107 protein-coding genes, 1 tRNA gene, 1 other RNA gene, 1 pseudogene, 3 riboswitches and 1 other annotated feature (1 of these 114 running past the window's edge) are annotated in these 115,343 nt (G+C 36.3%); of the genes and pseudogenes, 68 read left to right on the top strand and 42 right to left on the bottom strand.

Translation table 11 applies throughout. The features are described 5' to 3' along the window. Window positions 1-67 precede the first annotated feature (67 nt). The 3 genes from BFM98_RS21790 (at window position 68) to BFM98_RS21800 (ending at window position 2,335) form a co-directional block, all read left to right on the top strand. Window positions 68-139 (top strand) — tRNA-Glu (locus BFM98_RS21790). Window positions 140-708: 569 nt separating this feature from the next. After that, complete coding sequence (locus tag BFM98_RS21795) at window positions 709-1,755, top strand: nitric oxide synthase oxygenase (RefSeq protein ID WP_066038364.1); 1,047 nt, start codon at window positions 709-711, stop codon at window positions 1,753-1,755. A gap of 49 nt (window positions 1,756-1,804) precedes the next feature. After that, window positions 1,805-2,335: a hypothetical protein gene (locus BFM98_RS21800; protein WP_066038365.1), complete on the top strand. Its 531-nt coding sequence runs from the start codon at window positions 1,805-1,807 to the stop codon at window positions 2,333-2,335. A 67-nt stretch (window positions 2,336-2,402) separates the two neighbouring features. Here the strand turns inward: BFM98_RS21800 and BFM98_RS21805 are convergent, their stop codons facing one another. After that, the gene (locus BFM98_RS21805) at window positions 2,403-3,611 is read right to left on the bottom strand and encodes a CynX/NimT family MFS transporter (protein ID WP_048391934.1); all 1,209 of its coding nucleotides are present in this window, start codon (window positions 3,609-3,611) and stop codon (window positions 2,403-2,405) included. Window positions 3,612-3,789: 178 nt separating this feature from the next. Then, a riboswitch (Lysine riboswitch) is annotated at window positions 3,790-3,966 on the top strand. An 82-nt stretch (window positions 3,967-4,048) separates the two neighbouring features. On the opposite strand from BFM98_RS21805, the gene BFM98_RS21810 reads away from it, so the two are divergent. From BFM98_RS21810 to BFM98_RS21830, 5 genes are all read left to right on the top strand, one after another. Beyond that, window positions 4,049-5,512 carry an amino acid permease gene (locus tag BFM98_RS21810; RefSeq protein WP_066038366.1) on the top strand — a complete coding sequence of 488 codons (1,464 nt, stop codon included), beginning with the start codon at window positions 4,049-4,051 and terminating at the stop codon, window positions 5,510-5,512. A 152-nt stretch (window positions 5,513-5,664) separates the two neighbouring features. Continuing rightward, a complete protein-coding gene (locus BFM98_RS21815) occupies window positions 5,665-6,357 on the top strand; it encodes a response regulator transcription factor (RefSeq protein WP_066038367.1) in 693 nt (230 codons plus the stop codon). A 6-nt stretch (window positions 6,358-6,363) separates the two neighbouring features. Next, window positions 6,364-7,299 (top strand): sensor histidine kinase, encoded by a 936-nt coding sequence (locus tag BFM98_RS21820; protein WP_066038368.1) that lies wholly within the window; start codon window positions 6,364-6,366, stop codon window positions 7,297-7,299. A 130-nt stretch (window positions 7,300-7,429) separates the two neighbouring features. After that, window positions 7,430-8,353: an ABC transporter ATP-binding protein gene (locus BFM98_RS21825; RefSeq protein ID WP_066038369.1), complete on the top strand. Its 924-nt coding sequence runs from the start codon at window positions 7,430-7,432 to the stop codon at window positions 8,351-8,353. Then, on the top strand, window positions 8,346-9,035 hold the full coding sequence (locus tag BFM98_RS21830; RefSeq protein WP_048391929.1) for an ABC transporter permease: 690 nt from the start codon (window positions 8,346-8,348) through the stop codon (window positions 9,033-9,035). The genes BFM98_RS21825 and BFM98_RS21830 overlap by 8 nt, the downstream gene beginning before the upstream one ends. A gap of 47 nt (window positions 9,036-9,082) precedes the next feature. Here the strand turns inward: BFM98_RS21830 and BFM98_RS21835 are convergent, their stop codons facing one another. Beyond that, window positions 9,083-10,348: an Nramp family divalent metal transporter gene (locus BFM98_RS21835; RefSeq protein ID WP_066038370.1), complete on the bottom strand. Its 1,266-nt coding sequence runs from the start codon at window positions 10,346-10,348 to the stop codon at window positions 9,083-9,085. Window positions 10,349-10,556: 208 nt separating this feature from the next. Here BFM98_RS21835 and BFM98_RS21840 point away from each other — a divergent pair, with 208 nt between their 5' ends. The 8 genes from BFM98_RS21840 to BFM98_RS21875 all read left to right on the top strand — a co-directional run bounded on the left by BFM98_RS21840 (window position 10,557) and on the right by BFM98_RS21875 (window position 19,235). Next, window positions 10,557-11,252, top strand: coding sequence for a response regulator transcription factor (locus BFM98_RS21840; protein WP_066038371.1), 696 nt, complete (start codon window positions 10,557-10,559; stop codon window positions 11,250-11,252). After that, on the top strand, window positions 11,242-12,537 hold the full coding sequence (locus tag BFM98_RS21845; protein WP_066038372.1) for a HAMP domain-containing sensor histidine kinase: 1,296 nt from the start codon (window positions 11,242-11,244) through the stop codon (window positions 12,535-12,537). The genes BFM98_RS21840 and BFM98_RS21845 overlap by 11 nt, the downstream gene beginning before the upstream one ends. Next, entirely contained in the window at window positions 12,534-13,205 is a 672-nt protein-coding gene (locus tag BFM98_RS21850; protein WP_066038373.1) for a PepSY domain-containing protein, read from the top strand. The genes BFM98_RS21845 and BFM98_RS21850 overlap by 4 nt, the downstream gene beginning before the upstream one ends. A 90-nt stretch (window positions 13,206-13,295) precedes the next feature. Beyond that, window positions 13,296-13,820: a PepSY domain-containing protein gene (locus BFM98_RS21855; protein WP_054548692.1), complete on the top strand. Its 525-nt coding sequence runs from the start codon at window positions 13,296-13,298 to the stop codon at window positions 13,818-13,820. Window positions 13,821-14,033: 213 nt separating this feature from the next. Further along, window positions 14,034-14,183: riboswitch (cyclic di-AMP (ydaO/yuaA leader) on the top strand. 118 nt (window positions 14,184-14,301) lie between these two features. Further along, the gene (locus BFM98_RS21860) at window positions 14,302-16,125 is read left to right on the top strand and encodes an APC family permease (RefSeq protein ID WP_066038374.1); all 1,824 of its coding nucleotides are present in this window, start codon (window positions 14,302-14,304) and stop codon (window positions 16,123-16,125) included. A gap of 164 nt (window positions 16,126-16,289) precedes the next feature. After that, window positions 16,290-16,391, top strand: a riboswitch (purine riboswitch). A gap of 134 nt (window positions 16,392-16,525) precedes the next feature. Continuing rightward, window positions 16,526-17,110, top strand: coding sequence for a xanthine phosphoribosyltransferase (locus BFM98_RS21865; protein WP_048391917.1), 585 nt, complete (start codon window positions 16,526-16,528; stop codon window positions 17,108-17,110). Next, a complete protein-coding gene (locus BFM98_RS21870) occupies window positions 17,110-18,408 on the top strand; it encodes a nucleobase:cation symporter-2 family protein (RefSeq protein ID WP_048391916.1) in 1,299 nt (432 codons plus the stop codon). Before BFM98_RS21865 ends, BFM98_RS21870 begins: the two co-directional genes overlap by 1 nt. Before the next feature lie 305 nt (window positions 18,409-18,713). Next, window positions 18,714-19,235, top strand: coding sequence for a DUF2179 domain-containing protein (locus BFM98_RS21875; RefSeq protein ID WP_048391915.1), 522 nt, complete (start codon window positions 18,714-18,716; stop codon window positions 19,233-19,235). A 43-nt stretch (window positions 19,236-19,278) separates the two neighbouring features. Here BFM98_RS21875 and BFM98_RS21880 read toward each other — a convergent pair whose 3' ends face one another. Beyond that, on the bottom strand, window positions 19,279-20,565 hold the full coding sequence (locus tag BFM98_RS21880) for a DUF2252 domain-containing protein (protein WP_066038375.1): 1,287 nt from the start codon (window positions 20,563-20,565) through the stop codon (window positions 19,279-19,281). A 181-nt stretch (window positions 20,566-20,746) separates the two neighbouring features. Between BFM98_RS21880 and BFM98_RS21885 the strand changes: the two genes are divergently transcribed. Continuing rightward, window positions 20,747-21,316, top strand: coding sequence for a YitT family protein (locus BFM98_RS21885; protein WP_048391911.1), 570 nt, complete (start codon window positions 20,747-20,749; stop codon window positions 21,314-21,316). Between the two features lie 33 nt (window positions 21,317-21,349). Here BFM98_RS21885 and BFM98_RS21890 read toward each other — a convergent pair whose 3' ends face one another. The 4 genes from BFM98_RS21890 to BFM98_RS21905 form a co-directional block, all read right to left on the bottom strand. Further along, window positions 21,350-22,246, bottom strand: coding sequence for a DMT family transporter (locus tag BFM98_RS21890; protein WP_066038376.1), 897 nt, complete (start codon window positions 22,244-22,246; stop codon window positions 21,350-21,352). Between the two features lie 103 nt (window positions 22,247-22,349). Next, window positions 22,350-23,510, bottom strand: coding sequence for a PucR family transcriptional regulator (locus BFM98_RS21895; protein ID WP_066038377.1), 1,161 nt, complete (start codon window positions 23,508-23,510; stop codon window positions 22,350-22,352). A gap of 161 nt (window positions 23,511-23,671) precedes the next feature. Beyond that, entirely contained in the window at window positions 23,672-25,090 is a 1,419-nt protein-coding gene (locus tag BFM98_RS21900) for an amidase (protein WP_083225424.1), read from the bottom strand. Next, complete coding sequence (locus BFM98_RS21905; RefSeq protein ID WP_009373346.1) at window positions 25,080-25,265, bottom strand: hypothetical protein; 186 nt, start codon at window positions 25,263-25,265, stop codon at window positions 25,080-25,082. The genes BFM98_RS21900 and BFM98_RS21905 overlap by 11 nt, the downstream gene beginning before the upstream one ends. 295 nt (window positions 25,266-25,560) lie before the next feature. Here BFM98_RS21905 and BFM98_RS21910 point away from each other — a divergent pair, with 295 nt between their 5' ends. The 4 genes from BFM98_RS21910 (at window position 25,561) to BFM98_RS21925 (ending at window position 29,593) form a co-directional block, all read left to right on the top strand. After that, on the top strand, window positions 25,561-26,442 hold the full coding sequence (locus BFM98_RS21910; RefSeq protein WP_066038379.1) for an EAL domain-containing protein: 882 nt from the start codon (window positions 25,561-25,563) through the stop codon (window positions 26,440-26,442). Beyond that, complete coding sequence (locus BFM98_RS21915; RefSeq protein WP_066038380.1) at window positions 26,420-27,370, top strand: GGDEF domain-containing protein; 951 nt, start codon at window positions 26,420-26,422, stop codon at window positions 27,368-27,370. The genes BFM98_RS21910 and BFM98_RS21915 overlap by 23 nt, the downstream gene beginning before the upstream one ends. Window positions 27,371-27,458: 88 nt before the next feature. Further along, on the top strand, window positions 27,459-27,896 hold the full coding sequence (locus tag BFM98_RS21920; protein ID WP_066038381.1) for a hypothetical protein: 438 nt from the start codon (window positions 27,459-27,461) through the stop codon (window positions 27,894-27,896). 302 nt (window positions 27,897-28,198) lie between these two features. Further along, window positions 28,199-29,593, top strand: coding sequence for an L-cystine transporter (locus tag BFM98_RS21925; RefSeq protein WP_004227708.1), 1,395 nt, complete (start codon window positions 28,199-28,201; stop codon window positions 29,591-29,593). Window positions 29,594-29,640: 47 nt separating this feature from the next. Here the strand turns inward: BFM98_RS21925 and BFM98_RS21930 are convergent, their stop codons facing one another. The 3 genes from BFM98_RS21930 to BFM98_RS21940 form a co-directional block, all read right to left on the bottom strand. Then, complete coding sequence (locus BFM98_RS21930) at window positions 29,641-29,955, bottom strand: hypothetical protein (RefSeq protein ID WP_066038382.1); 315 nt, start codon at window positions 29,953-29,955, stop codon at window positions 29,641-29,643. A gap of 100 nt (window positions 29,956-30,055) precedes the next feature. Then, complete coding sequence (locus BFM98_RS21935) at window positions 30,056-30,595, bottom strand: SLOG family protein (RefSeq protein WP_369700611.1); 540 nt, start codon at window positions 30,593-30,595, stop codon at window positions 30,056-30,058. Between the two features lie 222 nt (window positions 30,596-30,817). Beyond that, window positions 30,818-31,963: a DUF418 domain-containing protein gene (locus tag BFM98_RS21940; RefSeq protein ID WP_048391895.1), complete on the bottom strand. Its 1,146-nt coding sequence runs from the start codon at window positions 31,961-31,963 to the stop codon at window positions 30,818-30,820. A 103-nt stretch (window positions 31,964-32,066) separates the two neighbouring features. On the opposite strand from BFM98_RS21940, the gene BFM98_RS21945 reads away from it, so the two are divergent. Further along, on the top strand, window positions 32,067-32,768 hold the full coding sequence (locus BFM98_RS21945; protein ID WP_048391893.1) for a response regulator transcription factor: 702 nt from the start codon (window positions 32,067-32,069) through the stop codon (window positions 32,766-32,768). Next, window positions 32,765-34,408 carry a sensor histidine kinase gene (locus tag BFM98_RS21950; protein WP_066038384.1) on the top strand — a complete coding sequence of 548 codons (1,644 nt, stop codon included), beginning with the start codon at window positions 32,765-32,767 and terminating at the stop codon, window positions 34,406-34,408. The genes BFM98_RS21945 and BFM98_RS21950 overlap by 4 nt, the downstream gene beginning before the upstream one ends. 106 nt (window positions 34,409-34,514) lie before the next feature. On the opposite strand, the gene BFM98_RS21955 is transcribed toward BFM98_RS21950, so the two are convergent. Continuing rightward, window positions 34,515-35,426 (bottom strand): TetR/AcrR family transcriptional regulator, encoded by a 912-nt coding sequence (locus BFM98_RS21955; protein WP_066038385.1) that lies wholly within the window; start codon window positions 35,424-35,426, stop codon window positions 34,515-34,517. A gap of 157 nt (window positions 35,427-35,583) precedes the next feature. On the opposite strand from BFM98_RS21955, the gene BFM98_RS21960 reads away from it, so the two are divergent. The 12 genes from BFM98_RS21960 to BFM98_RS22015 all read left to right on the top strand — a co-directional run bounded on the left by BFM98_RS21960 (window position 35,584) and on the right by BFM98_RS22015 (window position 51,177). Next, the gene (locus tag BFM98_RS21960) at window positions 35,584-37,098 is read left to right on the top strand and encodes a DHA2 family efflux MFS transporter permease subunit (RefSeq protein WP_066038386.1); all 1,515 of its coding nucleotides are present in this window, start codon (window positions 35,584-35,586) and stop codon (window positions 37,096-37,098) included. Window positions 37,099-37,257: 159 nt separating this feature from the next. Then, window positions 37,258-38,277, top strand: coding sequence for a serine hydrolase domain-containing protein (locus BFM98_RS21965; protein ID WP_048391885.1), 1,020 nt, complete (start codon window positions 37,258-37,260; stop codon window positions 38,275-38,277). Further along, entirely contained in the window at window positions 38,274-39,587 is a 1,314-nt protein-coding gene (locus BFM98_RS21970; protein WP_175400797.1) for an ABC transporter substrate-binding protein, read from the top strand. Before BFM98_RS21965 ends, BFM98_RS21970 begins: the two co-directional genes overlap by 4 nt. Window positions 39,588-39,673: 86 nt before the next feature. After that, entirely contained in the window at window positions 39,674-40,621 is a 948-nt protein-coding gene (locus BFM98_RS21975) for a carbohydrate ABC transporter permease (RefSeq protein ID WP_066038387.1), read from the top strand. A gap of 12 nt (window positions 40,622-40,633) precedes the next feature. Further along, window positions 40,634-41,461, top strand: coding sequence for a carbohydrate ABC transporter permease (locus tag BFM98_RS21980; protein ID WP_066038438.1), 828 nt, complete (start codon window positions 40,634-40,636; stop codon window positions 41,459-41,461). Further along, the gene (locus BFM98_RS21985) at window positions 41,448-42,446 is read left to right on the top strand and encodes an N-acetylglucosamine kinase (RefSeq protein WP_066038388.1); all 999 of its coding nucleotides are present in this window, start codon (window positions 41,448-41,450) and stop codon (window positions 42,444-42,446) included. The genes BFM98_RS21980 and BFM98_RS21985 overlap by 14 nt, the downstream gene beginning before the upstream one ends. 20 nt (window positions 42,447-42,466) lie before the next feature. After that, window positions 42,467-43,372 carry an N-acetylmuramic acid 6-phosphate etherase gene (gene murQ / locus BFM98_RS21990; protein WP_048391877.1) on the top strand — a complete coding sequence of 302 codons (906 nt, stop codon included), beginning with the start codon at window positions 42,467-42,469 and terminating at the stop codon, window positions 43,370-43,372. A 51-nt stretch (window positions 43,373-43,423) separates the two neighbouring features. Then, window positions 43,424-44,311 (top strand): MurR/RpiR family transcriptional regulator, encoded by an 888-nt coding sequence (locus tag BFM98_RS21995; protein ID WP_175400798.1) that lies wholly within the window; start codon window positions 43,424-43,426, stop codon window positions 44,309-44,311. Between the two features lie 310 nt (window positions 44,312-44,621). Beyond that, window positions 44,622-45,128 (top strand): phage tail protein, encoded by a 507-nt coding sequence (locus tag BFM98_RS22000; RefSeq protein ID WP_048391873.1) that lies wholly within the window; start codon window positions 44,622-44,624, stop codon window positions 45,126-45,128. A gap of 12 nt (window positions 45,129-45,140) precedes the next feature. Beyond that, window positions 45,141-45,641, top strand: a complete 501-nt coding sequence (locus BFM98_RS22005) for a phage tail protein (protein ID WP_066038389.1) — start codon at window positions 45,141-45,143, stop codon at window positions 45,639-45,641. A gap of 19 nt (window positions 45,642-45,660) precedes the next feature. Then, window positions 45,661-46,185, top strand: a complete 525-nt coding sequence (locus BFM98_RS22010; RefSeq protein WP_066038390.1) for a phage tail protein — start codon at window positions 45,661-45,663, stop codon at window positions 46,183-46,185. A gap of 45 nt (window positions 46,186-46,230) precedes the next feature. Continuing rightward, on the top strand, window positions 46,231-51,177 hold the full coding sequence (locus BFM98_RS22015) for an S-layer homology domain-containing protein (RefSeq protein WP_066038391.1): 4,947 nt from the start codon (window positions 46,231-46,233) through the stop codon (window positions 51,175-51,177). Between the two features lie 179 nt (window positions 51,178-51,356). Here BFM98_RS22015 and BFM98_RS22020 read toward each other — a convergent pair whose 3' ends face one another. The 3 genes from BFM98_RS22020 to BFM98_RS22030 form a co-directional block, all read right to left on the bottom strand. Further along, window positions 51,357-52,439: an ABC transporter ATP-binding protein gene (locus BFM98_RS22020; RefSeq protein WP_066038392.1), complete on the bottom strand. Its 1,083-nt coding sequence runs from the start codon at window positions 52,437-52,439 to the stop codon at window positions 51,357-51,359. 106 nt (window positions 52,440-52,545) lie between these two features. Beyond that, window positions 52,546-53,409 (bottom strand): PucR family transcriptional regulator, encoded by an 864-nt coding sequence (locus BFM98_RS22025; RefSeq protein ID WP_066038393.1) that lies wholly within the window; start codon window positions 53,407-53,409, stop codon window positions 52,546-52,548. Between the two features lie 136 nt (window positions 53,410-53,545). Next, on the bottom strand, window positions 53,546-55,732 hold the full coding sequence (locus BFM98_RS22030; RefSeq protein ID WP_066038394.1) for an MMPL family transporter: 2,187 nt from the start codon (window positions 55,730-55,732) through the stop codon (window positions 53,546-53,548). A gap of 123 nt (window positions 55,733-55,855) precedes the next feature. On the opposite strand from BFM98_RS22030, the gene BFM98_RS22035 reads away from it, so the two are divergent. The 6 genes from BFM98_RS22035 to BFM98_RS22055 all read left to right on the top strand — a co-directional run bounded on the left by BFM98_RS22035 (window position 55,856) and on the right by BFM98_RS22055 (window position 60,244). Beyond that, entirely contained in the window at window positions 55,856-56,476 is a 621-nt protein-coding gene (locus BFM98_RS22035; RefSeq protein ID WP_016993441.1) for a TetR/AcrR family transcriptional regulator, read from the top strand. Window positions 56,477-56,659: 183 nt separating this feature from the next. Further along, window positions 56,660-56,956 (top strand): cupin domain-containing protein, encoded by a 297-nt coding sequence (locus BFM98_RS22040; RefSeq protein ID WP_066038395.1) that lies wholly within the window; start codon window positions 56,660-56,662, stop codon window positions 56,954-56,956. Between the two features lie 322 nt (window positions 56,957-57,278). Continuing rightward, window positions 57,279-57,410: a hypothetical protein gene (locus BFM98_RS24485; RefSeq protein ID WP_255349861.1), complete on the top strand. Its 132-nt coding sequence runs from the start codon at window positions 57,279-57,281 to the stop codon at window positions 57,408-57,410. Window positions 57,411-57,493: 83 nt separating this feature from the next. Then, window positions 57,494-57,922, top strand: a complete 429-nt coding sequence (locus BFM98_RS22045) for a helical membrane plugin domain-containing protein (RefSeq protein WP_004227758.1) — start codon at window positions 57,494-57,496, stop codon at window positions 57,920-57,922. Window positions 57,923-57,967: 45 nt separating this feature from the next. Next, a complete protein-coding gene (locus tag BFM98_RS22050; protein WP_004227760.1) occupies window positions 57,968-59,152 on the top strand; it encodes an NAD(P)/FAD-dependent oxidoreductase in 1,185 nt (394 codons plus the stop codon). Between the two features lie 132 nt (window positions 59,153-59,284). Further along, on the top strand, window positions 59,285-60,244 hold the full coding sequence (locus BFM98_RS22055; RefSeq protein ID WP_233732353.1) for a methyl-accepting chemotaxis protein: 960 nt from the start codon (window positions 59,285-59,287) through the stop codon (window positions 60,242-60,244). Between the two features lie 95 nt (window positions 60,245-60,339). Here the strand turns inward: BFM98_RS22055 and BFM98_RS22060 are convergent, their stop codons facing one another. Beyond that, window positions 60,340-61,836: an alanine/glycine:cation symporter family protein gene (locus BFM98_RS22060; RefSeq protein ID WP_066038397.1), complete on the bottom strand. Its 1,497-nt coding sequence runs from the start codon at window positions 61,834-61,836 to the stop codon at window positions 60,340-60,342. 100 nt (window positions 61,837-61,936) lie between these two features. Beyond that, entirely contained in the window at window positions 61,937-63,541 is a 1,605-nt protein-coding gene (locus tag BFM98_RS22065; protein WP_066038398.1) for a M20/M25/M40 family metallo-hydrolase, read from the bottom strand. 436 nt (window positions 63,542-63,977) lie between these two features. Here BFM98_RS22065 and BFM98_RS22070 point away from each other — a divergent pair, with 436 nt between their 5' ends. Next, on the top strand, window positions 63,978-64,706 hold the full coding sequence (locus BFM98_RS22070; protein ID WP_066038399.1) for an IclR family transcriptional regulator: 729 nt from the start codon (window positions 63,978-63,980) through the stop codon (window positions 64,704-64,706). A gap of 81 nt (window positions 64,707-64,787) precedes the next feature. Here the strand turns inward: BFM98_RS22070 and BFM98_RS22075 are convergent, their stop codons facing one another. Together BFM98_RS22075 and BFM98_RS22080 are read right to left on the bottom strand one after the other, a co-directional pair. Next, the gene (locus tag BFM98_RS22075) at window positions 64,788-66,032 is read right to left on the bottom strand and encodes an MFS transporter (RefSeq protein ID WP_066038400.1); all 1,245 of its coding nucleotides are present in this window, start codon (window positions 66,030-66,032) and stop codon (window positions 64,788-64,790) included. Between the two features lie 66 nt (window positions 66,033-66,098). Next, window positions 66,099-66,363: a binding site (T-box leader), on the bottom strand. Between the two features lie 52 nt (window positions 66,364-66,415). Beyond that, window positions 66,416-67,039 carry a hypothetical protein gene (locus BFM98_RS22080; RefSeq protein WP_066038401.1) on the bottom strand — a complete coding sequence of 208 codons (624 nt, stop codon included), beginning with the start codon at window positions 67,037-67,039 and terminating at the stop codon, window positions 66,416-66,418. 64 nt (window positions 67,040-67,103) lie between these two features. Between BFM98_RS22080 and BFM98_RS22085 the strand changes: the two genes are divergently transcribed. After that, window positions 67,104-68,072, top strand: coding sequence for a quinone oxidoreductase family protein (locus BFM98_RS22085; protein WP_066038402.1), 969 nt, complete (start codon window positions 67,104-67,106; stop codon window positions 68,070-68,072). 47 nt (window positions 68,073-68,119) lie between these two features. On the opposite strand, the gene BFM98_RS22090 is transcribed toward BFM98_RS22085, so the two are convergent. Together BFM98_RS22090 and pdxR are read right to left on the bottom strand one after the other, a co-directional pair. Further along, window positions 68,120-68,926 (bottom strand): EcsC family protein, encoded by an 807-nt coding sequence (locus BFM98_RS22090; RefSeq protein ID WP_054549038.1) that lies wholly within the window; start codon window positions 68,924-68,926, stop codon window positions 68,120-68,122. Window positions 68,927-69,031: 105 nt separating this feature from the next. Continuing rightward, window positions 69,032-70,393, bottom strand: coding sequence for a MocR-like pyridoxine biosynthesis transcription factor PdxR (gene pdxR / locus BFM98_RS22095; RefSeq protein WP_066038403.1), 1,362 nt, complete (start codon window positions 70,391-70,393; stop codon window positions 69,032-69,034). A 98-nt stretch (window positions 70,394-70,491) separates the two neighbouring features. Between pdxR and BFM98_RS22100 the strand changes: the two genes are divergently transcribed. Both BFM98_RS22100 and ldmS read left to right on the top strand, forming a co-directional pair. Beyond that, a complete protein-coding gene (locus BFM98_RS22100) occupies window positions 70,492-71,079 on the top strand; it encodes a GNAT family N-acetyltransferase (RefSeq protein ID WP_066038404.1) in 588 nt (195 codons plus the stop codon). 115 nt (window positions 71,080-71,194) lie between these two features. Beyond that, a complete protein-coding gene (ldmS, locus tag BFM98_RS22105) occupies window positions 71,195-72,367 on the top strand; it encodes an L-aspartate--L-methionine ligase LdmS (RefSeq protein WP_066038405.1) in 1,173 nt (390 codons plus the stop codon). On the opposite strand, the gene BFM98_RS22110 is transcribed toward ldmS, so the two are convergent. The 4 genes from BFM98_RS22110 to BFM98_RS22125 form a co-directional block, all read right to left on the bottom strand. After that, a complete protein-coding gene (locus tag BFM98_RS22110; RefSeq protein WP_048393188.1) occupies window positions 72,364-73,071 on the bottom strand; it encodes an ABC transporter permease in 708 nt (235 codons plus the stop codon). The two genes, ldmS and BFM98_RS22110, sit on opposite strands and share 4 nt — an antisense overlap. After that, window positions 73,068-73,916, bottom strand: coding sequence for an ABC transporter ATP-binding protein (locus tag BFM98_RS22115; protein ID WP_066038406.1), 849 nt, complete (start codon window positions 73,914-73,916; stop codon window positions 73,068-73,070). Before BFM98_RS22115 ends, BFM98_RS22110 begins: the two co-directional genes overlap by 4 nt. A gap of 145 nt (window positions 73,917-74,061) precedes the next feature. Further along, complete coding sequence (locus BFM98_RS22120) at window positions 74,062-75,018, bottom strand: LytTR family transcriptional regulator DNA-binding domain-containing protein (protein ID WP_066038407.1); 957 nt, start codon at window positions 75,016-75,018, stop codon at window positions 74,062-74,064. Between the two features lie 11 nt (window positions 75,019-75,029). Continuing rightward, entirely contained in the window at window positions 75,030-75,608 is a 579-nt protein-coding gene (locus BFM98_RS22125) for a dienelactone hydrolase family protein (protein ID WP_066038408.1), read from the bottom strand. Between the two features lie 355 nt (window positions 75,609-75,963). Between BFM98_RS22125 and BFM98_RS22130 the strand changes: the two genes are divergently transcribed. The 3 genes from BFM98_RS22130 to BFM98_RS22140 all read left to right on the top strand — a co-directional run bounded on the left by BFM98_RS22130 (window position 75,964) and on the right by BFM98_RS22140 (window position 79,746). Next, window positions 75,964-77,013, top strand: a complete 1,050-nt coding sequence (locus BFM98_RS22130; RefSeq protein ID WP_066038409.1) for an NAD(P)/FAD-dependent oxidoreductase — start codon at window positions 75,964-75,966, stop codon at window positions 77,011-77,013. A gap of 421 nt (window positions 77,014-77,434) precedes the next feature. Then, entirely contained in the window at window positions 77,435-78,949 is a 1,515-nt protein-coding gene (locus tag BFM98_RS22135) for a DEAD/DEAH box helicase (RefSeq protein WP_066038410.1), read from the top strand. Between the two features lie 17 nt (window positions 78,950-78,966). Then, window positions 78,967-79,746: a YqhG family protein gene (locus BFM98_RS22140; RefSeq protein WP_048393200.1), complete on the top strand. Its 780-nt coding sequence runs from the start codon at window positions 78,967-78,969 to the stop codon at window positions 79,744-79,746. A gap of 40 nt (window positions 79,747-79,786) precedes the next feature. On the opposite strand, the gene BFM98_RS22145 is transcribed toward BFM98_RS22140, so the two are convergent. Both BFM98_RS22145 and BFM98_RS22150 read right to left on the bottom strand, forming a co-directional pair. Next, complete coding sequence (locus BFM98_RS22145) at window positions 79,787-80,107, bottom strand: ArsR/SmtB family transcription factor (protein ID WP_048393202.1); 321 nt, start codon at window positions 80,105-80,107, stop codon at window positions 79,787-79,789. Further along, window positions 80,107-80,529: an SRPBCC family protein gene (locus BFM98_RS22150; RefSeq protein WP_048393204.1), complete on the bottom strand. Its 423-nt coding sequence runs from the start codon at window positions 80,527-80,529 to the stop codon at window positions 80,107-80,109. Before BFM98_RS22150 ends, BFM98_RS22145 begins: the two co-directional genes overlap by 1 nt. A gap of 192 nt (window positions 80,530-80,721) precedes the next feature. Between BFM98_RS22150 and BFM98_RS22155 the strand changes: the two genes are divergently transcribed. After that, window positions 80,722-81,360, top strand: coding sequence for a LysE family translocator (locus BFM98_RS22155; protein ID WP_066038411.1), 639 nt, complete (start codon window positions 80,722-80,724; stop codon window positions 81,358-81,360). A 276-nt stretch (window positions 81,361-81,636) separates the two neighbouring features. Here BFM98_RS22155 and BFM98_RS22160 read toward each other — a convergent pair whose 3' ends face one another. Next, window positions 81,637-82,320: a hypothetical protein gene (locus BFM98_RS22160; protein ID WP_054549044.1), complete on the bottom strand. Its 684-nt coding sequence runs from the start codon at window positions 82,318-82,320 to the stop codon at window positions 81,637-81,639. Between the two features lie 241 nt (window positions 82,321-82,561). On the opposite strand from BFM98_RS22160, the gene BFM98_RS22165 reads away from it, so the two are divergent. The 5 genes from BFM98_RS22165 to ytxJ all read left to right on the top strand — a co-directional run bounded on the left by BFM98_RS22165 (window position 82,562) and on the right by ytxJ (window position 85,824). After that, window positions 82,562-83,470 (top strand): LysR family transcriptional regulator, encoded by a 909-nt coding sequence (locus BFM98_RS22165; protein WP_066038412.1) that lies wholly within the window; start codon window positions 82,562-82,564, stop codon window positions 83,468-83,470. An 83-nt stretch (window positions 83,471-83,553) separates the two neighbouring features. Next, window positions 83,554-84,261, top strand: a complete 708-nt coding sequence (locus tag BFM98_RS22170) for a CoA transferase subunit A (RefSeq protein WP_054549046.1) — start codon at window positions 83,554-83,556, stop codon at window positions 84,259-84,261. Further along, window positions 84,258-84,899 (top strand): 3-oxoacid CoA-transferase subunit B, encoded by a 642-nt coding sequence (locus tag BFM98_RS22175; RefSeq protein ID WP_269897438.1) that lies wholly within the window; start codon window positions 84,258-84,260, stop codon window positions 84,897-84,899. Before BFM98_RS22170 ends, BFM98_RS22175 begins: the two co-directional genes overlap by 4 nt. Window positions 84,900-84,969: 70 nt before the next feature. After that, a complete protein-coding gene (locus BFM98_RS22180) occupies window positions 84,970-85,383 on the top strand; it encodes a VOC family protein (RefSeq protein WP_054549048.1) in 414 nt (137 codons plus the stop codon). Window positions 85,384-85,479: 96 nt separating this feature from the next. Further along, window positions 85,480-85,824 carry a bacillithiol system redox-active protein YtxJ gene (gene ytxJ, locus BFM98_RS22185; protein WP_066038413.1) on the top strand — a complete coding sequence of 115 codons (345 nt, stop codon included), beginning with the start codon at window positions 85,480-85,482 and terminating at the stop codon, window positions 85,822-85,824. A 22-nt stretch (window positions 85,825-85,846) separates the two neighbouring features. On the opposite strand, the gene BFM98_RS22190 is transcribed toward ytxJ, so the two are convergent. Together BFM98_RS22190 and ssrS are read right to left on the bottom strand one after the other, a co-directional pair. Continuing rightward, window positions 85,847-86,311, bottom strand: coding sequence for a hypothetical protein (locus tag BFM98_RS22190; protein WP_254660075.1), 465 nt, complete (start codon window positions 86,309-86,311; stop codon window positions 85,847-85,849). 177 nt (window positions 86,312-86,488) lie between these two features. Continuing rightward, window positions 86,489-86,681: non-coding RNA, 6S RNA (ssrS, locus tag BFM98_RS22195), on the bottom strand. 247 nt (window positions 86,682-86,928) lie between these two features. Between ssrS and BFM98_RS22200 the strand changes: the two genes are divergently transcribed. Further along, complete coding sequence (locus BFM98_RS22200) at window positions 86,929-87,267, top strand: zinc ribbon domain-containing protein YjdM (protein ID WP_048393229.1); 339 nt, start codon at window positions 86,929-86,931, stop codon at window positions 87,265-87,267. Window positions 87,268-87,319: 52 nt separating this feature from the next. On the opposite strand, the gene BFM98_RS22205 is transcribed toward BFM98_RS22200, so the two are convergent. Both BFM98_RS22205 and BFM98_RS22210 read right to left on the bottom strand, forming a co-directional pair. Next, window positions 87,320-87,832 (bottom strand): zf-HC2 domain-containing protein, encoded by a 513-nt coding sequence (locus BFM98_RS22205; RefSeq protein WP_048393231.1) that lies wholly within the window; start codon window positions 87,830-87,832, stop codon window positions 87,320-87,322. 103 nt (window positions 87,833-87,935) lie between these two features. After that, a complete protein-coding gene (locus tag BFM98_RS22210; RefSeq protein ID WP_081010946.1) occupies window positions 87,936-88,574 on the bottom strand; it encodes a YfbR-like 5'-deoxynucleotidase in 639 nt (212 codons plus the stop codon). Between the two features lie 172 nt (window positions 88,575-88,746). On the opposite strand from BFM98_RS22210, the gene BFM98_RS22215 reads away from it, so the two are divergent. Next, the gene (locus BFM98_RS22215; RefSeq protein ID WP_066038415.1) at window positions 88,747-89,187 is read left to right on the top strand and encodes a hypothetical protein; all 441 of its coding nucleotides are present in this window, start codon (window positions 88,747-88,749) and stop codon (window positions 89,185-89,187) included. A 418-nt stretch (window positions 89,188-89,605) separates the two neighbouring features. On the opposite strand, the gene BFM98_RS22220 is transcribed toward BFM98_RS22215, so the two are convergent. From BFM98_RS22220 to BFM98_RS22240, 5 genes are all read right to left on the bottom strand, one after another. Next, on the bottom strand, window positions 89,606-91,447 hold the full coding sequence (locus tag BFM98_RS22220) for an FtsX-like permease family protein (RefSeq protein ID WP_066038416.1): 1,842 nt from the start codon (window positions 91,445-91,447) through the stop codon (window positions 89,606-89,608). Beyond that, window positions 91,437-92,198, bottom strand: a complete 762-nt coding sequence (locus BFM98_RS22225; RefSeq protein WP_054549053.1) for an ABC transporter ATP-binding protein — start codon at window positions 92,196-92,198, stop codon at window positions 91,437-91,439. Before BFM98_RS22225 ends, BFM98_RS22220 begins: the two co-directional genes overlap by 11 nt. A 103-nt stretch (window positions 92,199-92,301) precedes the next feature. Beyond that, window positions 92,302-93,288, bottom strand: coding sequence for a sensor histidine kinase (locus BFM98_RS22230; protein ID WP_066038417.1), 987 nt, complete (start codon window positions 93,286-93,288; stop codon window positions 92,302-92,304). Continuing rightward, window positions 93,285-93,974, bottom strand: coding sequence for a response regulator transcription factor (locus BFM98_RS22235; RefSeq protein WP_066038418.1), 690 nt, complete (start codon window positions 93,972-93,974; stop codon window positions 93,285-93,287). The genes BFM98_RS22230 and BFM98_RS22235 overlap by 4 nt, the downstream gene beginning before the upstream one ends. A 121-nt stretch (window positions 93,975-94,095) precedes the next feature. After that, on the bottom strand, window positions 94,096-96,984 hold the full coding sequence (locus BFM98_RS22240; RefSeq protein ID WP_175400801.1) for a hybrid sensor histidine kinase/response regulator: 2,889 nt from the start codon (window positions 96,982-96,984) through the stop codon (window positions 94,096-94,098). A gap of 426 nt (window positions 96,985-97,410) precedes the next feature. Here BFM98_RS22240 and BFM98_RS22245 point away from each other — a divergent pair, with 426 nt between their 5' ends. Beyond that, on the top strand, window positions 97,411-98,427 hold the full coding sequence (locus tag BFM98_RS22245) for a GGDEF domain-containing protein (RefSeq protein ID WP_066038419.1): 1,017 nt from the start codon (window positions 97,411-97,413) through the stop codon (window positions 98,425-98,427). A gap of 44 nt (window positions 98,428-98,471) precedes the next feature. Here the strand turns inward: BFM98_RS22245 and BFM98_RS22250 are convergent, their stop codons facing one another. Together BFM98_RS22250 and BFM98_RS22255 are read right to left on the bottom strand one after the other, a co-directional pair. Then, complete coding sequence (locus tag BFM98_RS22250) at window positions 98,472-99,641, bottom strand: response regulator (RefSeq protein ID WP_066038420.1); 1,170 nt, start codon at window positions 99,639-99,641, stop codon at window positions 98,472-98,474. Between the two features lie 36 nt (window positions 99,642-99,677). Then, on the bottom strand, window positions 99,678-99,863 hold the full coding sequence (locus BFM98_RS22255) for a putative motility protein (protein ID WP_004229797.1): 186 nt from the start codon (window positions 99,861-99,863) through the stop codon (window positions 99,678-99,680). Window positions 99,864-100,159: 296 nt separating this feature from the next. Between BFM98_RS22255 and BFM98_RS22260 the strand changes: the two genes are divergently transcribed. The 8 genes and pseudogenes from BFM98_RS22260 (at window position 100,160) to nhaC (ending at window position 109,030) form a co-directional block, all read left to right on the top strand. Next, window positions 100,160-100,924, top strand: coding sequence for a 3D domain-containing protein (locus tag BFM98_RS22260; RefSeq protein WP_066038421.1), 765 nt, complete (start codon window positions 100,160-100,162; stop codon window positions 100,922-100,924). Between the two features lie 161 nt (window positions 100,925-101,085). Next, window positions 101,086-101,637, top strand: a complete 552-nt coding sequence (locus tag BFM98_RS22265; protein WP_066038422.1) for a superoxide dismutase family protein — start codon at window positions 101,086-101,088, stop codon at window positions 101,635-101,637. Window positions 101,638-101,927: 290 nt separating this feature from the next. Then, a pseudogene (locus tag BFM98_RS22270) lies at window positions 101,928-102,918 on the top strand (TAXI family TRAP transporter solute-binding subunit). 124 nt (window positions 102,919-103,042) lie between these two features. Further along, window positions 103,043-103,558, top strand: a complete 516-nt coding sequence (locus BFM98_RS22275; RefSeq protein WP_066038423.1) for a DUF1850 domain-containing protein — start codon at window positions 103,043-103,045, stop codon at window positions 103,556-103,558. After that, window positions 103,555-105,597, top strand: a complete 2,043-nt coding sequence (locus BFM98_RS22280; RefSeq protein WP_066038424.1) for a TRAP transporter permease — start codon at window positions 103,555-103,557, stop codon at window positions 105,595-105,597. The genes BFM98_RS22275 and BFM98_RS22280 overlap by 4 nt, the downstream gene beginning before the upstream one ends. Before the next feature lie 248 nt (window positions 105,598-105,845). After that, entirely contained in the window at window positions 105,846-105,989 is a 144-nt protein-coding gene (locus BFM98_RS24085) for a hypothetical protein (RefSeq protein ID WP_167444843.1), read from the top strand. A 204-nt stretch (window positions 105,990-106,193) separates the two neighbouring features. Beyond that, a complete protein-coding gene (locus tag BFM98_RS22285; RefSeq protein ID WP_066038425.1) occupies window positions 106,194-107,303 on the top strand; it encodes an amidohydrolase in 1,110 nt (369 codons plus the stop codon). A 278-nt stretch (window positions 107,304-107,581) separates the two neighbouring features. Further along, entirely contained in the window at window positions 107,582-109,030 is a 1,449-nt protein-coding gene (gene nhaC / locus BFM98_RS22290) for a Na+/H+ antiporter NhaC (protein WP_048393453.1), read from the top strand. Between the two features lie 55 nt (window positions 109,031-109,085). Here nhaC and BFM98_RS22295 read toward each other — a convergent pair whose 3' ends face one another. Continuing rightward, window positions 109,086-110,327 carry a helix-turn-helix domain-containing protein gene (locus BFM98_RS22295; RefSeq protein ID WP_048393260.1) on the bottom strand — a complete coding sequence of 414 codons (1,242 nt, stop codon included), beginning with the start codon at window positions 110,325-110,327 and terminating at the stop codon, window positions 109,086-109,088. Window positions 110,328-110,407: 80 nt separating this feature from the next. Between BFM98_RS22295 and BFM98_RS22300 the strand changes: the two genes are divergently transcribed. Beyond that, window positions 110,408-111,520: a mandelate racemase/muconate lactonizing enzyme family protein gene (locus tag BFM98_RS22300; RefSeq protein WP_066038426.1), complete on the top strand. Its 1,113-nt coding sequence runs from the start codon at window positions 110,408-110,410 to the stop codon at window positions 111,518-111,520. A gap of 11 nt (window positions 111,521-111,531) precedes the next feature. Further along, window positions 111,532-112,215 carry a hypothetical protein gene (locus tag BFM98_RS22305; protein ID WP_004229769.1) on the top strand — a complete coding sequence of 228 codons (684 nt, stop codon included), beginning with the start codon at window positions 111,532-111,534 and terminating at the stop codon, window positions 112,213-112,215. Between the two features lie 63 nt (window positions 112,216-112,278). Here BFM98_RS22305 and BFM98_RS22310 read toward each other — a convergent pair whose 3' ends face one another. Beyond that, window positions 112,279-112,989 (bottom strand): Fe-S oxidoreductase, encoded by a 711-nt coding sequence (locus tag BFM98_RS22310; protein WP_066038427.1) that lies wholly within the window; start codon window positions 112,987-112,989, stop codon window positions 112,279-112,281. A gap of 119 nt (window positions 112,990-113,108) precedes the next feature. Here BFM98_RS22310 and BFM98_RS22315 point away from each other — a divergent pair, with 119 nt between their 5' ends. After that, entirely contained in the window at window positions 113,109-113,540 is a 432-nt protein-coding gene (locus BFM98_RS22315; protein ID WP_066038428.1) for a DUF4395 domain-containing protein, read from the top strand. 260 nt (window positions 113,541-113,800) lie between these two features. On the opposite strand, the gene BFM98_RS22320 is transcribed toward BFM98_RS22315, so the two are convergent. Then, window positions 113,801-114,763 carry a DMT family transporter gene (locus BFM98_RS22320; protein WP_048393266.1) on the bottom strand — a complete coding sequence of 321 codons (963 nt, stop codon included), beginning with the start codon at window positions 114,761-114,763 and terminating at the stop codon, window positions 113,801-113,803. A gap of 176 nt (window positions 114,764-114,939) precedes the next feature. Beyond that, window positions 114,940-115,343, bottom strand: the final stretch of a protein-coding gene (pepT, locus tag BFM98_RS22325; protein ID WP_066038429.1) for a peptidase T. 826 nt of this gene lie beyond the right edge of the window; 404 of the gene's 1,230 nt are visible here — the last part of the coding sequence; the start codon falls outside the window, past its right edge; it ends in the stop codon at window positions 114,940-114,942.

The following is a 115,343-nucleotide window of genomic DNA, read 5'->3' on the forward strand; positions in this document are numbered from 1 at the left end:
GCAGTTGGTAGTAGCACCTGACTGTTAATCAGGTTGTCGCAGGTTCGAGTCCTGCCTTCGGAGCCACGGCCCGTTGGTCAAGTGGTTAAGACACCGCCCTTTCACGGCGGTAACACGGGTTCGAATCCCGTACGGGTCATCAAGCATGTAGCACAGATTTGTGTTACATGCTTTTTTCTATTCTCCTGTTCTTTAAACGATAAAAGATAATGCAATAGCAGGAAAAGACCTATTTGCAAGGTGAGGGACTGAATTTAATTCCCCTAGCATCTTACTATGGGCTCCTATAAGCCGTTTCACTTACCACGTACACTTCCATGGTCAATACTTTTGTGAAGGCTGCTTGACTTCTCTAGTATAGCGATACAGGCGAAATCCTGGCCAGAGAATTTGTGAAACTGGTTCTGCTCTATGCGAAAGCGAAGCAACAGCAGCAAGTAAGTAGCCCAGAACGTATAGCTTTTTCACCATTTACAAAAATTCTATTGATTTCTTTGTTCTACAACCCCCTGGAAAAGGCTACATGACTACTGTAGCCTTTTTATAATATTAATATCTTTCTCCCTTACATTCTCTTACGAAAGAGAGTCTATAGAGTAAATATGAACAAACTATTTCATATATAAAATATGTATGTTTTTTCAATTACTATTTTCATGGTGCTTGTTGTTTTGTTCCTCTAATATGAGGATAAGTGGAGGAATCGATATGAATATACAGGAGATACAGCAATTTTTAAGTCTATATCAGACAGAACAAAATGAATCAGAACTTTGGTTAAAGAATAGATTACAGGCAGTTAAGGATGCAGGTGAATATCACCCAACAACAGAGGAGCTAGTTTTTGGCGCACGGGTGGCATGGCGAAATAGCAATAAGTGTATTGGACGTCTGTTTTGGCAGTCACTGCATGTGGTAGATGCACGTGATGTTTTAGATGAAAAGGCTATTTTTCAAAAATTACTACAACATATTGATTATGCGACAAATCATGGGAAAATTCGTCCAACTATAACAGTGTTTGCTTCAGATAGAGTACGGATTTGGAATCATCAACTAATTCGTTATGCAGGCTATGAAACAGATGCAGGCATTATTGGAGATTCACAGTCCATTAAATTTACAAAAGTGTGTGAGTCGTTAGGATGGAGAGGTAAAGGAACTGATTTTGATGTACTACCACTCGTTATACAGGTGGATAATCGTGCTCCTCAAATGTTTGTAATTCCTGAAGAAAATATAGTAGAGGTCTCAATCCGTCATCCAGAGTCAAACGATGTGGAAAAATTAGGAATGAAGTGGTATGCCGTACCTATTATTTCTAGTATGCGTTTTCAAATGGCTGGAATTGATTTTCAAGCAGCTCCATTTAACGGCTGGTATATGGGAACAGAGATTGGTGCACGAAATTTAGCAGATCATGATCGTTATAATATGTTACCTGCAATTGCGGAGATTTTTAATCTTGATACAACCAAACAAGCGTCTCTTTGGCGTGATCGTGCTTTAGTAGAACTTAATATTGCTGTTCTTCACTCATTTAAAGAAGATGGTGTGAGCATTGTTGATCATCATACAGCAGCTCAGCAGTTTAAATTGTTTGAGGAGGCAGAAAAATCAACAGGAAGAGAAGTTACAGGCAACTGGACATGGTTAATCCCACCACTTTCCCCTGCCACAACTCATATATTCCATAAACCCTATGTAAATATTTATCATACACCAAATTATTTTTATCAAAAACCATGCTATTAGTGTAAAAGAATTGTTTACTTTCGATACTTTTGATGAGAGAGGGCTTACTATGTTAGATCAGCAAATTCCCAATATCCCATGGAGACAATTGACGACACCTTATGGTAGAGGTACAGCCATACCTAAGTTGATAGAACAGGAGCAATACACACAACTGGCTGAATTAATTGAACATCAAGGTACACTGTGGCAGGTGACACCATGGGTTTTGCTTGTCCTGCTAAAAAAGCTTACTCGTAAAAAATTAGAGGCTGTCTCCTTACAAGAGGTACAGTTATATTTAGCTGTGGCACATGCTATTACCAAGGATTATCTCGACCCAGTCAATACTGTTAAAAATATGCAGGAGCTATTAGACGTCAACTATTTGTGGATAGAAAATGAGGATAATGATGAGCAGGAGTGGGAGAAAGAAACGCCAAAGGGCTATGAGGAGCAAGCTTTTGTAGGCTATTACTATTATAGTTATATGCTTTTACAAGAGGCTGTTCCTATTTTTTCTACTATAACAGCTCGTAATAATGAAGCATCAGGATGCCTTGCTGAATTGCTAACATTACTCCAGCAACCCGACAATTAAGTAATGTTTAAACACTATATAGAAATAGAGCAGATGGAGGAATCTAATCCACCTGCTTTATTTAATTTTAATGCACATACTCATCCTTAGATGCTCTCATTGAGCAAAAGAAGAGTAACATTGCTACAACGACAAAGAGCCATCCCGCAATATTCCAGCCACCAAATAAATCATGCAAGTAGCCAAAAAGAATAGGACCGATTGCGGCAAATAAATAACCCAAAGATTGTGCAAAGCCTGATAAATCTGCTGCTTCAAATGCAGTACGAGTCCGGAGAGTGAAGAACATCATTGCTAGGGCGAATGAAGAACCACCTGCTAACCCTAGAAGAACCATCCACAGTACCCCAAGACTTGTCCATTCCATGACAACCCCAACAAAGCCTACTAAATAGAAGGATGTAAACATCAATACAAGTGGGCGTTGAGAAGTCATTTTACCAGCAATAATAGGCACTGCTAAGGCCATTGGTACTTGTGAGAATTGCATGATTGAAAACATCCAGCCAGCTTTATCAGGTGCTAAACCTTGAGCAATATAGATCTCAGGTATCCAAGCTGCTGTTGTGTAGAATAATAAAGACTGTAAACCCATTGCCCCTGTGACAGCCCAAGTAACAGGTGATTTCCATAAAGGTGTACTGGTCTTCTTAGATGTAGTAACTGGTTCTGGTTTATTTGATTTTAGTTGAGGTATCCAAATTAAGATTGTAATTAGAACGAGTATGAGTGCAATGGAAAGTGCACCTTGCCAGCCTAACGATGAATTAGCTATCGGATAGCTAATACCAGCACCAAGGCCAGCAGTAAAATTCATGGACATGGTGAAAAAGGCCATTAATAAACCCACATGATAGGGAAATTTCAACTTCAATAATCCTGGAATTAGTACATTTCCAAAAGAAATGGCTACGCCAATTAGCACAGTACCCAATAGAAGTAATTCTGTAGTACCAAGTGAACGTAGGACAATTCCTAAAGCCAAGAGAAAAGTGGATAAAAATAATGTTAGCTCAAGCCCTAGTTTGCGTGCTACAACTGGTGCAAATGGAGATATAACAGCAAAAGCCAGCAATGGTATCGTTGTTAGAAAGCCTGCCAAAACATTAGATATTCCAAGATCTTCACGGATAAAGGATATAATTGGGCCAACAACAGTTAGTGGCATTCGTAATGTAGAGGCTATAAAGATAACTCCAAAGACTAAAAGTAAGGTTGTTCCTTTCCAGCTAATTTTTTTACTTGGAAAACTAGTGGAATGATCATTTGTAGTCAAAATAAAATCCCCCCTAATAATAACCATTCTAATTGAACTACTATAACACTTTATCACACTATTAAAAATAGTAGAAGATTCATAAAATACAGAACATTTGTGGTTGTATTGAAATGTCTATGGTCTTATGTTAGTATAATAAACATCATAAATTTAATAATTATATGCCTCACGTTTGTATTGAGGTAGAGGTCGCGATATTTATAAGTATGCTAATTGAAATGACAAGCATTGATGAAATTAGTTGAAAGGAAATATTGCCGAAGTGTGAGGGGACTTGAAAACCTCATGCTGGGGCTGTCTCCGAAAGGAACAGAACTGTCACGTTTGCACAACGTGTTGAGCTATCATGTAGGAAAAACTGAGGATTAATGTAGCCATCACAGTGTATATGTGATGGCATTTTTTTGCCTCATAAATAGGAAGGAAGCTATATCGTGAGTGAAATAAAAGTAAATCAGCTCGGACATAAAGCACCGAAGCTGAAAAAAGAATTAAAAAGCCGTCATATTACAATGATTTCTTTAGGCGGTACAATTGGTACGGGACTATTTTTAGCCAGTGGAGGAGCAATTGCTCAGGCAGGTCCTGGAGGAGCATTGCTTGCCTATGCTTTAATCGGTATTATGGTGTATTTTTTAATGACAAGCTTAGGGGAAATGGCTGCCTATATGCCATCCTCAGGTTCATTTAGTACGTATGCAACCAAATTTGTAGATCCTGCCTTGGGCTTTGCATTAGGCTGGAACTACTGGTATAACTGGGCAATCACCATTGCTGCCGAAATTGCTGCTGTGTCATTAATTATGAAATATTGGTTCCCAGATAGCTCATCAGCACTTTGGACAGTATTATTTATTGCTGTGGTATTGACGTTTAATTTACTATCCGTAAAAAGTTATGGTGAAAGTGAATATTGGTTTGCCATGATTAAAGTAGCAACGGTTATTGTTTTTATTATCATTAGCTTACTAATGATTTTTGGTATTTTAGGTGGGCAGGCTCCTGTAGGTTTCACTAATTTCTTTGTTAGTGATGGGCCATTCCATGGTGGCTTCCTTGCTACATTTGGTATTTTCCTAGCTGCAGGATTTTCATTCCAAGGAACAGAATTACTAGGAATTACAGCTGGTGAAACAGATGATCCTGGTAAAAATATTCCGAAGGCTGTTAAATCTGTATTTTGGCGTATTCTTTTGTTTTATATTTTAGCGATTGGTGCAATTGGGATGTTAATTCCATTTACAGACGAACGTTTATTATCAGAAGATATCGCAGTATCACCGTTTACACTAGTGTTTGACCGCCTAGGTATTGCCTTTGCTGCTTCATTAATGAATGCCATTATTTTAACGGCTATGCTGTCAGCAGGAAATTCAGGACTATATGCATCTTCTCGTATGTTATGGCAATTAGCAGTGGATGGACATGCACCTAAATTTTTTGCAAAGCTAAGTCGTAGAGGTATTCCGATTTATGCACTTATGGCAACATTAGCTGTAGGCTGTTTAGCATTTTTGGCATCCTTCTTTGGCGATGGAGTGGTTTATATCTGGCTATTAAATGCTTCTGGAATGTCTGGCTTTATTGCATGGCTAGGTATTGCGTTTAGTCATTATCGTTTCCGCCGAGCGTTTGATGCACAAGGCTTAGATCCAAAGTTATTACCTTATAAAGCCAAATTATATCCGTTTGGACCATTATTTGCTTTTACAATTTGTATGATCGTAGTCATTGGACAAAATTACACAGCCTTTACAGGCGATAAGATTGATTGGTACGGTATCCTTGTTTCGTATATTGGGATTCCATTATTTTTAGCATTATGGTTTGGCTATAAATTAAAGCACAAAACAAAAATGCTTCCACTTGAAGATTGTGATTTAAAAGTTGAAGATTAAATAATAGAGCTGTTCTATAAACCAAAGAGTGATGGTTTATGGATCAGCTCTTTTTTCAACACTCATAAACAAAATCTCTCTAATCAAACATCATAAATATGGTAATGTAATATACATATGGAAATTGGGTTTGATAGGAGAGGTGCATCATAGTGCAAAAGCATATTTTACTTGTAGAAGACGATGAAGCCATTCGTGAAATGGTTGATAATTACTTAACGATGGAAGGTTTCCAGGTCACAACAGCGACTAATGGCGAAGAGGCATTACAAAATTGTTTGCAAAATATCTTTGATTTGGTCATCTTAGATATTATGATACCTAAATTAAATGGATTGGAAGTATTAAAGATTATTAGAGAGCAGGCAGCACTTCCTATCATTATTATGTCTGCAAAAGACAGTGATGTTGATAAAGCATTGGGCTTAGGGTTAGGGGCAGATGATTATATTGCTAAACCCTTTTCTATGCTAGAATTTTCAGCACGTGTAAAGGCTGTTATCAGAAGAGCTACGAAATACTCTAGTCAAGCTGAACAAAAGCAAGAGGTCCTTGAAATTGATAATTTAAAGATAGATATCGTTAATTTCTCAATAACAAAGAGCGGACAAGAGATAAAGCTGACATCAAAGGAATTTTCCATTTTAAAATTGTTTGTGACAAATCGTCACAAAGTTTTTACCAAAGAGCAAATTTATCAGATGATATGGAAAGATGCCTATTATGGAGATGAAAATATTATAAATGTACATATCAGAAGACTCCGTGAAAAAATAGAAGATGATCCGTCACATCCTCACTATATTAAAACCCTATGGGGAATCGGCTATAAATTTGAAGGGTAAAAATATATGATATTTCTATTATTATTAATCATTGTATTGCTAATCGGCATTCTTATTTTTCAATGGAAAATCAAGAAGGAACAAGAACGTGCTATCCAATATATTCATCGAAAACTACACGAAATTGTGAATGAACAGACGTATGAAAAGATTCTAGTAACAACTACAAATTCAGAAATTCAACAGTTACTTATTACACTGAATACTTTGCTAGATCAACATCAAAAAATTCAGGCTACACATCGTAAAATGGAAAATTCTACGAAAAAGATGTTGGCCAATATTTCGCATGATCTTAAAACGCCTTTAACCGTTGTACTTGGCTATATTGAAATGCTTCAACTTCAAAACGGGATTAGTGACGAGGAACAGCAACGTTTACTTACGGGTGTACATGCTAAAACATTAGAAGTATTAAAAATTATTCATACATTTTTTGACTTGGCAAAATTAGAGGCTGGGGACACAGATTATCCAAGCACTAAAATCAATGTCAGTGAAATATGCCGAAAAAATGTTTTGTCTTTTTACGATTTGGTTACTTCATTGGGATTAGATATTAAAATTGATATCCCTGAAAGCTCCATATATGCACTTGGTAATGAAGAAGCATTAAATAGAGTGCTAAACAATCTACTGTCTAATGCTATTGCATATGGAGCAGATGGCAATGTAATTGGAATTACTATAAGAAACGATGAAGCCAATATTGATATTGATGTGTGGGATTGTGGCAAGGGCATTGATGAATACCATATCGATCGCGTTTTTGAAAGGATGTATACACTTGAGGATTCTCGAAATAAATCTTTCCAAGGTAGCGGTCTGGGACTAACGATTACAAAGCGGCTTGTAGAAATAATGAATGGCTCGATCCGTTTATCGAGTATTCCCTATGAAAAAACTATTTTTACGATTTCGTTAAAGCGAATGATGTATTGAATCCATTATGCTTGTAGAGCTTTAATGCTTTGCAGGCTTTTTTACTTAAGAAATTTGTAAGAATGCAGTAATAAAATAGAGAGTTTCATTTTTTATAATGAAACTAGTCACAATTGAGGGAGAGAATTACATGACATACATTGTAAAAACAAATCAGCTTACGAAAGTGTACGATGGAAAGGAAGTTGTTTCTGCTGTCAATATGAACGTTAAGAAAGGTGAGATTTATGGATTTTTAGGTCCTAATGGTGCGGGTAAAACGACTGTTATGAAGATGCTAACTAATCTTACGAAACCTACAAGTGGGGATGTAGAAATTTTGGGGGCGAAATTGACGGACAAATCCTATGAAATACTAAAAAGAATGGGGACAATTATTGAATATCCTATTTTTTATGAAAAATTAACGGCTAGAGAGACCCTGGAATTACATTGTGAATACATGGGTTATTATGATAAGAAAGAAATTGCACATGTTCTTAATTTAGTAAAGTTATCGAATACAGAGAATAAGCAGGTTAAAGATTTTTCTCTGGGGATGAAGCAAAGATTAGGCATCGCAAGGGCCATTATTACAAAGCCAGAGTTACTTATATTAGACGAACCAATTAATGGATTGGACCCAGTAGGGATAAAGGAGTTAAGAGAGCTTTTCAAGATGCTTTGTAAGGAGTACGGCATAACTATTATTATCTCTAGTCATATTCTAGCTGAAATAGAACAATTGGTCGATACAATAGGTGTTATTAAGAAGGGAAGGCTCATCACTGAGGTAGCAATGGATACTATTAATCGTGATCAGGTCAATTATACTGAAGTGATCGTAAGTGATGGGAAAAAGGCAGCGTTTATTATTGAAAGCGAATTAAACATTACGAATTTTAAGCTGATGGATGATAACTCTATACGTATATACGACTCAACAGTATCCCAACAAAGCCTATCGAGAGCATTAATTGAACATGACGTTGAGATTGAAGAGATTAGTAAAAATACTAGTTCATTAGAGGATTATTTCTTAAAGCTAATCAATGGAGGTGTTGTCCATGCTTAATTTAATGCGTTTAGAAATGAAAAAATTTCATTTAGGTTCATATGTTAAAGGAGCAATTATCGCTAATTTTGTTATTCTTGGTTTTTTGTTTATGATTTTATTTATTTCTAAAGTGGAAGGAGACCCAGGGCTTGAAAATTATGAGGTTGCATTCAGTGTTATTGATTCATTTGTAAGAGCAGTTTTTATGATTTTTGCTTCTACGTTAATAGCTAAGTTAATCATCGGAGAATATAAATTTAAAACCATTACATTAGCCTTTATGTATCCTATAAGTAGAAAGAAATTAATGGTCGCAAAGCTTGCTATTGTCATGCTATTTACTTTCAGTATGATCATTATCTCCAATGCTCTTATTACAACCATTTTTTGTATCATAAGCGATCGATATGAATTAATTCCTGATGTACTATCTAGTTCTTTAATTATCCAGCAAATACCTTCTGTATTGATGAATGCGATTGCTGCCTCAGGTATAGCTTTAATCCCATTGTATTTCGGGATGAGAAAATACTCTATACCGACAACTATCATTTCATCTATTATAATTGTGTCTGTAACTTCGTCAAATTCAGGTAACTTTACTTTAAACGATATTATTATTATTCCAATTACTTTAGCAATCGTGGGTCTTGGTATTGCTTATTTAGCCATTAGAAATATCGAAAAGGTGGATGTTTAATCAAAAAGATACCAGGTGCTCATTGCTATAGAGTACCTGGCTTTTTGTTATCCAAAAATTGTTTCCCACAGTAAGTAAATATTTAACGTAACAACAACGACTACGACAAACCAACCTAAAACAGTTGTAATACGGTGATTAACTAGGCTTCCCATAATGTCTCGTTTACTTGTAAACATAACAAGAGGGACAAGTGCAAAGGCAATACCAAATGATAAAACAACTTGACTAAGAACGAGAGCATAGGTAGCATTCACACCAGAGGCAATGATTGCAAGTGGTGGCACCATGGTAATCGCTCTACGTAAATAAAGAGGTATTTTTCTTTGAATGAAGCCTTGCATCACTACGTCACCAGCTAAAGTCCCTACAGAGGAGCTAGCAAGCCCTGCAATAAGTAAACCAAGACCAAAGGAAATGGCAGCCATTGGGCCCAGAATATCTTTTAAGCCATTATAGGCAACATCTAAATCTTCAACTACAACGCCTTGGGTATGGAATACGGCTGCGGCAATGATGAGCATGCTCATATTGATGGCACCAGCAATAATCATAGCGATGATAATATCGATAAATTCAAAACGGAAAATACGTTTTTTTTCTGCCTCATTTCGACCAATAATACGACTTTGAGTTAAAGAAGAATGTAAGTAAATAGCATGAGGCATAACGGTTGCACCTAAAATACCTGTTGCTAATAATAGTGAATCTACACCTTCAAAGTGTGGTGTGAACATGCCAATCGCCACATCGCCCCATGCTGGCTGCGCTAAAAATGTTTGGAAGGCAAATGCCAATACAACAATTAAAACCATTCCAGAAATTCCTGCTTCAAAGGCTCTAAATCCTCTTCTTTGCAACTCTAAAATAGCGAATGAACCTACTGCTGTAATCAATGCGGCGGGAAGCATTGGGATATTAAAAAGTAAATAAAGCCCTAATGCTGCTCCGATAAATTCCGCGAGGTCTGTGGCAATGATGACCAATTCCGCCTGTATCCATAAAAAGATAGATGTTTTTTTAGAAAAATGCTCGCGTGCTACTTCAGGTAAATTTTTTCCTGTCGCAATCCCAAGCTTGGCAGACAGGGACTGAATTAACACGGCCATTAAATTAGAAAAGGCTATAACCCAAAGTAGCAGGTAGCCGTATTGAGAGCCTGCTGTAATATTTGTAGCAAAATTGCCAGGATCAATATAGGCAACTGCTGCAATGAAAGCAGGTCCTAAAAATGGCAAGAATCTTCGCCAACCTTTTATATCTCCATCTAAAACCGCCTCTGCAGACGATTTTGTGACTCGTTTGTAAACCATATTGTTCCCTCGTTTCAAAAAGTATCATCAGTGAAATAAAGTTTCCTATAGGAAAATAAGATATTAGTATTCTAACGCTAGGAATAAAAAAAGTGAAGTAGTTTGCTTTATCCTTCTATAAGTATGTGCCATTCTCATCATTTTCTAATTAGACTTTCACCACTTGTATCGTATACGATGAAAAGAAAAGGCGAAGGACGGATTCGACATGACACATCGAATTTTAATTATAGAAGATGAAGAGAATATTGCGAGAGTGCTACAACTGGAGCTTCAATTTGAAGGATATGAGGCAGCAATGGCACATACAGGAGCAGAAGGCTTACTACAATACCGTGAGCAACAATGGGATTTAATTTTACTTGATATCATGCTACCTGAGATGAGCGGTATTGATGTGCTAAAGCGTATTCGTGCAACAGAATCCCAAACACCTGTTATCATGCTAACTGCTAAAAGTGAAGTAGAGGATAAGGTAAAGGGCTTGGATTTAGGAGCCAATGATTATGTGACAAAGCCTTTTGAAATTGAGGAGCTACTGGCACGAATTCGCAATGCATTACGGTTTTCACAGAAGGTAAGTCCAAAGCAAATAGCACTTACATTTGGCCATTTATCGATAAACGAGCAAACGAGGGAAGTTGTATATTTTGATAAGGAAATTCAGCTGACACCTCGTGAGTATGATTTGTTGTTCTATTTACTAAAGCATCCTAAACAAGTACTGACAAGGGAGCAAATATTAGAGGCTGTGTGGGGCTATGATTATTATGGGGATACAAATGTTGTGGACGTTTATATACGTTATGTACGACAAAAGCTTGAGGCTGCTAATCCAACACCTCTTATCCAGACAATTCGAGGTGTTGGATATGTGCTAAAGGAACACAGTTATGAGACTTAAAACAAAAATTCATCTACTAACAACATTGCTGATGCTAGTTATTGTAGTGGCAACAAATAGTGGAATTTATTTGTTGTATGAGAAATTTGCCTATGATACGGAATATAATCAGCTCCAGTCACGGGCAAATGATTTAAGCTCTACACTGAGTCAGTTAAATGCACAAACCAACCTACAGCAAGTATTAAGAGCTTATATGCCAACAGATGGTGCTGTTTATATTTATGATGGTGAACGTTTGAAAACAAAGGTTCAAGCTACCCTTGAAATGCAAGAAGTCCCTGCCATTACCTTCACTATGCCTGCCATTTGGATCGACGGAACGGTGGTGGACATAACATTACAGCAATCTATGGAAGAAGTAGAACGGACATTAGATTTGTTAAAGGTCATCTTAGTTGTTGTATCTGTCGTGGCAACGATTCCAATTTTCCTAGCGAGCTTGGTACTTGGGCGACTTATTTTATTACCGCTAGAACGTTTAAATGAGACCATGCGCAAAAGTGCATCTACTGGGAAATATGAAAAAATAGATACTACAGAAAAAGGTGGGGACGAGTTAATAAACATTAACCGCACTTTTAATATAATGATGGAGAAGCTTGAACAACATTATCAAAAGCAACAAGAATTTGTATCAAATGCCTCTCACGAGTTAAAAACTCCTATAACTGTCATTGAAAGTTATGCAAAACTACTCCTAAGAAGGGGTTTTGATAATCGTGAGGTTGCTCAGGAATCCTTACAGGCCATTGCCAATGAATCATCTCGTATGCATGAAATGGTGTTGCAATTGCTAGAGCTAGCTAAAAACAAAGAGCAATTGGACATTCATTTCGAACAACTAGAGCTTGCCCCTTTCTTAAATAAAGTAGCTTCACAAATGGAACAGGCTTATCATCGAACATTTAGAATTGATGCGCAGATACCAAAATTTATTTATAGTGATGAAAAAATATTGAAGCAACTACTTTTTATTTTGCTGGATAATGCTAGGAAATATAGTGAGGATGAAGTACGTATTCAAGCCACTGAAACAACCAACCATGTACGTATTACCATCCAAGATTTTGGTATTGGTATTCCAGTCGAGCATATTCCTCATTTGTTTGAGCGTTTCTATCGTGTAACAGAGGATCGTAATCGTAAAACAGGTGGTTCAGGGCTAGGGCTAGCAATAGCACACGAACTGGCACAACAATTAGGTATAACGATAGATGTGAAAAGTAAGCTAGGGGAAGGCTCAAGCTTTACTTTATGTATACCAAAGGAGGGACAGCAATGAAAAAGTGGATGTTAGTAATTGTTGTTATTATCCTTCTTTGTAGTGGAGTAATTTGGTTTGTTCAACATCGTTATTTTTACGTTCAACCTCTTAGTGAAGCGCAGGCTATTCGGCATATTGAGACTATCTACAATGGTCATGTTACACAGGTTGAAAAACAAGGAAATAACTTTGAAATGCTTTTTACGCGTGACGATGTCAAGTATGCAGCTATACTCGATGTTACGACACAACAGGTGACTGATCTAATCCTGAAAGAAGGACATAGTAAATTACTTTTAACAGAAAAGCAGATCAGACAAATGGTTAAAAAGGAATATGGAGATATAGAAAGCGTTATGCTTACAGACTCCATTTACACTGTACGTGTTGAAAATGAGGAAATTCAAAAGGATTTAACGTTTGATGGTTATACTGGCGAACTACTGGCTGAGAAAAAGGTTGAGCCACAAGAACAACCTATCGAAGAGCCTATTATTACTGAGCAACAGGCCATTCAAATAGCTCTTAAGCAATTAAAGGGTGAAGTGGATTCAGTTGATTTTGAAGAAACCCCAGAGGGTGGTTACTATTTAGTTGAGATTGAAACGCAGGAGGACGAAGCTACATTTCAAATTCATGCTGTTTCAGGAAAAGTACTGTCTGTAACATGGGATGACGATCATTAAATCATTCTCATGAAATTCTAATGTTTCTCTTATAGTTCTATCATCTTCACTTGGTAAGCTAAGTTTAGATAAAACAAAGGAGAGATGAACATGAAAAAAATGATCATGATTCCAGCACTAGTAATTACACTGGGAGTGGGTGCAGCGATTGGCTCGACGACTTTATTATCAGGAAATGCCCAAGAAAAAAAGGTCTTATCCATGCAGGAAATTGAGAAGAAAGCTCTAGCGGTAGTGGATGGTACAGTTGCCAATATCGAGTTTGACCAAAATCAGTTTAGCTCTATTTATGAAGTAGAGGTGTATACAGATACAGAAGAATATGATTTAAAATTTGATGCTTATAGTGGAAAATTGCTCAAGCAGAAAAAGGAACGTCTAGATGACGATGATTGGGATGATCATATTCCTGCTACGACTGCTACAACAAAAATAATTACAAAAGAGCAGGCTATCAAGACAGCCCAAACAAAAGCAAAGGGTAAAGTGACAAAAATTAAGCTTGATGATGGTGTATATGAAATTGAACTGAAAGACGGTCAATATGAATACGAAGTAGATGTGGATGCAGTCTCTGGGAACATTATCGACTTTGAACAAGGCTTTGATGACTAATATAATGAGCTGTCTTGAAGGTAGAATATACCTTTAAGGCAGTTTTTATTGTTTATATTGTGGGTATTGACTAGGTATTCAGGAAATTTTCTTTAAGAAGCGATTATTTATATGTTCAAAAAAAGCCTATGCTTTTACTCAAAAAAGAGAAAAATTTTCTTCTTTACTTTTTCAATTAGCAGGCGTAATATGACATCATTATAAAAGTTTCAAATTTCTAAATCGCTGAAGCAACTAAACGCGGGGGAACCAATTTTGATGGATGGCATAGCCATTCTTGGGGTGAATCTCTTCCTTGTGGAGGAGTAGGGCTACTCAGGCCCGAATCCGACAGCTAACCTCGTAAGCGTTAAGAGCAGAAAAGTGGAGCTTGGCAGACGGATGAGCGTCTACAGGTCTTATTTAGTGATGACTTGTAGGCGTTTTTTGATGTAATTTAGAAAGGCGAAACACATTCTATGAAACTAGAAGGTGTTTATCAATGAAATCCTCATTCAAACGTTATGTAATCGGCAAACCATTAAGATCCGATGCGTTAGGGGAACAAAAGCTCAGTAAAACAAAGGCACTGGCCATATTATCGTCAGATGCATTGTCATCAGTAGCCTATGGACCAGAACAAATTTTAATTGTCCTAATGACGGTAGGTACAATGGCGTTTTGGTATTCTTTACCTATTGCCGCTGGAGTGGTTATTCTACTCGTGGCACTGATTTTATCCTATCGTCAAGTTATCTTCGCCTATCCACATGGGGGAGGCGCCTATGTCGTATCACGAGAAAATTTAGGCGTGAATGCAGGTCTTGTTGCAGGGGGTTCTTTGCTTGTTGATTATATTTTAACGGTAGCAGTAAGTGTGTCGGCCGGGACAGATGCCATTACATCTGCATTTCCAAGTCTTCATGCTTATAATGTACCCATTGCTATTATATTTGTGATTTTCTTAACGATTTTAAACTTGCGAGGTGTAACAGAGTCAGCTTCTATCTTGGCGTACCCAGTTTATATATTTGTAGGCGTTATGCTGTTGCTAATCGGGATTGGGCTCTATAATGTGGCAACTGGACAGGTGCCTGCAGAGCTACATCCAAAGATTGGCACACCAGTGGCAGGGATTAGCCTATTTATTTTATTAAAGGCATTTGCTTCAGGAAGCTCAGCGTTAACAGGAGTAGAGGCTATTTCTAACGCTATACCTAATTTTAGAAATCCTGCCCCGAATAATGCTGCTAAAACGCTTTTAGCAATGGGCGCCATTTTAGCCGTTTTATTCATCGGGATTGTTAGTCTAGCTTATTTTTATGGCGTTGCACCAACAGCAGAAGCAACAGTCGTTTCCCAACTAGCAGAAGCTAGTGTTGGTCGGAATTTTCTTTATTATATTGTACAGGGGACAACGGCAATGATTTTAGTACTTGCCGCAAACACAGGATATTCAGCATTTCCCTTGCTTGCTGTGAATTTATCGAAGGATGGTTTTATTCCACGAATCTTCCAAATTCGTGGGGACCGTCTTGGCTATTCAAATGGTATTTTAATGCTAGGTATTGCAGCCAATTTTTTAATTATACTTTTTGACGGGGCCACAGAGCATTTAATTCCGCTCTATGCAGTAGGCGTATTTATTCCCTTTACATTAGCGCAAACGGGAATGATGAGAAAATGGTGGCGCGAAAAACCTAAAGGCTGGGTAGCAAAATTTACGATCAATACAATTGGGGCTGCTATCTCTTTCATCGTGGCAATGATGTTTTTTGTGACAAAAATGCCTCAAGTATGGCCAGTGTTTATCTTTTTACCAATTATTATTTTTGTATTCCATCGCATTAAGCAACATTATCAAGCTGTTGGAGAACAGTTAAGATTAAATCATGAGGAACTGGCTACTATTGAGGGGAATGTTTTCATTGTGCCAGTAGCTGGTATAACAAAGGTGGTTGAAAACTCCCTACATTATGCCAAATCACTTAAGGTTGATAAAGTGATAGCCTTTTACGTAGCTTTCGATCAAGCAGATGCAAAAGCTTTTGAAGAGAAGTGGAACGCCTGGCAACCTGATGTACGATTAGTTACCTACTATTCACCATATCGCAGCATTACACAGCCATTAATTAAATTTATTGATAAAGTAGAACATCAATGTACGAAGACAGGTCATAAAGTTACAGTTGTTATCCCTCAATTCTTACCGAAAAAAGGGTGGCATCATATGCTACACAACCAATCGAGTCTTCTTATTCGTACATCACTGTTATTTCACAGAAATGTCGTCATTATGACAGTACCGTTCCATTTATCAAAATAATGCTAGCAAGCTAGAAAATAGTCTGTTATAATCAGTACGTTGATTGAAAACACGAACATTTACAATTAAAAAGTTCCAGAATACCATTAAATTCCGAAAAATCAAACTTTTTTTGGTGAGAGATAGTAGCCCTTACCGAATAAAGTGATAAATTGGTTATTCTGATAGTTTCATACAAATCCACTCATATAATAGCGAGAATAGGGCTCGCAAGTTTCTACCGATTTACCGTAAATGAATCGACTATGGGTAGCAATGCTTTTAGAGAACTTCAATTTAATGATGTTTTCTATTCATTTCGACGTTTTTGCGCTGAATGCTTTGCTCCACTCGTAGCAGAATGGAATCAAAGTATTCAGCGTTTTTTTATAATTTTTTACGAAAGAAGGATATGAAATAAATGAAGTTATTACAAGACAAAATTATGCAAGAGGGTAAAGTATTATCTTCATCCGTATTAAAGGTTGATTCATTTTTAAACCATCAAATTGATCCGATGCTAATGAAGGAAATTGGTCATGAATTTGCAAATCGTTTCTCTGATCAAGTGATTACAAAGATTTTAACAATAGAATCTTCAGGTATTGCCCCATCCGTGATGTTAGGCTTAGAAATTGGCGCGCCTGTCGTGTTTGCTCGTAAACGTAAATCATTAACTCTTTCAGATAACCTTTATTCTTCAAAGGTACATTCATTCACAAAAAATGAAACAAATGAGATCTCTGTCTCACGTAATTTCTTAAGCGAAGATGACAATATTTTAATCGTAGATGATTTCTTAGCTAATGGTGAGGCTGTCAAAGGCTTACTTGATATTGCTGCACAAGCGGGTGCGAATGTTGTAGGAGTTGGAATTGTTATTGAAAAGGGCTTCCAAGATGGCGGAAAACTATTGCGTGAGCAAGGTGTTCGCGTTGAGTCATTAGCAATAGTAGATTCTCTTGAAGATGGCAAAGTAACATTTGCTACGGAGGCTCGCGCGTAATGAATACCTTTAAATCGACTGCGCTAGCGATTCAACATTTACTTGCAATGTATGCTGGAGCCATCTTAGTGCCACTGATTATCGGTGGGGCAATTGGCTTCGATTCAACACAAATGACGTATTTAGTAGCGATTGATATTATGATGTGCGGGATTGCTACACTTTTACAGGTTTATTCAGGTAAATTCATTGGTATTGGCTTACCTGTAGTACTTGGCTGTACATTCACAGCGGTAAGTCCAATTATTGCGATTGGTACAAACCCAGAGCAGGGTATTACGGACATTTATGGTTCTATTATTGCCTCTGGTGTAATTGTAATGATAATTGCGGGCTTCTTCGGCAAGCTTGTGAAATTCTTCCCACCAGTCGTAACAGGGTCAGTTGTTTCAATTATCGGTATTTCCTTATTACCAGTAGCATTAAACAATATGGCAGGTGGACAAGGTGCTGAGGATTTTGCTTCTGCTTCTAATGTAGCTTTAGCCTTTATTACATTGGTTATCATTTTAGTCGTTTATCGCTTTTCTACGGGCTTTGTTCGTGCTATTTCAATTTTAATAGGATTAGTAGTAGGTACTGTTTTAGGTGCTTTCATGGACAAGGTGGATTTCACCCCAGTTGCAGATGCTAATGTATTTCACATGGTACAACCTTTCTACTTTGGCATGCCAACATTTGATGTAACGGCGATTATTACCATGACACTTGTAGCAATGGTATCTTTAGTAGAATCATCTGGTGTCTATTTTGCGCTAAGTGATATTTGTAATAAAAAAATAGATTCAAAAGATTTGGCTCGTGGCTACCGTTCAGAAGGTCTAGCTTCAGTAATCGGTGGTATTTTCAATGCCTTCCCATACACAACATTCTCACAAAACGTGGGACTAACTCGTATGTCAGGCGTTAAGGACCGTAAAGTCATTTACATCACAGGTGGTTTACTAGTAGCACTTGGCTTCCTACCAAAAATCGCAGCATTAACAACAATTATTCCAACGTCTGTACTAGGTGCGGCAATGCTTGCGATGTTCGGTATGGTGATTACACAAGGTATGGGAATGCTTGTACCTGTTATGAATGAATCAGCGGAAAACGCAATGATTGCAGCGATTGCAGTAAGTTTAGGTGTCGGTGTATCCGTTGTTCCTGGCATTTTTGATGCACTGCCAACAAGCGTTTCAATCTTAACGTCAAATGGTATTGTTTGTGGTTCAGTCACAGCGATTATCCTAAATATTTTATTCAACATGATTGGGCCTAAGCATAAAAAAGACCCGATGCACGGGGAAGTATAAAAAGATAATTAAATAACATTCATCTAAATATTTTACATATTTTGATGAAAAGAAAGTGATACCTACTTTTATCTATTGATTTAGATTTGAGGAGGTGTCACTTTTTGTTGTTATGGATTGTATGTTTTAAACTATAGATTATGATTTTAATTAAAATTTGTTCCGTTAAAATAACTTTAGACTGTCATAAGGAATGTTTAACATTAGACTAAAAGGGAATTTAAAATAGAGTTGTTGAAATCGCATGTAACTTTCTCTTTCAACATATACTTATATAAAACTACTCTCAGAAAGGTCTAGCACAAATGCAAAGTATTGTTTTAATTTTAATCCTACAATTAGTATATGTACCTTTTTTAACATTACGAACAATATTTTTGGTAAAGAATATCACATTCCTTGCAGCGATATTTGGTATGCTGGAGATGTTGGTGTATGTATTTGGCCTTTCACTCGTTTTCAGTGGGAAGCAAAGTATGTTATCTATGGTTGTCTATGCAGTTGGGTTTGGATTAGGTATATTTTTAGGAGCAAAAATAGAACGAAAGCTAGCGATAGGCTATGTGTATACAACCATTAATACGCAAAATAAGAATGAAGAGCTTGTGAAATTTCTTCGCCACGAAGGGTTTGCAGTCACGATTTATATAGGAGAAGGGCGAGATAGTAACCGCTATAAATATGAGATCTTAACGAAGAGGAATCGTGAAGGAGAGCTCTTTCAAATAGTAGAGCAATTTGAGCCGAATGCGTTTATTATCTCGTATGAGCCTAAATCATTTAAGGGCGGCTTTTTACTTGCTCGTATGAAGGCCAAGCAAAAATAATATTCAATATGAGAGGACCTTCGCTAAAAGCGAAGGTCCCTTTTTACATTTTTGTTTCAACCCAGTTTTTGAATAAGTCATAATCTGTATAGACGGTTTCTTTGTAACTCATTGCTTGTAAAATTGTATGTTCTATAAATACATTCCGTTCTTTACCGATCGCTTTTAAAATCTCCTCCTCGCTGTGATAGGTAAAAACATGAGAATAATCGATGTCAGCTCGTGCATGTATTTTAGCGGCAATTTTCCCCATAAGTGATGTTGTTGTAAAGTAATCCTCTACATCCTTATAGTTTTTAGGCTTAATCTTCTTTTTATAAGGAGAACGTTCTCGAATATAAAATTCCTGACCATTCATTGTAATAAAGGCTAAATGTGGATCCTCTAAGTGGTGCATGGCTTTTTGAGTTCCAACTACTCGTGCTCCTTGGTGCTCATAATGAGCCCAAAATAGATCCTGATAGGGAAGAAAGTAGGCAGGAATGGCTGTGCGTACTTCTTTCATTTCTAACACTAAATTTTCAACCCCTGATGCACCCTTTTCATCTTCCACTAAAATATAGTAACGTTTTAAACCGATTGAAGCTGTACCAGAGCCATACTTATAAGCTATGTCCCTAATTTTATATGTAGAAAGTGCGTTTGAAATGGCACTGTATTCCTCAGCAGTGACTGGTTGAATTTCTTCATTCCATAAGAAAGCACGCTCGCCGTCTTCATTGAGATACGTAATATCCTGTAGAAAGTGGGATCGTTGGCGTTTCTCAAGCTTTTTCAATAACCTCTTTGCGGGTCCCTTGGTATTGTTCTTTGTGAAAATGAGTGTTAGAGGATCATCCTGTTTACGCTCAAATCGTTTTAGTTGATTGATATAACTATTAAGAAAAGATTGAATAGCGGTTTCTTGGGTTGCCTTATGTAAGCCTTGTTCCTCTAAATAAAGTGCAATACTAATACTCATACGAATAATATCGTATAAATAAGAACCGACATAGCCCTCATCGAAATCATTGACATCAAAAACAATGGAGCCAGCTTCATTTTGAAAAGCACCGAAGTTATCCATATGCATGTCACCTTGAATCCAAGTCGGTTTTCTATCAGGAGTATGGAAGATTGAAGCGGATTTTGTCATATCAAAATAAAAGAGATAGGCACTTCCACGGAAAAAGCGAAAAGGACTTTCAAGCATTTTACGGTATTTCTCCAAGCGCTGTACCTCTGTTAAACGCATTCGTTGACCATCAAACTCTTCAAAGATTGTTTCCAATTGTTCTTGTCTTAAAAAAGTTCTAGTATGTTTAACTTGTTCCAATAAAGCATGCTCCATATCATAATCCCCTTTGTTAATTTAAAATTTATCTGTATATACGGAAATAAATTGAATAAGTTTCGAAGAAATTTAGCAAATGTACTCGATAAAAATGGCTAATCATCTAAGGTTATTTCATAACATGTTCAATAACCTATTTTCATACTATAAGACATGCATAGACACGGAGGGGGGTTGTATGTATTTCTTTACAAAAAGTCTAGTCATTATAATAGGAAGTATTTCATTGTCGTTAGGAATAAACTTATTTTTAACGCCTTATGAAATTTTAGATGGGGGAGTAGTAGGGTTAGCGCTAATATTACATTATTTATATAAGCTTCAAATTGGTTTAATGATTATTATCATTAGTATTCCAATTTTTATTATTGCGTGGTTTAAATATAAAACCTATTTTTACAATAGTATACATGGCTTACTAACGTCTTCCTTCATTATCGATTTTTTAAAGCCTGTCCGCAATCTTGTGCAAATTGATGCGCTCTATAGTGCCATTCTTGGAGGAATACTTGTAGGCTTTGGTATTGGTCTAATGCTGCGATTTCAGACAAGCACAGGGGGGACTGACTTGATAGCACAATTTATCTGTGATAAAACGGGTATCAATGTTGGGATATTAATATTTTTTATTGACTCCATCGTGATTGTTATAGGTGGCTTCCTCCTATCAACCTCGACCTTGCTATTATCTATAATTACAGTGCTAGTTGTGGGGATTACGACAAGCATTATTACTAGTCGAGTTTAATAAACATAAAAAAAGTTCCAGTATAAACTGAAACTATTTGGGGGTCTGATTATCGAGTGCTTTCATTAGCTTCTTTTTTGGATGTGCGGGTTTCACTTCGGCAATTAGTATAGCTAGTAAAATAAGGACGGCACCAACGACCATACGGCTTGTTAGCATTTCATGCAAAAAGATAACGGATAAAACCATGCCGAAAAAAGATTCCGTTGATAGTATAATCGCAGCCTTTGTGGCAGTTGTATATTGATTGGCCACATTCTGGAAAAGATAAGCTATTGTCGTAGAAAAAATCCCTAAATAAACAAGCGAGTAAATTGCCTCTTTTTCAAGCGACGTAGGAATTTCACCTTGACTAATGACAACGAGAACACCTATAAAGGATGCTGTGAGAAACTGAATAATAGTTAGAGCAATGGCATCTTCTTTTTGAACAAAAAGGTTTGTACAAAAGATATCAAAGGCAAAAGCAACAGCACAAGCTAATGATAGGGCATCACCTATATTCATTGTCAATGAGCCTTGTAATGATAAAAAGCCAATGCCCACAATTGCCATTATCGAACCAATGATTTCGTAGCCATCGATACGCCGTTTATAAACGGCATATGCTATTAAAGGAACAATAATGACATTAACTGCGGTTAAAAAGGCATTTTTAGATGGTGTTGTATATTGCAGTCCGACTGTTTGAAGGGCAAACGCTATATACAAAATTGTACCTAATAAAGCTCCCTTCCAAATTACTGATCTCGAAGCCTTTTTTAAGCGGGCGCCAAATAAAACGGTTAATATGATTGAAGCTAATAAAAATCTGCCAGCCATTACTTGATATGCTGTTAAATATTCTAGAGCAATGGCCGTTACAACAAATCCACTACCCCACACGATTGCAGTAACTAATAACATGCCATCAGCTATGTAAGTTTTCATGTGTTCTTCCTCCTAACTTCAATAGAATAGCATAAGAGAGAAGAAAAGAATTTGATTTTATTTCTAAATATTCAGGCGTTTTTTTGTACTTATTCCAAAGCGATTAGTCACTGTTCATTTTGCTATGTAATAAGTACAATTTAACGGCTGCAGCTAGGCGTTCATAAAAAACATAATCATTATCTATGGGTGCTACTAGCTGACGTATTTTAGCCATACGATAGCGAATTGTATTTGGATGACAGAATTGTGCTACAGCAACTTCCTTAATATTTCCTTTTTTTATGATATAAGTTATGGCGGTCTCCATTAAGTCTGGATCAGCCTTATCATCAAGTAGAGGGGCTAAAAAGGAGGTAACATAGTCCATAGCGAATGTTGCATCTTTACGGTATAACTCGATTAATAAACAATCAGAAGCGAGATTCTTATAATGACAGCTAGGGAGCATATCGATTTCAGTGAAAATATTGGCAAAAAAAGCTTCGCGTAATGCCATTGGGAATCCAGTCTGGGTATCATTACAACTGCTATAGCCGAAAGTGATTGTATCAGTAGGTATGGCATATAATGCTAGCCATTCATGTAAAACCCTTTCAAATTGGAATTGCTGAGATGGATGTGTCATGATGATAAATAGACTTTTTTTATAAGAACAAATCATACCCGATTTTAATAGTGGCTCCAACGAGTAAAAGGGCTGCATCCAGTTCGGATGGATTGTGTCACCAGCTCGTAAATTTGCTATAAATACATATTTTTCAAAGGGCTTATTGAGCTGTTGTAAAATGGATTTGATTTGCTCCTGTGTTACATCTTCCTCCACTAACCTTCGTAAAATCGTTTCTATAAAATAGGAATAATCCTGTGTCTTAGCATAAGCCATCGTTTCTAAAATGATTTTTTCAAAAAACTCATCTCCACCAAAGCGCAATATAGGGAAATTATGCTGCTCTGCATACGACAAAACTTCTTCAGGTAATTCCTTAAAAATAACAGGCTTATAAGCTAAAGCACTAGCACCAAGCTCAATTAGATTTTTTACAGCATTGAATAAATACTCAGGTTTTTGCTTAGCAAATAATAAACTACTTAACACAACACTGTTTGGTGTAAAGATAGTATCTCTGACATGGTGGATGTCAGGTGAAAATTCAAAGTCTAATATTTCTACATTTTGAACAGCTTTATTTAAGCCGTTGTGACCCGCTATAACAGTGAAGTCTTTGGTAATAGGTAATTGTAAAAATTTCTCTACATTCATGAGTGGATCATTGCCTTTCCTGTAGTAAGCTTCTAGCTTCTATTATAAAATTACTTGTTCATAAAAAACCATAAGTATGAATGCTAGCAGGTTTCCCCCACAAAAAAATCTGCTCATTCAGTGGTATACCGTGAAGTGAGCAGATTTCTAGTGCTTATCGTTTAGATATTAGCAAAAATATTTGGTTTTCTATTTCTCTGTGGATTTGCTTGCTCAACAGCATAGCCTACATTTAAAATGCGTCCTTCTTTAAAGGCTGGGCCAATAATTTGTAGACCTATTGGTAAGTTTCCTTTAAAGCCACAAGGAACCGAGAGGGCAGGTAAGCCTGTTAAGTTACTAGGGCCTGTAAAGCGGATAATATTATCAATTAAATCTACTTTTTGACCGTTTAACTCTGCAAAATCATCCCCAATTGTACTAGCTACAACAGGTAGGGTAGGGGAAATGAGCACATCTACCTTATTAAAAATCTCTGTAAACTCCTGCTTGATTTGACGACGTACCTGCTGAGCCTGCAAGTAATCGACTGCAGAAGGCAACTCACCAAGCTCAAATAGCAGACGAATATCGTCACCAAAATCTTGTGGTCTCTTTTGTAAATCTGAATGGTGTATAGCTGCTGCCTCTGAAAGAGACGTCACAAGCTCTGCCCATTCTGCATATTGTAGGGAAGGAATACGCACCACTTCTACTTTAGCGCCTGAATCCACTAAGCTTTGAATACTTGCTCTAACAGCCTTCTCTACATCAGCATCAACATTATTAAAGAAATATTCTTCATTGATACCAATCACTAGATCTTTGATATTGCCAGTAAGCTGCTTCTCATAGTTGTCTACTGGAACATTCACGCAAGTAGGGTCTCGATGATCAAAACCAGCAATGACTTCGAGCAAGCCCGCTGCATCCTTAACTGTCTTTGTCATCGGACCAATATGGTCTAAGCTCCATGCTAGCGGGTAGCAGCCGTATTTACTTACACGACCGTGTGTAGGTTTTAAACCTACAATGCCGCAAGCAGAAGATGGAATTCGAATAGAGCCTGCTGTATCTGTCCCTAGTGAAGCAACACTTGCTCCAGCTGCAACAGCCGCACCAGAGCCTCCACTTGAACCACCAGGAATTTTATCTAAGTCCCATGGGTTACGAACAGGGCCGTAATGAGGGTTGTCATTTGTAATTCCCCATGCATATTCATGCATACTTAATTTCCCAGTGAAAATAACACCAGCATCACGTAGCTTTTCAACCACTGTCGCATCATAATCAGAAACGAAGTCCTTATGAATTTTTGAGGACATCGTTGTTATTTTATCTTTAAAATACAAGTTGTCCTTTAAGGCCATAGGTATCCCATGATACATACCCTTATAATGACCTTGGAGAATCTCCTGTTCAACTTCTTTTGCCCTTGCTAAGGCTTCTTCCCGATAAAAAGCCATATAGGAATTAATTTTAGGCTGACTTTCCTCAGCAAAATCTAAAATAGCTTTCGTTAATTCCACGGGAGATAGCGACTTTGATGCAAGTAAAGGTGCCAACTCTTCAACAGATTTTAAATGTAAATCAGTTGTCAATGTGATCACCTCCAGGAATACTACGTACGGCGATGTCTGCATCATCGATCGCAATACCTTCTAAATTGCTGCGAAGTGACTGCATACCTTCCCAGCGTGTTTTTAATAGTTCAAGGTGTTCAGGTTTCGGTGTAATTCCTTTGTTCTCCAATAATTGTTGAATAGACAAGCTCATTAACAGGATCCTCCCTTGAATAATTTTTATCTAAATAGGCTTCCCTATTAAGACCAATACAGTAAAAACACAAAAAAATATAATAGGTAATATAAACCTATTATTACAATCATACACTAATATCATTTTATATCAAATAAATTATTTGTAATAGTTTTAATATTGTGAAATATTAACTAGAAAAGAGTTTTGTTAAAACCTATTGCTGGAACTTGCTCTTTTTACATTCGATTCACAGTCTGTTTACAATCAAAGCGTACAATGAACCATAATAACCAATTGAAGAGGTGCAGGGATGGAGTCTGTAGTGGGACAAAGTATAAAAACAAGTAATATATTTTCTTTTTTTAAATATTTATATGGTCAGCATCAAAGTAGTTCGTTATATATGAAACGTTTAAAGGCATTGAAACAAATTATTCAACATAACGATTTACATACATACTTTCAACCTATTGTAGATTTACAGTCACAGCAAACAATAGGATTTGAAGCCTTAAATCGACCATTACCCTCAACATTATTTAACAGTGTGGACCAGTTTTACGAGTTTGTAGGACAAACAGATTGCGTTTTTTTATTTGAATGTTTTTGTAGAAATCTTTCCTTGAAACGTTTCAAGGAACGTTTACACAAAGACTTGGTGAATAAAAACTTTTTAGTGTTCCTTAATATACATCCGAATGTTTTATTAGATAAAAAATATCACAGTGGCGAAACACTACAATTATTGAAGGAGCTTGGAATCAAACCTCAGCAAGTGGTTTTTGAACTAACTGAGCGAAGTGCAGTAATAGATTTTGTGGAGTTTGAACGTGTATTATCGCATTATCGATCACAGGGCTATCGCATTGCCGTAGATGATGTAGGATCAGGTTATAATAGTTTAAAAACGCTCATCTATTTAAAGCCGGAATTTATTAAGCTAGACCGTTCATTAATTCAATTCATAGACCAAAATAGTGAACAACAGCAGCTCGTCACACTGTTAATGAAATATGCTGAACAAGCCAATACTAAAATCATCGCTGAAGGGATTGAAAGACAAGAAGAGCTTGATTATCTCCATCGTATTGGCATTCATTATGCACAGGGATATGCGATAGGAAAGCCTGCAAAGGAAATATATATGGGGAAAATAAGGGTGGGTGACCATGAAGATAGGGGAAGTCATTGAGAAAGTTCCATGTATTGATGAATTGGTGAAAAATAAAGAATTAGATGTACTTTTTACAAGTAATCCATCGTTGCGTAGCGTTGTTGTTGTGCGTGATGAAAAACCAATTGGACATATTACACGCACACATTTCTATCAAAAAATCGGTACTCGGTATGGCTATCATTTATTAATGGAACGACAAAATCAGCTGATGATAAAGAAAAACCCTTTAATCGTTGATCGTAATACACCGATCACAGAGGTTAGTACATTAGCTATGGCTAGACCTCCTGAGGATTTATATGATGATGTCATCGTCACGAAAAACAATCTTTATTATGGCATGGTTAGTATTCGAGAGTTATTGTTAAAGCTCGTTGATACACAAGTAGCCATTGCAAGCTTCCTGAATCCATTAAGTAGTCTTCCAGGCAATAGATTAATCGATGAAAAATTAGAAGAAGCATTACAGCTCTCGCAATATAGTTTAATCTATTTTGATTTAGATCACTTTAAATCCTACAATGACACATATGGCTTTAATAAAGGCGATAAAATTTTACGGTATTTAACAGAAATACTAAAAAGACATATCTGCGGCGTAGAGGATTTTTTAGGACATATTGGTGGAGATGATTTTGTAGCCATTCTACCTTATTACGAGGTAGAAAAGATGTGTCAAAAAATTATTGATGACTTTGATGTCAACATACTTAGTTTTTACGAGTTAGAGGATCTAGCATATGTTCAGGTGGCTAATAGATCTGGCGAACTGGAACCTTTAACATGTACATCTTTATCTATTGCCGTTATTACGAATGAATATCAGTATTTTGACTCTGTGGAACAATTATCCAATTCGGTAACACATGTAAAAAAGCAGTGTAAAAAAATAGCTGGTAGTTGTTACCTCATTAATAAACAACAAAATTATTTTGTTCATTAGCAAACTATGTTAGATTTGTGGAACTGATATGTAAAATATATGAAAATTTAAATAAAATTGATATATATTTTGGTTACAGGAGGTTTAGATGGATTCAAGAAGACTGCACATTTGGCAACCCGTCACTTGCTTAGAAAGAGCCCAAATCGTTAATGCCACATTGAATTATACAGATCGAGGGCTCTGCTTAACATTAATAGATCGAAACAATACAGAAGTTGATATTATCTATGATAAGATGTCTCCTATTCACGATTATGTTTGGTCTTTTCGCTATACTGGAGAAATCCCACGATCTGATTTAGTAGACATGGTCACTGAAGCCATGACCCAAGAACAATCTAAAAATTCTTCAGCAGAATGGTTTTATAAAATGAACAATTCAGATTATATAGAATGGTTTGATCAACTCCCGTGGATTGGAAGCAAAGAAATTCCTACCGTAGAACATCATATCTACTGCTATAATGACGGTGTGTTTGACATCATTAGTGACTACGAACCAAGATTTGTAATTAGAAAATAATACTTAAAAGGCTGCCCCTGCACTGTTAAAAACTAACAGTATAGGGGCAGTTACTCATTTGTCACCAAATGTAGTGGCATTGATTAAACTAGCTATACATTTACAAACATTTTTTAAGATCTTTTCCATGATTAATCCATTGCCAGAGGATGATTGTTACGCCATTTTTCGGGGTATAATCCTTAGCAAGAAAGCTTTTTGTTATAGGAATTTATTAATCTTAATAAAACATACTTGAATTATAGGGATTATGGGTATATAATTCGATTACATTATTATAAAACATCTTAGGAGGCATTCCATTGTCGAATTTACAAATCATTCTTAACGTAGCAGTGTTACTTGTGTTCGTTGGAATTTTATATGTTATGAATAAAAAGCACGTTAAGTTTTCTAATCGTGTTTTTGCCGGTTTAGGCTTAGGGATTGTACTTGGTCTTGGACTTCATTTTATTTATGGTCTCGATTCTGAAGTATTAGCCAAAACAACATCTTGGTACAATATTATCGGTACTGGGTATGTGAAACTGCTCCAAATGGTAGCAATGCCATTAGTATTTATCTCCATTTTAATTGCATTTACTAAAATGAAGATTGGTAAAAATTTCGGAAAAATGGCAGCACTTATTTTAGCCATTTTAATCGGTACAACAGCCGTTTCGGCAGCTGTAGGTATTCTTTCTGCAACAGTCTTTGATTTAGATGCAACACAAATTTTACAAGGTGACGCAGAAACTGCACGTGGTCAATACCTTGAAGAAAAAACAACGGGCTTAGCAGCTCCTGATTTACCAACACAAATTATTGAGTTATTCCCAGCAAATCCGTTCCTTGATTTAACGGGTGCTCGTTCTACTTCAACGATTGCGGTTGTAATTTTCTCAGCATTCCTTGGTTTTGCTTATTTACGTGTGGCACGTAAGGATGAGGGAACAGCAGCTACAATTAAAAAAGGCTTGGATGCCATCTATGCCCTTGTTATGGGTGTTGTAACAATTGTATTACGCTTAACGCCATATGGAATTCTAGCGATTATGGCTCGTACGGTAGCAACATCTGATTTTGGAGCTATCTATAATTTAGGTAAGTTTGTTATTGCTTCTTATGTAGCTCTATTTATTGTTTTAATCGTACACTTATTAATCATTACATTAAGTGGTTTAAATCCATTTACGTATTTGAAAAAATCGGCAGAAACATTATTATTCGCCTTTACATCACGTTCTAGTGCTGGTACTTTACCGATGAATATTAAAACGCAAACAGGTCGTCTTGGAGTATCTGAGGGGATTGCAAACTTCTCAGGCTCATTCGGATTATCAATCGGTCAAAATGGTTGTGCAGGTGTATATCCTGCGATGTTAGCCATTATGATTGCACCAACAGTCGGCATTAATCCACTTGACCCTGTGTTCATTATTACAGTTATTGCAGTAGTAGCAGTTAGCTCATTTGGTGTAGCTGGTGTTGGTGGTGGTGCAACATTTGCAGCTATCCTTGTATTATCAGCACTTGATTTACCAATTGCTCTAGCAGGTGTATTAATCTCTGTTGAGCCTTTAATTGATATGGGTCGTACAGCGTTAAATGTAAGTGGTTCAATGACTGCTGGTGTTACAACAGCGCGTATTACTAAAGAATTAGATACAGAAATGTATAATAATAAAGAATTAGGTGCTCAAGTAGCAGACCTATAAGATCAAAAAAGCCCCGTTAAAGTTTTAACTTTAACGGGGCTTCAGCTTTATACGATTTTTACATAAAAATCTTTACCGTTGATTAATTCGGATATCTCAATATTATAATTTTGTTTATAGTACTCATAAATATTGTAGGCTAAACCGGCGTGTCCATTCAAATAGGTTCCCTTTTTAAACTCTTTACGTGGATTATGGAAATCAAAATATAAGCGTGAATCATGACTCATTGTATTTAAAATAGCAAGAAATTCTTGTTCTTCAATATGAATTCCCCGTGTATACCGACATTCTCTACGATACGTATCATGTGACACATTTACGGGAGAAGCTTCAAGAATCATTTCAATATGTTTATTCAAATGATGACAGCTCCTTTCAAATTATAGGTAAAAACCATAAGAACAATCAGCTTTTATTACTTCTAGTATATAATTGTCAGAAAATTATATCAATATTTTTCTACCAGTTTTGCTGTTGAATTTCCTCAGCTATTAATTGTAAGTCATAGGCAGTTACTGTTAAAAGATTATAATCATGGGACTCCATATATTTTTCTGCAAGCCGTTTGATATATTTGGGTGAACCCTCATTTTCTTCATCATAAATTAATAAAAGTCCATCTGTATTTTGGATAATAAATTTGTCCTTCTCAATAAATTGCCAAGGAGCTTCATAGGGTTTTTTGGTCACGCTTGTGACAAAATCAGCTTGGGCAATTAATGCTTGATACTTTTCTTTTTTATGATCTTGCCAATTTTTCTCTTGCTCTAAAAAAGGTGTGATCACGGCGTATTTTAAAAGTGGGAATTCTTTTTTTAACATTAAAACAACTTCAGCACTCCAAGTTTCTACGCCCTGCTGACCGCTGATAATAACCCATTCGAGTCCTTCATCAAGCAGTGTACGTAGATGAGCTTCCAGTGCTTTCTTTATGATGACAATACCAGGATGTTTATCATTAAAGATACCAAGCTCATGTGGTTTATAGCCAGTAATCATAATACGATGTAACAACAAAATACCCCCTAGGCTGTATAGTTGTAATACTAGTATACAGCAAGGAGGCAAATGAAATCGATATTGTCTATGAAAAGGCAAATAGTGTTAAAATTACTGCTACAGCTGCACAAATGCCTAAAAACCACCATGAGTCTGTAAAGTCTTCTTTTGTGTCACTATTCATAAAAAATATTCCTTTCTAATTTGCTTGTTTGAGGGGTTTTATTTTACTTGACCAGTCCAAGACCAATTTGTCCATATTCGTAAAATTGTTTCAAATGGACCACGTTTAAATTTCTTTAAATAGGCAAGGCTGAAAACACATTGCAGGCTATAAACAACGATTCCGAAAAGGATTCCGCCAAAGACCCCTAATTTGCCATATAAGCCAAGGCCATAGCCATAAAAAACAGTTGTACAAATGATGGTTTGTAGTAAATAATTGGTTAGTGATAGTTTGCCAACGCTCTCAAATGCAGGAGCCAGTAGTTGAACTGGACGGGTGTTATAAATGTATGCTGCGAGGCAAACATAGCCAATCGCTAATAACTGGGAGCCGCCCATTAATAAAATAGAAGAAAATGCACTTTTACTTTCTATAAAACTTACACTTTTACATACGAGTCCTATAGGTACAAGGAGAGCACCAAGCTTATACCATTTCATTTCCTTATTCATCTCCACGAAGGCTTGCTTCTTAGCAAGCGCCATCCCAAACAGGAATAGTGGTGCGTAGAACATAGGTGCAAAAATTAATATAATGAAAATAAATGAAGAATCATCCATTCCTGGTACTTCGGCATTAGCTCTAAAATCAAAAATTTCTAAGTAGCTGCCGTTAGCGTAAACATCATCCGCTTGCTCGATGTATGTGTCTATCTCTTTTTGTTCTTTTTTAGACGTTTCCATAGAGCCGTATGTTAACGCCGTAGTTAGTACAAATAGGATACCAGCCCAAATAAATAAAGTTTTTGGTTTACGATTAATAAATGGGATTAAAAATAACATCATACAGCCATAAGAAAATAGAATATCGCCTTCCCACAATAAAATAGAATGTAATAAGCCAAGGGCAATTAATCCTGTTGCACGACGTAAAATAGACCAACGGCTTTTATTCTTTTTTCTGCGGATGGATTCAATTAATTTAATAAGTGAGAAGCCGAATAAAATAGTGAAGATGGGCATAAACGAGCCTTCAATCACAACTTTTACAAAATATAAAGCCCCGTTATCTAAGGTAGAAAGATTTTTTAATTCATCTTTGCCATACATCCCGAATTGGAAGATTAGCAAATTTGCCATTAAGATGCCAAATAAACTAAATCCACGCATTGTATCAATGAAAGTAACACGATTAGTTGTCATTGCGTTTTATCTCCTTAATTGGTTATCTTATACATATAATAAATAGGGAAGCTTATGGTGAAATAATGACTACCTTAAAGTAATCTTAAAAGTAGGTGAGGAAATGCAGGAAGCATCAATTTTAGTGTTAGAGGATGAACGTGCCATTGCTGAAATGATTGAAATCATTTTAAGAAAAGAAGGAATTAACAATATTACCTTATGTAATACAATTGAAGAAGCAAAAGATGAAATGAATACTAAAACATTTGATTTTTATCTATTAGATATCATGCTACCAGATGGAAGTGGGTTAGATATTGCGAATAGTATTCGAGAAAAAAGTGATGCCCCTATTTTTTATTTAACCGCAAAAAGTAGTGATGCAGATAAGCTTCGTGGTTTTATGAATGGTGCAGATGATTATATTACAAAACCATTTAACCCCTTAGAGCTTGTAGCACGAGTAAAGGTGCAGCTAGTCCGTTATATGAAGAAAAAAGGCGTACCAGAAAATCACATATTTACTTGCAGCCGTTTTACATTTGACATTGATGCAGCAGAAATTGAGGTAGACGGTGTAAAGGAAATAATCAGTGGTCGCTTGTTTCATTTATTAAAATATTTATGTGACAATGCAGGGCAAGTGTTATCAAAAGAGCAAATATACGAACGTGTATGGGGTGATTGTTTATTTGATGATAATACAGTGATGGTACATATAAGAAAGCTGCGAGAAAAAATAGAAAAAAATCCTGGAAAACCGACATGCATTATTACTGTCAGAGGCATTGGCTATAAGCTTGTTGGGGACATTTCTTCATGAAGCCTGCTGGAAAATTAACACTCCGCTTTGTTTCGTATTTCATCATATTCTATCTATTGATCATTTCAGGTTTTATTATGAGTTTGGTGTTTTTTGCTATTTTTATCAATGATCGTGTTGGTGACAACATTCATGTGATGAGCTCCTTTGAAATCGAAGATGATGCAGTTGTAGAGCAAGGGAAGACAGTTAAAATTGCTGATTATTTAGTGAAGAGAGCTGAAGAAAATGTTGGACAGCTTTATTTATTTGATCCAACCATGACGATTGTTGATTATACAGGAGATACATGTGGTCTATGTGGAAAGTCAGATAGTGAAATATTGGCATTGCAGCAACCAGGCATGCATACATGGGAATTGCCAAATTACTACTTATTATTTCTTCCAACTACTCCTGTGCAACCACTTTTTGAGGATGCGCTTGAAAACTGGACAGCGACAGGGGACATTTCAGCTGTAACACGGCAACGTCTAAAAGAAAATAAAGCTAGTGTTGAAATTTATGACGAGCAATGGAATCGGATTGAGGTCATAGGCGAACGTTATGAGAAGCTAAATAAGCCACAATTACTAGAGGAAAAATACGATATTTTCGAGCATGCGGAGCTGAAGCAAAGTACAGCCTTAGCCAACGATAGGACATTTGTTGTAAGAATGCCTAATCCATCGTATAAGCCATTTGAAGAGCCTTTTAATAAGGCAATGGTACTGTTTGTTTCTATCTTCTTTGGGGGACATATTATTTTGCTGTTGGGCGTTATTTTCTTATCTATTAGTATTTCACGTCAATTCGTGCGACCACTTGTCTATGTGATATCGCGCATTGAGCGACTTACCCAATTCGATTACAGTGAGATTAGTGACAAAAAAATCCATCATAAAAAGACAGGTAAGTTGAAAAGAAAATTTAAACTGTTCCAACCTGTAGAAGAGTCACTCAATCACTTATCAGAGCGACTTGATTCAAATGAAAGGCAAATCAAGCATGCAGAGCAATTACGGGAGGAGTGGATAACAGGTTTATCGCATGATTTAAAGACCCCGTTAAGCTCAATTTACGGTTATTCAACGATGCTGGCATCGGAGGATTATGAGTGGACAAAGGATGAGATGCGTATTTTTGCACAGACCATGCAGGAAAAGGCAACCTATATGGATGCACTTATTCAGGATTTGACGTATACGTATCAATTAAAAAATAAAGCCATACAGCTAGATAAAGTGGTACTGCAGCTAGCAACATGGCTACCACAATTTGCAGACGAACAGGTGTGTGTGAAGGTGTATGGTGATGTGTTGTTACAAGCGGATGAGCTTTTACTTAAGCGAATAATGGATAATTTAATTACCAATGCGAAAAAATATACTCCTGAAGGCACGAAGGTAATCGTGGAAGCACAACATACTGGTAAAAAAGTAATGCTTACCATTGCTGATCAAGGACCTGGTATTCCACAGGAGGAGCTCGATAATCTATTCGAACGCTATTATCGAGGTACGAATACAACAGACGATATAACAGGAACAGGGCTAGGGCTAGCCATAACGAAGCAGCTCATTGATTTACACAATGGCACAATTAGTGTCCGTTCAGGTCAGGATGGGACAATCTTTGTGCTAAAATTTCAATGTCATTAAGTTGAATCTCTGAGCTTTCTTAAGACTGTACAAAGGTCTGTCATAGAACTTAATTTCATTCAACAGAGTAAAGAGGTATCAAAGTGTTCATTTGATACCTCTTTTTTTATTTATTTTTCGTACATCGTTCAGCGGGCTGTTCAATTTTTACGTAACGCCATAAGTTATTGGCGATGTCACGGGCCTCTGCGATATGTTCTGTGCCGACGAAAGCCTTACGGAAAGGTGTAAGAAGTGATTCGATGATAAAAAGCTTTGGTTTTTCTTTCTGCAATTCTTCTAATAAGAATTGTGCATACTCCAAACCTTCCATTGTTTCGTTATTCGATAATCCCTTTGTAAATCCTTGTAGTTGTTCAATAACCATTCCTTTTGTAACGGTTTTATAGTTCACGACATTTTGAATGGTATTGATCATTTCAACACTTACGATAATCTCTTTTGACTCAAGCATAGTGGGTATAATTACGCTAATATTGCGCAATGCTACACGTACAATAGCTTCTCGATTGATATATTTATAATCGGCAATAAAGACAGCACGTAGAGTGAGGTTAATCATTCCAAGTGTTTGAACAGCACATTCATAGCTAATAGGGCTAATCTCTTCTCCAAAGACTTGTACTAGACGATTGGCGAGCCATTCTAGTTCTTGTAAATGGTAATTAATAATAATTTTTTTTAGTTCTTTATCTCTTGATTGGAAGATGGATTCGAATATCTGTACTAAATTATGTTCACGATTGACATACATGAGAACAGCGACTTGCTGCGTCAATACCTCTAAATCTGTAGGGTCTTTGCCATAAATGAGCTCATGGCGACGATTACTAGCTTCTTCGCGACCTTCATCTAAGATGGCGATTAAGCATTCGTTTTTCGAAGTAAAATGATTATAAAATGTACCTTTAGAGATTTTAGCCGCATTGATGATGTCATTAATTGATGTATCTAGAAAGCCTTTTTCAATAAAAAGTTCACGTGCTGCTGTTATAATTTGTCTTTTTCTTTTGTTCATAACCTCACCTTTTTTATAATATTATACTCTTATTCTACACTTGGAATGCTTTTATATCAACGTTTATAAAAAATATAAACTTATTTGTTGAAAAAAGTAGACTACGAGTATAAAATAAGTTTTATCGTAAAACACAAGAAAGAATTGAGGGATATAAATGAATAGTGAGCAAACAATGAAAAAGCCCCCTTATGGCATGATAGCTATTCTATTTGTGGGTGCTTTTGTTGCTTTTCTAAATAACACATTGTTGAATGTGGCATTACCAACAATCATGAAAGATTTTGGGATCACCTATTCAAAAGTACAATGGTTAGCAACAGGGTATATGCTTGTGAGCGGTATTTTAGTGCCTGCTTCAGCATTCTTTGTGACACGCTTTAAAAATAGACATTTATTTATTACAGCGATGTCTATCTTTACAATTGGTACAATTATGGCAGGTTTCGCTCCTAATTTTGGCGTGCTGCTAGCAGGTCGGATGGTGCAAGCAGCCGGAGCTTCTAGTATGTCACCACTTTTAATGAACGTTATGCTAACAAGCTTCCCGAAAGAAAAGCGTGGGGCAGCAATGGGGATCTTTGGTTTAGTTATGATTATGGCGCCAGCAATTGGTCCTACATTATCAGGGTATATTGTGGAACATCATGATTGGCGTATGCTTTTCCAAATGATTATTCCATTTGCTTTAATTAGTTTATTATTTGGTGTTTGGAAACTAAGAAACGTGATGGAGACACGTGAAGTTCACTTAGATTTCCCTTCAGTACTTTTATCAACAGTTGCATTTGGTGGTATTTTATACGGCTTTAGTACAGCGGGCGACAAAGGTTGGTCAAGTCCATGGGTATATGGCACAATTACGATTGGCTTCATTGCTTTAATTATTTTCGTTGTTAAACAGCTGAAAATGGATGAGCCATTACTGGAATTACGTATTTATAAATATCCAATGTTTGCTTTAGGGTCTGTTATCTCAGTTATTGTCTCTATGGCAATGTTCTCAGGGATGATTTTAACACCAGCATATGTACAGTCTATCCGTGGTATCGAACCATTTGAAGCAGGCTTAATGATGCTTCCAGGAGCACTTGTGATGGGGATTATGTCACCAATCACTGGTAAGCTGTTCGATAAATTTGGTCCACGTGTGTTAGCCATTATTGGATTAACGATTACAACAATCGCAACTTTCGGTTTAACAAAGTTAGAAATTGATTCAAGCTACACATATATCGTATCGATGTATACAATTCGTATGTTCGGTATGTCGATGGTCATGATGCCTATTATGACAAACGGTTTAAATCAACTACCACAAATGATGAATCCACATGGTACAGCGATTAACAATACATTACAGCAGGTATCAGGAGCAATCGGTAGTGCGATCCTTGTAACATTTATGAATAATCGTACAAAAGTTAAAGCGGAAGAATTAATTGCAGAAGCCAAAGCGAATGCGGCACAATCAGGAGCAGCGCCTACAGCAGAGCAAATGCAACAAATGCAAGATCAGATTATGCAAACCGCCTTATTAGATGGTATTACGCATTCCTTCTTAATTGCAGCTGGTATAACAGTGATTGCAGTGGTACTTGCATTCTTCTTGAAACGCGTAAAAGTTGAAAGCGCAGCAGCGTCAATGGATTTAAAAAAACCAACTAAATAATCAAAGTAGCCCTAGCCAGTAAATATTTACTGGCTAGGGCTTTTTTTATTGAGTACACATGAAAAAAAATTTTAGGATTGGTGTTATTTTTCATCATTTTATTTTATATGATAATACTAATTTACAGAAAATTTAGATATTTAATAGTGGGGTGCTTCCTTGGTAGATGCATATATAACTGGCTTAGTGAAAGAACAGAAAATTCCAGGTGCTGTATTAATTGTTCAGCAGCAAGAAAGAAGGCTATTTTCATGCAATTATGGAGCCTATACTGCTGAGGATGGCAGCGAGCAAGCTATTTTAAGTAATACGTTGTTTGATTTAGCCTCCTTAACAAAAGTTGTCGCAACACTCCCAGCTATTTTACTCCTGATGAGTCGAAATCAAGTTTATATAACAGATCCAGTCCAAACCTATTTGCCTGATTTTAATTATCCTCTTATTACAATCCAGCATTTATTGCAGCATTGCTCAGGATTGCCAGCAGATTTAACACCTGTAGTTAAAAGACATCATAAGCGTGACATCCTGCAGGAGGTACTGGCAAGTGATGTAGTATGGCAGCCAAATGAACAAGTGCAATATAGTGATTTAGGTATGATTATTATAGGAAAGGTGATTGAGGAAGTTACTGGCATTTCATTAAAAAGTTTTGTAGAGCAAGAGGTTTTTAAGCCATGGGGCATGCATCATACATGTTTTCAACTGCCTGTGCATACAAGAAGGCTTGCAGCATCTACAGAAATGGTAGCAGGTCAATTTGTACAGGGAATAGTCCATGATGAGAAAGCTTTATTACTAGATGGTATTGCTGGTAGTGCAGGTTTATTTTCATGTGTAGAGGATTTAGCAAAGTATGCGGAAATTTGGTTGGGGATTAAGCAACAAAGTGTAATTCCATATGAATGGTTAGAGCTTGCCTATACGAAAACTTTTAAAACGAGGGGACTTGGGTTTGAAGTATGGGGAGGAGATGAAGCATCATTTTGTTTTGGTAGGAGGTGGAGCAAGGGCTCATTTGGTCATACAGGATTTACAGGCACGAGTATTTGGATGGACCCTGTAAAAAAGGCATTTGTCATTTTACTAACGAATGCTGTGCATTATGGGAGAAATACAAACATGGGAAGGATTAGAGAGAAGCTTCATACGATGATTTATGAAAAATTACTGATATGAAGGGTGGATCTGCTGGTATGAGACAAAAGAGTAAATGGTTATTGTTGCTTCTTTTATTACTCGTTGTGGGTTTAGTAGGCTGTAACACGAACGAGAAAATAACGACCTCAACAACACCTGATAATGAAGAGAAATCGAAAACTGAAGAGGTTTCGCTAACAATAGGGAGTTGGCGCACAGAAGATGTTGCCAAGTATGAAAAAGTGATTGCTTTATTCAATGCACAACATCCTGAAATACATGTTTCATTTAATCCAACTAAAAATACTGAATATAATACAGTCCTCAATACGGCATTACAGGCTGGAGAGGGTCCAGATATTTTTCACTTACGTCCTTATGCAGCTGGATTGAAGCTTGCGGAGGCAGGTTATGTTGAGAAAATAAACAGTTTAAATGGATTGAATGTATTTCCTGAAGAAGCATTACAGGCTTCTCGTGATGACCAAGGGAATCAGTACGGTGTACCAATTAACTTAAGCTCTACACAATTTTTCTATAATAAGAAGATTTTTAAAGATAATAATCTTGAAATTCCTACTACATGGGATGAATTCATAGCATTAAATGACCAATTATTAGAAAAGGGTATTACACCAATTGCAATGGGTACAAAAGAAGGCTGGCTATTATCGTTGCTACACGGTATTGTCGGTCCTGCTGTTTATGAGGGCAATGACTTTTACCAAGCAGTGCTCGCAGGAGAAAAGGATTTTACAGATCCGAAGTTTATTGAATCCATTCAAGTAATGAATGACTTGAAAAAATATTTTCCTGTCAATTCAGAAGGCTTAGGAATGGATGATATCCGTACTTTGTTTGCACTAGAAGACGCGGCCATGTTCCCGTTAGGTAGCTGGGAAATTCCTGTTGTATTAGAAATGAATCCAGATTTAGATTTAGGTTATTTTCCTATTCCATCTAAAGAGAGTAATACAACAGTGACGACTTGGGTAGATGGCTCATTTGCGATCAATGCTAATTCGAAAAATAAAGAAGCAGCTAAAGTATTTTTAGAATTTTTAACAACTAAGGAGTTTGGCGATTTGTTTGTAAAAGAATTTTCTATGATCAGCGCTATTCCAGGTATTACCTCTGACGATGCATTGTTAAATGCTATTAGTCATTCGACTGCAAATGAAGCAACGCCATATATGTGGGTAACTAATTTTACTGGTGGGGACCCAACAACAAAGAGCTTGCTTGAAAGTGAGCTACAAGGCATGTATTTAGGTCAAGTAACGCCTGAAGAGGTTGCCACAAAAGTACAGGAAAACGCTAAAACTTGGTTTACGCCATTTCAAAAATAATGAAAGTATCAAGTCAGTAGACCCCTGAAGTGCTATAAGGAGTTTAGGGGTCTTGTTGTTTCATGATTAGTAAAAGGAGGCTGCTCATGATAAGAGAATATACAGCTCCATCAGTAAGAAGGAGGAAATCGAGAGTAAGGTGGACTATCCATCTTTTCCCTATTCCTGCACTAATAATCTATGGGTTGTTTGTGCTTTATCCGATAATAGCGGCATTATCCTATAGTTTTTTTGAATGGAAAGGGATGGCTCGTGGTGATTTTATCGGTTTCCAAAATTTTGTGACGCTTTTTACGACAGAACCCTATGGCTCCATGTTTTGGAATGCCTTTAAACATAATGTCCTCTATTTTGTTGTGCAAATGATGGTTATGAATGGATTAGCCTTCTTTCTTGCCTTTATAATTTATCAAAAAATTAAAGGTGTAGAGTTTTTTAAGGCTGCTTTCTTTCTACCGCGATTATTATCAGTGATTGTTGTAGGTTTCTTATGGAAGCTCATTCTAAATCCAAATTTTGGTACTTTAAATGTCGTTTTGGAGAAATTAGGTCTTGAAACTTTACAAAAGGCTTGGCTTGGTGATCCCAACACGGCGTTAATCGCCATTATTTTAGTCAATTGTTGGTTTGGATTAGGTTTTGGTGTCTTAATTTTTCTTGCTGGCTTTCAAGGGATCCCAAGTGAGTTAGTCGAAGCTGCAAAGTTAGATGGCGCTAAGGGTTTTACTTTATTGCGTACGATTTACTTGCCTTTAATGGTGCCATCAATTATGATCATGGGCATTTTAACATTTATCCAGTCATTTGAAGCATTTGAATTAGTATATGCAATGCAGGGCTCCATGGGAGAGCCGTACTATTCTACAGATACGTTAGCTGTGTTTTTCTATCGTTTAGCATTTGGTAGCTCTACCGCTTCTGGGGCAACAGCTATTGGGTTGGGTTCGGCGTTAGCTACAGTACTATTCTTATTTATATTAGTTTGTACCACGCTATTTTTACGCTTTGCCAATAAAAAGAATGTTCAAATGTAAGGGGTGATTATAGTGAAGCAAGGCGCTATTTGGGTTCGACCATTTTATTATCTTGTGGTGTTTACGGTGGCGACCATTAGTTTATATCCAATTTTGTTAATGATTTTATCTTCATTTAAAAAGAGCGTGGATATCTATAAAAATCCATTGGGTTTACCGACTAGCTTTAGCTTAGATACTTATCGTACATTATTAGCAAAAATTCCATTTACCACATACTTTCTAAACAGTCTAATTGTCAGTATTGTATCTGTGATACTAATAGTGGTTGTTTGTTCACTGGCTGCATTTTATATTGCTCGCTTTAAATTTTCTTGGAATCATGCATTGTTCTTTATTTTTTTATTAGGCATGATGATTCCTATAAAATTGGGGATTGTCCCGCTCTTTATATTAATGCGTGATTTAGGACTGATAAATTCCTTATGGTCTTTAATTTTGATGAACATGGCGACAGGTATTCCATTATCCATGCTGATCTTAACTGGCTTTTTTAAAACAATGCCTTATGAATTAGAGGAAGCAGCCCGTATAGATGGGGCGGGGAACTTAAGAGTTCTTTGGCATGTAATGTTACCGTTAATGAGACCTGCCCTTGGAACAGTGGTTATTATAAATTTTATTGCTTCATGGAATGATTTCTTCTTCCCGCTTATTTTTATTACAGAAAAAATGAAACGGACGATACCTGTTGGAATGATGTCACTTTTTGGTGAGCATTCGGCAGATTGGGGCTCTCTTTTTGCAGGTTTAACATTAGCTTCATTACCAATGATCCTATTATTTTTTATTGCCTCAAAGCAATTTATGGAGGGGCTGACGGCTGGTGCCATTAAATAGGGAATACATTATTGGGGTCGATGGTGGTGGGACGAGAACTCGTGCAGTGATTGGGACAAGAAAAGGGGAAGTGCTGGCTTTTGTTGAAGGAGCTGGAACGAATATAAAATCAACGCCACCTGACGAGGTAAGGCTACATATTATCAAGCTCCTTGCCACGTTACTACAAAAGATAGATGCAACAAATAATGATATTGCTGCGGTGTTCTTATGTGTGGCAGGGGGCGATCGCCAGTTAGATAAAGAACGCTGGGAGCAATGGATTAGCTTCCTTTTCCCTACTAGCTCCTGTAAGATAACCATCACCAATGATGCGGTAGCGGCACTTACTAGCGGCACATATACACAGCAAGGGCTCGTTGTGATAGCAGGAACGGGTTCCATCGTATATGCAGTTGGAAAAAATCATCAAGTTAGTCGTGTTGGAGGATGGGGTTATTTATTAGGAGATGAGGGCAGTGGCTACTATATTGGGCAAGAGGCATTGCGATTGATTACGCGACATTATGATGCTATTGGCGTGAATGAGGATCTGTTTACAGCGACTATTATGGAGCAGCTAGCATTAAAGAATCCTACTGAAATTATTACGCATGTTTATGAGCATCCACAGCCACGTGTACTTATAGCCTCCGTAGCTCGTGTGGTGTTGCGTTTAGCAGAGCAAAATAATGATAGGGCACAAAAAATTATTGAACACGCTGCTCATCATTTAACTCATTTCATCCAAATAATGTTGAAAAAAGAGCCTCAGCTAAAAGGTGACTCTATTGTCCTATGTGGAGGTTTATTCGAAAATTTTTATTTTGTTCAATGCTTTCGAGAAAAATTACAGCGTGCTAAAATACCTAATCGACTAATACAACCAGAGGTGCCACCTGTTATAGGAGCTTTCGTTAATGGACTTCTCAGTGAAGGAATTCCAATCACAGAGGCTTTACAACGAAAGGTAAAAGGAACTTGGATGAGTATCCATGAAAAATAGTGTGGAGGGATTTGATTTCAATGGAACGAATGACAAAACTGACGACTGAAGGCTATCATCCAGATACGACAAATCTAGATTTAATGTCCACTATTGAAATTGTAAAGCTGATGAATGAAGAGGATAAAAAAGTACCATTAGCCATAGCAAAGGTTTTACCTGAAATCGAGCAGGCTGTCACAGCTGTTGTGGATGCACTAAAGAATGGCGGTAGATTATTTTATGTTGGTGCAGGGACAAGTGGGCGAATTGGTTTGCTAGATGCCGTAGAATGTCCACCTACATTTAGTACATCACCAAAGCTTGTGCAGGCAATATTGGCTGGAGGAGCAGATGCAGTAATGATTGCCATAGAAGGTGCAGAAGATGATCTTTCATTAGGAGAGGTTGAACTACAGAAACAACAGCTAACAAACCGAGATGTAGTGATAGGGATTGCAGCAAGCGGTCGAACGCCTTTTGTCAAAGGAGCATTAAATTATGCTCAACAACTAGGGGCAAAAACAATCAGCTTAGTGAGCAACGCTCATTCTATTATTAGTAAGCATGCAGATATTGCAATAGAGGTGATTACAGGACCAGAAATTTTAACAGGTTCTACAAGACTAAAGGCTGCAACAGCTCATAAACAAATATTAAATATGATTACAACGACAACCATGATTAAGCTTGGAAAGGTCTATAAAAATTTAATGGTGGACGTTCATGCTAGTAATTTTAAATTGCGAGAGAGAGCCAAACAAATCGTCTGTGAGGTAACGGGAGTTTCTTATAATCAGGCTGAAAGTGTTCTGGAGCAAAACAATTATCAAGTAAAGCTCGCGATTGTGGTGCTACTGACGAATACAACGATTGAAGAGGCGACGGAATTACTTGCTCAATCAGAAGGGCATGTGCGGAGAGCGGTGTCTCTAAAGAAATATTGATGAAGGAGGTACATGGATAACTTCCTTTTATCTAGAGATGGAGCTGGAAAAATGGAAAAAATAAATGCGGGTTTAATTATGCTTGCTGAAATGTGCGAAAAGCTTCCACTCTCCGAAAAAAAGGTGGCAAGCTATATATTAGCACATCCTACACAGGCTATAAAAATGACAGCAGTTGAACTAGGAGAGGCTAGTCAAACAAGTAGTGCCGCAGTTATTCGGCTGTGTAAATCGTTAAATATTAGTGGTGTTCAAGAGCTGAAATTGCGCATTGCTGGTGATTTACAACATGCTAAAGTTGAAGATCGAGATATTGAGGCGAATGAAGCGCTGCCATCGATTGTAGAGAAGGTAACGACGCAAAGTAGTGAAATTTTGACACAAACAGCTAATTTAATAAATATTGCTGAATTAGAGCGTGCAATAACGGCCTTATCACAAGCTGATAAAATTATATTTTTTGGAGTGGGTGCATCAGGTATAGCAGCAATGGATGCAGATCAAAAATTTTTACGAATCAATAAAAATAGTAGGGCATTTGTGGATTTGCATTTAGGAGCTACAGCCGTTGTCAATACACAGAAGGGGGATGTGGTAGTAGGTATCTCCTTCTCCGGAGAAACGCATGAAGTGGCTAAAATCCTTGAAATAGCTAGCCAAACACCAGCCACTACAATCAGTTTAACGCGCTATGGTAGTTCACTAGTGTCTAGCCTAGCAGACATTTGTTTATATATCTCTCCCAATGTTGAAGCAACTTTTAGAAGTGGTGCCACTTCCTCACGTCTAGCGCAGTTACTTGTCATTGATATTTTATTTATGGGGATAGTGACGAGTGCCTATGAGCAGACAGTGGATTATTTAGATGAAACACGTTCTGTTATTCAGGGGTTGCATAAAAAAGTGGCTAAAAGAAAAAATAAAATAAAAACATATTAGTGTTAGTATGTTCAGACTGTAGACAAAAGCTATCGAGAAGTTTTCTCTCGATAGCTTTTGACATTTTTATTCTCGGAAATAAAAACGAATTCTGGTTTTAGGTATTTAGTTTAATATTTTTATAGATGTAATATCATTACCCACTTTTTTCTTTTAACTCTTTCTTATAAGCAACAATATTGTATTGATATTTTGGATTAAATGGTTGGTGAGTTAGTCCATTTTGGAAAAAATATATTTTTTAACCTAATTTTAACCTTGTTATTGTAATGTGCTAGGTAAAGCAATATTTTGTAAGGAGGTTTTAAGAATGGAACAATATGTCGGAGAAATTCGATTATTTGCTGGTGATTATGCCCCAGATGGCTGGGCTCTTTGTAATGGTCAACTATTATCTATTTCCGAAAATGAAATACTTTTTTCTTTGATTGGCACAACCTATGGAGGAGATGGTCAATCAACCTTTGCATTACCAAATTTTCAAGGCAGGGTTGTAGTACATCAAGGACAGAATCCAACTACTGGTACTACCTTTGTCAATGGTCAAATGGGAGGGGCGGAAACCGTCACTTTAATCTCTTCACAGCTTCCTGCACATACACATCAGGTAAAAGCTTCTTCTCTTGATGGCACAACCCCTAGTCCAGAAAATGCTGTTTGGGCAAAAAATATACAATATTCGACACAACCACCAAATGGCACAATGAATGCCGCCATTGTTTCAAGTGTGGGAGGAAACGCTTCTCATAACAATGTAATGCCGTTTTTAACAATTAGTTACATTATTGCTCTTTACGGTATGTATCCAACAGAATAGGAGGTATGAAGGATGAGTGAACAATATGTAGGTGAAATACGATTATTTAGCTTTGGGACAGTTCCAAGCGGATGGGCGCGATGTGATGGACAAATATTACAAATTAATACAAACCAAGCGCTGTATTCAATTTTAGGAGCAACTTATGGTGGTAATGGCTCTACGACATTTGCATTACCTGACTTAAGGGGAAGAGTCCCAGTTCATGTAAGCAGTAGTATCACACGTGGACAAAAAGCAGGAGAAGAGGTACATGTATTAACAATTAATGAGATGCCAACTCATACACATATTGTTAATGGTAGTTCAGAAAGTGCTACGTTGAAAGTGGCTACTGGAAATGTATGGGGTACATCTGCTAATAATATTTATTCTGTCAATCAACCAAATACTATTATGAACATGCAAGCATTGTCAACATCAGGAAATTCGCAGTCACATCAAAATATGCAGCCATACAGTGTCGCTAATTACTGCATAGCTTTAGTAGGAATTTATCCATCAAGAAATTAGAAAAAAGGAGGTGGGCAAAGTGTCAGAAGCATATATTGGAGAAATTAGAATATTTGGCGGTAATTTTGCACCAAAAGACTGGGCTTTGTGTGATGGTCAGATAATAAACATTGCCTCGAATAGTGCATTATATGCTATTTTGGGTAACAGATATGGGGGAGATGGTAAAACCACGTTTGCATTACCAAATTTAAATGGTAGAGCAGCTATTCATCAAGGAACAGGTGTAGGTTTAACGCCTAGAATTATAGGGAGTAGTGGTGGTGCCCCCTCTGTAACGCTGTTGGAAAATGAGATGCCTAGTCATAATCATCTAGCAAATTGTAACAATCTTCAAACCACTAATAATGATCCAACGGGTGCAATATGGACAGATCAGCAAGGGAAAGGAACTGTCCCAGTTTATACGTCACAAGTAAATAAACAAATGAATCTAATGACGGTTAATGCTGTTGGAGGAAGTCAACCACATAACAATATGCAGCCATATTTAGGACTGAACTTTATTATTTGTTTATATGGGGAATGGCCTCCTAAGAGTTAACGATTCATTAAATGAAGGGTGTGAAACCAAGAAGGAGAATATAGAATGGGAAAAAAGATATTAACCATAACCCTGTGTTTGGTGTTGGTCGCTTATAGTCAATTGATGGGATTAGGGTTCGTTTCACCTTTAAAGGTGGAGGCGGCTGCTTGCGATTCGCCAGATTTTCCAAGTTGTATACAGGATTTAACTCAAGCTTCGTGGAAAGATGACACAAATAATGGCTTTGTAGTAAGCGGTATTCCTGGTGATAATGGTATTAATTTATTCACATATAGCAATGGATCACAATTTCCAGCTGGTTATTATTTTGATGCAGATGAATATTCACCACCAAAATCAATTAGAATTTCTGCTGGGGAAAGCTTTGCAGGTGGGATCTTCGATTTAAAATCATTAAAAATTAATACGATTAATAAACATCCTGAAAACGATGCATTGTCTATAACAATTCAAGGGTATGATGGGGCAGGAAACCCAAAAGGAAATCCTGTAATTTTTAAGACAATTGCAAATCATGAGCCTATTTATGATATTCCTATTAATATAGAAGGAATCAACTCATTTGTCATTACTGCGAGTGTAAATTTTATACCTACTGTACAGGCGGGACTATGGGATTTAACGTTTACCCAATTTACGATTGATATCCCAAATAATAGTCCACCAACAATTACAAATGGTGCTATAACTTCTTCAAATATTACTACCTCAGGCGTACAGTTGGACTGGGCTAAAGCATCTGATGATATAACAGCTCAAGAGGATTTAGAATATCAAGTCTATCAATCTAGTAGTAACAATATTGATACGGTTAGTACCATAGAATTGAATGGGACACCGTTAGGCGGTTATACCAAAGATAGTAACTCCTTTAATGTTACAGGTCTTGTAGCTAATACAACCTATTATTTTAATGTCATTGTCAAAGATATTGATGGCAATAAGAGTGCCTATATGATGCAGGAGGTAACAATCACTGCATTAAATAAACCACCGACATCCAGTAATGGAACCGAAAATGTAAACGAGGGTCAAGTGTATACATTTACTAGTACTTCTTTTGCTTTTTCAGATGAAGATGCTGGAGATACTTTGCAACAGATTCAAATCTCTACTATCCCAAATAGCGGACAGCTCTTTCTTGATAACAACAATAATCAGCAATTTGATGGTGGGGAAGCTATTACAAATGGTATGACAATTAGTAAGGCTAATTTAGATGCAGGTAATTTAAGATATATTACGGAAAATGGCACATCTTCATCTTTTACATTTAAGGTAAGTGATGGTATCGATTTTAGTACTGACTATACAATGGAGCTAGTCGTCAATGCACGTCCAGCAGTGATAATTATACCAAATGATTCTAGTCCAACAAATAGCAATTCAATTCTTATAACTTTGGTATTCAGTGAGTCAGTGACAGGCTTTATGATTGGGGATATCGAAGTTACAAATGGAAATGTGGCAATTCTGTCAGGGAGTGGTACCACATATACAGCTCTTATATCACCTATTGCTGATGGAGCTGTGAAAATCAAAATTCCTGAAAAGGTAGTTGCAAATAGTGGAGGTGCATTGAATAAAGCATCAAATGAATTACAAATATTCTATGATAGTACACCACCTACTGATATTGAGCTCAATAATACTACTGTACAAGAAAAGAAACCCATTGGTACAACAGTTGGAACATTGGCGGCAGTGGATACAGGAAGCTCACAAACATTCACGTATTCATTACAGTCTGGAGATACAAGCTTCTTTACGATTGATGGGAATGTATTAAAGACAAAGGCAATGTTTGAATTCGATACGAAAAATAGTTATAAGATTACGATAAGAGTAACTGATGAGGCTGGTAATACGTTGGATAAGGAGTTTACAATCCAGATTACTAAAAATCATGCACCATCAGGTTCCATCATTGTTAACGGTGGACAAATCTCGACAAGTTCTATAAATGTTACCTTAAATTTGACGGCAACAGATTTAGAAGGAGAAGCGATAGAAATGCGCTTTTCGAATGATGGTATTACTTGGTCCAGTTGGGAGTCAAAAATATCTACGAAAAGTTGGACTTTATCCCATGGAGAAGGTAGTAAAACAGTTTATATGCAACTAAGGGATACTGCTGGCAATATATCAAATACATTCTCAGATACAATTGTTCTAGATACAACTCCACCAGTCATAACAGGGGTTACAAATAACGGTGTTTATAACACTGATGTAACGATTAGTTTTAATGAAGGAACTGCTACCCTGAATGGAGCAACCTTTTCAAGTGGAACTACAGTAAGTACATCTGGAAATTATACTTTGGTAGCAACAGATAGTGCAGGGAATACCACAACCATTACATTTGTGATTGATAAAGCTTTGCCAAAAGCTGTAGAGGTAGAGATCAAATCGAATAATCTGGATCCTACAAAGGCTAAGGTAGGAGATACGATCACCTTAACAATGAAAACAGATAAAAATATACAAGCACCTATAATTACCATTTCGGGGAAAGCTGCTATTGTAACAGGAGCATCCACAAACTGGCAGGCAACATATGTTATAGATAATGGTGATTTAGAGGGAACAGCACCTTTTACAATTAACTTTAAAGATCTGTTAGGTAATTCGGCAATAGAGGTAACGGACGTAACTGATGGAAGCTATGTCATTGTCGATAGCGTAAAGCCAACAGTAAAAAAGGTGACAATGGCTTCAAATAATGCTAACCCAACAGTTGCTAAGGTAGACGATGTAATCACAATCGACTTTGAGACAAGTGAGGACATTCAATCACCGAATGTATCAATCCTAGGACAAACAGCAAATGTCAATGATAAAGGTGATGGGGATGCTAAAACATGGCAAGCAAGCTATACGTTAAAGTCCACAGACTCAGATGGACCTATCAGTTTTACAATTGATTTTCAAGATATAGCAGGGAATGAGGGCTTACAGGTAACAGAGATTTCATCAGGGACAATTGTGATATTTGACAAAATTTCTCCTGAAATAACAACCTATTTCCCAGCGCATCAGGCAATTAATGTACAGCCTGCAGATAATCTTGTATTAACATTTGATGAAAAGGTCTTACCTGTAACTAGTAAAAATATTGTCATAAGAAATGCTGCAGATAACCAAATTGTCGAAACTATTGCTGTTACACAAGCAAATGTTTCTATCACTAATGAAACTGTGACAGTAAATCCTACATTGGATTTAGCCCATAATACTACTTACAGCATTCAAATTGACGCAGGTGCATTTACTGATGTAGCAGGTAATGCGTATAAAGGTATTACTAATAATACTTCCTGGAATTTTACGACTAGTGCACTGCAAACATATACGGTTACGTATGACAGTAACGGATCTGATGGGGGGATAGTACCAACAGATTCAAAGCAGTATAAAAATCAGGACACTATTACAGTACTGGGCAATACAGGTAATTTAATGAAAGCAGGCTATACATTTGTAGGATGGAATACGAAGGCTGATGGAAAAGGTGTTACTTATAAAATTGGGCAAACGATTCAAATGGGGAAAGGGAATTTGATATTGTATGCTTTGTGGTCTAAAAACAATGTACCAGGAGATGGAGGATCTTCAACGCCTAGTCCTACACCAACACCTGATCCTGTTGCACCAAGTAATCAGCTAAAGATAAATGTTGTAGATCAAAGTATGCCAGATGATGTGCTCCTCCAAACCGTGTTAACACGTGTATTGAGTAACGGTAGCTTTCAAGATACAGTAAACTTTACAGTTGCAAATGCAAACGAGTTTCTTCGGATATTAGGGAATAAGGAAGATAAAAGATCTCGACTTGTGATCCCTAATATGGAACCTCCAGCAAGTGAAACAAAGGTGATACTTGATAGAGATGCTGCTAAGCGATTAATAGAGGGTAAATCACATTTTAGTATAGCTATGGGAATGGTCAAAATAGATGTTCCTTTTACTTCAATGAATGATTTCAATGAAGACATTTACTTCCGAATTGTACCGATTAAGGATGCATTGCGGCAAAAAGCTATTGAGGATCAGGCTAAACAAGCTGAAATAGTTTTACAACAGGGTAATGGCGCTAATGTAAAACTCGTTGGTCAGCCAATATCTATCGACACAAATCTACAAAACCGTCAAGTAACATTGCTACTACCATTACCAGCGAATCTCACATCAGCTCAACGAGAAAATATGATGGTCTATGTAGAGCATAGTAATGGAACAGTTGAAATAATACGTGGGCGTTTTGCAGAATTTACGAGAGGGCAAACAGGTATAGTCTTTGATGTAGAGCACTTTTCTACATTTTCTCTACTTTATGTAGAACAAGCGCAGGAAGAAGTGCCACCAGAGAAAGAACCAATAGAGGTAGACAGCACATTTGCTTCCTATATTCACGGCTATACAGATGGCACTTTCCGTCCGAATGTAAATGTCACTCGTGCCCAAATGGCAGCAATGTTGGCAAGAAACCTAAGTGACAATCATGTACCAGAAGCGTCTAACCTATTTTATGCAGATACAGCTACTTCATGGGCAAAAAACGATATTGAATATATTCGTACAGAAGGAATTATGCAAGGACGTCATGATCGTTCATTCGGGCCGAATGAAATGATTACTAGAGCCCAAATGGCGGTTATTGCTGTGAGATGGATTGATAAACAATGTGTAGAAGGGGCTACAGATACCTCGTATTGCGAAATAAATACAAGTGGAGAAACATATCGTGATGTGGCGGTCACACATTGGGCAGCAAAAGAAATCAATCGCATAAGTGCGATAGGTATAATGGTTGGCTCAGGCAATGGTGAATTTAGACCTGAAGAAAAACTAACACGTGCACAGGCAGTAAAGGTACTGAATCGAATCTTTAATCGTCCAATACCAACTGAGGACACAGAACAAATCTTCAAGGATATACCTAAAGAGCATTGGGCTTACTTTGAGATTCAAGCCGCGGCAAAATAAGATTAATAGAATAAGCACGCTAGGTGGATAATGCCTAGCGTGCTTTTAATTCGTTTGAAGAAATCAATTAATTTCTTATTTAAATTACCAGATGTAGAAGTTTGAATATAAATTCGATTGCCATCAATGGTATATACAGCTGGCTTTCTCTTCCCGAACTCATGGATTCGAAGCAGGCTTTAAAGACGTTCCTCTGTTTGAGGGTCGAAGAAATGGATCTTTTCTTCCTTCATAAATAGGAAAACCTTATCGGATGGATGAAAATTGTTATCAGCCTGTACTCGAGCAATAAAATTCTGATTTACTAAAGAACAATAGAGATAAGTTTCTGCTCCTAGTAATTCTGCAACATCAATCGTTGCAGTGAAAGTGTAAGGGGAAATAACATCAGTCATTTGTAAATCCTCAGGTCGTATACCCATAATAATCTCTTTCCCTAAATAATTTTTTTCCTTTAACAATGGTAAATGCATGGATGGGATAGGGAAGCTTTGCTCGCCTAAAAGGATCTCGGTATCTGTTAGACGACAGTGGAAGAGGTTCATGGATGGTGAACCAATAAAGCCTGCCACAAACATGTTAAGTGGTGTATTATATACTTCTTTAGGTGTCCCAATTTGTTGTATAAGGCCATCCTTCATCACTACCAGACGGGTAGCCATCGTCATAGCCTCTGTTTGGTCATGTGTGACATAGATCGTTGTCGTTTGAATTCGTTGATGGAGCTTCTGGATTTCTGCTCGCATTTGTACACGTAATTTGGCATCCAAATTAGAAAGAGGCTCATCCATTAAAAATACCTTAGCATCTCTGACAATTGCTCTTCCCAGTGCTACACGCTGACGTTGTCCACCAGATAGAGCTTTTGGTTTTCTTTTTAAATAATCCTCTAATCCTAAAATCTTAGCAGCTTCTTTAACACGACGATCTATTTCCTTTTTATCAACCTTTCGTAGCTTTAAGCTAAATGCCATATTATCATAGACTGTCATATGTGGATATAAAGCATAGCTTTGAAATACCATTGCAATGCTACGATCTTTTGATTCCACATCATTCATGAAAACATCGTCAATGTATAGTTCTCCCTTTGATATATCCTCTAAGCCAGCAATCATACGTAAAGTTGTGGTCTTACCACAGCCAGAAGGGCCTACAAACACAATGAATTCTTTATCATGGATATGCAAATTAAAATCAGTTACGGCCTGGATATTTTTATCGTAAATCTTATAGATATGCTCTAACCGTAATTCAGCCATACATACTGCACCCCTTTACAAGTCATATTTTCATTGTAAATGACTTTAGAATAGAGTGATATGGAAAGCTTGCACAGTGTTGAAGGCATAATTTGTGCAGTTGGTCTTAAAGTGATTCTAAGAAAATAATTGCGAGATAAACTTCTAGCCGATGGGAAAATTGCCGAATATCCTTTTGCGTCATTTGTTGAAATTTTTCTAAGCGATTTTGTAAGGTATTACGGTGCATATACATTTTTTTAGAGGCTAATGTAATGTTTCCATCGCATTCAATCAATTTCTTAATTGTATGGAGTAATTCTGGCTGAGAAGTGGCTTTTTTTAGGATAGAGGAGATAAAAATTTCTTTCTCTTGATAGGCTAGATGCTGCGTTATATAAGGCACTAAAAGCTCTTGCTGTGTGAGTACATGCTTTGGTGTATAAGTCCAAATGGATGGTAGAAGGTGAACATACCAGTTAAATCGTTCCTTGGTCGTGGTGATGTTGTGTATAATATCAGAAACAAAAATTTTAAAATGAGTCTCTAAGTCTGCCATTATGGGATTAGCATAATGAGTCAAATCTAAAAACTCCTCATTGTAGTCGATACATTCAATTATGACAAATAATTGTGGCTGAAGCGATAGCAGTATAATATCCTTTCCAAGTAAAGCTTCGAAGACTGAACGCAATAATGTAGGTGTTGTAAAGTCTTTATCAAAATGAAGAAATAACAAACGATGCATAGGAAGATTAGTTGGAGCAATATCTGTTTTATCTGTAAAATAATCAAGCCAAATCATATCATTGTTATCGTATAAGACAGTGGGGCCTGAGAATATTCGCAATAGCTCATATTCATTTTGTGTCATTGTGTGTATGGGAATTTCGTAAAGCTGATTGTCAAAATTAAATACATAATTTCCATCAGTTTTACCTGAGAAGGGGCTTAATAATGGGAAACGTTGCTGTAATTTTTGAAGATCCATACATGCCACTCCTTATTTAATGTAATAAGGTTAATTTACTATAATTATATGATGAAATGCTTATAGTATTAATATAAAAAAACACGGGCATGAGCATGCATGACAATCACACCTAGCTAATGTCCGTGTTATCTATTTAGGCATCTTTTTTAAATAACTTACCTGGCCAGAAAGCATATTTACCTAGTACTGTTGTGATGGCTGGTACAAGTAATGGCCTTACAATAAATGTATCGAGCAATACACCAATGGCTGTCACAACACCAAATTGAACAAGCACTTGAATCGGTAATGTTGCCAGTACCGCAAATGTACCTGCTAGGATGAGTCCAGCAGATGTAATAACGCTTCCTGTTCGGACAACACCTTCTTCTACAGCTGATAAATGGTCAGTGGTTTTACGCTTTTTCCAAATCTCTGAGATCATAAAGATATTATAATCCTCTCCGAGAGCTACTAAGAACACAAAAGCATACAATGGAATAGCTCCAGAAATTGCTTCGGCCCCCATGATATGATGTAAGATTAACCATCCAGCGCCTAATGCCCCAAAATAAGAAATTATAACAGTTGCTAATAGATAAACAGTTGCTGTAATAGAACGTAAATAGACAAATAATAATAATGCGATTAAGGCAATCATGGTTGGCATGATTACTGTTTCATCTCGCTTAGTTATTTGTTGTGTATCATATTGACTAGCTGTTTCTCCACCAAGCCAAACATGTTTTTCAGCGTTGTTGAGACCTTGTGCCTCTAGTATTTTAATAACCTCTTTTTGTAGTTCAGGAATATGAGCTAATGACTCCTGTGCATAAGGGTTGGCATTGAAATTGAGTTCATACAAGTGTATATTCTTATTTTTTTCGCCAATTTGTACATCTGCCACACTATCAATATAAGAGATAGCTTCTAGTTGTTGCTGGATATTAATATCAGTACCCTCTGTGTCTATTACTAATTGAACAGGTGCTAGTTCTCCAGGCGAAAAATTCTCTTCTATTAATGTAAATCCTTCTCTAGACGGCATATCTTTTGGGAAGGATGAAAGCAAATCAAATGTATATTGAATTCGCGGAACAAATGCCGCCAACCCTCCAAGTAAGATTACAGTTACAGCGATAACGACCCAAGGTTTATGGGTAACAAAATGACCAATTTTATGACTAACCTTATGTGAAGGCTTATGCTGTTTCTTGCCCTTTTTATTGGCCATTTCCTCCGTTCGAGGAGTGAAGGGGAAGAACGCTACTCGCCCAATAAGGACAAGAATTGCTGGTAGGACAACAAGTGCTGCGACCCCCATGACAAGCACACCAAAACTAAATGGTACAGCAAAGCGTTGAAATGCGCCATAATGGGCAAGACTAAGGGTCGCTAAACCTATAACCACTGTTAGGGCACTCATTAAAATAGCACCACCCGTTTCTTTAACAGCTAGCTTCATTGCGACCGTCTTATCCTCAACATCAAAGAGTATTTCTCTATATTTTGAAATTAAAAATAAACAATAGTCAGTACCTGCACCAAATAGTAAAACAGTCATAATGGAGACTGCCTGTGAATCTTTATCTATCCATCCCTGTTCAGCAAAAAAACCAAGTGTCGGGCTAATCACACCATAGGCAAGCCCTACAACAATTAAAGGAATAATAGCTAGCAATGGAGAACGATAAATAATAATAAGTAATACTAAAACGAGTAATACAGTTGCGATCAATAGCTTCACATCTGCTTGTGAAAATAAACTGACAGCATCAGTGGCAATTCCCACTGGTCCAGAATAGCGCACATGGAGTGCATCGCTTGATAATTTATCATCTAATTGGACTTGATAGCCTTCCATTATTTTTGACAGCTTATCTAAACTATCCTGTAGCATATCTGTTGCGACACCTTTTTCAAAAAACACAGGTGTAACAATTGTTGAACCATTTTCAGAAGCGGAAGCCATTAAAGCCTGAGGTGGCATTTGATCAAATGGTGGAACCATTGTTTGATGGGCTAAGGGCTTTGCTTGCAACTCGTTGTATACACCTTGTATAGCCGAAAAATCATCAGGTGTTAAGCCATTTTCACGATGCCACACCAACAATAGAGGTGTTCCAGCATCATTAGGAAATTGCTCTGCAATAATGGACGCAGCTTGCTCAGACATTTCGGTATTAGGTAAGTTTTTGCCTGACTCACTTTCTATACTATTGATTTGTGGCCAAGCAAATGAGAATACAACTACTAATAGCACCCAAAAAGCTAGTGCTAATAATCTTCCCTTTTTACTTGCAACCATTGAGCCCCATTGCTCAAGTGGATGTTTTTTCATCAAAAGACCCCCATTCATGTAAGTGATTTAATTATATATACTAGAAGGTTAATTAATCAATCCATAAATATTAATATGTTATAATATGTGTAAAAAGAATGCTTAATTAAGGAGGCGAACTTGTTGAAACAATCACCGCGTGTTCTCGGGAGACCTCGCCATGATGAAAATGCGAAACCTACAAAAGATATTGTCCTTGAAACGGCCACAAGACTTTTTATTAAAGAGGGCTACAAAAATATTTCAATGGATGATGTAGCAAAGGCTTGTAACGTAACAAAGGCGACTGTCTATTACTACTACCCAACTAAAGGGGATTTATATACATCTGCTTTAATCGCTATGATGGATCGTATCAAGCTATCTATTCTACAAATTTTAGAGCAGCCTAAACCATTTAAAGAACGACTCGAACAGCTCGTTGAGGTTCATTTATCAGCCACTATCGATATTGATATGAAAAATTTTATGAAAGAGGCTACCATTAATTTATCGGAATCGCAGCTGAGACAAGTTCAAGCATCCGAAAATGGTATGTATCAAACAATAGAGCAGGCTATGCAAAAAGAGATGGAAAAGGGCACAATTCGAAAAGGAAATGCAAAGTTTTTCGCTCATAACTTTATGGCATTGATGACTGTAGGGTATTTTAAAGATGGGGATGGTAAAACTTTGCTAGGCTCAGTAGATGTGACGGCAAAGGAAGTAACAAATTTCTTCTGGCTTTCTGTTGAAAAACGTTAACACAAAATAGGTTTGTAAGAGGAGCTATCTCATTCATTTGGGATACTTCTTTTTTAGTGATGTAAGTCACAGACAATTAGAGTGATTCTTCATTATAGTGGGGGTGTGGCCTAAAAAGTAGTGGAACATCGTAAATCAAAAGAACCTATAATAGCATAAAAACAGTTTAATGGAGGAATGACAATGACAATTATACCAATCCAAGCAATGCTAGAAGAAAAGTCAAAACATATTGGTAAATTAGGGAGTATCGCTGGTGCAGATATTTTGAACATTCAATTGCGTGCAGGTGAAAAAATTCCTGAGCATCGTGCGGACAATGAAGTGCTAATTATTGTTCAATTTGGTGAAGTTCGCTTTATTGTTGAAGGTGTGGAAGAAATTTTAACACAAGATACAATTTTAACTTTAAAACCATCTGAAAAGCACAGCTTAGAAGCAGTTACAGACGTTCGTGTTATTGTCATTAAACTAAATTAAAATAAAGAAAAGCTCCTATATTCTAAAATCTGCTTTGTTAGCCAAGAGTGACACATTTCTATTGACACTAACAAAAAAGATTTAGCGTCCTTATTGAATATTACTAGAGAAATCTAAAGCCGTCGTTTATCTGCTCTCCAAAGAGAAGGGGATATAGAGATGACAGGAAAAGGAATTATCAATAAAAATTATGATGCGTTGGAAAATTTATTATAGCAAGACAGTTAATAGTTGATGAAATCAATGAATTTTGAAAAGATTGTCGAAATTGTGATATAGCTCATTGAAATAATGTACAAACAGTCTTATAATGAAGGTTGTAATGTCACCAAGACAAGATAAGGATGGTATTATGATGCGCTTTTTGCGATTTAAAGTAAACATTGTAATAACAAGTCATACGAATCGCTATCCAGCCCTTGTGACTGGTGATTGTGTAAGATATACGCTGTAACGACTGTTAAGTTTTACCTTAATGGTCTTTTTTACATGTAAGCAATAAAAAATAGTACTAGTGATGGCAAAGGAGAGTTCAAAATGTCAGAAACGAATAACCAAACACAGGCTGAACAAGTAACTGTGAGTAAAGAGCAATTAGATGTACTAGATCAATTATTAAAGCCTGAAGTTCAAGAATCACTAACAACTTTAGTTGAGCAATTACCAAAGTTAACTGAAATGATGACATTATTAACGAAATCATATGAGTTTGCTCAAGCTGTTGCAACAGACGAAGTGCTTAAAAACGATACTGTTGGAGCAGTAACAGAAATCGCTGGTCCTGTAGTGGGCTCTGCGAAAAACCTTGCAGCAACTGCAATTGAAGCGAAAGACCGTGCATCTGAAAGCCATGAGGTAATTGGTTTATTCGGTCTTGTGAAAATGTTAAAAGACCCTCAAGTTCAAAATGTTTTCCGTTTTGTTAATGCTTTCTTACAAGTAAGCTCAGAACGCAAAGCCAAATAAGACTCAAGGTAAATTCAATTCGTAAGGACGGAGGATTAATTAATCATGTCAAAAGAAATCGTCATCTTAGGTGCAGGTTACGCTGGCGTTTTAACTGCATTAACAGCACGTAAGTATCTATCAGCTGATGAAGCTAAAATTACTGTAGTAAACCAATTCCCAACACACCAAATTATCACTGAGCTTCACCGTTTAGCTGGTGGTACAATTGCAGAAGGTGCTGTTGCATTACCACTTAAAAAAATCTTTAAAGGTTTAGATATCGACCTACACATTGCGAAAGTATCAAAATTTAATGTAGATACTAAAAAAGTTGATTTAGATAATGGTTATACATTAACTTATGACACACTTGTAGTATCTTTAGGTAGCCAAACTGGATTCTTTGGTATCCCAGGATTAGAAGAAAACTCTATGGTTCTTAAATCAGTAAATGATGCCAATAAAATCAACAAACATATTGAAGACCGCATTAAAGCATATGCACAATCTAAAGATGAAGCAGATGCAACAATCGTTATTGGTGGTGGCGGTTTAACAGGTGTTGAGCTTGTTGGTGAAATCGTGGACAACTTCCCGAAAATCGCTGCAAAACATGGTGTTAATTTTGCTGATCTTAAAATTAAACTTGTTGAAGCTGGTCCAAAAATCTTGCCAGTTCTTCCAGATACACTTATCCAACGCGCTACTGAAAGCTTAACTAAACGTGGCGTAGAATTTATTACAGGTACACCAGTAACAGGTGTTGACGGCAACGTTATTTCTTTAAAAGACCGTGAACCAATTGTTGCAAATACACTTGTTTGGACAGGTGGGGTAGCTCCACTTCCAATCGTAGGCGAATCAGGTCTAGCTGCTGATCGTGGAAAAGCAACTATTAATGAATTCTTACAATCTACGTCTCACGAAGATGTCTTTGTTATTGGTGATGCATCTGTTGCACTACCAGCTGATGGAGGTCGTCCACTATACGCTCCAACAGCACAAGTTGCATGGCAAATGGGTGAATGTGCTGGTTATAATGTATTTGCACAATACAAAAACCAAGACATGAAAGCATTCTCAGCTGTAAACTCTGGCACACTTGCAAGCTTAGGTCGTAAAGATGCTGTTGCTACAATTGGTGCGAGCAACACAGAGCTTAAAGGCCTTCCTGCAACATTAATGAAAGAAGCTTCTAATATTCGTTACTTAACACATATTAAAGCTTTATTTGGTTTAGCCTATTAAAAAACAAAACACTCACTACTATCACGCTATGTCGTTGTTAGTAGTGAGTGTTTGTTTTTTTCTAAAGATGTATATTAATTACTTTAAATCCAGTAAAATAAATACATATTCAATATTCTATTTTCTGAGGTGATGGCTGTGTTAACAATGTTCCAATCAAAAAAAGTAGATATAGAGCAATTTAAGGCTAAAATTGATGAACTGAATGCAAAGCTGGATAAGAAAGATCATGAATTTCAAATTTTTTTAAATGAGTTACATAAGGAAATCATTGAAACTATTGAACAACATAACAAGGTAAATGACCAGCATACTATTTTAGGAGAAATGGTCGCAGATATTGTAGGAGAGTTTAATAAAGTTGAGGATAGCACAATTCACTCCAATAAAATTTCTGAAAATGCCCTAGATAAAGGAAATTTATTAATCTCTTCCTCGGATCAAATGATGACATTATCGGTTGAAAGCAAGCATGCTGTTCAGGAAGTAGAGCATTTGATTGATGCGTTGGGAGAGCAGTCTCAAAAAACGTCTTTAAGCATGAGTAATTTAAGTGAGCGCTCAAAGCAAATAGCTGAAATTGTAAATGTTATTGGAGAAATATCAAATCAAACCAATTTACTAGCTTTGAATGCATCTATTGAGGCAGCAAGAGCAGGGGAGCATGGTAAAGGCTTTTCGGTTGTTGCCGAGGAAGTTCGCAAATTAGCTGAAAATACGAAAACAAGCACAGAAGATATTGCTAATTTAACAAAGAAAATCGAAGAACAAATTGGACTTGCTTACGAGGATAATAAAAATAACATGCAGCTAGTAACGGAAGGCATTGATAAAAGTGCTAAAACATCAGTAAAAATTGATCAATTACTGCACATTATGACAAATGTTCAAACGGGAATAAATGAGCTATTAGCTTCAATTAAAGATCAGAGGCTATCAAACGAAGATGTTATCCATAAATTTAATAGGACGACAGCCTTATTCGATGAAACAAATCGCGTTCTAACAAGCCATATTGATGAATCAGAAATTGTAACAAAAAAATTATTAGAGGCAGTTGATCAAGTAAAGCATTTCCCAACTGAAAGATAGAGATTTTAACTTCATTCTATGGAAATTTAAAAAGCAAGAACCCTGCATAGCAGCAACTTTTCAACTTCTTAGTGACTACTACAGGGTTCATTTAATTATTTCAAGTCGCCAACTTTTTCTTTTAATGCGGCTAATTGATCTGGATAGTTTTTTTCAGTTATTTCATTCCACAATTGTGCATCTTTAATTCCACATCTTTCGGGAATAAAGACTGGGTCAAGCCCCAACTTCTTTTGCTCTTCATAATCTCTTAATGTAGCTATACCTGGCTTTGTTAATAAAATAATAGCAATTAGGTTTAACCATGCAAGTGTACCTACACCGATATCAGCAAGATTCCAAGCAGTTGATGAGGAACGAATCGTTCCAAAAAAGATAGAGATAACTAGTAGTACTTTTACGACAATAGCAATAGTAGCAAAGTTTTTATTGTTTCTAAATAAGTAAGCAACATTACTTTCTGTGTATACCCCAAAAGCAAGCATAGTAGTTATTGCAAAGAAAAATACAGCGATAGCAATAAAAGGACTTCCTAAACCAGGAATGAATGAGTTAATTGCTTCTTGTGCAAATGCAGTACCTGCTTCAACTCCTGGTAGATTCTCAACTAAAAATCCCCCATTAGGATGGGCAATATTGTAACTGCCTGTGGAGATGATCATAATGGCTGTAGCTGTACAAACAAGTAGTGTATCTACATAGACCGAGAATGCTTGGACAAGCCCTTGTTTAGCAGGATGAGATACTTCTGCGGTACCAGCTGCCTGTGCCCCAGTACCTTGACCTGCTTCATTTGAATAAGCCCCTCTTTTTACTCCCCACATAATTGCATTTCCAAAAACAGCACCAAATGCAGCATTTAAATTAAAGGCAGAGCTGAAAATTAAAGCAAATATTGCAGGTACTTCTTTTATATTGATTAATAAAATAATGAATGCAAGAAGTATGTAAGCAGTTGCCATAAACGGTACAGCATATTCAGCAACTTTTCCAACCCTTTTAATACCACCAAAAATAGCAAATCCAAATATTGCAGAAACAATAATACCTGTAATTATTGGTGAAATCCCGAAGGCATTTTTTGTTGAATCAGCAATATTAAAGGCTTGAACACCTGAACCAGTGAAACCAGTTGCTATAATTGTAGCGATAGCAAATAATATAGCAAATGGCTTATTTTTTAACCCTTTCTCAATATAGTATGCTGGCCCTCCACGATACTCTCCTGCGATTTCTTGTTTCCAAACCTGGGCTAACGAGGACTCAATATAGGCAGCACCAGCTCCTAAAAAGGCTATGACCCACATCCAAAAGATAGCCCCTGGTCCTCCAAAATAAATTGCAGTAGCTACACCAGCTATATTCCCAATTCCGACACGTCCACCCAATGCCATTGCAAAGCTTTGAAAAGATGAAACGCCATTTGCCGAAGTTTTTCTATTAAATAATTGTTTAATCATATCTTTGAAGAGACGCAGCTGTGGAAACCTCATAATAAGCGAAAAGTAAACGCCAGCTCCTAAGCAAAGATAAACTAATGCGTTACTCCAGATAATCCCTGCTATTTTACCTGTTAAAGCGGCAAAATCCATATAACAACCTCTTTCTATTTTGTACTGTGTCATCTTAGATTATTAGGTAACAATTTAAATGAGAGGATATGAAAGCTATTTTGAATGAAGTTTCTTTTATTTAAAATAAACTTTTAATCAATGTATCAATCATAATAGGCATCTCTTTAAACGCACTATCCACATGCAATCGTTCTGTTTTTTGATGGGCATCCTTTCCAAATGGACCGACATTTAAGACAGGACCTTGTAATGCCGCCATCTCTTTGAATGGAATATGATACGTATCGCCCCATACAGGTGTGTTCCGTTCAAATGCTAGCCACTCATTGGATGCATCTGAATAATTGACATAGCTTAAATCACAAATTCCGTTAAAGTAGTGGATCTGCTCCACCTCAATATCAAATGTTTGAGCTGTTTGCTTCATTAATTCAATCGACTGTTTCACTAATGGATGGTTGGATGAATTAATGGCTGGATAGTAAGGTGGTGCATATAACAGAACTGTGGCAGGTGCTAATTCCTGACAGCGAATCATGAGCTGATCCACAATACGAATGGATTTTTCACGATCATCCCATGCAGGATGCTGCTGAACCTGGTGCTTAATCGCTTGTACTTCCTCAGCTCCTAACTTATGGATCGCATGCTCCAATAATGCCTCATAGCGTAAGACCTTTACCTTGCCCACACCCTGAACATTTTCGCGTGTACAAATGTCCTGATAGTGCGCATTGCAAGCAGCCATTGCCTGTAACGCAACTTCCTCAAAAATAGCCATCACCTCAGCCGCTGTACGTTTTAACAAAAAGACATTGTAAAGTGCCGCCGCACGGTATGGTGTTTGTGTAGAATACTCCATTTTTAAATCTTTTAATTGTAGAGAGACGGGTAGTGGTGTGCTTTCGCCTAAATCTGTTTCACGGAAAAGGGGATTCCACTCCATATGCTGTGTCATATAGGAAGCGATAAAGGGAGCCGTCATCCCTTTTAATGGCTCACCAACATGTGTCTCTTTTCCGTAGAACAAAGCAGCAGGCATGATTTTACCAATTGTACCTGAATAAATATATTCATTCGTATCCGAAGGCCCTTGTGAAAACGATGGCTCACTATTTAAAAATAATTTATAGGTTAAGCCATGCTGTTCCCGCAGTCTCACCAGTTCCACAACAGCCGCTCTCATACCAGCAGAGTTGACTTCCTCATCAGGAACCGTTGTTAAAATCAAATTAATCGGCCATTGCTCAAAGCTTGCCTTTTCGATCAACTGCATGTGTAAGGCAAGACCCATTTTCATATCCATTGTGCCGCGTCCAAATAAATAATTCCCAGACGCCAAATCAATGCGAGCTGCCTCTGGTAAATCTTTTAGGTATTTAGGTTCCATTAGCTTTTTCGTTAGTTCTTCTGGAGAAAAGGCTAACGGCTCTAGTTCACCATATTCTTCTGTATGCACGGTATCGAAGTGACTGATTAACACAACGGTTTCAGTTGCGGTTGGATGCTTATAGAAGGCTGTCACTGCATTTCTGCCAAGTCCTGCATCATGTAATTCAATCAAGTCTGGGTGCTTTTCAAAATATGGAAGCGTTAACAATTTATCTTTTAGTCGAAAGGCAAATTTATTTTCACCCTCCGTTAATGTACGGCTTTCCCAGCTCACAAGTTCACATAATAGGGCACGTAGTTTTTCGGGTGTATCCCACATAAAAGTATTCATGATTTTTTCTCCTTTTATAGAAAAGTTTTTTATTTTCAAGATGATATAAATAGATAATTAGTAGAGAAATACATATTTTTACCGTTATATATTTTTCACTATATGAAATTAAATCTACATAGTGGAATATAAATTCATCGTAAATGCAAAACAACAAATTGTCAATTTGAATTTTTATGAATACTCGTAATTTTCTGCGCTAATTGAGTGGAACTATGTATATATTTCATGTAGCATCTATTTATATGCATAAAAATTAGTTAAAATAAAATGAAACTACATTTAAAAGCAGGGCTACATGTAAAAAATTGAAGGTACATAAAAATTTGATAATTTGCATGAATTTTAATTTCATAATGATCCTAGTTAAAGCTAAATGGATCTATAAAAACCTTAAGATAGTGATTATATGGGGAAATGAAAGGGAGTAATTGTAATGATTCAATCAATCGAAAGAGCAATGTTAGTTATAAATATACTGGCGAAGCATCCGAAGCGTTTTTTTACTGTGCAAGAAATTTTTAATGAAACAGACTTGCCTACTAGCACAATATACAGATTATTATATACATTAGAAAGTTTTGATTTAGTAGAGAGAAATGAGAATAAAAAAGAATTTCGATTGGGGTATACATGGCTGCAACTTGGCATGAAAATGTATCATGAGACGGATATTAGAGAAAAAGCGCATCCTCTATTAGAAAACCTTGCATATAATGTTCGAGAAACAATCTATTTAAGTATTGCTAAACAGTTTGCATCTATTATTATTGATCGAATTGATAGTCCTAAAAATGTCCGTATTATTGATATGATTGGTGAAAAAATTCCATATCCTATAGGAGCTCCCAATAAAGTATTACTTGCGTTTTCTAAAAGCGATGTACAGCAACAATTTTTCCAACAACTTGAGGAGCCTGAGAAAGAAAAATTGATAGAGAGCCTCAATGATGTAAGAGAAAAAGGCTTTGCCATAAGCGTTGGAGAAAAAACAAAGGGGACAGTATCCATAGCAGCACCTATATTTGATTCAAATAAACAAACAATTGCAGCCATTAGTGCAGAGTGCTTTGAATATGATACAGATGCTGAAAAATTAGAAAGTATAACACAGGAAGTCCTTAAAACTGCACAGCAGCTATCCTTTGAATTAGGGTATATATAAAATTGCTTATTTCGATAAAAAACCATCTAGTGTCAGTAATTAGTAGACATTAGATGGTTAATTTTTATATGAAAAGTGAGATTACTGTTGCTTGCTACTTATCAACCTTTTATAATAGTGGCTTTTCGAAGGTTTTATATTTAGCCATAGTAGAATGACAGCTACAAATGCCATCATAAAGGATGCACTAATGACAACTGAGCGTATAGTAATCCATTCAGCGAAAATCCCAAAAATAGTAGTAAAAATAATAATAAAAAGTGCTTCAAAAAATCCATAAATACTTCCTATACGACCCATGCTCTCAGAGGGAATATTATTTTGATAAAATGTATAAAATCCTGTATTCGCAAAGGCAGTTGCAAAGGATAATACAAAGCAACCTATAGCAGCTATAAGAAAGGAAAAGGATGAGGTAAATATTAAATAGCCCAGTGCTGTTACGAGAGACCCCATACCTATTAACCAAGAAGTTGGTATTTTTTCAACAATAACAGAGTTGGTTAGCGAGCCAAATAAAACACCTACCCCTGCGATACTGACTAAAATCCCATATTCTCCTTCGGATAAAGCTAATATCTGTGTTGCAAAGGCAGCCTCCAAAGAATCAGTAGCTGTCATCAAGATGATGATAGCACTAAACAACAAATAGACTACCATAACATAGGAATTTTTTAAGCTAAAGCGTATGACCATTTGCCAATCCAGAAGCAATACTCGAAAAAGGGATGCTTTTTCTGTACGATTAATAAATTTTTCAAGGGCTTCAATGTTCGGCATTTTGAACGTTATACAGGCTGATAGAAATAAAGCAATCGCGTTTAAATATATGGCCATATAGGGTGTTCCGACTGTGAACAAGAAACCTGCGATTGCTGGTCCAGTTAGAAATGCACCAGAGTCGAGTAAGCTGCGTAATGCATTAAAACGTTTCCTTTGTTCGACAGGAATTAACTTAGTGATATAAGTCATAGATGTCGGCTGATACATAGAGCTAGCTACTGTAATGAGAAAAACAAGGACATACATCCACAAGAGGCTAGAAAAGCAGGGGAGTATGACAATGAGTATAGATTGAACCAAATTTAGAAAAATCATTAGCTTTTTCTTATTAAAACGATCGATTAGGCTTCCTGACCAAAAATTAGTGAACAAGGAAGAGATCGCTCTTACAATATACAATCCAGAGATAGCCAGAGCAGATTCTGTGAGGTTTAACACAATTAAATTTAAGGCGATAAAATAAATCCATTCGCCAACACTTGAAACACCAATACTACATAATAGGATGGCAGGATAACGCCAGCTTTCTAAAGCTTTTCTCATATAAATTCCTCCTTAAGCAAAGTGACGATTTGCAAAATAAAAAACCCCACCTCCAAGACGATTAGTCTTAGGGACGAGGTTGTAGAATTTATATACTCACGTGGTGCCACCCTAGTTCACTATTATGTCACCATAATAGCCTTTTCAGTACGGCATAGAGCCTATGCTTATACTGTAACTCTATAACGGGAGTTCCCGTCGCACCATCATTCAAACAAAATCCAATGCGCTACTCCGAGGCTTGTTTCAATAATTCGTTCTTACTCGTTTTCAGCAATCCGAGCTCTCTGGGAAGAACAGCCTTATTTACTCTTCTCTTCAATGTATTTTTGCTAGTGTAGCATATGTACACGATTTTGGTAAATAGTACTATAAAAATATTACTAATTATTTTGTAGGAAGATTTTTAATTGTGTTATCAGCGATTGGCAGTGCTGTATGGATAAAACAGCATTCAAAGGAATTTCAAGTGAATGATTAAGGTCCTCAAAAACAGCAAGCTGAAGGGTAGCAAGTTGCGCTAGCTTCTCCTGTGAATAATGAGGGTCCGCTGTACCAATTGCCAAAAATGCATGTTTGTCTAATAGATTTGTCATTGTATGTTGAAGAGAAAGTAATGGGGTGAAAAGTACATAACGAGCAGGAATAGAAGGAGTCTGCTGCATATAATAATCGACAATAGGAATAGTACCTAAAGATTTTCCTAGATAAACGACTTCTCTATAAGGCTTTGATTGCAAGCTATTTTCTACAATAGGGTTGGCAACACGATAGACCATTTTTGATATGGCTTGGGAGTCCTGTTCGAATTGCTGTTGCTCAAATGTATAATTGATTTGGACGACATCATAGCCAAGTTCTAACAGTAATGCCGTAGAATAATAAAGTATAGGTTTATCATAGGTATAGCCCGTGCCAGAGAGCATAAAACATACCTTATCGCTTGTTCCATCAAAAAAATTGTAGGATATACCATTGTACATGGCGTGCTTAGGTTTGATTTTCATGAATATTCCTCCATCATTTCTATATATAGTATATAATTTTACCATAGCAAGGAGGGAGAAATTTATGAAGGCTATTATTATCAATGAATTTGGTACATCGGATGTTTTAACTTTTATTGATTGTCCAAAACCGACTATTTTTGAGGGTGAAGTCTTAATAAGGACAACCCATACAAGCGTAAATTTTGCAGATATTAAAAATCGCACAGGTAATAAAGCTAAAGCAAATTTTCCGATGGTTCTTGGTTTAGATGTTGCAGGGGTAATTGAAGAAGTTTTTAATGATAGCAGTGGTTTTCAAAAGGGTGACCAAGTTATCGCATTCCCGAAAAACGGTGCTTATGCAGAATTTGTAGTAGCAAAGGAACAACTAGTTTTTAAAATTCCTAGTGGGGTACCAATCGAGAAGGTAGCAGCTGTACCGACAGTTTTATTTTTATCATATATGTTAACACATCAAATAGCGGCCATTGGTCAGCAGGATGCCGTCTTAATTCATGCTGCTTCTGGTGGGGTAGGGACAATGCTTGTCCAAATGGCCAAAAGGCTCGGAGCTAAACAGATTATAGGTACGGTGAGTAATTTAGAAAAAGCCCCAATTGTTTATCAGCTTGGTGCTGATCATGTACTTACATATGATCAATTTAGTACAAATGTCAATGAACTTACAAAGGGTCAGGGTGTTGATATTGTGTACGATTCTATTGCAGGAGCTATCACCGAGGAGAGTTTAACTTGTTTAGCGCCTTATGGCACTCTTGTCCAATTCGGGAATAGTGGAGGAAGAGCAGGAAATATAAAAACAGCAGATTTACACAATAGCTGCCGCAATATAAAAGGATTTAGCTTAGGTACGACAAGAGCTTTGAAGCCAGAACTGTTACAACAGGTGGCGCAGGATATTTTCTCTTTAGTAAACGAAGACAGTTTTCAGGTGCCAATTGCTAAAATATTTGCCTTAGAGGAAATGAAAAAGGCTCATGAATTTATGGAAAGTCGTCAGCACCAAGGAAAAATACTTATTAAAATATAAAGCACAAAAAAGATGACACCCATATTTGGAGTGTCATCTTTTGTCGATCAACAATCTAGTTCAGTAAGTTTTTCATAAATACGTCTTTTACGATAAAGCATAATACCAGTTTCGGCTACATCCTGAATCATGCCTTTATTAGCATAGGCTCCAAAAACCATCCCTGCGATAGGGATCATTTGAAACAGCTTTTTCCAGCCTAGCTGATCACGGTATGTGTAAAATACCTCCTGCCATCCTTGAAGCTGAGAAATCATGTTATCTGAAGCCTTTTTTGAGCTATTTATAGTAGAAAGCTCCTGTAAGATTGCTTCTTTACCAACAATATCAGCAGAGGTAAATTGTAGACATTTTACAATAAAAATACGTTCCATTTTATCGTTCGGATCATAGCCATGAATAATTGCTATTTCTTGCAAAGTTTTTAGTGCAGTCCCTAAAATCATTGGAATATCAATAGCTAAAGTAAAGATGCCACCAAAGCCAGTAGAGGCTCCTTGTACAGTAGCAAATTTCACACGTTCATTTTGTAATTTGTCACTGAGGGAGATCATGTCCTCTAAAGGGATCTGACCAATATCAGATATAGTTATAATATGCTGAGTGGAAGAATGGTCACGAATTTTTTGTATCATGGCTTGTTCATTGATTAAATACTTTCCACCGGACTGAATATAATTGCCTAGTTCATCTACCAATAAAGCAATTTTATTTTGGAGAAAGGCAGGTGTCATTTTATCTAATAATTTAAATGGTATTCTCCCTAATTTCTCCCAAAACCATAAATCTTTTTGATCTTTTTCCCACACTTGAATCTCTTGTAAATGCTGCTCTAATAACTCTCGATTCTCCATTATTGTCTTATCCCCTTATGTGTCCATTTAACTTTAAATACGAAAAAAACTATATAAAGTTTCGCTTTATTTAAATGAGATTTCGACAAACTAATGAATCACATGCTATTGCCAAACGGACGCAAGGAGTGCAATTCCTTCATTTATTTGCTGAAGTGTCAGTCCACCATACCCTATAATGATCATGGTTTCATTTGTTCCATTCTGATAGGAGGTAGAGCATGGATAGACTTGAACCCCTACCTCTTGAGCAAGCTGGAGCGCTCTACTCTCGGTGAGATGTTGTGGTAGCTTGATGACTATATGAAGTCCGGATTTTTCACCGATTACTTGAAATTCATTTGAAAAATGTGAAGAGATGGCGGTCAATAATGCTTGTTGTTTTTTACGATAGATTGTTCGCATTTTTGCCAAATGCTTATCGAATAGACCTTGTGCAAGAAAGTCTGCTAAGACAAGTTGGTCTACTTTGGAGACAACCGATTTTTGCTCAGAATGAAAAGTCATAAACGGCACTACTAAAGACTTTGGAAGGATCATATAACTAATGCGTAAGGATGGAAGCAATGTTTTCGAAAATGTTCCGAAATAAATGACACGCTGAAGCTGATCCATTTTTGCTAAAGACGGGATTGGTAGCCCCTTATAACGAAATTCGGAATCATAATCATCTTCAATAATAAGCCCCGTGTTCGAGTTAGCCCATTGTAACAATGCCACTCTTCTTTCTATGGTCATAATCATGCCTAATGGAAATTGATGAGCAGGTGTTGTGTATAACATGTGAATTGGTGTTGCAGGGAGTGTAACCCCTGAATAGTCCACAGGAATCGCCTCTGTGGACAATCCACATTGCTGTAAAACGGCACGCACTCTTTTAAATCCTGGCTCCTCTAACCCAACGCGTATCGCAGACCCAAGAAAATGACAAAGAGCCTGAAGCTGGCTTTGTGTACCACTGTATATAAATACCTGTGAAGCATCACAGCTAACCCCACGAGAACGCTCTACATAGCGGGCAATCTCTGTGCGTAAAGTTGTCTCTCCCTCCCAAGGGCTTGTTGATAAGTTGTTACTATTAAAATGCTTTTTTATAAGCTTGTGCCAAGCAGCATAGGGAAAAGCCTCGTTATCCACATGTCCATTTGTAAAATCAAATTGTATATTGTTAGGGATATTGTTACTTGGAACAGATACATGCCGGGGTACTTGCTGTAGCCAATCAAATTCAAAGGGCGCAATAAAATAACCAGAACGCTCTTTACTATAAATATAGCCTTCTGCAAGTAACTGCTCATAGGCTTCCTTTATGGTGTGTACACTCACATTCAATGTTAGGGCGAGAGCTCGTTTAGAAGGCAGTTGTTCATGAGCAAGTAATTTTTTAGTAATAATCTTATGCTTTATTTCTTCATAGATTTGAATGTATTTCGCTAGATTGCCTGTAAATATAATGGAGAGCTCCAGATAATTTCCTCCTCCTCTGGTATGGTTGATTTTTTAGTAATTGGTTATATATATCATATCAATTTTACCGTTAAATAAGTAAAAAGGAGTGAAGTGTAATGGAATTTATAACATTAGAAAATGAAGTGGTTAAACTAAAGCCTTTAGAATTGAGCGATTTACCAGGAATTTTAGAGACAGGAAGTTATCCAGAAATTTGGTCACATATGTCCACAACCATAGAAAAAAAGGAAGATGTGAATAAATTTGTGGAAAACGCATTAAAGGCAAAAAACGAAAAAACAGAATTTCCATTTGTGATTGTGGATAAACAATCAGGGGACATTATCGGGTCTACACGTTTTATGGATATTGATGACAAGCATCAGCGATTAGAAATTGGCTATACATGGCTAACACCCGCATACTGGCGTACAGCTATTAATACTAATTGTAAGTATTTGCTATTACGATACTCTTTTGAGCATCTTCATTTACAACGTGTACAAATAAAAACGGATCATGAAAATATTCGTTCTCAACAGGCAATTGAGCGAATTGGTGCTACAAAAGAGGGAATATTGCGTAACCATATGATTCGCAAAGATGGGACAACTAGGCATACCGTTATGTATAGCATTACAATAGAAGAATGGCCACAGGTGAAAAAGCATTTAGAAAGTCTACTAGTGCAATTGGGATGTTAATAGGTATAAAAAGGGATTTATATAACCCGTAAAACCCTTTTTTCTTATAAAAAGTGTCAAAAAATAAAGGGGAGGGTAGAGTAGAGTACCGAAAAATTGAAAGAGGGTAATCTACTTGAAACCTAAATACACGTTAAGACAAATTTATGGTGATAATGCTGTGTATACACCAAGAACACCGTATAGCGATAATCCGTGGATGATGGATGATCCTCATAAGCTAGATGCTTTAACCTCAAGAGAAGTTGCTATTGCTGATATCCCCGTGCTAGTACATCGAGCAACACAAACAGAAAAGGCGCAAGAGCTTCATCAATTAGCAGGATTACCATGGGTAGAACAGCCTTATAGCTATGAGACTCAAGAGGAATATCTGGCACAGATCCAAACTTGGTGTAAGGAAGGGAAGACCATTGTATGTCAATATATACACGACCTGGAGCATATGGATCGTCAATGTTATTGGATGGATGCGGAGAAATTTAATGAGTTGAATACAAAAGCTTATATTGATCATTTAATCGATAGTAAATATGTGCCAAGTCGTTTAAATGTGGAGACGTATAGACTTTCAGATGCCATTAAAAATTGGCAGCCCCCTGTAGTATTAAAGCCTGGTGATGATTCGCCAACCTCGGGAGGATATGGCGTTACCATTTGTCATAATAAAGATGAATTGACGGAAGGTTTACGACAATTTCGCATGACAGGAACTGAAAGTATAATTATTGAGGAGCTTTTACAGACAAAGGACAACTATAGCTGTCAATTTGTTTACTCAGAGGAGCTAGGGATTCAATACTTAGGAGCTTCCCAGCAAATTACGGATGATAACGGCATTTACGAAGGGAATATCATTGTAGATAAAGTACCCGAAAAAGTAATTGAAGTAGGAAAGCATATTATGGAACGTGGCGTTGAGGAAGGCTTTGTAGGTGTGGCAGGCTTTGATTTAATTGTCACGGAAGCTGGTGATGTTCAAGCAATAGACTTAAATTTCCGCCAAAATGGTTCAACCTCAATGCTGATGTTTCATGATGCTTTAGGAAAGCCCATCAATAAATTTAGCTCCTATTCAGCACAAAGCCCACAACAGAATGATCATTTCTATCAAACAATTAAGAAATATATAGAAAAGGGTATGTTATTTCCTTTATCTTTCTATGATGGTGATTATTTTGAGGAGTCCGTCCCTTCAAGATTTGTCGGTGTATGGTATGCAGATACGTTAGAGGAAATTGAAAAACGGGAGAAGGAATTATTACCTGAAGAAAAGAATGGTCTTTAATCGACCATTCTTTTTTTATAGATAATTGCTGCGAAAATCCAAGAAAGAAGAGACCATACAATTATCGTAATCATAGGAATAAGAACATCTGCCATAGAATACTTACCTTCTAACGCCTCTGCTAAAAGTAATAACTGTGAGCTTGGTAGCCATTCAGCTAATTTTAAGATTGGGTATGCCGAAGATAGAGCTAAGGCCAGAGGACCAAATGAGAAGATAACCATTACAGGCAACACAATAATAGATGCTTCCATAATAGATTTAGCAAATAAACCACATATTGTACCTAGAGCAATATAAAACACAGCAGAAAGCAATAATGCAATTGCTAAGATAAAAAGGTTTGCAGGTTCGTAGCCAACTAGAAAAATAGCCATTGTTACAGATACAATTGTAACAATTAGAACAAACAGGCTTTTACCAATTAAAATATCTCCAAGTGAGGCAGGGGAGAGCATAAGACTGCGAAGAGTGTTTTTTTCCTTTTCTTCTGCAATTAAACTACATTGTACGTAAGTAGTCACTATGGAAAATGTCATGTTAATTGGTAGAAAATACATGCTAATAGTATTTGCACCTAATTGATTATATAAAAACGCCATTATAAGTGGTAGTAATACCATAGTTGATACGGCATAGTTACGTGAGAATTCCTTATAATCCTTCATCAATATAGCTTGAATACGTGTCATTGAAATATTCATACTAAATCACTCCCTGTTATTTGCATAAAAATGTCACCTAGTGTTGGCTCGTTTGTATAGATACGTGTAACTTGATCGGATTGCATCCATTGAAATAACTTCTCTGCATCTTGAGAACCATTTTCTATAATTTCCTGTTCACCATTTTTAAGCTCTACTGTAATAGTGTCAGAGCCAAATTCTTTTTTTAGATCTTTTGGAGCGCCGATTGCTCGGATTTTCCCTTTATGCAGGAAAGCAACACGATCACAAAGTATTTCTGCTTCGCTCATATTGTGTGTTGTTAAAAAAATTGTTGTACCCATAGCATTTAATTTTCGTAAGCCATTATATATATGTTGTGTATTTACTGGGTCCAAAGCAGAAGTAGGCTCATCTAAAAATAATAATTCGGGCTTGTGCATAATTGCACGAGCAAGTGTAACACGTTGAATCATTCCTTTGGAAAGCTGACTGATCTTTTTCTTACGTTCTGCATATAAATTGACAAAGTCCAAAGCTTCTTTTACAGCAGATTGAGATAGCTGATATAAATTACTATAAAGTATTAAATTTTCTTCAATTGATAGTCTCGTATACAAGCCACTATTATCTGTTAAAATACCAAAACGTTTACGATTTTGACTTTGCTTCATTTCAGATGCATGTTGCCCAAATAATAGAACATTACCTGCCGATTTATCTGTTTGTGCGGTTAATATTTTAATTGTAGTAGTTTTACCAGAACCACTTGGGCCAAGAAAGCCGAATATTTCCCCTTTTTTAATGGTAAAGGAAACATCCTGTAATGCTGTTTCATTATTAAAAATTTTTTTCAAATGTTGCACATCAATCACTGCGTTCATGTGTAACCTCCTGTTTGTTGTTGATGTCTACACTATAAACAACAAGGGTAAGGCTCACAGTAAAAATCATGTGAAAGGCAGAAAAAGAACCTTCAATGGAATTTTATTAAAGGTGACAGGAGTCGATTATTTCCTGGGAAATCTACTAAATTCCGAGTATTTCCTTTAAAGTTGCCAATTTATTTTTCGACAGTGGAACAACTGTCTTTTCTGTACTGTTGAGTGCTAAGCTATAGCTATTGCGTGTCCAAGTAATAATCTCTCGAACCTTTTGTAGGTTCACAATATAAGAACGATGGCTTCTAAAAAAGCCGAATGGTGTCAATTTTTGCTCTAACTCATTTAGCGATAGAGTACATGGATAAGCTTCACCTGCTACATAAATAGATACTTCTCCTTCAACACTTTCAATATAATCAATTTCGGGTGGATTAAATAAAATAATCTTTTCATTTTTCTTTGTTGGGATTTTATCTAGTCGAATTGGTGCATCTTCAAGAGGCTTTGGAGCTTGCTCAAGGCTACCCTCTTTTACGTCTAAAGGATGTAAGTCTGCACCATCTAATCGATGTATAGTTGTACTTGCAACCATTAAGTCTTCTAGATTATTTGATAACAAAATGATAATTTTATGCTCTTTTGCGAGATTTTTTAATAACTGTTGGATAGTTTGCTTTGAAAATTCATCTATATTTTGAAAGGGTTCTTCTAAAATTTGAATAGATGCCGGATGTAGGTACATATTCAATAGTTTTAATCGCTGTTTTTCACTATTAGAAAGCTTACTAATTCTATTGTTTTTTTGTTCAGTAAGTTTAAAAAGCTTCAATATGTTCTCTGTTTCATTAGTTGGGCGGTTAAAAAGCTTTAAAATGAACTGGATATACTCGCGCGCTGTGAGTCGCTCATATAACGAGCTTTCACGAAAAGAAGTATACGTATCATCTCGTTTCATAAACCATTGCATTAATGTATGTATTTTGGAAACATCTGTATAGATGCCTATAATCGTGCCAGGTTGTAGAGAAAGATGGAAGCTTGGATAAATAACATTGCCTGCTTCAATATATGGATCAACCTGAATATCAATATTTTGTTCCACGTTTATTCCTCCTATAGCTTGCTAGCTTGTAAAAAGTATTGAATGTCGTTGAGTGCTTGCGAGTTGCTCAACTGACAGTAGTTTGAGTTAGAGGCATCCATAAAGCCATGTAAGCCTTGAAATTGTTTGATTTGAACATTCGGTATGCTTACAAGAGTATCCTTCAATGATTGAATATCAAAACTATCTTCATGGCTAGGTAAAACAACCAAAGTTGGACAAGATGGAATGTTATCAAGGTATTGGCGGATCCGTGAGCCATATACACAAATGACACGGTGTAGGGGGAGTGTAGTTAATCTCCAGGCTAAAGTTGCACCTACACTATATCCAATTAATATTACCTCGTTGTAGTTTTCACAAGCCTCCAATATTTTTGGTGAAAGCAACTCAAGAGGAGCATCAAAGCCAACTGTCTGTAAGAAAAAGTCATAGGCTTGTTTTTCCTGGTCATATGGAAAGGAAAGCCCTTCTGGATAAAGTGAAATAAGGGAAACGGCAGTGTCCTCATCGCTGTATATTTGTATTTGTTCTTCAATAAAATGATTAACTCCATAGATTTCATGTAATATAAAGATTTTTCTTTTCATTGTGCCCTCGATCTTTTTTCCAATAGTGTATCAAAAAGTAAGTAAAACGTATAATCTACTTTTCGAATGAATAGTGCAAAAGCATAATGATGAAAATTTTTAGGGACAAATACATAAATTTATTTTTTTACTAATTACATAAATGAAAATATTAATAAAAGGTGACCACATCTGTTATTAATATCATGATTTGTTATAATTTTATTTGATAATGATTATCATTATCGTATAATGGAGTTAAGGAGGATTTTCCAAAGCAATATTTACATTTAGACATTTACGATTGAGCTGTTATGCAGTACGAGCTAGTCCAATTGTTGAGATAGTAATGACCAAATGAAAGGTGTGTTAGGAATTGTTAGAACAAGAATTGTATGATGTAACCATTATTGGTGGTGGGCCAGCGGGTTTATATTCAAGCTTTTATTGTGGTTTACGTGAAATGAAAACCAAGCTAATTGAATCACAACCACAGCTAGGCGGTAAAATTCATGTTTATCCAGAGAAAATGATTTGGGATGTGGGAGGTGTAACGCCTATATCAGGGGGGCAACTAATTAAACAATTAGTTGAGCAAGCCTTAACCTTTAATCCTTCTATTTATACAAATGAAAAAGTGCTGTCCATTGCTAAAAATGAAGATGGTATATTTGTCATCGCAGCAGAGTCAGGGAATATTCATTATTCCAAAACAGTTATCGTTGCTATTGGTGGTGGCATCCTAAATCCTCAAAAAATTGAAATTGAGGGGGCTGAACGCTTTGAAGTATCTAATTTAAATTACACAATTAAATCCTATGAAAAATTTAAAGATAAGGCAGTTATTATTTCTGGTGGTGGTAACACAGCGGTAGACTGGGCATTAGAATTAACGGAGGTAGCATCCAAGGTCTATTTAACTTATCGAAAAGATACATTGTCTGCACATGAGGCTCAAATTACAGAGCTTGCAAATAGTTCGATCGAATGCCATTTCAATTCTGAAATTACTAAGCTGATTGCAGACGATCAAGCAGGAATGATTAAAGCTATTGCTTTAACAAATCATGAAACTGGGACTGTAACAGAAATTCCTGTTGATGAAGTTGTTATTAGTCATGGGTATGTGCGTGATAAAGAATTGTTAGATAATAGTCCATTAGCCATTGAGCGCAAAAATGATTATTTTATCGCTGGTACGATTAATAGTGAATCATCGATCCCAGGCCTTTATGCTGCGGGTGATATTTTGAGCCATGATGGTAAAATTCATTTAATTGCAGCAGCCTTTCATGATGCACTTCATGCAGTGAATAGTGCGAAGAAGTATATTCAACCTGATGCTTCTGAGGGAGGTATCGTTTCCTCACATAATGATATTTTCAAACAACGTAATCGTAAGCTATTACAGGAAAGTTTAAAATAATCGATTTTAGGAGCACTAATATATTATTGGTGTTCCTTTCTTTTTGTCTTGATGTATATTTTAGAAGAAATACTTCTGATGGACTATCAATATAAAAAAGAAAACATAACGCTGATTATGGAGTATATATAAGAAAATTATACAGAGAATATGATTGTCATGGATATCGCGAAACATTTTAATAAAGAGTCTATCTATTAGAGAAAAAAATGTTCGTCAACTCAAAAAATCTAAAATGTACCTGAGAAACTCTCATTTATCATTAAAGAATTTGCTGAAAAAATCTCCAAAACAATTCCGTAAATATATGAATTAACAAATACCTAATGAAAAAATAACTTTCATTAGGTGTTTTTCATCTAGAAATAACATAGCTTTTCCTTTTTTGGACACCCTAAACTAGAAAAAATGACATGGGGTGATGATCATGAAAATAGAAAGGTCGTCCGAGTGGGAAGAGGGCTTTATCGATCGATTAAATCATCTTGAAAAATGGGATAGCTGGACATTGTACAAGATGAACTATGATATTGTGAAAATGAAACTAATTCCTGATTTTACAGGATTGCAGGCTACAAAGTATTTACCTAATTTACAACCTTTGAAACACCAGTTAGAAGCAGCCGAAACAGTTATTGAACGTATGAATGGGAAAGCTATTTTAGCTGATGAGGTGGGGCTAGGTAAAACAATTGAAGCGGGCTTAATCTTAAAGGAATACCTTATTCGAGGTCTTGTGAAAAGAGCATTAATTTTAGCACCTGCTTCTTTAATTAATCAGTGGATTGAAGAGTTAAATATAAAATTTCATATTCCTGCCGTCGCATATAAAAAAAATTGCCCGATAGAGCGCTATGATGTCCTTATTATGAGTATGGATACGGCAAAAAAGAGTCCACATAGAGAGCGCATTTATGAGCAGGATTATGACATGATAATTATTGATGAGGCACATAAATTAAAAAATAATAAAACACAAATTTACGAGTTTGTACAAGGCTTAAAGAAAAAATTCTGCTTATTATTAACTGCCACACCTATTCAAAATGATATCTTTGAATTGTATTATTTAATCTCCTTATTAAAGCCTGGGCATCTTGGTAACTATGATGCCTTCCAATCGGCTTTCTCTGCTAGCAAGCATGATTTAGAACATGATGATTATTTAAAAGAGTTGGTTAATCAGGTAATGGTAAGAAATCGTAGGGAAGATACGGGGATTGATTGGACAAATCGTCGTGTTCAAATTGTACCGATTACATTTACGGACGAAGAAAGAGAAGTTTACGAAATGCTTGGCAACCTTCAAAACACAGGGTCATTTTCATTAATTACGTTGCAAAAAGAAATGTGTAGTAGCAAGGAAGCTACGGCATTAACATTAACGAATATGCTAGATGATCATGTACAACCACAAGAAATAGAAGCAATTATTACTAAATTAATGACCTTGGAAGTGAATTCAAAGGCGGAAAAGTCTTTGGAAATTGTTAAACAAGCAAATGACAAGGTTATTATTTTTACAGAATATCGTGCTACGCAAATTTATTTGCAATGGTACTTACATTCTAATGGCATATCAAGTGTGCTATTTAATGGTAAGTTTAATAAAAGTAAACGAGATTATATGAAGCACCTATTTAAAGAAAGAGCACAGGTGCTCATCGCTACCGAGGCAGGTGGAGAGGGGATAAATCTTCAATTTTGTCATCATGTAATCAACTATGATCTACCTTGGAATCCAATGAAGCTAGAGCAACGTATTGGTCGTGTCCATCGTTTGGGACAGGAGCATGATGTCCATATTTATAATCTTGCCATTGAACATACAATTGAAGAGAAAATCTTGGAATTGCTTCATACAAAAATTGATGTGTTCGAGAAGGTGGTTGGCGATTTAGATGCCATTTTAACAAACTTTAAAGAATCTGTATAAGGTAGGGAGGTGCAGCTATGTATCCACAGCAAGTTCACCACTATTTAAAGGAATTTTTTATGGAGAATGACTGTGCAATTTTAGGAGAAGAGAATCATTATCTAACCGTTCAATTAACGATAGACATAGATAAAAGAATTATGAATAGGCCATTTTATTGGCAATATGTTGAAGCAACGAATAGCGAACCAAATCCAGCGCAAGTAACCTTTATTACAAATCAAACAGCAATGGCTGGTAATTTATTTGGGGAAGCTATTCATTACGGCTCTCCACGTTTAAATCAGATATTTTTAGCTACAAGGGAACTAGGAGCTTATGTTCAGTTGTTTGAAAAAGTGGATCGTGATATGGGGCAGGTTATTTTAACACCCTGGTTAGGTGTTAACTTTAAAGTTTCGTATTGCTGTGATCGTACAAAAGAAATGCTTTACTCATTTGGCATTAATTTATTGACGGGCGTCATCAAGGAGGGTTTTCATGAAAGGATTTGTTCTTCGGACTTTAACATAGAACCTGAAGAAAATGTATTTCATGTGCAATATATTATTAAGCCTGCCAGAGCACTGGAAAGATTAAAAGCTACAATTGAGTCAATTATTGAGCAGGATGACCATTCCTGGGCAACGGAAGCACAAAAACGATGGCAACGTGATCAACGTGTATTGGATTATTTTTATGAGGATATAGAAGATAAACCAGAGTGTTATGAAATTGAAAGAAAAGCATTAGAGGAGCAATATGAAGCAAAAATTAAAATAGAAGTCATTAATGGGGGATTATTTTATCTCTTTTAAATGAGGAGCTGTCTGACAAAAGGACAGCTCTTTTTCTGCTTTAATGATCTTCAACCATGCTTTGAAGCTGAGCCAATTTATTATCCCAAAATAAATGAAAGTATTGGAGCCAATCTTCAATCTCCTTTAAACGCTCCCTATGCAACGTATAGATTTTTTCACGACCTTTTTTTTGAGCAGAGATTAGCTCCGCCTGTTCCAATATTTTTAAATGCTTTACAACAGCCGTTCGACTAATCGTAAAATGCTCGGAAATATTGGAAATAGGTCTGTCACTTGCTGCAAGGAGCTGTAAAACACTTCTTCTTGTGGGATCAGCAATTGCTTGAAAAACATCATACTTTATGGCTGCTTCAGTCATTAGAATTCAGCAGCCTCTTTTAATTTATGATTAATAATCATTGTCCATCCGTTATCCATATTAGTACGTACGGCTTCAGTAGCAGTGTTTGCTTTAGGAATAATATGTGAAGCTTCCTTCCAGCCACCATGTGTTAAAGTAAATTCAGTATGCTCGCCTACTTCTTTTAACTCAAAAGTTACGAACCAGCCATCTTGATCCCAAGCAAATCGTAGAAAGTGCGGTGCATCTACACGTTCTACTTTACAGGGTGATGGGCCGAACGGTGATTGAATAGTGAATTCGTATCCTTCGATAGGTTGAAAATCATTTGGCATAAACCAAGCAGCTATTTTGTCAGCTGTTGCGACAGTCTCCCAAACTTTTTCGATAGGGGCATTTAATGTAATTGTTTTGACAATATCCTGTAATTTTTCAGTCATGTTCTATTACTCCTTTTTCAACGTTATTAAGTCCACTAGCAGAGGAATCTGTATAAAATATAACCATAGGGTGTTATGAATATATAACACCCTATGGTTATATGTCAACGTAAAAATTTTGTATCTTTCTGTTGGACTTGGCGTATGTTACAATTACTTTTATAATTTTCTGACAGAAAGGGTGGGCGTAATATGGTCAATATATCTGTATTCTTAGTTATGTGCATTTTACTTATTATTTTACCTGGCCCTGATACAGCGATTGCAACAAAAAACACACTGACTGTAAGTAGAAAGGGCGGTTTACAAACAATCATAGGTTCTTGTTGCGGTTTATTAATTCATACTTGTGCGGCTGTTATTGGACTTTCGGCGATTATTGTAAAATCCGCCTATATATTTGCTGTTTTAAAATATGTTGGTGCGGTTTATTTATGTTATTTAGGAATCAAGACCTTGTGGACACTTCGAACAATTCGAACACAATCTCCAGTTGTAGACGATGTAGGAAGTATAGAACACAAATATTCTCACCAATCTTGCTTTAAACAAGGGTTTCTCACAAATGTGACAAATCCAAAGGTCGCAGTATTTTTCCTAACATTTCTCCCTCAATTTGTAGATGGAAATAGTGGAACATTTTTCCCTTTTTTAATAATGGGTCTAATTTACACAGCATTAACAATGCTATGGTTTATCTTCTACGTGTACCTTTTAGATCGAATTAGTGCATTTATGAAAAAGCCATCAACTAAGGCAGTAATTGAAGGATTAACAGGTGCAATATTAATTGCATTTGGCATTAAATTAGCATTAGAAAAAGCTCACTAAAAAATACACCACCTTATTAGAGTTATTTTTTACTATAAAGGTGGTGTATTTTTTGTTGGCACTTAATAAGATAAGGTCATTTCTCTTTGAAAAATTTTTATTTAGGTTGGCTTATATTTGTCAGTAGAAGGTTTTTAAGTCTTTCTTGTAAAAATTTTTTCTTTTCTGCACGCTTTTTATAGAGAGAAAAAGATTTTATAACAAATAAAACTACTAGTATGATGACAATCAATGAAATAAATGAAAATAACATCGTAAAATCCTCTATCCAATTAGTTACATAGAAAGTTCGTTAGTAACAAAAATCTTATTCGTAATAACAAACGTTAATAATATATTTAAAGCAATTAATTTTGGTATGCCTTGTTGCTGAATAATAATGTGAGAAAACTTTAAATTAGCTATACGGTTAGCTAATGTATACTCCTCGGCTCCTGTTACTTGTCTACCATCGGGTGTACACCCTAAAACAAAATGCCCAGCATAAGAATTCTTGAGCACATAGGGATGCATGGATTGATAATGAACTTCCATGATCGTATCTGCTTCAATCATATAATGATGAGTTACTAGGAATTTTTTTAATGCGCCTTTTAGGTCAATGGCAATGGCAGTATCAGCTAGAATTGTCCGGAAATAAACAGGCACGATGTTGGCATGTTTAATATAAGGCTTCACTTCAATGCAAATTTCACCAGAATGTTGTACAAATAGCTGAACAATTGCTTGATGAATTCCATCTGTTAAAGTGACCATGGTATTTCCGAAATGAGCACTTTTAAAGAAAATACTGTCATCAGCAATATAGCCAACAGCAATATGACGATTCTCAATATGTAGCGATTTAGCTTTCACTCCTAAAACTTCCTCACAGTTCTTTAATTCATAAACATGTTGCTGAAATGTAAGACCTAAATAATGCCTATTAACTATTCGATTTTCAAGCAATTGCTTCAACATCTGTTACATCTCCAATCTTTGATAAATTATGACAATATTTATAATTGATTGTAGGTCATATAACTCTCAAAAAACTCTCCAAAAGTCGAAAAGATACGTATAATGGCAGGGGTGAAAATATCTAAATTTTATAGTTCAACACATTGCAAAGGATTAAAAAGAAAGGATGGAGAATTTATTGCTAAAGGGTAGTACTTGTAGATGCTTTTATAACAAATACGAATAAATGGAGAAGATAGTGATGGAATTAAGAGATTTAAAAGCCTTTATGGCTGTTGTTGAGCATAGGAGTTTTACAAAGGCTGCACATGATTCCTTTGTATCTCAGCCTTCATTAAGCAAAAGTATCAAAAAATTAGAAGCATCATTACAAGTTGAATTGTTGAACAGATCAACGCGTAATGTAGAACTTACTGATGCAGGTAGTATTGTTTATCATCAAGGACAAAAAATAATGCAGGCTGTCCAAGAACTACATATTTTGCTAGACGATTTATTAAATATTAAGACAGGTGCTATCAAATTAGGAATTCCACCTTTAATTGGAACTTTATTTTTCCCTGAAATCGCTAGGGGATTTCATCAGCTATATCCTGAAGTGCATTTAGCGCTTATCGAACGTGGTGCAAAAATGGTAGAAATGCTAGTTGAAAATGGTGATGTTGATATGGGCATCGTTGTATTACCAGTAGATGAAAGGAAGTTTGCTGTTCAATCCTTTATAGAAGACCAGTTTTATGTCTTTATGAATGAATCTCACCCCTATGCACACCAGGAATCCATAGCTTTACAAGATTTAGAAAATGAAACATTCATTATTTTTGCAGAGGAGTTCACGCTTCACGACTATATAATTAAATCCTGTGAAAGTGTTGGCTTTACACCTACAATCGGCTATAAAAGTTCACAGTGGGACTTGATTGTAGAGTTAGTATCCTCCAATCTAGGGGTTACATTGTTACCCCACTCCATTGCAGCTAAGCAAACAAATACCAATGTGAAAATAATTCCATTAAATGATTTTGAAATGCCGTGGCGTTTAGGGATTATTACGAAGAAAAATGCCTATCAATCTTATGCATTAAAACAGTTACTTGAAATGATAGGTAGGAATGGTGAAAATAGATTTATTCGATATAGGAATAAGTAGTATTCTAATTAATTCCTTTACTTGTAAAATAGCAATGATGTAGAATTTTCCTTAATAAACGAGCAATTTAGGGAGGTTTCGAGATGGGGAATGGCAAGGTATGGAGTTCGTTTGAAGAGGCGATTGTGGATATTAAGGATGGAGATACATTAGCTGTAGGTGGCTTCGGGCTATGTGGTATACCCGAAAAATCAATCGCAGCATTAGTGCAGCAGGGAACTAAGGATTTAACCGTTGTCAGTAACAACTGTGGTGTAGATGACTGGGGATTGGGTCTACTATTAGCAAACAAGCAAATAAAAAAAATGGTTGCTTCTTATGTAGGAGAAAATAAGATTTTTGAACAACAATTTTTAAGTGGTGAGCTAGAAGTAGAGTTGACACCGCAAGGAACTCTTGCAGAACGTTTGCGTGCAGGTGGAGCGGGAATTCCTGGTTTTTACACAGCTACAGGGGTTGGCACACCAATTGCTGAAGGAAAAGAAGTGAAGGTTTTTGATGGCAAAGAATATATATTGGAAGAAGGTATCGTTGCTGACTTTGCGCTGGTCAAAGCATGGAAAGCCGATAAGCTAGGAAATTTAGTTTACAGAAAAACATCACGCAATTTTAATCCATTAGCTGCTATGTCAGGGAAAATTACAATAGCTGAAGTGGAGGAAATTGTAGAAGTAGGCGAGCTAGATCCTGATCATATTCATACACCAGGGGTTTTTGTACAACGTGTATTATTAGGTGAAAATTATGAGAAGCGTATTGAGCGTTTAACGGTGAAGAAGGGGGAAGCATGATGGATACAAGACAAAAAATTGTTAACCGAGCAGTAAAAGAAATAGCCAACGGTATGAATGTCAATTTAGGCATAGGTATTCCAACACTTGTTGCGAATGCGATCCCAACCGATTATGACGTACTCTTACAATCCGAAAACGGTCTTCTCGGTATTGGTCCTTATCCAGTAGAAGATGCAATAGATCCTGATTTAATCAATGCAGGTAAAGAAACAGTTACGGCAGTTCCAGGGGCATCCTTCTTTGACAGTGCAGAATCATTTGCGATGATTCGAGGTGGACATATTGACCTTGCCATCTTAGGAGGTATGGAGGTATCTGAAACAGGAGACCTTGCTAACTGGATGATTCCGGGGAAAATGGTGAAGGGCATGGGTGGGGCAATGGACCTTGTCGTTGGTGCAAAGAGAGTGATTGTCGTCATGGAGCATGTGAATAAAAATGGTGAATCTAAAATAAAAAAACAATGTGAACTGCCACTAACGGGTAAAGGTGTCGTACATCGTTTAATTACAGATTTGGCTGTATTTGATTTTACGAAAGAGGGCATGCAACTGATAGAATTAGCAGATGGTGTTTCTTTAGAGGAAGTAAAAGAGAAAACAGCTGCTTCTTTTAGCGTTGCTCTTATCCAATAACTTCAGACTTAGGACTGTTTCCAGCGTTATGGTCTCATTTTACAATAGTCTAAAAGGGGATTTCATAACAATGGAACAGCAATGGACAAATGAATTAGCAGTCGCACAGGTGCGTGTGGCAAGACCAACCGATCAGCTAAAGGAAGTAGAACGATTTTACTGTGAAGGTGTCGGATTAAAGAAAATTGGTTCGTTTACAGAACATCGTGGCTATAATGGTTTAATGATTGGTCTTCCAGATGCAGGTTATCACTTAGAATTTACTGAGCATAGTGACGGTAGCCCTTGTCCAGCACCAAGTAAGGACAATCTTCTCGTACTTTATATCCCAAACAGAGATACCATTCGTCATATTGCCGAACGTCTTGCGCTCATGGGATATCCCGAAGTTGAGCCTGAAAATCCATATTGGGCTGAGAAAGGGGTAACCATTGAAGACCCTGATGGCTGGCGTCTAGTATTCATGAATACGGAAGGCATTTAAATAGAAAATTTTAAGCACGAGCACGTATGTAGTCTCGTGTTTTTTTGTAACCTAAAATACCCCTTGTAGTATATAATCTGTTTAGGGGGTTACTAAATGCAACGAATAACGACATTAAACAAATGGTGCGAGGTTTTAGAGCAATCGAAGTTCAAACCTTGTCTTGTGTTAAAAATTAGCATGACATGTATAAGTAGTATTTCAGCATTAAAGGAATATAAAGAATTACAAACGGAATTGCCTAAATATCTTGTCATTGTACAAATGGATCGGGTAATTTCAAATGCTATTGCCTGTGATCTTCAAGTGAAGCACGAATCTCCTCAACTAATAATCCTGCAGGGTGGGAAAGGAATTTGGCAAGCAACTCACTACAAAATAAAGCACTCTCTTTTGGAAAACGCTATAGAACAATATGTAAAAAAAGATACTCCACAATAGGTTGTGGGGTATCTTTATGTGATTAATCTTCTAAAGCCTCATCTTCATGATAATTTGTAGCGCTAGACTCGATATCGACCTGTAGATAATTGGCCCAGTCTATTTTGTGAAAATCCTCTTCACTAAAATAAATATTCAAAACCTCGGTCATTGTTTTGTCCCCATCAGGTTCAGTGAGAGGAGCATACCAAGTAATAGCAGGTGTCTTCACATTTTTTAATTTGGACAAATCAGCGAAAATTTTAGTAGAATCCTTTAGCATCTGGCTTTTCGATCCTTCTGTTACATCTGTATCTTGAATGGAAATTGTGACAACACCGTCTTTCGATTCATCAACAGAGAATTCGTTTTTCACAATCGCGCCTACAATATCTTCAACATTCGGATTTTGATCGACTGCCACTTCCTTTGGTTCAGCGCTCTTTCCACAAGCTACTAACAGTAGTGAAGTAAAAACCAATAGATAAATTATTTTCTTCAATGTCATAACCTCCCTTGTTACTCCATCTATGCGCAAAATGGGAGGGAATTATACAAAATACAAGAAGGTTGTCCTTACTTTTTATGAATGGTTAGGAAGTGATTGAATAAGAGAAGAGGAGAATAGGTTGAATATAAAAAAGCACCTTAACCTAAATAGCTAAGGTGCTGTATCAATCATGTATAAAAAGCCGCGTATGCCGTAGTTATTATAGAAAGTTTTAAACCACCACTCCTCAAAGTGGGTGTTCGCAGAAGTTTTCCTGCTTATCCTCATGCACCGTAGTGTGAGGCCCGTCATTCCAACTCCAATAATAAAACTCCCTTTTACAGCTTAAAGGTTAAAACTTAATATTATACGAACAATGCAGCCTTTATGGATATAATAAAGCATGATCGATAAACATGCAAGTAAGATGATAATGGCAAATTAGTCAATGGGCAAGTGTTCCAAATAGCGTTATAAACATCTTGCACTACCTTCAAAAAGGTGCTGATGTTTCATATTTTTTTCACAAATGCGAACGGAAAATACGAACAACCTTTGCTAAATAAGGTCGACTATGTAAAGATAGGAGCATAAAGAGGATTTTCCTAGTAAAAATGTAAAAGGAGGAAGCAGAAATGGCAGCTTATCCAAATTGTCCAAAATGTCATTCAGAATATACATATGAGGATGGAGCAAATTATGTATGTCCAGAATGTGCGCATGAATGGAGTATGGACGCAACTGAACAGGAATCAGATGCACTTATTGTAAAAGATGCAAATGGTAATCTGTTAGCTGACGGCGATTCAGTTACTGTTATTAAGGATTTAAAGGTGAAGGGCAGTTCTTCCACTTTAAAAATTGGGACAAAGGTAAAAAGTATTCGTCTAGTGGAAGGCGATCATAATATCGACTGTAAAATTGATGGCTTTGGTGCCATGAAATTAAAATCAGAATTTGTGAAAAAGGCCTAACAAACAAAATGCACCTCAACTTTGGTAAAAAAGTTCAAAGGTGCTTTTTTGTTTATTGAAAAACCCTACGTAATAGAATGGCAAAAGCTGCGCCAATTAAAGCGAAAATGGTATGTAAAAGTGCGATGTAGCCAGCTCCAATCACAAGCGCCCCTATTTCAGTTAAAGAAAAGATTGTAATATAGAGCTCATTATTAAGATTATTAATGATAGCCCAAACGAATACAGGCAAAGAGCTTATGATAAAAACAATCCAGATATTTTTATAGAAAAGGTAAGAAAGACAGCCGAAAAGAGCATATGAGATGACAAAGCCCTTTTGATTGCCAAGTAAGGACGAGTTAATGGCAAACATAAAGGATAATACAATAAATATGATATGAAAAAAGGATACTGTTCTTTTCATGGGTAAGTATGCGTTCTGAGTTGATGAATTGGCTACAAGCTGCTGACATTGCTGACAAGTTGTTAGATGCTGTTCGACAAATTCTATTGTTGATGCTTGAAGCAGTTGTTTTTTATAAAGAGGTATTAAATCTTCTATAATTGAGCATTCCTGTGACAATACTTTCCCTCCATTCAATCTCTCCTCATTATACGACTTTTTGGGGAAAATAAAAAAAGCCTTCCGTGAATTTTTCAATCGGAAAACTTGTACATGCACCCTATTAGTTTGATGTTAATACTTCATTTGTTAATGCTTGAATATCGATATGTGTTTTTTCCTTTACTGCATCCTTTAAAATTTCTGTGCGGAAATAGTGGACGGTCGCTTCAAGTGGAATCGCCAACAGTTTTGAAAGGGCTGATTGATACATATAGACAAATTCTTTGTCAGTATTACCACGCTTTAATTCTGCGAAAGCCTCATAAAACTGGTCGAGTTTATCCGCAAATTCAAGTAGCCGACCCTCTAAAGTCTGATCCTTTCCTTCTTTCATCCGTTCAAAGAAAATAGCCTGAAATTCTTGAGGGATTTCATTGATAATGAATTTTTCCATCATCTTTTCTTCCACATGTGCGAGCATTTGCTTTAACTCTGGGCTAGCATGTTTTACTGGTGTCTTAATGTCACCAATAAACACTTCCGCAAAGTCATGATTTATTGTCTTTTCATATAAAGATTTCCAATCAACTGTTGCACCGTGCATTTCTTCTAACGTTGCGAAAAACATCGCATATTGTGACACTTTCCAAGAATGGGCTGCCACGTTGTGCTCTTCAAATTTGAAGCGACCTGGGCAACGAATAATACGCTCTAAATCATTAAGGCTTGTAAAAAATTGGTGAATACCTATAAAAATCACTCCTTTTTGTTCTATAAGTGCATGTTACTATAAACAATACCCTCTTTATACGTTTTTCAAACAATTTAACAATGATTCAGGCTGTGTTTACAAAGGATTCACAATTGCTGATAAAGTAAATTCAGCTTGAATGCTATAATGAAGGGGACTGATGAAAAGGGGAGTACACAGTATGTTTTCCATTTATACACTTCTTCTTTATATACATATTTTAAGTGCTATTCTTTCGATTGGGCCTTTGTTCGTTGTGCTAACCATTGTAAAAAAAATGCGCATAGCTTCCATGGATGACATGCCACCATATATAGAAGCCTTTAAGGGGTCCATTACGCTGGTCAAACATTCAGGGCATGTACTAGTAGCCTCTGGTATTTTGTTAATGTGGCATGCGGGCTATCATTTGAATACCTCGTGGATTGTATTAACCTTCCTCGTGATGTTTGCATCGATCGTATTTCTAGCAAGGGCGTTTAAACCGACGTTGCGTACTTTTAACACACCAGCATTTAATCATCTACAATTTGTTTCACTGTTGCATCGTAAAACCTGGATGTATATAGTATTATTGCTTATTATGCTATGGCTGATGGTAGCAAAGCCCGTTCTTTGGTAAAAAAGATAATGTCATCTGCAGAAAAAGACCTTTTCACAAGGCTGAGGTTGATTTGCGTTCCGCCAGTGTCCTTTCCAGGGGGCGTCCGATGAGCCGCTTCACTCACTTACGTTCGCTCCAAGGTCTCATCTGCGACGCTAAATCCCCTAGGAGTGACGCTGGTTCCTCTCCAATCAACCATTCTACAGAAGTGTTTTTTCCTTAGCAGCAGTAGCGATCAAATAGCCCATTATTTGAATTATGGCTTTTATTTTCAATGAGGAGAAGAGATGAGTGACGACACTCCTCACTAAGATGAGTAGTTAACACCTTCACTTTATTTGAAAAACTTTGTTAAAAGCTTTTCATAAAGATTCTATTAATTGGTTTGTTTTTCAACACTATGAAAAAATCGCACCCCTTAAGGAGTGCGATTTTTTTAGCTTACTAAGCGTTTAAAATAACTTTTTCGAATTAATACATAGCTAATGAGGAAAAGCACAAAGAAACAACAAGAGCTAGCTATGGAAACTTGTAAAAATGCTGTAGAAACCATTGTTTGTATAGCAAAAAGTGTAATTAGCAAGAGTGTAATAGCTATGGTGAATGGTACAAAAATAAGAATCGCCAATTCTTTAGTGATAATGGTAGCTAATTCATTTCTAGAAAGTCCTAACTTACGTATACCAATATACTTTTCCTTCTCTCGTTGTAATGTTGTTTGTAAATAGAAGTACAATATACTCATGGCTGCACTTAAGAAAATTAGACTTAACATGGAGCCGATAAAGAACATGACGCTTTTAACAAACATCTCTGTGTTATATAAATCAATTTTGGATGTTACATAACGTTCTCCAGGTAAAGAGAGTAAGTCACTGGTAATAATTTTTGCCAAATCTGTGTGGGCTGTCCAATCTTCCAGTTCATAGATATACGTTTTATAAATAGGGTAGTCAATGGTTTTGTAAAAGTCATCAGGTACAATGAAATAACTTTGTTGGAAGCCAGTAGATAGCAGATTTTGCTCATGGGTGCTGGCTAGTTTGAAAGATTTTATATACAGATCGCTGGCATTGTTTGTTGTAGGCGCTACATCTCGACTGCCAGCGACGGCAATAAATTCATCTTTACTTAGTTTGTTGTCCTGATGCTGGATCAGGTTATAATCCGATAACGCCATATAGCCAATGCGTTGATCTTCGTTTGATTTAAATTCAATAAAATACTTGTGAGCTTGAACAGTTGATAAAGTATCTTCAAGATAATCAAGATCAGCCTTTACCATGTTGTCATCAGCTTTTGGATCAGCAATATATTGAAAGCTATATGGATAATTTTCTTCACTAGCCTTTTTTACATTGTAATAAGAGCTAAATAAAATACTTGTACATAGAAAGACACCGCTTAATAGGATAGTAATTAGAAACAGCATATTTGCATGTGATTTCATTTTTGCATTTAAATTGGACGCCAAAAGCATATTTGTTTTTTGAAGATAGGCAGGAGACTTTTCATATATTTTTAAAAACAAACGAAATCCTTGTGTAATAACTAAATAAATCGTACTAAGAATGCTAATAAAAAATAACAGATAATAAAGGACACTTAAAGTGTCTACAATGGAATGCTCGATTTTTAGCAAGTAAGCTAAAGTGGCAGACATCAAAATACTTAGTATTAGTAACCCATAATGAGGCTTAATAGATTTCTCGATAACTGTATCGCTTTTTAAAAGTTGGATAGACGCTTCTTTATTAATGAACCTCGTAACAACTGTCGATATTACAACAAATAAAATCAGAAATAATCCTATGGTTATGCTGATTGCTTGAAGAGGGATGTACATACCAAATGTTTCTGCCTTTAAAATGACTTTTGCACCCATTAAGAAAAGAGGTGTAATAACAAGGCCGAGAACGATAGCCGCCAGAATAGCTAAAATGCCAATCAACAGATTTTCACGGAAGACCAGCTTACGAATCTGCTTCATGGAAGCCCCAGTAATCATAAATATTCCTAAGGTCTTGGTCTTCTTACGTAAAAATGCTGTGATTGAATAGGTAATGTAAATAAAAGAGAATAAATAAACGAGCATACTAGCTAGCATTAAAGAAATTCCAAGTGTAGAGTTTGGATCTAGGCTTTTCAGATTTGGATGAAAGACGATAACAGAAAATAGAAAGAAAATAATAATAGAAAACATACTACTCAAGAAGTAAGAAACATACGTCCATTTGTCACGTAAAATATTTTGAATCACAATATGATTAAAGCTCATGCTGTCCACCACCTAGAAAAGCAAGCGTGTCCATAATTTCCTGATAAAAATGCTTACGGTTGTTGCCTCGATGTATTTCGTTATATAATTTCCCATCTTTAATAAAAATAATGCGATTGGCAAAGCTTGCTACATAAGGATCATGTGTCACCATGAGAATAGCCGTATCAAGCTCTTGATTAATTGAGGAAAATAAGTTCATGACATCATTGACAGCCTTTGAATCCAAGTTTCCAGTAGGCTCGTCTGCTAACAATAAACTTGGCCCATGTATAACGGCACGAGCGATAGCTACTCGTTGTTTTTGTCCACCTGAAATTTCATAAATACGTTTCGACAATAGTTCCTCGATACCAAGAAATTGAGCGACATCCTTTAAACGTTGAAGCATTTTTGAAGCAGGTATGCTATCTAATGTTAATGGCAATAAAATATTTTCTTTCACTGTTAATGTATGCACAAGATTAAAATCCTGAAATACAAAACCTAGTTCAGAGCGTCTAAATTTGGCGAGCTCCTCATCATTTAATGCGTAAGGATTATGATTGTTTATGAAGATATCGCCAGCGGTAGGACGATCAATAGTGGATACACTATTTAAAAATGTTGTTTTCCCACTACCTGAAGGTCCCATGACAGCTACAAATTCCTGTTGCTGTAGCTGAAAATCGATACCGTTTAACGCTTTATAGGTGATCTCACCGATGTATTCCTTGTGCAAATTGGTTACTTGTAGTATTGTGTTACCCAAATTAAAACAACTCCTTTATGCTCATTAGATAACTTTAGTATAGAAAAGGAGCGGCACATAACCTATTTCTCTTGATGACGTGAAGATGACAACTTTGTCATCTTCATTTTTTAAGACTATTTGAAAAATTAATGGAAAAAGTAGTGACATGCTCAGAAGATTGTAAAGTGAAGGGGTGCTCTAGTGTAGTTAAAATCTTTTTCACTAAATATAAGCCTATACCTGTTGCTTCACCACTCGTTCGCCCCTTCATACCTGTATAAAATAAATCAAAGACTCGTGCTATTTCACTAGTAGGGATCGTCTCACCAAGATTTTTTATGTGCAAAGCCGTGTTGTCATAATGGATATGAATGGTGCTTGCCATTTCACTATATTTAATGGCGTTATTTAATACTTGATAAAGTACAATTTTTAACCACTTTCGATCTGAATAAATGATTTGGTCTTCAGCGAACGTCAGCTTTGGAAAAACTTCTCTTATGATAAAGAAATCCTTCAAATCATTGATGACTTCTTGCACGAGTCCTTTTAAAATAATAGGTTCAATTTTTAAATCAGCTACTAAATGAGATGTGCGCTCATACGTTAATAACTGATTGAGGGTAAATGTCAATTTATTGCACTCTTTATTGATGGTATACCATTGCTGCAATTCGTCAGTGGTCTTGTTGGGTGTAGCTTGAACGATTAATTGAATAACAGATAAAGGTGTCTTCATTTGATGTGCAAAATGTGATAGAACTAGTTGCTTCTCATGTGCTTGTTCTTCCAATCTTTGCTGTTGGGTTAAAAATAAATACTGTATTTGCCTTAGTTTTTCACTATAGTATTGCTCAATAGCTGCACGTGGTTCAAATAAATGAAGATCATCCTGTGTGTTGATATTTTTTTTTAAATGATGATAAAACTTTCTTCTTCGATAATAACGACCAAGCAGCCACAGAATAAATAGAAAGCTGACAAGAAAAATAAAGTAGGCATAGTGTGAGGATAGGTCATCTAATACATGAATTATCCAAGGTAATAGGAGGAAGCTTATGCTATAGAGAATAATGATACTAAGATGATCTCGAAAGAATAGCTTCATTCACTTTCCTCCACTAATTGATATCCAAGACCACGGATCGTTTTAATCTCAAGTTTAGAGTGTACGGCTTCCAATTTTCTACGTAATCGACCAATATTCACAGACAAAGTATTTTCCTCAACAAAGGTTTCATCATCCCAAATAGCACTTAAAAGCTTTTGACGCGGTACTACATTAGGGTAAGCTTCGAATAATAACTTACTAAGCTGCATTTCTTTTAGCGTTAACAGGCTCTCTTTGGCTTTTGTTTGAAGACGAACTGTATCTGGATTTAATGTAGTATTGGCTATAGTTATGGTTGTTGTCTCGGTTAAAGCATATTCACCATAGGTACGCCGAAGTAGTCCATTTACTTTTGCCATGAGGACATCCAATGAAAAGGGCTTTGTGATAAAATCATCGGCACCATTTTCAATTCCATATACTTGATCAATATCATTTACTCTGGCAGAGACAATGATGATGGGACATGTTGAGAGTTGACGGATTTTCCGTGACCAAAAATAGCCATCGTAAGTCGGGAGATTGATATCCATAATGACCAGGTGTGGTTGTATAGTATTAAATTCTTCAATAATGTGTGGAAATTGTTGTACAGTAAAGCATTCAAACTGATACTTAGCTAAATGCTCGACAATCAGTGAAGCTATATTTGCATCGTCTTCTATTATGTATATTTTGTACATACCTATCGATCCTTCCTTTATTCTATATGTATACTGTACCCTCATTTCGAAAAATCTATATGTAATTGGAAAACTTGAGAAAAGAGTCACTACAAAAATGGCGTTGTAATGACTCCAATTTTTAATCTTTAGGTATATGGAAAGTAACATTTGTACCTTGGTTTATAGTACTTTGAATTTGTAATTGTTGGCCATAAATTCTTTTAAGTCGTAGATTTGTATTTCTTATTCCTATACCAGAGCTTGTCCCTTTGTAATCTTCTTGCAATTCCTCTAATAGAGTGGGGCTAATTCCCACACCATCATCTATTACGCTAATGGATACATAAGTTGTGAAATCTTTAATACGAATACAAACAGTACCGCCTTCTTCTTTCTTTAATATACCGTGTCGAATGGCATTTTCAACTAACGTTTGTAAAGAAATTGGAGGAATTTCAATTTGTATCGTTTCATCAATATCCCATTCAATCTGAATTAATTCTCCAAATCGCTGCTGTTTAATGTAAAGATACGAACGAACTAAATCGAGCTCATGCTGTAGTGGTACTACTCTTTGAAGATTTCTGACATCGAAGCTGGCATGTAAATATTCACCAAAGTGATGCATTAAATCGATCATTCTATCTGTATCAATAGTACTAAGTGAGGCAATGGTATTAAGTGTATTAAATAAGAAGTGTGGTTGGATTTGAGATTGCAGCCAAGCACTTTCTAAATGTAGACGTTGTTGAATACTATATTTTAAATCAATTAAAGCTCGACTTCTTACTTTTAGCTCTAATGCATTAATAGGTTTTGTTACATAATCATTAGCACCATAGGCAAAGCCTGTATAAACATCTTCAGGGTGCTTTCTTATCGTCAATAATAAGATAGGTAATTCCAGCAATGAGTATTGTTTTCGTATTTTTTGAATTACAGCATAGCCTGAAATATACGGAAGCATTGCATCAACAATTACTAAATCCCATGATTCTTGCTGAATCAGAGCTAGAGCTTTCTCACTGGTTGTAACAGTAGTAATTTCGTATTCAGAGATCGAAAATATACTTTTCATCGTTGCTAAATTCATAGGGTCATCATCAATCATTAAGATCCTGAAATGCTTATCTGACACCATGGATAACTCTTGTTCATTTGTGGATAGCTGAGTTTTAGCTTGTGCATTAAAGGTTGCGTATTCCTTTTGTCTACTTTCATCTGCAAGAGGTAATGTAAAATAAACATTCGATCCTTTGTTAGGAATAGATTGTATATTTAACGTACCTCCATGTAATTCAATCAGTTTTTTTGAAATAAGTAGGCCAATACCAATGCCTTCATCATATTCTTGGCCCTGTTCATAGGGCGAATACAAAAGACTTTGTACAAAATTGTCCATGCCTTGTCCAGTATCACGAATGTGGATAATAGCCATATGCTGTTCTTCACGAGCAATAATTTCTATAGAGCCTTCACCTGTATACTTTAGGGCATTATGCAAAATGTTAAATAGGATTTGAATAAGGCGATTTTCGTCGGCTAATACATTTGGGAAACTTGGAGGTACTAAAGATACCATATGTATTTGTTTACCATTTGCAATAAAGCGGAGGATATCGAAAACTCCATAAACAGCACCTTGAAGATTTACACTTTGTGTATGGAGATGTAAATCTCCTTCTTTTAAACGAGTAAAATCAAGTATGTTGTTTAACGTAAAGGACATACTTCTACCTATATCGATAAGGTGTTTAAGATTTTTTTCATCTTCAGTAACAAGTTTGTTCTGTGGGTTGTCATAAATGGATTGACCTAGGGTAATCATCCTATTCATTGGACTCCAAAGTTTTTCTGCATTACTTGTAAGGAATTCATCTTTTAAAGCATCCTCGTGTTGTAGTTTAGTCACTAAGTTTTGAATTTGCTGAGAGTTCTCATGAAAACGTTTGAACCAATAGCTAGAAAAACCAAGCATGATAAATAAATAATCGAATGGATAAACGGGAATATCGAATACGTAAACAGATTTAATGAAACCCCATATAATACCATTTGTGGTGCCGATAGCTGTTAGTGCAATAAAAGCAGAGCTCCTTTTTTGGTTTTCTAAATACTCTCTAAGAGCCAGTACCACTACGTAAAGAAAGGATACTAGATAAAGTACGAAGAAAATATTCTTCGTAGGTATCAGCCATGTCATTGGTAAAACAATCGTGAGTATTGCACTTAAAACATAACAAGCAAAAATCCATTGAAATGTTTTAGTGTTGTGATATTTGACTAAGAGGACTCTCATAAACTGAACAAAGAAAAAGGAGGCTCCTAGAAAAATAATAGAAGAAAGCTTATATGACCATACATAATTCAGATGCAACCAATCCAGTAGGGAGCGATCAAACGTAATTAATTCATCTGCTAAAGGCAAAAGAAAGCCAAATGTGAAAAGTAAAACGATAGATTTTCGATAGATGAACAAATATACAAGTATGCTAAAAAGAGAGAATATGATTAGCATAACTACAATAGTTGAAAGAGATAGCCCTACAATTAATTGATGATGCGTCATCGCTGACGCAGTGCCAAATAAAATCCTTTTATTAATAATAGGACTTGTAGGTGTATCAAAATTAGATACATGAAGTATGAGATTAATTTCAGATTGTGTATTAGTAAAATAAACAGTATAAGGTGCAGCTTGACCTTCATGGTCTTCTGCATTATCTGCTACTTTGCCTGATTTTCCTACTAGCTTTCCATTTATATATAAGGTTGATGCAGTTGAGATAGCAGGTATACGAATGGCATATCGATCATTATCTAAATTGTTTGGTAGCAGAATTTTTAACTGATAAGTGCCATAGGGTTGAGTCGTTCGCTCATCTTTTGGCGCAGGAATATTTTGGGTATTATACGTATTGCTATGACTCTCTTTGTTACCCCCCTTATTTTCAGAATTCACAAATTGTCCAGGATAATAGATCCATCCTCCATCCAAGGAAATAACTTCTTCTTCCGATGTAGTCAAATTGTTTATGTGGACCACACCATCTTTGGCACTAGGTTGATGTGTAGAGGGGAGGAAATAGTTTAACCATAATAACCTTAGAAAAGTAAGGACTATAAAAATGGCAATTATAATAAGTAGATGTTGGGTAGAAGCTTTTCTCAACACAGCAATTTTTCCCTCCTAATAATCTCTATCTACCATGCCACGAAATTGGAAAAAAGAAAATATAATGGATAATAAAAGAATGCTTTAAGCCTATATAAATAGAACAATTTGGAGTTAGTAGTACTATCGATTTTTTCCTTTTAAATTGAAGGAGGAAAAAATAATTAGTGTTTAAGTTTTCTTTAAGAGGTTTGACGTATGATGATTGAATAAGTATATCAAAATTTAAACATAGATAAGATTAACGAAAAAACATCTCAATGGGAGAAATGATCTATTGTGGGTAAATTCAAGTTAAAGTTATCGTTTCTTATTATTAGTATGACAACTATTGCTGTCCTCATAACATCTAGTATTAGTATTTGGAGTAGCTATCGTAATTTCAATGAAATTTTGAAGGAACATAAAACAAATATACAAGAAACTTATGTAATGGAAGTCTCGACAATTACTGAAAGCTATTTACAAGATGCTAAGACAGATGACCATTCATTAAAGCTGTATACGCAACAAATGGTTGATACTTTACTTGATGAAAGAATAGTGTCCTTCAATTTGTTTTTTAAAAAAGTCCTAGGCCCAATCATAATAGTTATAGCGACTATAATGGGATTTGCTATTTGGTTTGCTATTAAAATTACACAGCCTCTCAAAGAGCTATCGAAAAGAATTGAAGTAGATGAAGGAGCACAAGGGATTGAGGAAATTGCTGATTGGTATGATGAGGTAAAATTATTGAAAAAGAATATTCAAAATATGATGATCTGTTCGGAAAGTAAAATCCATGACTTAACAGAGCAGTTGAACTTAGATTCATTAACAGGGATTCTTAATCGCAGAAGAATGGATCAAATTTTACACAAATTAATTATTGATAAGGTTCCTCATGCCATTATCTTAATAGATCTAGATGATTTTAAAAGTATAAATGATACATATGGTCATACTGTAGGAGATGAAGTTTTAAAAGCCTTTGCGATTACTATGCAGAGCAGTGTCGGGGAGCAGGGGTTATGCTTTAGATTTGGCGGCGAAGAATTTATGGTCATCTTACCTTCGATGAATATAGAGGATGCAGTCCAATTAGCGGAAAGTCTCCGAATTAAACAAGCTTTACAAGAAACTGTGTGTGGAAGACCTGTGACAATGTCTGCTGGAATTACGGCTTTTACACCAAATGTCCAAAGTCCCAATCAACTGATAGAAATTGCAGATCATGCTTTGTATAAGGCTAAAAAATCTGGAAGAAACTGTTTGTGTATTGTAAGTAATATGAGACAAATGATTGTTAAATAATTAAACTATATAAGCATGCTAGCACTGGACGCTAGCATGTTTTTTCATGTCCTTAGGGGTAAACGCTTGTTTTCATGCTCTTTTTCATGTGCATGTAAGACGTTTTGAAAAAGTTCTGTGGTTTCCTGAGATGGTGACACATTTAATTCTGTTAATAGAAGGCTATTAAAAGAATGGTATATTTTTATAGCTTCTGCGCGATTTCCAATTTCAGTATAATGTTGGATTAATTGTTGCACGATTTTGTCGGAATACGGATTAAACTCTAAAGCAAATAACAATGAACGCTCTCTGTTTTTAAGGTTCTGATTTTTAGAGTAATAAAGTATCAATTCATCAAGTAGTTGACTAAATTGTTTATTCATCAAATTTGCTTTACTAGTAGTCCATGCATAGTCCATTGTTGCCATAAATTCACCATGGTAATTTTGGATGAGTTCCTCAGCTTTTTCAATATTTAATCGTCCTGTTTCAGCTTTGGTATTTAAGATATCCTCCAAATCAAAGGCATCACATTGAAAATCGTTTAGTTTCAAAATATAGCAGCCATTTGCATATTCAATGACATCCGTGTAGCCATAAGATGAAAGTGTTGTACGTAAGTAGGAGACAGTAGTATGCAATTGTACTCTGGCTTTTTTTACATCCGTATCACTCCAAAGTGAATCTAAAATGTTATCACGAGGTACGGGCATATGAAGCTGTAAAAATAGAAAGGCAAACAATTCTTTGCTTTTAATTGTTCTCCAATGAATTACTTTTTCATCAAAAGAAACGACAAACTCTCCAAAGCATCTGATTTGAAGCATAGGCTTTTGATGCGTTCGAGTTTTCTCCGATGATAGATTTTTTTGGAATAGCTTTTGTATTCTGTTAATGGTTATCTCTAAACGAGATTTTGAAACTGGCTTTAATAAATAATCAAGTGATTGTACATCAAATGCCTGAACAGCATAGTCTCGATAGGCAGTTACAAAAATGATACAGATATTTTTATCCCATGTTTTTAACAGTTGTGCTACTTCTAATCCGCTCATACCTGGCATTTCAACGTCTAAAAATGCTACTTGAAAGTCTAAGGTAGGTCCTTCTTTCAATACATCCTTTGCAGTAGTAAAAGTTCGAATGACCTCTATGTTATCAAATTCATTTAAATGTTTTTTCATACTCACCAGAGCTAATGGCTCATCGTCCACGATAATTACCCGAATCACATAAGGAACCTCCTTTCGATAAATATGGCTGTATGATCAGATTGAGATATCTATTATGGATCCTTTATATGGGTGAGTAGGAGCTGTTTGTTGCTGAGGTAGTTCTTTCAGTAATTCAATTGCAGTAGTTGTGTTTAAATTAAGAGCATTTTGCATGACACTCATCTGTACTGTTTGTTGGAGTTCCATCAGCTGGGATGACATAAGTGAATTAACTTCCATTTTTATTCCCTCCTTTTCTTTTTTTATCGGCTAAATATAGCAAATATCTAATATAAAAAAGTCCTAAACAGACCTACTAAATTATAGTTTATACGCAATAAATTGATTAAATTACTAAAAAATTAATTGAAATTGTATATTTTTCCGTTTTTATAGTAATAATTCCTAATATCAGGCAGCTAGTCCTGAGTTATTAATTTGCAAACTTATGGTTGCTTACATAATAGAGCTTTTAACTCTAGTGTGCTAGCAACAGATTTGCAACAAATAATAAAATGATGGAGGTATTACTAAACATGAAGAAAAGAGCATTAGCTTTAGCGGTAGTATTGACATTTGGTGTGAGTCTCTATGCTAGTCCTTCCTTTGCTAAGGACAAATCGCCAGGCAATATACTATGGGCACTCCCGCAAATTTATAATTTAACAGTAGGTGAGTTCCAGCAATTAAATGAAAAGGATTCATTATGGTTTTACCCAGAGCAAGACTTAGTGAAAGACACGTCAAAAGCAGAAGAACCATCGGGGGATGAATATGTCATCAAAGGTGGGGATACTTTATTTTCAATAGCTCGTATTAATAATGTAACTGTAGATGATTTGAAGAAATGGAATCACCTTGCGTCAGATTTGATTTTAGCTGGTGAATCGATAGCTATTAAAGCTTCAGCTGCAAAACCAAAACCAAAAACTTCCGAGGGGATTGCAACAGCTACTAAGCCTGCTGTACCAGCCAAAACAAAACCAGCAAGTGCTCCAGCAACTGTCTCTGGTAAAACATTAACAATGCGTGCTACTGCCTATACAGCCTATTGTGAAGGCTGTTCAGGAATTACAGCAAATGGAACAGATATAAGGTCGAATCCTAATTTAAAGGTAATCGCTGTAGATCCACGGGTTATTCCACTCGGTACGAAGGTTTGGGTGGAAGGTTATGGTGAAGCAATTGCTGCTGATACAGGGGGAGCTATTAAAGGAAATAAAATCGATGTATTTATTCCTACTGAAGGACAAGCACTTCAGTGGGGTGTCAAAACAGTAACGGTAAAAATCTTAAATTAATTATTGAAGGGGTTTCTCGAACTTTGAGAAATCCCTTTTATTTTGGTTGAGTTTCCTAGTCAAGCTCAAATGAAATAGGAGCCATTATAGAATCGTAAATGATTAATTGTGCATAAGTACTGAAGAAATTGGAAATCATCAGAAAGAGAGGAGGTATTTTTATGAAAAAAATAAGCTTAATGAGTCTTTCTTTACTAATTTTTGTTGCGGGTTGCAGTTTTTTTGATAAGAAAGAGGAGAAAGTAGCTGTCAATGCATCTACCCCTTTAACAGCTACTGCAAAAGTAATTGGTGCAAATAATGAAAGCTATGGCAATGCATATCTTCAAGAGGAAGATAATGGGGTTATGATGACGCTCGCATTAACAGGCTTACCACCAGGCACACATGGTATCCATATTCATGAAGTAGGAAAGTGTGAACCACCTAAATTTGAATCAGCTGGTGCCCACTTTAATCCAACAAACAAGGAACATGGTAAATTAAATCCTAATGGCTATCATTTAGGGGACTTACCAAATTTGGAAATTGGTGAAGATGGCAATGTGGATCTTAACTTTTTAGCTGAGGGGTTAACTTTACAAAAAGATCAACCAAATTCGCTATTAGACAGTGATGGAAGTGCTATTGTCATTCATAAATCAGCGGATGATTATAAAACAGATCCTGCTGGTAATTCAGGAGCTAGAATAGCTTGTGGAGCCATTCAATAGAATAAAATGCATGACTGTATCTGTTTATTTCAGATGCAGTTTTTTTATATTCTATTCATTATTTATACAGTTAGAATGTTTAGTTAATTTTTTTAGAAAAGTAAATTAGGAGTTTATTTCAAATATAAAAGGGGTAATTAAATAAAGCTATAGTAATGTAAATTAATGGATTTAAAGTGGTTTTGTATAATTATAAAAGTCTGAATTTACTATAAATTAATTTACATTATTATACTAAGTTTGATAATTTTAAATAGATTCTTAAAAATAACCAAAGGGGGAAGGTTACTATGAGGAAGAAACAATTTAATTTATTAATGCTATTAAGTATCCTTGCGCTTATGATTTTAGCTGCATGTGGATCAGATAGTGGAAGTGGTTCGAAGGACACTGGAGATGACTCCGAATCAACTGAAAAACCTAAGTTTTTAAGTTTACTAACAGGTGGCACACAAGGTACTTACTATGCTCTTGGAGGTACATTCGCTGATTTAATAACTACTGATACAGGCATTAAAACAACTGCTGAAGTATCTCAGGCATCTGCTGCCAATATGACTGCTTTACAAGAAGGAAAAGGTGAAATTGCATTTGTTCAAACAGATATTGCTTATTATGCTACTGAAGGTAAGCTGATGTTTGATGGCAATAAAATTGATACAATTTCAGCTTTAGGTGCGCTTTATCCAGAAACAGTTCAACTCGTTACAACTGAAGCTTCGGGTATTAAAACGTATGCAGATTTAAAAGGTAAAAAAGTATCAGTGGGTGCTCCAGGCTCGGGTACTTACGCAAATGCTGAACAATTACTTGAAATCAATGGCTTAACGATGGATGATATCAAGGCACAAAACCTTGATTTTGGTGAATCAACAGATGGTCTTCAATCAGGTCAAATTGATGCAGCATTTATTACAGCAGGTACGCCAACAGGTGCTGTTGAAGCATTAAATTGCTACAACGAAAGTGAATATTATCGGTTTAGATGCGGGTAAAGCAGATGAAATAATTGCTAAATACCCTTACTATGCAAAAGACACAGTAAAAGCTGGTACTTATGGTATTGCAAACGATGTGGAGACAGTTTCAGTTCTAGCTATGCTAGCGGTGAAAAAGGATCTTCCGGAAGATGTTGTTTATTCAATGACAAAAGCTATTTATGATAACACGGGTAAAATTTCCCATGCAAAAGGGGAATTCATAAAAGCAGAAACAGGTTTAGATGGTATTAGTATTGACATTCATCCAGGTGCACAAAAATACTTTAATGAAAAGAAATAGTGTGAATAGTGCTTGAAACTTTCTAAAAAATACGAAGGGGCTCGTTGCATAAAGCTTCGAGTCTCTTTCTTACTGTAGGATATAGGTTTAGGCGAATAGCTTTTAAAGTGGGGGAATAGGTCGAATGCAACAGAGAAAATTCATCATAACAGTTCTTTTAAGTATCTGTATATGTATTGTCATATTTCTTCCTCTTCAAAAGGTGTTCACCTTTACAGAGACGCGTATAGCCAATCCTAAAGTGCACTACATACCCATTTCAGTTGAGCAAACCTTTCAAGTAAGATACACCCACTCCATACATAAGTCAGATGTATTGGAATCCTATCAATATATAAAAGGTAATCGTATTGAAATGCTTGAAATGGAATATGAAGACTTAGCTATTGGCATGCCAAGCTATGCAGAGGAACATCAAACACTTATTCAACGGAACGGTAAATATGTTCTCCAATTTAACAATAGTGCCATACTTGATAATTTTACGATCTATATAGGTGATTTAGATTTAGATCTGGTATTCAATTATGCAGATGAAGAATATGATTTAAAAAAAGATTTACAGAGGGGTAAATCCTATTTATTTGAAATTAAGCGATTGTCACTTTACGAACAGTGGAAAGGAGTAAGGATGAAATGACAACACAGGAAAAATTAGGGAAAGAAGAAAAAGTAGAAGAATTTGAGCAAATCTCTGCTGAAGAGCAACAAGCCATACTTGAAAAATATGATATAGAATCCAATGTAAGAACAATCTCAGGTGTAATGAAGCATGTTATTTTCTTTGGCCTTTTAGCATTTTCGCTATTCCAACTTTACACAGCTATTTTTGGGCAATTTCCTGCTCAAATTCAACGTACCATCCACTTAGGCTTTGGTTTAACATTAATTTTCTTATTATTCCCAGCAAGAAAAAAAGCACCTAAGCATAAAATAGCCTGGTTTGATTATATTTTAGCATTACTAGCTATTGCAGTAGGTTCATATTGGTCTATGAACTATACAGAACTTGTGAATCGCAATGGCTCCATTACGCAGGTAGACTTTATTGTTGGGCTAATAGCTGTTGTACTAGTACTTGAGGCTGCTCGACGTGCTGTAGGGTTGCCTATTACAATTATTGCAATCGCTTTCTTGATTTACGCTTACTATGGCCCGTATTTCCCGGCATTTATGGCACATAGAGGACAGGATTTGGAGAGTATCGTCAACCTCATGTACTTTACAACTGATGGGATATTCGGCACGCCAATTAGTGTATCAGCCACATTTATTTTTGTATTTTTACTATTCGGGGCATTTCTTGTGAAAACAGGGGTTGGCCAGTATTTTAACGATCTAGCAGTTGCACTAGCTGGAAAATTAATTGGCGGTCCTGCGAAGGTAGCTGTATTCTCAAGTGCACTTCAAGGTACAATTTCTGGGAGCTCTGTAGCTAACGTAGTAACGTCCGGCTCTTATACAATTCCAATGATGAAAAAACTAGGCTATCGAAAAGAGTTTGCTGGTGCAGTGGAAGCAGCTGCGTCGACAGGTGGTCAACTTATGCCACCGATTATGGGTGCTGCTGCCTTCCTAATGGTTGAATTTATTGGTCGAGGGATTACGTATTGGGATATAGCAAAAGCGGCAGCTATTCCTGCTCTTTTATATTTTACAGGTATTTGGATTATGACACATTTCGAAGCAAAAAGAGTTGGTCTAAAAGGTCTGCGAGACGATCAAATGCCAAATCGTCAAGAGGTATTTAAGAAGATTTACCTTCTCTTACCGATTGTGGCGATTATCATATTAATGCTAACGGGTACAGCAGTTATGCATGCGGCATTATATGGAATTATTATTTCGATTGGTGTGGCTATGTTTAATAAAGAAACGCGTCTTAAACCAAAAGATGTGATTGATGCGTTGGTGGAAGGTGCTCGAACTGCATTAGGTGTCGTTGCAGCTACTGCTTGTGCTGGGATTATTGTGGGTGTCGTTGTAAAAACAGGACTAGGTTTAAGTTTAGCAAATAGCTTAGTAGCTTTAGCTGGTGGGAGTATTATTTTGACACTTATTTTTGTCATGATTGCATCGCTTATTCTTGGGATGGGTGCACCAACAACAGCTAACTATGTGATAACATCGACAATTGCTGCACCAGCAATAGTGGCATTACTTTCTCCAAATACACCACAAGAATTAGTGCCAGTAGTTGTATTACTATCTGCTCATTTCTTTGTGTTCTATTTTGGTATTATTGCAGATATTACACCACCTGTAGCCCTGGCTGCGTTTGCGGCATCAGGTATTTCTGGTGGTGACCCTATCAAAACGGGTGTAAATTCAGCAAAACTTGCGATTGCGGCATTTATTATACCGTATATGATTGTTTTCTCCCCAGCATTATTAATGATTGATACAACCATTCCGCAAATTTTATGGGTAGTATTTACTGCTATCACGGGAATGGTGGCGATTGGTGCAGGGGTGATCGGCTACTGGTATCGTAAACTTTTCTGGTATGAAAGAATTATTATGATTGCTGCGGGGCTATTACTTATCTATCCTGAAAAATTCTCGGATTGGACTGGTTTAGGAATATTTATTGTCATGTTTGTGATCCAATTTTTGTCCCATAAAAAAGGAAATCATCACGATAATACGAAGGACAAAATGGGAGCTTCAGTATCTTAAATACTTGACTTGCATATAAATCTGCTCAATTAATAACTGGCTAAATATTAGTACAGATGTTAATGAGCAGCTTTTTGTTTTTTAAAGGTAAAATTTTTTAGTAATCATAAGAATCAATGATATTTTTAATCTGATTTTGAGATAGGTTTTATAGTTATAATGCATAATGTATATAATTTATTGCAATTTACTAAAAATCTATTGTATAATCCTTTTATCAGAAAATTCAATTAATAAGGAGTGGTACAATGGGGAAGTTGTTAAATTCAAAGTTTGAAACGTATTTAATGGATCAAGAATTCGATTTACGTGAAGAAGAAGAGAAAAATGAGGAGCAAATGGTGAATATTCAGTATGAAGAGTATCCAGAAGGGTTTTTTACAAGTTTATAATGAAAATTTGATGGGCTATGTTGAAAGTATACTAACTTTTAGCATAGCCCATTGTATATTATACCTCTATTGATAAATGGCTTTTCCAGTGCATATGAATGTAATATAAGATTAAAATAAGTGTATTAGGTCTGAAGACATATGTACTTTTCTGAAAAAAATTCATGTATAATGGGAAACAAAAATGCGTATAGAGGTGTAGTTATGTCGAAAGCTTTAACAGTAGAAGAAACGATTTATCAATGGTTTGATCATTTTCATCAATATCCCGAAGTAAGTTGGAAAGAGTTTGAGACTACTAAAAAAATTGCTTCCATACTGGATGAATTGCATGTTAGTTATCGTTTATTAGGTGATATACCAGGATTAATAGCTGAAATTGGGACTGGTAATGAAATTGTTGCAGTACGTGCTGATATTGATGCCTTATGGCAGGAAGTTGATGGGAAGTGGCAAGCAAATCATTCGTGTGGACATGATGCGAATATCTCCATGGTTCTTGGTGCATTATTACTACTGAAAGATCGCACCTTACAACATCGTATTCGTTTCATCTTCCAACCTGCTGAAGAACTAGGAAATGGCGCATGTGCAACGTTTGATAGAGGCGCGGTTGATGGAGTATCACATTTATTTGGTGTTCATTTAAGACCAATAGAAGAATTACCACTTGGCAAAGTTTCGCCTGCGATTCATCATGGCGCTGCTTATTTTTTAGAGGGATCTATTCAAGGTATAGATGCACATGGTGCTAGACCACATCAAGGTAAAAATGCCATTGATGTTATTATGGCCGTGCAACAAATGCTACACAGCATTCATTTATCACCATTTGAACCACATTCTGCTAAGTTAACAAAAATCATTGCGGATGGTGGTAGTACAAATATTATTCCAGGTAATGCTAGTTTCTCAATGGATGTTCGCGCACAGCATAATCAACAACTTGAATTGTTGCGCAGTAAAATTGAATCTGGCCTGAAATCAATACAGCAACAATTTGAAGTTGATATGAGTTGGAAGTGGATAGATTTCACACCAGGTGCTGAAGTTTCCCCAACTGCTGCGAACATGGCAAAGAATGCCATCATTGAGGCTTTGGGAGAAGGGCATTTAGCAGATGAAATAACTACACCAGGTAGTGATGATTTCCATTTCTATACAGTTAAAAAGCCAGAATTAAAAGCGGCAATGATTGGAATTGGTGCAAATTTAACACCAGGATTACACCACCCTAAAATGACATTTGATCGTAGTGCCTTAATTGATGCTGCGAAAGTACTTGCATGTGTATTAGAAAAAAAGCCTGAATAAAAAAATATTAAAAGCTATATGAAAAAATGTAACTTTTTTTTCATATAGCTTTTTTGCATGAACATTTTTAATGATGCATGGATATTCAAGGGTTTGCATTGTTTTTTATTGCTACTTGAAAGCGTTTTATTACGCTAAAATAAAGGGATTTGCTAGGGAAGCATAAAATTTTTGCGTTGACTTTTAATTTTTTGAATATTAAGCTAAAAAACGTAAAAAATTATTTGCGTCTTGAAAAAACCGAAAAGGGATTTGGTGCAAAAAAAGGGGATGGAAAAATGAAAAAGGATATTAATGCGGGCTGGGCACTACTAACTTTTGCAATTATGATTATTACTATGTTGATTACAGTAGTTGTTTTAGAGCAAAGTCCTCACGTACCTCTTCTTGTTGGCACAACTGTAGCAGCAATTGTTGCCAAAATGCATGGATATAAATGGGCAGAAATTGAAGAGATGATGTATAAAGGGATACGTCTGGCATTACCTGCCATTGTTATTATTATTTTAGTAGGTTTGACAATTGGGGCATGGATTGGCGGCGGTGTCGTAGCAACAATGATTTTCTACGGTCTAAAGTTAATTTCTCCAGCGTGGTTCCTTGTGACAATCATGTTGTTATGTTCAATTGTGTCATTAGCTATTGGTAGTTCATGGTCTACAATGGCTACAATTGGTGTCGCGGGTATGGGTATTGGTTTAAGTATGGGTATTCCAGCGGCTATGATTGCTGGTGCTGTTATTTCGGGTTCATACTTTGGAGATAAGATGTCACCATTATCAGATACAACAAATCTAGCAGCAGGATTAACTGGTACAGATCTGTTTGCACATATTAAGCATATGCTTTATACAACGATTCCAGCGTTGATTATTTCACTTGTTGTTTTTGGATTCATGGGTAGAAAATTTGCAGAAGTTTCAATGCAATCTGAAGAAATATTAACAACTTTAAAAGTGATGGAAGAAAGCTTCGTTATTTCTCCTTTACTATTACTTGTTCCTGTGGGGGTTATTGTATTAGTAGCTAAGAAAGTACCAGCAATTCCAGCTTTAATTATAGGGATTGTTTCAGGTTTCTTACTACAGATTTTTGTACAAGGTGGTTCAGCTGCAAGTGCTGTACAAGCATTACAGGCAGGCTTTGAAATCTCAACAGGTAATCACATGGTGGATGATTTATTTAACCGTGGTGGTCTAGACTCGATGATGAATACGGTTTCAATGACGATTGTAGCGATGACATTTGGTGGTATTTTAGAGTATTCAGGAATGTTAAAGGCATTGATGAATGTAATTGTGAAGTTTGCTAAATCTACTGGAAGTCTTATTGCTTCAACGATTGCAGCTTGTGTAACAACCAACGCAACATGTTCTGAGCAATATATCTCAATTGTTGTTCCTTCACGTATGTTCGCGGGTGTCTATCAACAACGTGGTTTACATTCTAAAAACCTCTCTCGTGCATTAGAGGATGGGGGAACATTAACATCTGTTTTCTTCCCTTGGAATACTTGTGGTGTGTTTATTTTAGCTACTTTAGGTGTAAGTGCAATGGAATATGCACCATATGCAATTCTTAACTTTACTGTACCGATTATTTCTATTATCTATGGATATATTGGATTTGCTATTGTTAAATTAACGCCAGAAGAAATAGCAGAAGCTGAGAAGCGTAAAAAGGCGCAAGAAGCTGAAAATACGGATAATTTGGTAATGGTTGACTAAAATAAAAATTCTCGTAGATTCATGTGTATCTACGAGAATTCTTTTATGAGGCAGTTTAGTAAGTTGCAAAATTCAATTGATAAATTTTACGAGGACGTCCTTGTTGATGGGTCATTTCTTCACCAACAATATTTACATAGCCATTATCAACTAATTTTTTAATAATACGCTCTGTAGTACGTCGTGTTACTTGGAGGTATTCAGAAAGATTTTGAGATGTAAATTGAGCTGACTGTCGTTCGTTACTGAAATTGATTATTTTAGAAATATTTAATGGACTTAAACTTGTAAGCTTAGCCATTTGTAAAACATAAGGATCATCGGTTTTTAAAGAAATTTTACCTTCTGTATTAGGGAAAGGCCCTAATAAGTTTTTATGTTCATCAAGAATATAAATCTCAAAAGGTTTAGTAAACGTTAAAGCATGCTGAGCATTTTGTGTGGCCTCCAAAATGGAATAGCCATAGCCAAATGCTAGCTTAAAAGGTTGTTCAACTTGCTGTATGAGCTGCTCTAAGTTTTCCTTTTCGAGAGCATTTTGAAGATGTCCAGCAGTTGTGTATAGCTCAAAGGAATGCGTTGAAATTTGCTTAAAAGTTGAAAAGGTAGCTTTCGCAATTTGACTTAAAACAGTTGATTCAATGGAAGTATTTTTAGGGATTTCTAAGAGACCCACTACAGCCTTGAAAGCTTCTGACTTGGTTAATAGTGATTTTGATTTTGTTTCTTCAAGGCATTGAATAATAGATTTGGTAGCATCTAACATACGCATTGACGGTATTTGAAGTGCTTGTAATTCATCAAATACACTATGAATACTGGTAATGACAAAATCAATACTTTTTGAATTCCACAGGGCGATATGGCGTTTTAAAATATTCTCAGTTGGCTCAGTAATCGAAATATGCTGAACATGTGGCTTTTGACCATGAAATTCTATTTCTGCTAAAACATTATCAACGAATGCAGGATTCATTACATCAATGGATATCCTGTCGATAGCTACAGCATGTTTGGCTACTAATGATAATAATGTTGTAGAAATGGTTGTTTCATCTTGCTTAATATAATTCCAAGGTATTGGAACTTCTGAAAGTAATGATTGAGTGTGTAGATAAGGTAACGTTCCTCCGAATAATATTGCATCACACGGTTTTATTTGCTTCATTAAAGTAGGCGCTTCAGAGGGGTGGCTGTAAAGATAAAATTCTAATTGAATATCGGTTATGTTTTGTGCGATACTAATAATACGTTTCATAAATGCTTTTGAACATATAATCGCTATTTTGGTAGACATGGACATCACTCCTTTTCTATTTTTTTAAACATTTAGCGACGTATTAGCGACAACTTTAACGACAGAGGAGACTGATTACGATGAAAATTAAACAAGTAGAAATTTTTGCTATACATTTACCGCTAATTGATCCATTCATCATTAGTTATGCTACATATGATACAATGCCTTCCATTATTTTAAAAGTAACTACCGATACAGGTGTGGTAGGGTATGGTGAAGCTGTTCCTGATGAACATGTAACAGGTGAATCATGGGAAAGTACATATGCTGTACTAAAACATCAGCTTGTCCCAGCTATTATTGGGGAAAGTCCAATGGCCTTTGAAAAACTACACGATAAAATGAATAAAGTTGTGAAAGATGTACCAGCAGCAAAAGCAGCGATCGATATTGCTTGCTTCGATATTGCTGGAAAAGCCTTAGGGGTGCCTGTATACCAACTTTTAGGTGGACGTTATCATGAAAAATTCCCAATTACACATGTACTAAGCATTGGAACACCTGAAGCAATGGCAGAAGAGGCAGCTAATCGAGTAGAAATGGGCTATCGCTCTTTTAAAATGAAGGTAGGTACAGAGGTACTTCGTGATGTAGCCCGTATAAAAGCGGTACGTGAGCGAGTAGGCGAAGACATTGCTATTCGAGTGGATGTAAATCAAGGTTGGGGTAATGCAGCCACTACTTTACAAGGTTTACGTGCTATGAAAGATTTAAATATCGATTGGCTAGAGCAACCTGTCGATAGCGAAGACATTGATGGAATGGTGGAAATTAAATCAAAGTCTGATGTGACATTAATGATTGATGAAGGACTACGAGGCGTACGTGAAATGCGTGAAATTATAGCCAAGCGTGCAGCAGATAAAGTAAATATTAAATTAATGAAGTGTGGTGGCATCTATCCTGCTATGAAGCTTGCTGTTATGGCGGAAATGGCAGGAATTGAATGTCAAGTTGGTTCCATGGTAGAGTCGTCAGTTGGTTCTGCTGCAGGCTTCCATGTAGCATTTTCTAAGAAGATTATGACGAGTGTAGAACTAACGGGTCCATTAAAATTCTCAAAGGATGTTGGGAACTTACATTATGATGTACCATTTATTTGCTTAAATGAAAAACCGGGATTAGGTGTAGATGTAGATGAAGCTGTAATCAAGGAATTATGTAAGTTTTCAACTGTTGTCACAGCCTAAGGAGGCGTAATATGGAAATTATCTATGATGGTATGCTTGGTGAGACACCGTTTTTTGTTATAAAATTAACACTCCAACATTTACAACAAATTGAAGAGCTACAAGTTGAGGTTTATGAAGCTTTAGCAGACCAAAGTATCCTACAACCCTTAAGCACAGAGGAATTTGAGTATATTTTAAATGGTCATGGAATGATGATAGGTGCTTATGTAGGGGAAGAATTAATCGCCTTTCGTGCACTGTTAAACCCGCCAATTGATGAAGAACACCTTGGCTATGATTGTGGGATTGCAGAAAACGAATTTCAACGTGTTTTATATCAGGAAATATCGAATGTTTCACCAAAATATCGAGGTTACGGATTACAGAAAACATTAGCTACAGTAGTGATGGAAAATATCGATTTAGAAAAATACGATTATGTTTGCTCCACTGTAAAGCCATATAATATTCCGAGCTTAAAGGATAAATTCTCGCAAGACCTCGTTATTAAAGGATTAAAAATTAAATATGTAGATAAGCTTCGTTATATTTTTTATAAAGACTTACGACAAGAGATGTCCCCGAATTTTACTGAAAAACAAGTGATATCGATGGGAGACACAACTGCGCAACAGCAACTTTTAAAACAAGGTTTCCTTGGCACGTCTATGTTTGAAGAAAACAACGATTGGTTTGTAGTATACGAAAAATAAAGCACAAAGCCTTACCTTTCACATGAATTTGTGGAGGGTAAGGCTTTTTTTAAAAAGGCTCTATTATTTTTTCATTGGGCAAAAACCACAAGCCATTAAACCAGGGATATCTTTAGAAAAACAGCATGATTTTCTTACAGGAACGTTGACTAAATTAGTCGGGCTAAGACCACCTGTATATTGTGCCCACCAAGATTTATTGGAGAAGCGTGCCCATGTTTTTGGGTCCTCTAAAGCCTCAACATCCTCCATGGCTTGATCGGCTAAGCCAGGATTAGATAATAATATATGATAATGCCATAGCAAATAGCCGAAGAAATTTTCCCAAATGGTAAGGGGGGAGATGGAGGTTACTTTACGAAGCTGTTGGACAATGACATGGCCATCGTAAAGAATTTTCTCAATAACAGCTTGGCGTTCATCTTCCTCAACGTAGCGCCAATCATTTGGATTGGCAAACATGGCAACAGTAAAGCTATTAAATTCCTTTGCAGCATCAAAACGCAATTCAAGTGGCTTACCATCCCATACTTCGTCATAAGCGGCAAGCATATAAAATTGCATAGCAAAAAACATCCCATAACGGCGTGCAAAGTGAGAAATAGCTGCTGTTTCTGTTGCTGCATCTGTTATACCCATCATAAGGTTTAAAAAATCAGGATGGTAAAAGTCTTTATGTATATCAGCTAAAGTAAATAAAGTCCGCTTAGGTTCAGTTGTATAAATACTGTACGAGTTTAATTGTTGAACTTGATCCATTGTTAAAGCTGGCATAGTTATCCTCTTTTCCTTTGAACATCTGTTAACTTCATTATAAAGTAATCATTTTTGCTTCACAAATGGAATATCATGTAGTAAAATACATTAAACATATCAGAAAGGTGGGTTTTAGGGTGTCGCAACTTCTTACAATTCCAAGACCACTTGTTAGACTGAACCAGTGGACTATTCTTCTGAGTGTCATTTTATCATGGTTAACAGGAATTACCTGGATATTAGTAATTCCACTAGCTGCAAATTTACTAGGTATTTTATGCAACTATAACCCGATACTTCGTGTAGGGAAGCTCTTTTTAACAAAGGCTCCATCTACATATATACCAGAGGATGCTCAGCAGCAAAAATTTAATTCAAGTATTGCTAGCCTTTGTTTAGCAGCTGGTTTATTAGGTTATCTGTTACATTGGCAGGTTGTTGGTCATATCTTTACTGGCCTGGTTGCAATTGCATCGGCCATCGCAATAGCAGGCTTTTGTATAGGCTGTTTTTTACATTTTCAGTTGAAGCAATGGCAGTACCGACGCTCATTAAAAAAATCTTTTTGAAAAAGTAAAAAAATTATAAGATTATGATTGACATTTTAATTGATAATGATTATCATTATCGTATAAAGATTATTCCTCGTCTACAATACAGTGTAGAGAGGATGAACTTTAGCTACTTTTCTCCAGAAGTTTGCTAGTTCATGATTACGCTCCTAAAACCCCCCTCATTTTTTGGGAACGTGAAAATCTCAGACGACTTATTCTAAATTTAGAATAGAGTCGTCTTTTTTTTGTAAAAAAACAGCCCATAAAATGGACTGCTAAGAAGTTGTGTTTTGTTGCACAGCATTCTTTTTCCCGATAATCATTGTATAGTAACTATGTAATAGCATACCAACAATGATAACTCCGAGACCTGCAAGTGCAATAGGGCTAGGGAAGGCAATTCCTAATAGTAATACCTCACCTATAATAACGAAAAGAATTTCTGTTGACTGAGTTGCTTCCACAGCAGCTAGCTTGCCTTGATGGTCTCTTACGCGATCCGTTGCTATGAAAAATAAAACTGTTGCTATAACGCCTGAGCTAATTCCAACAAGCAATGATTGAAACATTTGACTTGCTGAGGGAAGTCCTACTGTAAGAACGGCATAAATAGCTATGATGATCCATGCTGGCATTGAAGCAATGGTCATTCCTAACACCCGCTGAAAAGTATCGATTCGGCCCCCACAAACTTCCATCATTTTACGATTGCCGAGAGGATAAGCAAAAGCTGCAACGATGACAGGTAAAATACCAAGCATTAAACTTCTAAACGATACTGATTGTGCATGAGGTATTTGTATAAGCAAAATACCTACTAAAATGACGCATGAAATAAGCAAGGATATGAAAGGTATTTTTTGTCGCACTGTTTTACCAGCAATGATCGATACAAAAAGAGGAGCTAATAATACACCAGCAACGATTGTAAACTGCCATGTACCTGAAACCAACCAACCTGGACCAAAAGCAGCAGCAAATGTTAATGGCGCGTAAAATAAAACAAATCCAACAAAGCTCCAAAGTAGCCATGCTATAGGCTGTGCTTTTATTTCACCAGAAAGCTGTGAAAAGCCCTTACGATAAAAGACAATGATAAGCAAGAAAGGGAGCATAAAAAAATAGCGTAATGATGCACTCCATAGCCAACTACCACCTTGCATTTCCATTGCGTGATTTAAAATAAATGTCACGGCAAAGAAAAGGGAAGCTAAAATACCTAATGCAATTTCTTTCATAAACATCACCTCAATTTGAGTTTATAACCTCAAACCCTTTATGTAATTTGAAAATTCAGTAATTATGGCTGAAAAAATTACGAAGAGAGGAAAAACCCCTCTTCGTAGCTATGAAAATTTTTCATGATTCCTTAGGTAAATGCAAATAAAAATAAGCTCACTCAAAATAAAAACTGTTATTTTGCTTGCTGTTCAAAAAGCTGAACGATTTCTATGATAACTTGAGTTGCTTTTTCCATTGTTTCAGCGGATACATATTCGAATTTGCCATGCATGTTTTCGCCACCAGCGAAAATATTTGGTGTCGGTAGGCCCATATAGGATAATTGTGAGCCATCTGTACCGCCACGAATTGGCAGGGTATTCGGTGTAATATCTAATTTTTCCATTGCAGTACGTGCAATGTCAACAATTTCTTTTACAGGCTCAATTTTTTCACCCATATTGTAGTATTGATCTTCAATGGTAATACTCAGTGCATGCTCACCAAATTGTGCTTGAATTTTAGCTGCAGCATCACGCATTAATTGTTTTTTCTCTTCAAACTTTTGGCGATCATGGTCACGCACGATATAAGATA

Source organism: Lysinibacillus sp. AR18-8 (assembly GCF_001705465.1).
GTDB classification, from domain to species: domain Bacteria; phylum Bacillota; class Bacilli; order Bacillales_A; family Planococcaceae; genus Lysinibacillus; species Lysinibacillus capsici.

Bases quoted from the DNA above. Each gene is read 5' to 3' on its own strand.
- BFM98_RS21795 (WP_066038364.1), top strand. From the start codon at position 709: ATGAATATACAGGAGATACAGCAATTTTTAAGTCTATATCAGACAGAA.
- BFM98_RS21800 (WP_066038365.1), top strand. From the start codon at position 1,805: ATGTTAGATCAGCAAATTCCCAATATCCCATGGAGACAATTGACGACA.
- BFM98_RS21820 (WP_066038368.1), top strand. From the start codon at position 6,364: ATGATATTTCTATTATTATTAATCATTGTATTGCTAATCGGCATTCTT.
- BFM98_RS21825 (WP_066038369.1), top strand. From the start codon at position 7,430: ATGACATACATTGTAAAAACAAATCAGCTTACGAAAGTGTACGATGGA.
- BFM98_RS21830 (WP_048391929.1), top strand. From the start codon at position 8,346: ATGCTTAATTTAATGCGTTTAGAAATGAAAAAATTTCATTTAGGTTCA.
- BFM98_RS21835 (WP_066038370.1), bottom strand. From the start codon at position 10,348: ATGGTTTACAAACGAGTCACAAAATCGTCTGCAGAGGCGGTTTTAGAT.
- BFM98_RS21840 (WP_066038371.1), top strand. From the start codon at position 10,557: ATGACACATCGAATTTTAATTATAGAAGATGAAGAGAATATTGCGAGA.
- BFM98_RS21845 (WP_066038372.1), top strand. From the start codon at position 11,242: ATGAGACTTAAAACAAAAATTCATCTACTAACAACATTGCTGATGCTA.
- BFM98_RS21850 (WP_066038373.1), top strand. From the start codon at position 12,534: ATGAAAAAGTGGATGTTAGTAATTGTTGTTATTATCCTTCTTTGTAGT.
- BFM98_RS21855 (WP_054548692.1), top strand. From the start codon at position 13,296: ATGAAAAAAATGATCATGATTCCAGCACTAGTAATTACACTGGGAGTG.
- BFM98_RS21860 (WP_066038374.1), top strand. From the start codon at position 14,302: ATGAAATCCTCATTCAAACGTTATGTAATCGGCAAACCATTAAGATCC.
- BFM98_RS21865 (WP_048391917.1), top strand. From the start codon at position 16,526: ATGAAGTTATTACAAGACAAAATTATGCAAGAGGGTAAAGTATTATCT.
- BFM98_RS21870 (WP_048391916.1), top strand. From the start codon at position 17,110: ATGAATACCTTTAAATCGACTGCGCTAGCGATTCAACATTTACTTGCA.
- BFM98_RS21875 (WP_048391915.1), top strand. From the start codon at position 18,714: ATGCAAAGTATTGTTTTAATTTTAATCCTACAATTAGTATATGTACCT.
- BFM98_RS21880 (WP_066038375.1), bottom strand. From the start codon at position 20,565: ATGGAGCATGCTTTATTGGAACAAGTTAAACATACTAGAACTTTTTTA.
- BFM98_RS21885 (WP_048391911.1), top strand. From the start codon at position 20,747: ATGTATTTCTTTACAAAAAGTCTAGTCATTATAATAGGAAGTATTTCA.
- BFM98_RS21890 (WP_066038376.1), bottom strand. From the start codon at position 22,246: ATGAAAACTTACATAGCTGATGGCATGTTATTAGTTACTGCAATCGTG.
- BFM98_RS21895 (WP_066038377.1), bottom strand. From the start codon at position 23,510: ATGAATGTAGAGAAATTTTTACAATTACCTATTACCAAAGACTTCACT.
- BFM98_RS21905 (WP_009373346.1), bottom strand. From the start codon at position 25,265: ATGAGCTTGTCTATTCAACAATTATTGGAGAACAAAGGAATTACACCG.
- BFM98_RS21910 (WP_066038379.1), top strand. From the start codon at position 25,561: ATGGAGTCTGTAGTGGGACAAAGTATAAAAACAAGTAATATATTTTCT.
- BFM98_RS21915 (WP_066038380.1), top strand. From the start codon at position 26,420: ATGAAGATAGGGGAAGTCATTGAGAAAGTTCCATGTATTGATGAATTG.
- BFM98_RS21920 (WP_066038381.1), top strand. From the start codon at position 27,459: ATGGATTCAAGAAGACTGCACATTTGGCAACCCGTCACTTGCTTAGAA.
- BFM98_RS21935 (WP_369700611.1), bottom strand. From the start codon at position 30,595: ATGATTACTGGCTATAAACCACATGAGCTTGGTATCTTTAATGATAAA.
- BFM98_RS21940 (WP_048391895.1), bottom strand. From the start codon at position 31,963: ATGACAACTAATCGTGTTACTTTCATTGATACAATGCGTGGATTTAGT.
- BFM98_RS21945 (WP_048391893.1), top strand. From the start codon at position 32,067: ATGCAGGAAGCATCAATTTTAGTGTTAGAGGATGAACGTGCCATTGCT.
- BFM98_RS21950 (WP_066038384.1), top strand. From the start codon at position 32,765: ATGAAGCCTGCTGGAAAATTAACACTCCGCTTTGTTTCGTATTTCATC.
- BFM98_RS21955 (WP_066038385.1), bottom strand. From the start codon at position 35,426: ATGAACAAAAGAAAAAGACAAATTATAACAGCAGCACGTGAACTTTTT.
- BFM98_RS21960 (WP_066038386.1), top strand. From the start codon at position 35,584: ATGAATAGTGAGCAAACAATGAAAAAGCCCCCTTATGGCATGATAGCT.
- BFM98_RS21970 (WP_175400797.1), top strand. From the start codon at position 38,274: ATGAAGGGTGGATCTGCTGGTATGAGACAAAAGAGTAAATGGTTATTG.
- BFM98_RS21975 (WP_066038387.1), top strand. From the start codon at position 39,674: ATGATAAGAGAATATACAGCTCCATCAGTAAGAAGGAGGAAATCGAGA.
- murQ (WP_048391877.1), top strand. From the start codon at position 42,467: ATGGAACGAATGACAAAACTGACGACTGAAGGCTATCATCCAGATACG.
- BFM98_RS21995 (WP_175400798.1), top strand. From the start codon at position 43,424: ATGGAAAAAATAAATGCGGGTTTAATTATGCTTGCTGAAATGTGCGAA.
- BFM98_RS22000 (WP_048391873.1), top strand. From the start codon at position 44,622: ATGGAACAATATGTCGGAGAAATTCGATTATTTGCTGGTGATTATGCC.
- BFM98_RS22005 (WP_066038389.1), top strand. From the start codon at position 45,141: ATGAGTGAACAATATGTAGGTGAAATACGATTATTTAGCTTTGGGACA.
- BFM98_RS22015 (WP_066038391.1), top strand. From the start codon at position 46,231: ATGGGAAAAAAGATATTAACCATAACCCTGTGTTTGGTGTTGGTCGCT.
- BFM98_RS22020 (WP_066038392.1), bottom strand. From the start codon at position 52,439: ATGGCTGAATTACGGTTAGAGCATATCTATAAGATTTACGATAAAAAT.
- BFM98_RS22025 (WP_066038393.1), bottom strand. From the start codon at position 53,409: ATGGATCTTCAAAAATTACAGCAACGTTTCCCATTATTAAGCCCCTTC.
- BFM98_RS22030 (WP_066038394.1), bottom strand. From the start codon at position 55,732: ATGAAAAAACATCCACTTGAGCAATGGGGCTCAATGGTTGCAAGTAAA.
- BFM98_RS22040 (WP_066038395.1), top strand. From the start codon at position 56,660: ATGACAATTATACCAATCCAAGCAATGCTAGAAGAAAAGTCAAAACAT.
- BFM98_RS24485 (WP_255349861.1), top strand. From the start codon at position 57,279: ATGTCACCAAGACAAGATAAGGATGGTATTATGATGCGCTTTTTGCGA.
- BFM98_RS22045 (WP_004227758.1), top strand. From the start codon at position 57,494: ATGTCAGAAACGAATAACCAAACACAGGCTGAACAAGTAACTGTGAGT.
- BFM98_RS22050 (WP_004227760.1), top strand. From the start codon at position 57,968: ATGTCAAAAGAAATCGTCATCTTAGGTGCAGGTTACGCTGGCGTTTTA.
- BFM98_RS22055 (WP_233732353.1), top strand. From the start codon at position 59,285: ATGGCTGTGTTAACAATGTTCCAATCAAAAAAAGTAGATATAGAGCAA.
- BFM98_RS22060 (WP_066038397.1), bottom strand. From the start codon at position 61,836: ATGGATTTTGCCGCTTTAACAGGTAAAATAGCAGGGATTATCTGGAGT.
- BFM98_RS22065 (WP_066038398.1), bottom strand. From the start codon at position 63,541: ATGAATACTTTTATGTGGGATACACCCGAAAAACTACGTGCCCTATTA.
- BFM98_RS22070 (WP_066038399.1), top strand. From the start codon at position 63,978: ATGATTCAATCAATCGAAAGAGCAATGTTAGTTATAAATATACTGGCG.
- BFM98_RS22075 (WP_066038400.1), bottom strand. From the start codon at position 66,032: ATGAGAAAAGCTTTAGAAAGCTGGCGTTATCCTGCCATCCTATTATGT.
- BFM98_RS22080 (WP_066038401.1), bottom strand. From the start codon at position 67,039: ATGAAAATCAAACCTAAGCACGCCATGTACAATGGTATATCCTACAAT.
- BFM98_RS22085 (WP_066038402.1), top strand. From the start codon at position 67,104: ATGAAGGCTATTATTATCAATGAATTTGGTACATCGGATGTTTTAACT.
- BFM98_RS22090 (WP_054549038.1), bottom strand. From the start codon at position 68,926: ATGGAGAATCGAGAGTTATTAGAGCAGCATTTACAAGAGATTCAAGTG.
- BFM98_RS22100 (WP_066038404.1), top strand. From the start codon at position 70,492: ATGGAATTTATAACATTAGAAAATGAAGTGGTTAAACTAAAGCCTTTA.
- BFM98_RS22110 (WP_048393188.1), bottom strand. From the start codon at position 73,071: ATGAATATTTCAATGACACGTATTCAAGCTATATTGATGAAGGATTAT.
- BFM98_RS22115 (WP_066038406.1), bottom strand. From the start codon at position 73,916: ATGAACGCAGTGATTGATGTGCAACATTTGAAAAAAATTTTTAATAAT.
- BFM98_RS22125 (WP_066038408.1), bottom strand. From the start codon at position 75,608: ATGAAAAGAAAAATCTTTATATTACATGAAATCTATGGAGTTAATCAT.
- BFM98_RS22135 (WP_066038410.1), top strand. From the start codon at position 77,435: ATGATCATGAAAATAGAAAGGTCGTCCGAGTGGGAAGAGGGCTTTATC.
- BFM98_RS22140 (WP_048393200.1), top strand. From the start codon at position 78,967: ATGTATCCACAGCAAGTTCACCACTATTTAAAGGAATTTTTTATGGAG.
- BFM98_RS22145 (WP_048393202.1), bottom strand. From the start codon at position 80,107: ATGACTGAAGCAGCCATAAAGTATGATGTTTTTCAAGCAATTGCTGAT.
- BFM98_RS22150 (WP_048393204.1), bottom strand. From the start codon at position 80,529: ATGACTGAAAAATTACAGGATATTGTCAAAACAATTACATTAAATGCC.
- BFM98_RS22155 (WP_066038411.1), top strand. From the start codon at position 80,722: ATGGTCAATATATCTGTATTCTTAGTTATGTGCATTTTACTTATTATT.
- BFM98_RS22160 (WP_054549044.1), bottom strand. From the start codon at position 82,320: ATGTTGAAGCAATTGCTTGAAAATCGAATAGTTAATAGGCATTATTTA.
- BFM98_RS22165 (WP_066038412.1), top strand. From the start codon at position 82,562: ATGGAATTAAGAGATTTAAAAGCCTTTATGGCTGTTGTTGAGCATAGG.
- BFM98_RS22170 (WP_054549046.1), top strand. From the start codon at position 83,554: ATGGGGAATGGCAAGGTATGGAGTTCGTTTGAAGAGGCGATTGTGGAT.
- BFM98_RS22175 (WP_269897438.1), top strand. From the start codon at position 84,258: ATGATGGATACAAGACAAAAAATTGTTAACCGAGCAGTAAAAGAAATA.
- BFM98_RS22180 (WP_054549048.1), top strand. From the start codon at position 84,970: ATGGAACAGCAATGGACAAATGAATTAGCAGTCGCACAGGTGCGTGTG.
- ytxJ (WP_066038413.1), top strand. From the start codon at position 85,480: ATGCAACGAATAACGACATTAAACAAATGGTGCGAGGTTTTAGAGCAA.
- BFM98_RS22190 (WP_254660075.1), bottom strand. From the start codon at position 86,311: ATGACATTGAAGAAAATAATTTATCTATTGGTTTTTACTTCACTACTG.
- BFM98_RS22200 (WP_048393229.1), top strand. From the start codon at position 86,929: ATGGCAGCTTATCCAAATTGTCCAAAATGTCATTCAGAATATACATAT.
- BFM98_RS22215 (WP_066038415.1), top strand. From the start codon at position 88,747: ATGTTTTCCATTTATACACTTCTTCTTTATATACATATTTTAAGTGCT.
- BFM98_RS22220 (WP_066038416.1), bottom strand. From the start codon at position 91,447: ATGAGCTTTAATCATATTGTGATTCAAAATATTTTACGTGACAAATGG.
- BFM98_RS22230 (WP_066038417.1), bottom strand. From the start codon at position 93,288: ATGAAGCTATTCTTTCGAGATCATCTTAGTATCATTATTCTCTATAGC.
- BFM98_RS22235 (WP_066038418.1), bottom strand. From the start codon at position 93,974: ATGTACAAAATATACATAATAGAAGACGATGCAAATATAGCTTCACTG.
- BFM98_RS22255 (WP_004229797.1), bottom strand. From the start codon at position 99,863: ATGGAAGTTAATTCACTTATGTCATCCCAGCTGATGGAACTCCAACAA.
- BFM98_RS22260 (WP_066038421.1), top strand. From the start codon at position 100,160: ATGAAGAAAAGAGCATTAGCTTTAGCGGTAGTATTGACATTTGGTGTG.
- BFM98_RS22265 (WP_066038422.1), top strand. From the start codon at position 101,086: ATGAAAAAAATAAGCTTAATGAGTCTTTCTTTACTAATTTTTGTTGCG.
- BFM98_RS22275 (WP_066038423.1), top strand. From the start codon at position 103,043: ATGCAACAGAGAAAATTCATCATAACAGTTCTTTTAAGTATCTGTATA.
- BFM98_RS22280 (WP_066038424.1), top strand. From the start codon at position 103,555: ATGACAACACAGGAAAAATTAGGGAAAGAAGAAAAAGTAGAAGAATTT.
- BFM98_RS24085 (WP_167444843.1), top strand. From the start codon at position 105,846: ATGGGGAAGTTGTTAAATTCAAAGTTTGAAACGTATTTAATGGATCAA.
- BFM98_RS22285 (WP_066038425.1), top strand. From the start codon at position 106,194: ATGTCGAAAGCTTTAACAGTAGAAGAAACGATTTATCAATGGTTTGAT.
- nhaC (WP_048393453.1), top strand. From the start codon at position 107,582: ATGAAAAAGGATATTAATGCGGGCTGGGCACTACTAACTTTTGCAATT.
- BFM98_RS22295 (WP_048393260.1), bottom strand. From the start codon at position 110,327: ATGTCTACCAAAATAGCGATTATATGTTCAAAAGCATTTATGAAACGT.
- BFM98_RS22300 (WP_066038426.1), top strand. From the start codon at position 110,408: ATGAAAATTAAACAAGTAGAAATTTTTGCTATACATTTACCGCTAATT.
- BFM98_RS22305 (WP_004229769.1), top strand. From the start codon at position 111,532: ATGGAAATTATCTATGATGGTATGCTTGGTGAGACACCGTTTTTTGTT.
- BFM98_RS22310 (WP_066038427.1), bottom strand. From the start codon at position 112,989: ATGCCAGCTTTAACAATGGATCAAGTTCAACAATTAAACTCGTACAGT.
- BFM98_RS22320 (WP_048393266.1), bottom strand. From the start codon at position 114,763: ATGAAAGAAATTGCATTAGGTATTTTAGCTTCCCTTTTCTTTGCCGTG.